We start from the raw sequence: 115,343 nt of genomic DNA on the forward strand, positions 1-115,343 counted from the left end.
CTATTTCTGGTAATTTATCTTGAAGTTGAGAAATATGCAATTCAGCATCTTTTAGTTTTTTATTGAGTTCTTTAATTTTTTTGTTGATGATTTCATCAGATTTCTGAGTAGATAACTTTTCAAATTCCCTTTCTTTCAAATCTCTTATTTGTTTCTCATATTGAAAAATTTTCTTAATATTTACCTCATTTTCTATGATATGTGCATTCAATTTCATTTTTAATGCATGAATGTCGTTTGATGGACTTTTAAGATTAGTCAATTCTGATCTTAATTGAATATTTTCAAACTCCAAGTTTGATAAATCATTTTTAATGTTCGTTTCTTCTTTATTTTGCTTAGATAGGTAATAGCCAATTGCAATTCCAATTAAAATAGAAACTAATGCAATACTAATATAAATGAATTCTTGACTTTCCATTAGATATTTTCTCTAAGTTAATTATTTTTTTATTACTACATAATAGTAATAATGATTATATTTGCACTATGCATACTTTGCTTTTTAATCAATATCAAATTGATTTAATAGTTAATCGATTAAGTAGGCAAGTATTGGAAGCTAAGCAAGTCGAAGAAATTATTCTTATTGGTGTACAACCACGTGGTGTTTTCCTTGCAAACAGAATCCATCAAATTATTGAAAATCTTACCAACACAAAGATTAAGTACGGAACTATTGATGATACATTTCATCGAGATGATTTTCGTAGAGGAAAATTAGTAAAAGTTAATGAAACAAATATTCCTTTTGAAATAGAAAATAAGAATATTATATTGATTGATGATGTATTGTACACAGGCAGAACAATACGTGCAGCATTAGATGCTTTGTTGATGTATGGAAGACCAAAAAAAATAGAACTATTAGTATTAATAGATAGAAGATTTAATCGCGAGTTGCCAATACAACCAGATTATGTTGGCGAAGCTATTGATACAATTGAGAATACGAAAGTAATTGTAGAGTGGAAATCTGAAGAGAATAAAGAAGATAAAGTATTGTTTGTAAATGAAAATTAAATGGAAAAACTAAGTACTAAACATCTCATTGCTATTGAAGAAATAACAAAAGAAGATATTGACCTAATTTTACGTACAGCAACACAATTTAAAGAAATTATCAATAGACCAATTAAGAAAGTTCCAACATTAAGAGACATTACCATAGCAAATTTGTTTTTTGAAAACTCAACAAGAACACGTGTTTCATTTGAGTTAGCAAAAAAAGATTATCAGCAGATACTGTAAATTTTGCATCATCATCATCATCAGTAAAAAAAGGAGAGACACTACTCGATACTGTAAATAATATTTTATCTATGAAAGTAGATATGATAGTTATGCGACATCCAAGTCCTGTGCGTGTACGTTTTTATCCAATAAAATAGATGCTATTATGATAAATGCTGGTGATGGTACGCACGAACATCCAACACAAGCATTGCTTGATGCATATTCATTACAAGAAAAATTAGGCAATTTGGAAGGAAAGAAAATTGCTATTGTAGGTGATATTATGCACTCTAGAGTGGCACTTTCAAACATATTTTGTTTAAAAAATTAGGTGCAGAAATTACACTTTGTGGTCCATCTACATTAATTCCAAAATATATATCAAATTTAGGTGTACATATATCACACAATATAGATGAAACTTTGGCTTGGTGCGATGCAACAAATATTCTTAGAATTCAATTGGAGCGACAAAATATTCAATATTTTCCAAGCTTAAGAGAATATTCAATTTACTTTGGTATAAACAAACAAAGGTTAGAAAAATTAAATAAGGAAATTGTAATTATGCACCCAGGTCCAATAAATCGTGGTGTTGAATTAAATTCTGATGTTGCAGATTCTGAACATTCAATTATACTACAACAAGTAGAAAATGGTGTAGCTGTGCGAATGGCAGCTATGTATTTATTAGCAAATCAGAATAATTAAAAATTACTCTTGCCAATAGTAGTGTACAAAAGATACATCTTTTTCCCAACCTAATTTTTCATATAAATTTCTAGCTGGATTATCAATTGCAGTTTCTACCCAAAGTCCTTTACAGTTATTTTCTCTACAAAATTCTTTTGCTGTTTCTAGTAATGCTTTTCCAAATCCATTTTTTCTGAACTCAGGATAAACATATAAATCATTCATAATAATATCTCTTTTCATTGAAACAGAAGAAAATGTTGGATATAATTGTATAAAACCAATAAGCTTTCCATTATTTTCTGCAACAAAAATTACAGATTCATTTTTATCCATTCTTTCTGTTAAAAAAGATTTTGCTTTTTCAATATTAGATTGTTGAGCATAAAATTGTCTGTACTCATCAAAAAGTATAGCTAGTTGCTCTATGTCTTGTTTTGTAGAAACTCTAATTGTTGTCATGTATTATTCTTTAAATAAGGTTTCAATAAATGCTAATTTATTAAAAGTTTGCAATTGTTCCATTTTTTCTCCTAATCCTAAATATTTTATAGGTATTTGTAATTCATCAGCAATACTTAATACAATGCCACCTTTTGCTGTACCATCTAATTTGGTAAGTGCTAATGCTGTTACTTGTGTTGCGGTAGAAAAATGTTTTGCTTGCTCTAATGCGTTTTGACCAGTTGAAGCATCTAAGACTAGAAGTACTTCATGTGGTGCATCAGGAATCACTTTAGACATTACTTTTTTTATTTTACTCAATTCGTCCATCAAGCCTTGTTTGTTGTGCAAACGACCAGCCGTGTCAATTATTATTACATCAGCATTTTTGGCTACTCCAGATTGCACTGCATCAAATGCAACTGCAGCTGGGTCACTACCCATTGCTTGTTTTACTATGGATACACCAACTCTGTCGCTCCAAATTGTAAGTTGGTCTACGGCAGCTGCTCTAAAAGTATCTGCTGCGCCTAAAACCACATTTTTGCCTAGTTTTTTAAACTGGTAAGCTAATTTACCAATGGTAGTAGTTTTTCCTACACCATTTACACCAACTACCATTATTACTTGTGGTTGGTTTGTAATAGCTTGCTCAAAATCTATAATGTCTTTAGTATTGTTTTCTTCAAGAATTGTTGCTATTTCGTGTTTTAAAATAGTGTTTAATTCTTTTGTATTGATGTATTTGTCTTTTGCTACTCTAGCTTCTAATCTATCAATGATTTTTATTGTAGTAGGCAAGCTTACATCAGATGAAATTAAGATTTCTTCTAATTCATCTAGGAATTCAATATCTATCTCTGATTTTCCGGCTACTGCCTTAGATATTTTTGAGAAAAAACCTTGTTTTGTTTTTTCCAATCCAGCATTAAGCTCTTGTTCTGCTTCAAGAAGCTCAACATCAGTTTTTTTTGATTTGCCTTTAAATATTTTATCAAATATTCCCATGAAAATAAATGCAACTTAAAAATAATAAAAAAAGCCTCTCATTGTGTAGAGAAGCTCTATTTATTATTAGTTTATTAATACTATAAATCTTTTAAAGTTTGTTGAAGTAAATCTTTGTGAACGATTTTTTCTTTAAAAGTATAAGCGCCACTTTTATCAGACTTTACAGCTTTTATTATTTTTACCATGTTTTTTGATTCGCCAATATTTTTACCTCTGTCAACTTTGGCGTTTTTGGATACCTTTGCCATATTCTATTATTTTATTTCTTTATGAACAGTTACTTTTTTCAAAATAGGATTGAATTTTTTCAACTCAATTCTTTCTGGAGTGTTTTTTCTATTTTTCTTTGTAATATATCTAGAAATACCAGGCATTCCTGATGCTTTATGCTCAGTGCATTCTAATATTACTTGTATTCTATTGCCTTTCTTCTTTGCCATAATTGTAAATATTTATTATAATATTATAAACCTATTTGTATTTCGCCTTTTTTTTGTAATTCTTTTAAGTATGCGTAAATACCTTTTTTATTAATTGTTCTAATTGCAGATGTAGATACTTTTAAGTCTATCCATCTGTCTACTTCAGGAATGTAAAAAGCTTTTTTCTGTAAGTTTGGTAAAAATCTTCTCTTTGTTTTAATATTAGAGTGAGATACTTTATTTCCTGAGATTGGTCCTTTTCCTGTTAAATCGCAAAAACGTGCCATGATTGTATATTTTCTTTTTTAAGTTTGCAAAGTTCTGTTTTTTTTGATAAAAAACAAATTTTTTTAATATTAAAAATTTGTGAACCTGGAGAGAGTCGAACTCCCAACCTCCAGAGCCGTAATCTGGTGCTCTATCCAATTAAGCTACAGGTCCAACTTGCCACAAAGATAATCTAATATCCTAATATTTATAAAACAATTAGATAATTTAATATTTAGGCAACAAAATACTAGAGTCTGTATTTAGCTTATCTTGTATTTTTTGATTATGCAGCTTCTATATCTCTAAACATTCCAATAAATTTAAGCATTGCACCAAGGTTGCTTATTTTTATTTTTCCCATCATTACAGACATTTGCTTGTTTACTCTTCCTAATTCAGCATCTTCAAAATCTGATGCTTCAGATGAAATAACACAATCTGCTTCTCCATTTAATCCATCAGATACCGTGCAAACGCCATTTGCAACTTGTACCGTATAATCACCACCGTTTTCTCCGCTTAATTGGAAATGAAAAACTCCAGTTTCACTTGCGGCTTCTTCTGCCTTAAATCTATTAGGCAAATCGTACATAATTTCTTTTGCTGTCATTTTTATTTAGTTTATTATTTTAAAATATAGACAAATATAATCTACAAAAAATATTTTACCAAACGTTTGTTTAATTTATTTTGTTTTTTTACTTTTGATAAGAAGATAATGATAGATATACAATGCAAATTAAATCTAAAATAAATATCAATTCTGCTGCTTATAAGGAGAATTACCAGAAAATGTTAGAAAAAATAGATGTTTTACAAAAACATTTGCAGAAATCTTTATTTCAAGGGGAAGATAAGCACAAAGAAAGAGCAAAAGCTAAAGGAAAATTATTAGCAAGAGAAAGAATAGAAATGCTTTTAGATATAGATTCACCATTTTTAGAATTATGTCCATTAGCAGGATTAGATGTGAAAGGTGGCTTTGGTACAGGTGGAACTATGGTAGCTGGAATTGGATTGGTATCTAGTAAAATATGTATTGTAACTGCAAATGTAGGAACGAATAAAGGCGGCGCAATTGATATTGCCACATTACAAAAAGCACTTAGAATAAATGAAATTGGCAAAGAAAACAATTTACCATCCATTAACTTAGTAGAAAGTGCTGGTGCAAATTTACCAGACCAAGCTAAAATATTTAATTTAGGTGGTAATAATTTTAAAGAAATTACAAAACGTTCAAAGGCTGGAATACCAACTATCTCAATAGTTTTTGGAAATTCAACAGCTGGTGGTGCTTATATTCCAGGCATGTCAGATTATACAATATTTGTAAAGAATCAGGCAAAGGTTTTTTTAGCTGGTCCACCTTTAGTAAAAATGGCAACAAATGAAGTTGTAGATGACGAAACATTAGGTGGCGCAGATATGCATGCAAAAATTTCAGGAGTTGCAGACTATTTAGCAAATAATGAATTAGATGGAATTCGAATTGCGCGTGAGTTAATGAGTAATTTAAGTACAGTAGAAAATACATCAGAAATTAATACTAAAAATTTCGAAGAACCAAAATATAACATCGATGAATTATTAGGCATTATTTCTGTTGATCTCAAAATGCCTTTTGATTGCAGAGAAGTGATTGCAAGAATTGTTGACGGTTCTGAGTTTCATGAATTTAAAAAAGAATATGGTACTACATTAATTTGTGGCTTTGCAAAAATTCATGGTTATCCAATTGCAATTATTTCTAATAATGGTGTTTTGTTTAATGACTCATCAAACAAAGGAGCACATTTTATTCAACTATGTAATATGAATAATACACCAATATTGTTTTTGCAAAATATTACAGGTTTTATGGTTGGTAAGCAATACGAACAATCTGGCATAATAAAAGATGGTGCAAAAATGATAAATGCTGTGTCAAATTCTGAAGTGCCTATGTTCACCATAATGATGGCAGCAAGCTATGGTGCAGGCAACTATGCAACGTGTGGTAGAGCATATAATCCAAGATTCTTGTTTTCTTATCCAAATTCTATGATTGCAGTAATGGGTAGCGAACAATTGGCTGGTGTGATGCAAATGGTAGCCAAAGAAGGTGCTATAAAAAGTGGCAAAGAATGGGACGAAAATCAAGCAGCACAAATGAAAGAATTTATGAAAGCAGAAATTGAAAAGCAAAGCAATGCATTTTTTGCAACTGGACAGTTGTGGGATGATGGTATTATTGATCCAAGAGATACTAGAAATGTAATGGGTTTGGTGCTTTCATTAACATACATGAATGAAGTAAAAGGTACAAATGCGTGGGGCGTTTATAGAATGTAAATTATAATATATGATTACAATATACCATAATCCAAAATGCGGGAAAAGTAGAAACGCATTAAAATTTTTAGAAGAATCTGGACAGCAAATAGAAGTTGTTGAATACTTGAAAAATACACCAGCTAAGGAAGAACTAAAATCTGTTATTCAAAAATTGGGAATTAAAGCACATGATTTAATTAGAGTAAAAGAAGAAATCTATAAAGAAAAATACAAAGGCAAAATATTGTCTGATGATGAATGGATAGATGTGTTAGTAGAAAATCCTATTTTGATAGAAAGACCAATTGTAATAAATAAAAATAAGGCTGTTATTGCTAGAGAAGAAGGAAAAATAGAAACTATTATTTAGCAAAAAACTATTTTATTTTTTCTTAGCTTTTTTATTTTCTTTGATTTTTTTGATAAATCCTGCCCACGCAAATGGATCTGTTAATGAAATTCCTGGACGTTGATTTCCAAATCTATTATAGTAATAAGTTGCTTGTTGTTTTGCATACGCATTGTAATTTTCTGCACCATCATAATTTGTACTACGCTCAAAATCATCATTTATAATAGAGTTTGCAATTGTTTGTTGTGCCAATTCAGCTAAATTATCAGGAATATCTAAATTAAGCATAGCATATCTAAGTTGATGTGGCTCAGGTAGTGGTCTAATTGTTACACCTTTTAGCATTACAGCATCTTGTTCTAGATTTATTTCTTTAGAGTATGTAGAACCTTCAATATCTATAGGAACTACTACCGTATATGTTTTGAAACCTAATGATTTTACAATAATAGTATCACCTTTTGCAATAACAAAGTTAAAATATCCATCAGAACCACTTATAGTTCCTCTGTTTTTATCTTTAATATATATTGCTGCATATGGTACTGGAGCAAAACTTTCTACATCTTTAATATAACCAGAGAATTGAACTAACTCTTTAGAATATGTATTATTGACATATAATAGTATTATTAAAAATAAATAAAAATATTTTTTTTGTTTCATTCTTCACAAATATAATTATTTTTTCATTCTCTAATTTGTTACTAAATTATTCTGTTCAACAATTAACAATTAATAACAGGCATCGAATTAATTTATATCTTTGTATAAAAGTGATTGTGATGGCTAAAAACATAATAGCGTTCGTTTTAATTCTACTTACTATTATCTTAATATACTTTCTAAATAAACCAATTGGTGATGCGCCAGCTGTTGGGCAATTTTTGTCTCCAACACATGGTTTTTGGCAAAATGCATTATCTGATGATAAAGTTGGTTATAGTTTTAAGATAGATTGTCCAAGTGGAAATACAGCTACAGTAGTAATTGATAGTTTTAATATACCACATATTTTTGCTGAAAGCGAAGCAGATTTGTTTTTTACTCAAGGTTATGTTCAAGCAAAATACAGATTGTGGCAAATGGAATTTCAGACAAGATTTGCAGAAGGCAGATTGTGTGAAATTGTTGGAGATAAAGCATTAGAAATTGATAGATACAATAGAAGAATAGGCATTGCAAGAGCAGCAAAAATATCCGTTCAAGAACTTTCAAAAGATGAAAAGAGTGTTGCTATTACAAATGCATTTAGTGATGGCGTTAATCAATATATTAAGGAATTAAAAAATAGAAAACTACCAGTTGAATTTAAATTATTAGGATATTATCCAGAAGAATGGACAGCTTACAAATCGGCATTGTTAATGAAATTTATGGCTTTCGATCTTACCTATTTTGATTTAGATGTAGAATACACAAATGCATTAAAATTATTAGGTAGTGAAGCTTTTAGTGTTTTATATCCAGATTCTCCAATACCATCCGATCCAATAATTCCAGAAGGCACAAAATGGAATTTTAAAAGTGTAGATTCATTCAAACAAAATACAACAGCATTTATTGCTGATAATATGTATCCAAATCCATATAAAAATAATCAAGCAAAGAAATTTATAGGAAGTAATAATTGGGCAGTTGCAGGCAGTAAAACTTACAGTGGAAAACCAATTTTATGTAGCGATCCACATTTGTCATTAAACTTACCATCTATTTGGTTTGCAATGCAATTACAAACTAATGATTTGAATGTGATGGGTGTTACCATTCCTGGTGCACCTGGAATCATCATTGGCTTTAATGATAGCATTGCTTGGGGCGTTACCAATGCATCAAGAGATGTTATCAATACATATCAAGTGCAATATAATAATGATAAAAGCAAATATAAATTTGGAAATAGTTATAAAAACTTCACTTATCAAATTGATACAATAAAAATAAGAGGACAAAAAGATTTTATAGATTCTGTGAAGCTAACAGTAGTTGGTGCAGTTGTTTACGATAATAATTTTGGTGCAGTAAAAGATAAAATGCATTTAGCTATTTATTGGAGAGCAACAGAGTCATCTAATGAACTACTAACATTTTATAATTTAAATAAATCAAAAAATCATCAAGATTATCTAAATGCACTAAATACATTTGGTTGTCCAGGACAGAATTTTGTTTATGCTGATGTAAATAACAATATAGCAATCAAGCAACAAGGACACTTTATGTTACGTACAAATTCAAGTCAAGGTAAGTATGTTGAACAGCTAGAAAATGCAAATCTCAATCAACTAAAATCATCGATACCAAATACACAAAATCCTTATATTCTAAATCCAACACGTGGATTTGTTTCAAGTGCCAATCAAAAACCAGTTGGTTCTGGCTATCCATATGCTACATCAGGACAATATGAAAATTATAGAAATAGAGTGATAAATACTTCATTAACAGAAATGAAGAATATAAAACCTAAAGATTTAATGAAATTGCAAGGCAACAATTTAAGTTTGTTGGCAAAAGAAACATTACCATTTATGTTATCATATTTAGATACAGTAAGACTTAAAGATTCAATATCATTAAAAATTATTTCAACTTTTGAAAAATGGGATTACATGGCCAATGCAAATTATAATAGTCCAAGTTATTTCTACAATTGGTTTGATAATATTATAAAACTTACATATGATGAATTTGATAAGAAGAATGTAAGCTTTGCAATTCCAGAAACTTATGTGCTTTCAAGTTTATTAGTAAATAATCCAAACTATTTTATTTTTGATATAAAATCTACATCAACAGTAGAAACCGCAAGAGAAATTGTAAACTTGGCATTTGAGCAAACTAAAAAGTATTTTATAGAATTTGCCAAAACACACAAAAAAGGCGATTGGCAAGAATATAAAAATACTACAGTTGAACACATGGCAAAAATAGATGCATTTAGCACAAGTAAAGTACCAATTGGTGGCTATCACAATATTGTAAATGCCACATCAGACAAATGGGGCGCATCTTGGCGTATGGTTGTAGATTTTGCTGGTGGCAAACCAAAAGCTTATGGCATTTATCCAGGTGGACAAAGTGGAAATCCTGCAAGTGCATATTACAATAATATGATTCCTATTTGGGCAGCAAATGAGTATTATGAACTAAATTTCTTTTCATCTAAAAAAGAAGCATTAAATTCTGTAAAAAAATAAAATTATGTCAGTACTAAAAATTATTATTATCTCAATACTTAGTTTCTTAATCACACTTATATTACCATGGTATAGCTTTGTTCTTGTATGTTTTGTTGTTGGATATATATTTTCTAAATACGAAGGCAATAATTTTTTTGCAGGATTTATTGGCGTTGGATTGTTTTGGTTATGCTATATGTTATATATAGATTTCAAAAGTAATCATACATTTTCAAATCAAATTGCACAAGTATTTTCAAATAATTTAGGTATGGATATTTCTAATGCATTGATAATAACAATAGCATCATTAATAGCTGGATTTTTAGGAGCATTATCATGTTTAAGTGGCGCAATGTTAGCACCAGAAAAATATAAAATTTCTAAAAAGAGAAAATCATCTAACAGTAGGTATGAATTAAATATCTAATTGTTTTATTGCTTTAAATTTTTCTAAGTTAGATTCAAAAAATTGATTGTAATGTAATGCTGATGATATAGCAATTCCATAAACGCCTGTTGCTAATATTTTTTCTACATCTTCAACTTTTATTCCACCTATTGCAATTATTGGAATGTCTATTTTTTCAATTTTCATTTGGTCTAATATATTCTTATATCCATCAATTCCAATTATGCTACTTAGGTTTTGTTTAGTAGATGTAAATTGATATGGACCTAATCCAATATAATTTGCACCATCAATGTATGCATTTCTAATATTTTCAATATTATTCGCTGTTGCACCAATTATCTTATCATTTCCAAGAATTTTTCTTGCTTGTACAATAGGCATATCATTCAACCCAAGATGTACACCATCAGCATCAACATCCAAGGCAATATCTACATTGTCATTTATAATCAGTGTAACATTGTATTTGCTTGTAATTGTTCTTGCATCACGAGCAATTGAAAGATATTCAGTAATAGTTTTATTTTTTACTCTTAATTGTATTGATTGTATACCATTTATACAAGCTAATTCTATCAACTCTTGATGACTAAAATGTTCAATATCTTGAGTTAGATAATGAAATTTTTCAATCATTTTGTTTGGTGTGATGATATCCTAAATTTGATTGATTACTTGTAAGGAATTTTAATGTATAACTTTTTGCAAGCGTACAAGCTTCGAGCAACTCATAGCCTAATGCTAGGTTGGCAACAATTGCAGATGAAATAACGCAACCTGTACCATGTTTTTCTAATTCTGTAATTACTTCTGGATGTAGAATTTCTATTTTTCCGTTGTAAAATAATATGTCTGTTGCTGGTGTTTCTATGCTATGTCCACCTTTTAAGAACACAATTGTTTTTTTTGCAAATTTTTCCGCAGCTTTTATTGCATCTTTATTTTGAGATAGCTTGCATACTTCATTCCAATTTGGAATAAGCATATCTGTTTTCTTTAAACATTTTTTTAATAAGCTATTATTGATATTATTATGTACTTTAAAACCTGCACTTGCACGCAAAATTGGATCTACAATTACAAAAATAGATTTGTCGTATTTTTTGATGTATTTTAAAACAATATTTAATGTTTCTAAATCTTTTATCAACCCAATTTTAATGAATTTAATTGTGTATTGCTTTAGTATAGGTTTTAATTGATGAATAATTTCCTTTGCAGAAAGCCAATGTACACCTAAAAATTTATTATCTGTTTGGTAGGTAATAGATGACACTATTCCCATTCCATATACGCCAATTTCTTCCATCGTTTTTATATCAGACAGAATTCCTGCGCCAGCACTTGGGTCAAAGCCAGCAATACTTAGAACTATTGGTCTTGCATTAGTCTTTTTGTTTTGCACCATGTTTTATTAATATTTCTTTTATAGATGTATAATGCATACTTTTCTTTTTTACTAAGATAGGTATGTATTTAAAATTAGATTTATCATATTTTTCTCTCCAAAAATAAAACAAATAATCTACAGCATTTTCAGGTTTTTGTTCTTTTATATATTGTCTTATGTTTTCTGGCAATAAAAATATCTCATAACTATCATACCAAATACTATTAATATTTGTATCATGATATAATACAATATCTGCATTTAATTCAAGTAATTTTGATTCTGTATAATTAATTCTTTGCTTTCTTGGTGTATGTCTATTGTTGGCAAATATTGTTTGCCAATTGCTTGTATAAGATAAAAAATTATCATCATAAGCAATGATTTTGCCGTAGTTCAAAAACTTAATATTATTAGCAACTCTGTATAAATTATTGTGGTATTGCTGAAGTGAGCTAATCGTATAATTTTTCATTTGAGGTAATGCATAAAAAAGTATAAATATGCCAAATGAAATTTTCTGTGATAATGACCTAAAATCTCTAATAAAAATAAAGGTTAACACTATTAAACCTAAATAAATAATGTAATAGTTTTTATAAGCAACATTCTCAATTTGTGGATGCAATGCGTTTACAAAAATTGGAATAAGCACATAACCAATAAAAATTGCATAATGTTTTGATGTAATTTTTTTCCTCTGTTTTATAAAATAGAATAACACACCAATTAATATTGGAAGTATAAAATATCTAAGATAATGCAAGCCAAAGTATAAAGCACTTTTATCAAATATTAGAATCTTTGAAAGTGATTCAGCATTAAACTGATAAGGTAGTACTTTCCCAAAATAAATCAATCTATATGAATAAAAAATAATTACAGGAATGATTAAATAGATAACTGTTTTTGTTATTCTAAATAGATAAAATCTTTTCTTTTCTCTTTGTTTTAGTTCGTTTACATCAACATAACTTGAGATTATTAATGGTAATACGTAGAAAAAGTTTAATATATTTATTGCAATTAAAACACTTGATGCAATTAATAAAAAAGTATATCTTTTGTTCCAGAATGCTCTTATTACCAATAAATATAAAAATCCAATAAACAACACATCACTACCCAAAAGTGCTGCCCAAATTTGTACACCGAGCAACAAACTCAGCATTATAAAAAAATTAACATTAGAAAATCTAGATTTTACGATACCAACCATTGTATAAAATGAAAAAACATGTGCAATACAATTAACTAAAATTATTGCATTGTTTGTATTTATTTTTAGCGTCGTAGATACAAATGATACAATTGTATTGAATAATATATTTGCACTATCATCAAAAGTAAAAGTAGAAAATTTATCATAATGATAGAAATGATGCAGAATTAAATTGTCTATGTATATATAATTATCTAAAAAGCATTGTGCAGGCAAAAGATATTTTGGTGTAACATAAAATAATAACCAAAATATTGGTAACGAAAAAAATAACGTAATTATCAATTTTTTAGAAATCATTTCATAAATTTATACCTTAAAAATTAAATTTTATAATCATGACATTACAAGAACAGTTTTCTCAAGCTCAAATTGATGTAAAAACACTTACAAAAAGACCATCAGATGCAGAATTATTAGATTTGTATGCTTTTTTTAAACAAGCAACAGACGGCGACAATACAACTTCAAAACCAGGAATGTTTGATATCAAAGGTCAATTTAAGTGGAATGCATGGAAAGATAAAGCTGGACTTTCTGCTGATGAAGCTATGCAAAAATATATTGATTTGGTTAAAACACTTCTTTCAAAGTAGTTATATAGATTAATTCTAAATTATATTGAACAATAAATTAATGTGATTATACATAATTTAAAGTTTTTACCTGTTTATCTTTGCACAAATTTTTAATTCATTTCATAGTTATATGGCAGCAAATAATTTTTATACTTCATCAATTGGAAAAAAAATCATCGTAGGACTTACCGGACTATTCCTAATTTCTTTCATGCTAGTGCATTTATCAATCAACAGTTTGATATTAGTTGATATCATCAATCCAGATGATAATGGTGCAACATTCAATGTAGCAGCACACTTTATGTCTCATAATTGGGCAATCAGAGTAATGGAAATAGGATTGTTCCTTGGCTTAATAGCACATATAGTTCTTACACTAAAACTACAATTTGAGAACAATAGCAAAAGACCAGTAAAATATGTTGTGTCTGCAGCTAATAAAAACTCAAAGTGGTATTCAAGATCAATGGCAATATTAGGCTCATTATTGCTTATATTTTTAGCAACACATTTATATCAATTTTGGTTGCCAACAAAACAAGCATTATATATAACACACGAAGAAGAAAATTCTTTCCAAATGGTAATAAATACACTTACATGTCCAATTAACCTAGTAATCTATTTATTAGGATTTATAGCATTAGGTTACCATTTGTTACACGGATTTCCAAGTGCATTTCAATCATTAGGATTAAACCACAAAAAATATACATCAATCATAAAAACATTAGGTACTATATTTTCAATCTTTGTACCAGCTATGTTTGGAATAATTGCTTTAGCAATCTTCTTTGGTCTAGTACAATAATAATAGTTTTAAGAAACAAATTAAAGATACAATAAATTTATCATATATGTTAAATTCAAAAATACCTAAAGGCGAAATAGATAAAAAATGGACTGATTATAAAAGTCATGTAAAGTTGGTAAATCCAGCAAATAAAAGAAAATTAGAAATAATTGTTATTGGCACAGGATTAGCAGGTGCATCAGCAGCAGCTACACTAGGCGAACTTGGCTACCAAGTAAAAGCTTTTTGTTTCCAAGATTCACCAAGACGTGCACACTCAATTGCAGCACAAGGTGGTATCAATGCTGCAAAAAACTACCAAAATGATGGTGATTCAGTGTATCGTTTATTTTATGATACAATAAAAGGTGGCGACTATCGTGCACGCGAAGCAAATGTTCATCGATTAGCAGAAGTATCAGTAAATATTATTGACCAATGTGTTGCACAAGGCGTACCATTTGCTAGAGAATATGGTGGGCTATTAAACAATAGATCTTTTGGTGGGACACAAGTAAAAAGAACATTCTACGCAGCAGGACAAACAGGACAGCAATTATTATTAGGCGCCTACTCAGCATTAGAACGTCAAGTAGCTATAGGTAATGTAAAACAATATTCAAGACATGAAATGCTAGATATTGTAAAAATTGATGGTAAAGCAAGAGGAATTATTGCGAGAAACTTAGTAACAGGAAAATTAGAAAGACATTTTGGACATGCAGTATTGTTGTGCACAGGCGGATATGGAAACGTATTCTATCTTTCTACAAATGCAATGGGTTCAAATGTTACAGCTGCATGGAAAGCACACAAAAAAGGAGCATACTTTGGAAACCCATGTTTCACACAAATACATCCAACATGTATTCCAGTATCAGGTGACCATCAGTCAAAATTAACTTTGATGTCAGAGTCACTAAGAAATGATGGAAGAATTTGGGTACCTAAAAAGAAAGATGACAATAGAAAACCAAATGATATTCCAGAAGATGAAAGAGATTATTATTTAGAAAGAAGATATCCTGCATTCGGAAACTTAGTACCACGTGATGTGGCATCTAGAGCAGCAAAAGAAAGATGCGATGCTGGATATGGTGTAGGTACCACAAAACAAGCTGTTTATTTAGATTTTAAATACAATCTAATCAATAAATATGGTAAAACAGAAGCAAATAGATTAGGTATTCAAAATCCTGATGAAGCAACATTAGTAAAATTAGGCAAAGAAGTAGTAAAAGAAGAGTATGGTAACCTATTTGATATGTATGAAAAAATTACAGGCGAAAATCCATACGAAGTGCCAATGAGAATTTATCCTGCTGTGCATTATACAATGGGCGGACTTTGGGTAGATTATGAATTAATGACAACAGTTCAAGGATTATACGCATTAGGTGAATGTAATTTCTCCGACCACGGCGCAAACAGACTCGGAGCATCTGCATTAATGCAAGGCTTAGCAGATGGATATTTTGTAATTCCATATACAATTGGAAATTATCTTGCAGATGAAATTGCTGTAAAACCAATTCCAACAGATAGTCCAGAATTCTTAGATGCTGAAAAAGCTGTTCAAGAAAGAATAGATAAATTAATGAGCATTAAAGGTAAGCAATCAGTAGAAAGCTTCCACAAACGCTTAGGAAAAATTATGTGGAATAAATGCGGTATGGCTAGAAATGAAAGTGATTTGAAAGATGCAATTAATGAAATAAGAGCATTGAAGAATGAGTTTTGGAGTGATGTAAAAGTTCTAGGAAATATTGAAGAATTTAACCCAGAATTAGATAAAGCAGGAAGAGTTGCAGACTTTTTAGAATTAGGTGAGTTAATGTGTTTAGATGCATTAAATAGAACGGAAAGTTGTGGCGGACATTTTAGAGAAGAATCTCAAACAGAAGAAGGCGAAGCACAACGTGATGATGAAAACTTTAAATATGTTGCTGCATGGGAATTAAAAGGAGAAAGTGATTGGCAACTGCACAAAGAAGAATTAGTGTACGAAAACATTAAAATTGCAGCAAGAAGTTATAAATAATTATGACAATTGGAATTGATCACATATTTCAAGAATTATATAAACACGATATTCGATATTTATTGACTGGTGGTTTAGCAGTAAATCTATATGGTGTAAATAGAATGACAGCAGATATTGATTTAATTTTAGATTTGACAAAAGAAAATATCAAAAAGTTTCATTCAGTAATTAGAAAAATAAATTTCATTCCATTATTGCCATTGCCATTTGAGCTTTTAGCTGACAAAATTGAAAGATTGAAAATTATAGAAGAGAAAAACTTAGTAGCATATTCATTTTATAATAAAACAAAGAAATTCCTAAATATTGATGTTATTATTGATATACCTAAATCATTTAGTGAACTTTGGGAAAATAGAATTGTTAAAACAACAGATGATTATCAGATAAATTTAATAGGTTTTGATGATTTAATACTACTGAAAGAATATGCAAATAGAGTACAAGATAAAAATGACATTCTATTATTAAAATCTGCAAATAAAAAATAATGAGAGAGAAAATTATAAATACAAATGAAAATACTATTTATGATGTAAATAATCCTAATTTGTATTTAAATTTAGATGTGAAAGAAGTTTTTGAATGGATTGAAACAACTAATGAATTTATTTGGAAAACATTGACAAAAGAACAACAAGAACAACAAATAGAAAATAGAAAGAAAAAATTATATAAGGCTTAATCGTTTTTAATATATTAAATAAATTATATGGAACACTACAATATGAATCTGACACTTAAAGTGTGGAGACAAAAAAACAGTAAAGATAAAGGTGCTTTAGAAACTTACGAAGTAAAAGATATTTCGTCTGAAATGTCATTCTTAGAAATGTTTGACGTTTTAAACGAACAACTAATTGCAGAAAACAAAGAGCCAATTGCATTCGACCATGATTGTCGCGAAGGTATATGTGGTATGTGTTCTATGTATATTAATGGAAGACCACATGGCCCATGGCATGCAACAACAACGTGCCAATTACACATGCGTGCATTTAAAAATGGAGATACAATAGTAGTAGAACCTTGGCGTGCGCAAGCATTTCCAGTAATAAAAGATTTAGTTGTAGATAGAACAGCATTAGACAGAATTATACAAGCAGGTGGATATGTTTCAGTAAATACAGGTGTTACAATAGATGCAAACACATTTCCAATTTCAAAAGAAATAGCAGATGAAGCATTTGCAGCAGCTGCATGTATTGGCTGTGGTGCTTGTGTAGCAGCATGCAAAAATTCATCAGCAATGCTTTTCACATCTGCAAAAATATCACAGTTAGCATTACTACCACAAGGCAAAGTAGAAAAAGACAAGAGAGTACTTAATATGGTTGCACAAATGGATAAAGAAGGTTTTGGTAGTTGTACAAACACTGGAGCGTATGAAGCTGAATGTCCAAAAGAAATTTCTTTAGAAAATATTGCAAGAATGAATAGAGAATATTTAGTTGCAAGTGTTAAATCTGAAGACTAAAAAAAATATTAAATATTTAGAAGCCTTTTCTTAATAGAAAAGGCTTTTTTATTTGAACAAATGAAGCATTTTGTTGTTACTCTCATATGAAATGTTTTTGTAGAATTTTATTCCCAATTTTAATATTTTTGATACCATTACAATCATGTACACAAAACATATCAACAAAAAATAAAAAAAAGCCTATGCCAAATAATTTATCAGAAGCAGAATGGAAAGCAAAACTTTCGTCTGAAGAATATTATATTTTAAGAGAAAAAGGTACCGAAAAACCATATTCAGGAAAGTTTTTAATGAATAAGGAAAATGGAAATTATGTATGTAAAGGATGTGGAACTGTTTTATTTAATAGCGATAGCAAATTTGATTCACACTGTGGCTGGCCAAGCTTTGACAAAGAGATAGGAAAAGGAATTATCAACTACACGCAAGACAATTCTCATGGTATGCAACGGATAGAAATTACTTGTGCAAATTGTGGCGGACATCTTGCACATGTGTTTAATGATGGACCAACAGAAACAGGAATGCGTTATTGTGTCAATTCTGTTTCTTTAGATTTTGTTCCTGAAAATGATAAAAATAAACTTGAAACTGCAACGTTTGGTGGTGGTTGTTTTTGGTGCACAGAAGCCATTTACACAAGAATTGATGGTGTAGAAAAAGTTACATCAGGCTACGCTGGTGGCAAAACTAAAAATCCAACTTACAAAGAAGTATGCGATGGCAATACAGGACATGCAGAAGTAATACAAATTGACTACAATCCAGCAAAAATTTCATATGCAGATTTGCTTAAAGTATTTTTCTCAACACATGATCCAACTACATTAAATAGACAAGGAAATGATGTAGGCACACAATATAGAAGCGTAGTATTTTATCATAATGATGCACAAAAAGCTCAGGTTGAAGAAGTAATTGAGAAGTTGACAGCAGAGAAAATTTATGACAATACAATTGTAACAGAAATAAGTCCATTCACTATTTTTTATAGTGCAGAAGATTATCATCAAGATTATTTTAAATACAATTCAAAAACAAACTCGTACTGCGAAATTGTCATTCAACCAAAAGTTGAGAAATTTGAAAAAGTATTTAAAGATATCTTAAAAAAGTAGGAGCGTAGCTTACCAAATAATGCCAATCTTGCCCATAGTCTTTCTATTTTCCATGTCTGTATGTGCTTGGTAAATATCTTTTGCAGCATACATTTTACCAACTTCAGGTGCAATTTTATTATTGACTAATAATTCTATGACACTATCCATACAATATTTTAGTGTATCTGGTTTGTAGTCAGCAATTCTCAGCATATTCACGCCAATCATACTTCTCGATTCCATTAGCAATTGCGCAGGATGATAAAAACCAAACTCTGCTGCCATTATTCCTTTTGAAACGATATTCTTTGCATCAGTCATACTTGATGCACCATAGCCAACAATACGTCCACCTTTGTTGAGTAATTTATATGATTTTCTAAAGTTTTCTGCACCAAGGCTATCAAATGCCACATCAATTGGTTCGTTTATTATCTTCGAAAAATCTTGTGAAGTATAATTAATCGGAACATCTACACCTTGATTTCTTAGATACTCAAGTTTTGCATCACTACCTGCTGTTGAATATATTTTTGCATTTCTTAATTTACACAATTGTATTAGTGCAGTACCAACGCCACCTGCGCCTGCGTGAATTAAAACAGTTTCGTTTGGCAATACATTTGTTGCCACATGGCAAGCATAGTATGCTGTTGAATATTGTGTAGCTAAGGCTAGTGCTTTTCCAGCATCCATATCTTCTGGAATTTTAGAAACTGCATTTTCTTTCTGTGTTATGTATTGCGAATAGCCACCAAATCTTGTGAAAGCCAAAACTCTATCACCAACTTTTAGATGTTGTACATCTTTTCCTACTTTATCTACTCTGCCTACAACTTCATAGCCAATAATGGTTGGTAATGGTGGACAATCTTGATAGTTGCCTAAACGTGCTACCACATCTGCAAAGTTTATACCTGAAGCTTCTACTAGTACAGCAACTTCATCTGCATTAGGTTCTGTTTTTTGAATTGATCTAAATTCAAATGCTTTTTCTGGCGTTCCGTTTTTAACTAGATATATTGCTTGCATGTTGGTATTAAAATTATTAATTAGTAATTGATTAAATATACTAATCATTATTGATATTGTAATAATAATTTTTAATACTTTATTTAACATTATTCTGTGGTTTAGATATAAATCATCGATATAAATATCTAAATTCTCATATTGAAAAATTATTTGAAAATTATTTGATAATTCTAATAATAATGAAATCGTTGTGATAAATAATAAAGCGTACTTAAAATATTTTAAAAATGGCAATTTGTTATTTTTTATTGATAATGAATTTGTACTAATTATTAATAGATAAAAAAATAGATATATTGATATTATGATAAAATATTTTATATAATGTGCGTCAATTACATCATCAATAAAAATTGGATTGATTTTGTTCAATATTGTTCTGTGAATTTCATTTGATGAATAAATATTACTTAGGTCGAAAATATTAATTGCCTTGTCTATTTGTTTGTCATTTATTTTAAATGAATGTATTGGAGAAATTAATAATGTTGATTCATTATCAGTAAGATATTTAATCGTTGCATTTAGTTTTTCATATACAAAAATAGAATTGAGTATTATGAAAAGTATTAGAATTAAAATAGGTACTTTGTATTTTAAAATATCTTTTATTAGTTTCTGCATCTTAATTCATTTGATGTTTATCTTATTTCTTATTTCCTGAAATGTTGTTTCTAGCGTTTATCAGTTTCATGAGTAAATCGTACCAAAATGGCGCGCCAAGTGTTAGAGCAATTACAGTAATAAATAGACCAAAAATATTCACAGATTTATCTTTACATACACAAGCTCCAATTGGCAAATCAAAGCCTATGATGTCATTTAATAATATATCTTTCTTTTCTTTAAATTCAGCAATCTTTGCTGAATCTGTAATTGTAAAATTAAATTTTGATGCAGTATCATTATTTACAATATTTTTTTCTGCATACGAAATCACTACTTGTCTTGCTTCAGGCTGATTGTAGAAGTATTTGAAAAGTTTTATTGAATCTACATTTAAAGAAATTGTAATAATAAGTGATATAATGAAAATAAAAACTTTTGTACTATTTTTATAAATTACAGTTACACTATTCATGTAATTATTAAATAAATTTGATACTTCAATTTTAAAATTCTGAATGTTTGCATTCCCATTTTCATTAAGCAAAAGTAATATCTCAGTTAATTTTGTTTTTAAAGGACTTTCTGGTAAATTATTGATTGTAGTTTGTAGATTATTTATATTACTTGATAATGTAATATTACCTAATAATTTTTCTATTAATGCTGTAGAAAAATCATCAGCACCAATATATTCTGGTTTGTTATTACTAAATGGATTAATTTTATTGAACTTACCTGATAATGTTGGTAATGTAGATAAATCTTTTATTTGAGTTGAACTATATAAATTGTTTAATATATTATTATCTCCAAATAACATTTCTAAAGATTTATATAATAATCTGCCTCTTCTGTTTATAAACATAGCTGTCAACTCGTTGATGAATGATACTAAACTACTCAATAAAAAGAATACTACAATTAGTGATATGGCAACTTCAATGATAACTAACATATATTATTTATTTTATAGTTAATAGTGTTCTATATATCCAACCTTGTGTTTTTTTATTTTTTACAACTAATATTCCTTTGCTGTTTTTTTCTTTATATGCAACTTCATCAGAAGAATTACATTTATATACTTTACACCAATTTCCCCATGTTTCTATTAAACCTACTTCATAACCAATTTGAAGAGACGGTTTTATAATATTGCTGTCACTATTTGAGTTATCGCTTTTTCTAAAGTTTGTATCTTTAGTATTTACTTTATAAATTTTTCCAATATTATCTGTAACTCCAAATACTTCTGTTTTGAATAAATCCCAATCAAATGCTGGTCCTGGATCTTGTTTTCGTCCAGCAGAAATATCATCATGGCCAAGTACTCTGTTGAGTTGATAATGATTTACTAAAAGTTTAGATACTGCAATAACTGCATCCATTTGTGCTTTTGGATATTTTTCCCATTTTGTTTGTGTTACAAATTTGTGTTTGTGTTTGATTGTTATAATATTTGATGCTTTTACGTTTTTTACATCATGACCCATGTTGATGATTTCAATACCAATTGATCTTGTATTGAAACTTGAAGTAATTTCATTCCAACAACTATATCCTGCATGTGCTCCAGCTTTATTAAATGGAATCATTTGGTATATAGTTCCATCTCTGTCTATGACTAAATGTACTGATGCTTTTGTGCCAGAAAGAACATTTAATGAATCAACTAAATTACCAGCTGTGTAATGTATGATTAAGTCTTTGGGCATGTTATCTGGTGTGCCATACTCTCTTATAATACTCGCTTTTCTAGTGTGGTTGATTTTTTCTGTTGCATTTTCTGCAACTAATTTGTGATCTACGATTTTCATAATATATTGTTTTATGGATTAAGAATTATTTATACTTTCACTATATAGTATCTTTCTTTGTTTTTTGTATTTTTCCCAATCGAATTTTGTTAAATATTCAATTCCAGCTTCAACACCTTTTAAGAATAAAGCTCTTTTATTTTCTTCGTTCATATAAAAATCCAACCAATTGGCTTTAGTTTCATAGGTATTGATATTTGCAATAGAATATTCTTCGTAGAATTTGTTTTTACTTAAAAAATCTTTATCATAATTAGATTTAAGAACATTGAATATTTTGCCGATGTATTGAATTAAATTATTTATCTCTGAATTGTCTTTTTCTTTACTATCATTTATTCTTGCGCCAATTGTGGGTAATCTTGGTTCAATAATATTTGGATTGTGAAATAAACTTATTGGAAAATTTGAAATTGCGCCACCATCAATGAAAATAGCTCTTTTTTTTGATTTTTTATCTGGAACAAATAATGGTTCAAAGAAAATTGGAATTGACATAGAAGCTCTCACATATTGTGCGGGATTTGTTTCTTTTGGATTTTTCCAAAACATTGCTGCTTGTTTGGGTAGTTCAATTTTGTTTTGTGATGCTAAATCTATTGTTATAAAAGTATAGTCAGCGGAGATACCTTTTAATCCAATATTATTTTCTTTGGTGTCTTTTTCAATTTTTTCATTTGATTCATTAATATCTTTGGTGTCTTTTTCAATTTTTTTAATTGACTCACTATTATCTTCTATATTGTTGATTTTGATGTAGTTATTAAATGATGCTTGTACTTCTTTAATTCTATTTTCTATTTCATTATCACTATCTATTTTATATGCAAAACTAGTTTCTCTCAATTTGAAAGTTATTGACGTTTCATTATTCAACTTATTATTGAACGTATATTTGTAAGTATTTTCTTCTGCATTAATTTTGAATTTTGCTTTTGAATCTAAATCAGCCTGATTATTAATTTTTGCAACATCTAAATTTTCTTTAATAAATATTTCAAATTCTTCTCCTTTATTAATTCCATAATTTGCTTTTTTAAACTTAAAATACATATATCCAAACAATACTGTGACTACTAAAAATATGATGAAGAAAAATAGTAAAACTTTTGTGCAAATGATGAATATTGAAGTATGAGTGGGAAATAAAATATTAATAAAAATGATATAAATATATAGATTACTATAGTATATAAAAACCAATCATTTTTGGATATTATACTTTTTATCATTGCTCTAAAAAACCAATGTCCATCAATAAATTCGTGCATCTTCATATTTTGCAAAATTTCAAACAACTTTGGTGTTTTAGTTTCTGATTTATTATTGCCTAATGCAGCTAAAAATAGTGTGTTGATTGCTCCTGCACTTGTACCAGCAAGTCTTAAAAAACGTATACCTACAAACTCTAAAACAAAACAAAATCCTACTAATGACAATCCTAATGTTCCGCCACCTTCTTGTACTAAATCTATGTATTGATTTCCATTTTCATCTAAAACATCTGAGTATTGTTTGTCTTCTGCTTTTATATTATCAAGTTTTGTAATTAATTTTTTTCCTTCTTCATCTATGTTTAAATATTCTGTTATTTTATCAAATTCATTCATTGTATATAGTTTTTAGTCTTTTACCCAAATTTCTAATTGTCCTTGTGGAGCATTGATATTTACTTTCTTTATTTCAAATTTATTTACTTCTGTATCAATGAAATTCTTTAGCTCATTAGCAAGAATTTTATCAGCTTCATTAAAATATCTGATTTCATTTGTTTTTATTGAGATATCTTTCATGTCTTCTGCTGGTGGTATAATCCAGTCGGTTTTTCTAAGAATATTTTGAATTTGTTCTAAGTATTTTATATTACCATACTGTATATATGCCTTTTTTTTTATTGTTTTTTGCTCAAGTGTTTTTGTATCAGGATTGTAAACATTTTTAGAATTATCATTAATTTTATTGATTATAATTGATTGCTTTTCAATTAGATTAGCTTGAATTATTGAATCTGATTTTTTTTTTTTATCTTTTCAAGATTTTTAATTTGTTGGGTTATATTATTCAAACTATCATGCAGTAATGTTATGTCATTTGCTAAAGTTTTAAGATATCTAATCCAAGATTTTCTTACTTCCGTATCTGTACTAACTGTAGCATAATATCTAGCTAATTCTATTTTTTGGTCTAAATTATCTGGTCTTGCTACTATACTTTCTACAAATTTAGAGTTGAAAGTCATTTCATTTATGTTTGCACTTTTATTTTTAAAATGATTTTCGCTAAATAATGTTGTAAGTGGAATAATTAAACTTCCAATAACAAAAGCAATTATGGTATAAATACCATTTTTATTCTTTTCCATAAAGTAGATATATTATATATTATATGTTATATGTATAATAAGATTATATTATAATATAATCTTCTGGCATTAAAAAGAAGTTTGCTTGTTCAACTAAAACTGCTTCTGCTTCTCTTCTAATTAAAAGACCTCTCGTATTTGGATTATTTTCCCAAATCCTTTTCATAGACCTAATTTCTTTAGCAATCTCTTTTAAATCTTTTGTTTTAACTAATGGTACAATATTTTTCATTTCTGTTCTGCCGGTTCCAACTAAACTGCTACCTCTGTTGTAGACTATAGAAAGCAATGCACCTTGTGCATCTGGTGGTAGTAACTCTATACCTTTATATACTTTTACAGTTTTTTTACCAAATTCTGGTAATGTTTTAGTGTAAAATACTTCTAATGCACTTTCATAAGGTATTTCAAGTTCTTTAATTTTATTGCTTAAAGCATTTTTTGCATTTGGTCTGCACCTTGTGGTATTGGTGGCAATACATTTGATAAAAAGAATTCAATCTTAGTTACTGTATTTGAGCCAAATATTGCATCAACTTCTTTTCCAGCAAATCCAAGTTTTTTTTGAATATCTTTCTTTAATTGGATTAAATCTGAAGATAATTCTGTGATGCCTAATTGTCTTGCTAATTCATTGCAAGTAGTTTTGTCGAATATTGCAGTTTGTGCAACATTCAATCTTTTCTGAATGTTTTTAATTCTTGTTTCTAACATAGTATAAAATTTATGGTTAACAAATACTATGTGAATATAATACAATTATGTATTAAACAAAAATATTATTTAGTTTTTTTTTATTTTAAAAACACTTCTAAAACTTTGGTGATTTTTTCATTTTCTATCAAGAAGCCATCATGTCCGTAAGGTGAATCTATTTTTACAAATAAGGAATGTGGAATTAATTCAGCCATCAATTCTTGTTCTTCTAATGGATATAGGAAATCACTTTCTATACCTAAAACAACAACATTACATTTGATTGCAGACAAGACATCTTTTGCATTTGTTCTGCCTCTTTCTATATTATGATTATCCATTGCTTTAGATAATATGTAGTAAGAATAGGCATTAAATCTTTGTGCTAATTTTTCTCCTTGATATCTTTGATAGGAACATGCTCTAAAATTTTCAAGTTTTGTATTGTCTTTGTCTTCTTGTGTAATGTTGTATGCTTTGTAATTTCTGTATGAAATTAGCCCAATACTTCGTGCAGCTTTCATTCCATTTATTCCAGCATTATCATCATCATTACCAAAAGTACAATCTGCTTCTATTGCCATTCTCTGCGATTCATTGAAGGCAATGCCCCAAGGTGAATGTTTTATATTTGTTGCTCCTAATAATATATTTTCAAAAATACTAGGTTCTTGAATTGTCCATTCTAAAAGCTGTTGGCCACCCATTGAAAATCCACAGGCAAAATGTATTTTTTCTATGCCTAAATGAATCCTAAGTAATGTAAGTGTTCTTACCATATCACGTACGGTAACAGTTGGAAAATCGTTATAATATTTCTTTCCTGTTTCGTGGTTGATAGATAATGGACCAGTAGAACCATAGCATGAACCTAACATGTTTGCACAAACAATAAAATATTTCTTTGGGTCTAAAAAATATCCATCTCCAACCATTCCTGGCCACCATTCTTCTGGATTGGAATTTGCAGAAAATGCATGACAAATCCATACAACGTTAGATTTATCTTCATTCATTTTTCCAAATGTATGATAAGCAATTTCTACATTTTTTAGTGTTCTACCACATTCTAATGTAATATCTTCTTGTATTTTAAAAATATTAGGATTCACTATGTAATTGTTATTTCTTAAGTATGTAAATTATGCATTTAATGCTTGGTCAAAATCTGCTTTTATATCATCTATATGTTCAATACCTACTGAAACTCTTATTGCATTTTTTGCTACTCCAGATGCTTTTTGTTCTTCATCTGATAATTGCTCATGTGTTGTAGATGCTGAATGTATTACCAATGTTTTTGCATCGCCTACGTTTGCTAAATGTGATGCGAGTTTTACTGAGTTTACAAATTTTGTTGCTGCATCATAGCCACCTTTTACCTCAAAAGTAAATACTGAGCCAAAGCCATTTGTAAGGTATTTTTTACCTAATTCATGGTATGGTGAGTTGCTTAAGCCTGTGTAGGTTACACTTTCTACTTTTGGATGATTTTGCAACCATTCTGCTAATGCCATTGCATTTTGGTTGTGTCTTTCTACTCTTAGTGATAATGTTTCTAAACCTTGTAATAATAAAAATGAATTGAAAGGAGAGATGGCTGGTCCCCAATCTCTTAAACCTTCTACTCTTGCTCTAATAATATATGCAATATTTCCGAATGGACCAGGTGTGCCAAAAACATTCCAAAAATTTAATCCATGATAACCTTCGCTTGGTTCTGTAAACTGCGGATATTTTCCATTTCCCCAATTGTAATTTCCACCATCTATGATTACACCACCAATACTTGTTCCATGTCCGCCAATCCATTTTGTTGCAGATTCTACTACTATATGTGCACCATGTTTTAATGGTTGAAATAAATAGCCACCAGCACCAAATGTATTATCAACAACAATTGGAATATCATATTTTTCTGATAGTGCTTTAAATGCTTCCCAGTTTGGCACATTTCCTCTTGGATTACCTATAGATTCTAAATAGATTGCTCTTGTATTATCATCAATTAATTTTTCGAAACTTTCTGGGTTGTCGCCATCTGCGAATCTACATTCAACACCTAATCTTTTGAATGCTACCTTAAATTGATTGTAGGTACCACCATATAAAAATGAAGTAGATACAAAATTTTGTCCTGCTTCTAGTATATTGTTTAATGCTATAAATTGTGCTGATTGACCTGATGCAGTTGCTAATGCTGCAACGCCACCTTCTAATGCTGCAATTCTTTTTTCAAATACATCTGTCGTTGGATTCATTAATCTTGTATAGATGTTTCCAAATTCTCTTAATCCGAATAGATTTGCGGCATGTGTGGTATCTTTAAATTGATACGATGTTGTTTGATAAATTGGTACTGCACGTGAGCCTGTTGTTGGATCTGCTTCTTGTCCTGCGTGTAGTTGTAATGTTTCAAATTTGTAGTTGCTCATGATTATTTATTTTATATTTTAAAAATTTATTTATAAAAAAACCTTCCAGATGAGGAAGGTTTATATTTTAGTTACTTTTTTAGACAATATTATCTACCTTCCAATGTAATGGTATTGCAACAACAACAAGAAAAGATAGAGAAAAGATAATTTTTCATAATTTATTATTTAATTTTTCAACCATTATTTATCTCAAAATAGATATCAGTTGTTTTTTTATAAATACCTGCCTTGTAATAATCATGTAAAGCACTTCTGGTATTGAATACCTTTCTGCTATATCATACATCCTAATTTTACCATTTTCATAATCTTTAAAGCAATTATTAATGTCACTTTCTCTTAATTCATATGGTAACATTAATTCCATTGCAATAAATAAAGGAAATCTTTCAATATATTCTGGTTTACTTAAACCTGTAGTTTTAAATGAATCATTTACATCCGATTTAGACACATGTAACTGTTCTGTAACATCTCGTACGGATTCTGTAAATAATTCTTTATAATTATCAACTTCTTCAAAATAAATATGTAAAAGTTCTTTTAGATATGCATATCTTTTTACACAAAAAGTAATGTTGTCTGATAATAATATAATAATTTTATTACCAATATTAAATTTAAAACTATATGTATCTGCTCTACCAAATCTACTTTTATGAATATATCTTTTAATATGAGGGTAAGTAGTTCCTATTTTAGACTTTGACAGAAATAAGCTATTTATGTGTTTTGAAAACTGGGAAACACTAAAGTGCAAATTTTTTTTATGATTAATTGGATCAAAATCAATACAAGATAAAGAAGACAAGTCGTAGTTTATAGTCGTAATAAAATTCTTATTTAAATTTTGTATGGCTTTTGTATATGTAACAACATCAGTAAGGCTAATATCCATATATTATATATTATATGTTATATGGATTATTGATTATTGTCTTTAATTTCACGGAATGCGGAATTTTGAACGCATAAAGTATTACTATCAGACTCAGATTTATAATCCTTAAGCATTTCCAATGTGTGTTCAACACACATATCAAAACTTACAGAATTACTTGGGTTTAGCATAAATTTTATATCAGAAATGCCCAGTTCTGTATAAATTTTTTGTAATTCAATCTCATTTTGTTGAGAAAGATTTAATGCATTAATGTCATTTGTCATATATATAATTAGTTTATTTTTATATACTTACTACTGCAAATATAATGCTTTTTTAATACTAAATATCAATATTTTATAAAAAAATGTTAATAAATTTTTAATTATGCTACAGCTTTTTTTACTAAATCTGCTGCTTCAGATAGTAATATTGCTGATTGTACTTTTAAGCCTGAATCGTCTATCATTTTCTTTGCAATATCTGCATTGGTGCCTTGTAATCTTACAATGATTGGAATTTCAATGTTTCCTATATTTTTGTAAGCATCTATTACACCTTGTGCTACTCTATCGCAACGTACGATTCCACCAAATATATTGATTAAAATTGCTTTCACATGTTCATCTTTCATGATGATTCTAAATGCTTTTTCAACACGTTCTGCATTTGCTGTTCCACCTACGTCAAGAAAGTTTGCTGGTTCTCCACCGCTTAATTTTATGATATCCATAGTTGCCATTGCTAAGCCAGCACCATTTACCATGCAGCCAACATTGCCATCAAGTTTTACATAATTTAATTCGTTTTCTGTAGCTTCTAATTCTGTTGGATCTTCTTCTAATAAATCTTTTTGTGCTTCTAAGTCTTTGTGTCTATATAATGCATTGTCATCAAGATTTACTTTGCAATCTACAGCCAATATTTGATTGTCTGATGTTTTTAATACTGGATTGATTTCAAATAATGATGCATCTGATTGTTCATAAGCTTTGTATACATTTAAAACAAATGCTACCATTTCTTTGAATGCTTGTCCTTCTAAGCCTAAATTAAATGCTATTCTTCTTGCTTGGAATGGTTGTATACCAACAGTTGGATTTATCCATTCTTTGTAAATTTTTTCTGGTGTATGTTCTGCAACTTCTTCTATATCCATTCCACCTTCTTGTGAGTATATAATTGCATTACATTCTTTATTTCTATCTAATAGTACTGATAGATAAAATTCTTTTGTTTCTGACTCGCCTGGATAGTATACATCTTGCGCTATCAAAATTTTGTTTACTTTTTTTCCTTGTGCTCCTGTTTGTGGTGTAACAAGTGTCATACCTAATATTTGAGCTGATTTTTCTTTAAATGAATCGAAATTGGGTGTGAATTTTACGCCACCACCTTTTCCTCTTCCACCTGCGTGTACTTGTGCTTTAATAACTACACCTTCACTACCTGAGCGTTTAGATACTTCTTGATATGCTAGTTGTGCTTGCTCTAATGTTTCTGCTACAATTCCTTCTTGTATCTTTACTCCATAAGATTTTAATAATTCTTTTCCTTGATATTCGTGTAAATTCATAGCTCAAATGTATGATAGAATTTTGAATTATCAAAAATTTTTTAGTGAATATTATTAAATAATTTATATTTTATCATCAGCCAAATAATCATCATAAGTCATTAATCTATCAATTACTCCTTTTGGTGTAATTTCTATGATTCTGTTTGCTATGGTGTGTGTAAATGTGGTCGTGAGAAGTGAATAAGATAGTGCCAGCAAAATCTATTAATCCATTATTTAATGCTGTAATACTTTCTAAGTCTAGATGGTTGGTTGGTTCATCTAATAGCAATAGATTGCCTTCTTCTAACATTGTTTTTGAAAGCATGCATCTTACTTTTTCGCCTCCTGATAATACTGAACATTTTTTTTGAGTTTCTTCGCCACTAAATAACATTCTTCCTAAGAAACCACGTACAAATGTTTCATCTTTTTCAGTTGAATATTGTCTAAGCCAATCAACTAAATTTAAGTCTACATCAAAGTATGATTTATTGTCGTTTGGTACGTATGATTTGGTTATTGTTACACCATATTCAAAGTTTCCATGATTTGCATTTAATTCTCCTGCAAGAATCTTTAAAAACATGGTTACTGCCATGCTATTATCTGAAATAATTGCAACTTTATCTCCTTTATTTATTGAAAATGTTACATCCTTGAAGAAAGTTTTTCCATCATTGTTGGTATAACTTAATGCATTTACGTCTAGAATTTTGTCGCCTGCGTCTCTGTTTTGTTTAAAGAATATTCCTGGATATTTTCTGCTAGATGGTTGTATTTGTTCAATATCTAATTTATCTAATGCTTTTTTACGTGATGTTGCTTGTTTTGATTTAGATGCATTGGCACTAAATCTTGCAATAAAGTCTAATAATTCTGCCTTTTTTGCTTCGTTTTTCTTGTTTTTATCTGCTCTTTGTTTTAGCAAAAGTTGTGATGTCTCGTACCAGAATGTATAGTTTCCTGTAAATAAATTTACTTTACTAAAATCGATATCTACAACGTGTGTACACACCATATCCAAAAAGTGTCTATCGTGCGAAACAACAATAACTGTGTTTTTGAAATCTGCTAAGAAATCTTCTAACCATGTTATGGTTTTTAAATCTAAATCATTGGTAGGCTCATCTAATATTAGAATGTCTGGATTTCCGAATAATGCTTGTGCTAATAATACTTTTATTTTTTGATTAGAAGGCAAGTCTTTCATTTGTTTGTAATGATTGTCTTCTGTGACACCAAGATTACTTAATAGTTCTGCTGCATCACTTTCTGCATTCCAACCATCCATTTCAGCAAATTCTGCTTCTAATTCACCTGCTTTAATACCATCTTCATCTGTAAAATCTGCTTTTGCATAGATAGCATCTTTTTCTTTCATGATATCATAGAGTTTTTTATTTCCCATGATTACAATATCAATAACTTGGTATTCATCAAACTCAAAGTGATTTTGCTTTAACACAGACATTCTCTCGCCTGGTGATATTTCAATTCTGCCTGTTGTTGGGTCGATTTCTCCTGCTAAGATTTTTAGAAAAGTAGATTTGCCTGCACCATTTGCACCAATTACACCGTAGCAATTGCCATGAGTAAATTTGATATTCACTTCATCGAATAAAACTCTTTTTCCAAATTGTAAAGATAGATTTTGTACTGCTATCATATTAAAGTATTAAATAATAATAAATAATTTATATTAGAAATAAATACATTCTAAGTATTTGCAAAGATACCAAAATTATAAGGTAGATAAGAAATTATTAGATAAAATAATTATGAACGATATTTTTTATAGTAGAAAGTAGTAAGGAATAAGTAGTAAGACTTTAATGTTGTATTTTAATACTAAAATTACATTGCTTTATTTGCAATTGTATCGTAGTTTTCTACAAATTCTTTGTACACAGCCTCAATTCCTTCTCTAAGATTTATTTTGTGTTTCCATCCTAGGTTATGTATTTTACTTACATCTGTTAGTTTTCTTGGTGTGCCATCTGGTTTTGTAGTATCATGTACAATATTGCCTTCATACCCAATAACTTCTTTAACTAATAATGCTAAGTCTTTGATTGTAATTTCAACACCAGAACCACAGTTCACAAATTCTTCTCCATCATAGTTTTGCATTAAGAAATATAAAGCATCAGCTAAATCATCTGCATGTAAAAATTCTCTGTATGGTGAACCTGTTCCCCACATGACAACTTCTGGACTGCCATTTACTTTTGCTTCATGGAATTTTCTAATTAATGCTGGCAAAACGTGAGAATTATTCAAATCATAATTATCATTTGGACCATACATATTTGTTGGCATGGCTGAAATGAAATTGCAACCATATTGCCTTTTGTAGCTTTCACATAGTTTTATTCCAGCTATTTTAGCAATTGCATATGGTTCATTTGTTTCTTCCAAAAATCCACTTAATAAATATTCTTCTTTTAATGGTTGTGGTGCCATTTTTGGATAAATACATGTACTTCCTAGAAATAATAACTTTTTTACTTGATTGGCATATGCTGCATGTATTGTATTGCATTCTATCATCAAATTTTGATATAGAAAATCAGCTCTAAAGATATTATTAGCTTGTATACCACCAACTTTTGCAGCAGCTATAAATACATACTCTGGTTTATTTGCTTCAAACCATTGATTTGTAGATTCTTGTGATGTTAAATCTAAATCTTTAGATGAAGCTGTTAAAATATTATTATAACCTTCATTTTTTAATTTCCTTACAATTGCAGAACCGACCATTCCTCTGTGTCCAGCAACGTAAATTTTTGAGTCTTTATTCATTATTATCTCTCAGCTAATTGTATATTATTCGTGATAATTAAAGATTTTATGTCCACCTTCTATCAAATATCTATCTCTTTCAAATAATTTGATGTCAGCAGTCATCATGTCTTTTACAAGTGATGCTAAATCATGTTTTGGTTCCCAACCTAATTTTGTTTTTGATTTTGTTGGATCACCAATTAATAAATCTACTTCGGTTGGTCTGAAATATACTGGATCTACAGCAACAACTTCTTTTCCAACTTCAACCTGATATTCAGGATTTGAACATGCAACTATGTAGCCTTTTTCATCAATTCCAGTTCCTTTAAAACCAACTTCAATTCCTAATTCTGCAAATGCCATGCGAACAAATTCTCTAACTTCTGTTGTTTTTCCTGTTGCTATAACATAATCATCTGGTTCAGTTTGTTGAAGTATTAGATACATTGCTTCAACATAGTCTTTTGCATGTCCCCAGTCTCTTTTTGCATTTAGGTTGCCTAAGAATAATTTATCTTGAAGTCCAAGTGCAATTCTTGAAACTGCTCTAGTGATTTTTCTTGTTACAAATGTTTCGCCACGCAATGGTGATTCATGATTGAATAAAATACCATTACATGCATAAATTCCATAAGCTTCTCTATAGTTCACTGTAATCCAATAGGCATACATTTTTGCAACTGCATATGGTGAACGTGGATAAAATGGTGTTTTTTCTGATTGTGGAATTTCTTGAACTTTTCCATACAACTCTGATGTTGATGCTTGATAAAGTTTTGTTTTATTAACTAAACCTAATAGTCTAATGGCTTCTAAAAGTCTTAATGAGCCAATTCCATCTACGTTTGCTGTGTATTCAGGTGTATCGAAAGATACTTTTACATGTGACATTGCACCAAGATTATAGATTTCATCTGGTTGTATATCTTGAATAATTCTAATTAAATTGGTAGAATCAGATAAATCACCAAAATGAAGTTTAAATCTTACATTATCAATATATGGATCTTGATATAAATGGTCTATTCTATCTGTATTGAATAATGATGTTCTACGTTTAATTCCATGTACTTCGTATCCTTTGCTTAATAAAAGTTCAGCTAAATACGCACCGTCTTGACCAGTAATTCCCGTAATAATTGCTTTTTTCATAAATAGATAATATATTGTTAGCGAAAATACATATTTTTTTTAATTTTTTTATCTTTTGAAATGAAAATACGATTGGCAATTTTTCTGAGTGGTTCTGGCTCTAATGCAAGAAATATCTGTGATTATTTTAGTAATAATGAACAAATTGAAGTGTCATTATTATTGAGCAATAAGAAAGAATCTGGTACGAAAAATATTGCTGAAGAAAATAATTTACATTATATTATTTTTGACAAACAATTGTTTTATAACTCATTAGAAATGCAAGATATTTTAAATGCGCACAAAATCGATTTTATCATATTAGCTGGTTTTCTGTGGTTGTTCCCAAATTATTTACTTCAAAGTTTTAAAGACAGAGTAATAAATATACATCCTGCATTGCTGCCAAAATATGGTGGAAAAGGCATGCATGGTATGCATGTACATCAAGCAGTATTTGAAAATCATGAAAAAGAGAGCGGCATTACTATACATTTGTGTAATGAAAAATATGATGATGGTAAGATATTATTTCAAGCAAGTGTGACATTGACAGACAATGATACACCAACTACAATTAGTCAAAAGGTATTAAAGCTGGAACATCAGTTTTTCCCAAAAGTGATTGAAATATATATTCTTGAGTATAAGAAATAATTAAATCAAATAGAAATATTGAAATTTATTTGTAGTCTAAAATATAATAAGACTATATTTGTTAATATAAAAATGCCAGTGAAATGGAATATAACGAACAAACAACTAAGAATCTGACTGAATTATACCAAAAGGTATTATCAAATTTAGGAGAAGATGTGAATAGGGAAGGTCTTTTGAAAACACCAGAAAGAGTTGCGAAAGCAATGCAATATATAACTCAAGGATATTCTTTAGATCCAAAACAGATTGTCCTTTCAGCAATATTTAATGAAGATCATAATGAGATGGTTATTGTAAAAGATATAGAATTATTTTCATTATGTGAGCATCATATGTTGCCATTTTTTGGTAAAGCACATGTTGCCTATATTCCAAATGGAAAAATAACTGGTCTTAGTAAAATTGCTAGAGTTGTAGATGCATTTTCTAGAAGATTACAAGTGCAAGAAAGACTTACAGTTCAGATTAGAGATTGTTTAAATGATGCGCTTGCACCACATGGTGTTGCTGTTGTAATAGAAGCAAAACATATGTGTATGATGATGCGTGGTGTCGAAAAGCAAAACTCAATTACAACAACATCATCTTTTACTGGCGAATTTGAAAAAGTGGCTACTAGAGCAGAATTCTTGAAATTAATTTCTCCAAACTTAATGTAAAAATATGCTTGACAAAATAGATTTAACTACACCAGCTATTTTGTTTTCTACTATATCATTGATACATGTAGCATATACCAATAGATTTGTTGCCATATCAAACTTAATAAGAAGCCTAAAACAAAGATATGCTGATACACATGACGCCTACATCGTAGAGCAAATCAATAATTTAAGAAAGAGATTATACTTAATAAGAAATATGCAATTTTATGGTATTGTTTCTTTGCTGTCATGCATTGCATCTATTTCAACAATTTTCTTTGAAAAAAACTACGCAGCTATTATCTTTTTTGCAATTGCATTAATAGCATTACTAATTTCTATCATTCAAGCAGCAAAAGAAATTTGGATTTCTGTAGAAGCCCTAAATATTGAACTCAATAGTATTGAAGAACTAAGAAGTAATCTTACAGAAGTAGATGATGAATTAAATATTTCGCAAAACATCAAAAAAATTGGTCATGTTACCAAAAATATCCTAAGAAAAGATTCAGAACATAAAGATTAAGAAAATATATGACAGAGAAAGATGAATATTTTATGCACCGTGCAATACAAATGGCGCTTTATCTAATAATTATAATCCAGGTAATTTTTATAAACACGTTTTCAATCGTGTAAATAGAATTGTATTGCCAGAAGTAACAATTACCGCACCTCGAGGCACTTCTATAGAAAGTATTGCCACCGAAGCTATAAATAAATCAAGAAGATGATGAACAAAACAAATAGAATTCCAATAAGAGTGCTTGACAATATTTTCGACACCATTTATGATTCTGGATGTGTGCCGCTAATATTTATTTTTGTGTTGTTTACTTTCATTAATAGTGTTACACTAATTTTAATATTATCTATGTTTCTTATTTTGTATATTTCTGTTTCATTGGTAGGAGGAGGTTTCCATACTAGCACATTTATATTGATTAATAAAGATGGCTTTATCATTGAAAAGTATGGTAAAAAGAATGTTTTAAATTTTGATGAAATACTTGATATTAGAATAGTTTGTCATGAAATGAAAAGTAATACTTATTTTGATATTTATTTTATATTTGACTAAGAAGTGAAGATGTTATTATTAAAAAAAAATATAGAAAAGTAAGTATTCTAAAACACCGATTTAAATGTGCAAATTATTATTTCAATCAATTAATTTCAAATGAGCATTTTCCACAAAAGTGGAAGCAGAAAATTGACTTCCATAGCTCCCAATGCTCTCAAGTTTAGCGAAGCGTAACTTGTGATACTAAATAAAGCAAGTTTGTAACTTGCAAAAAAAATAAAAAAGTTCTTTGAATAACAAAAAATGCATAACTTTATTACCTCGCCCGTGTTGGTGTTTAGCTTAGCGTGGCAAAGTGTGTAGGCATGCGTCCCCAACACGTTTAAATCACAATATCAAATTCCTCGCCTTTGTTGGTTTTTAACCAACAAACCACAGAACTTAGTGGAGGTGTTGGTATGTTTTTTGGTATCACAGGGAAAATTGCACCTTCAATAAATATAAATCTTAAGTAAATGTATTATAGATATAAAGACTTTAAAAAGTGGTCGTGTGAGAATATTCATATAATATTTTCCTGTTTTGTATTATTTACTTTATTTTTTATATTAATAACAGAATTAATTAATACTATTTTTAATATTGATATAATTTTAGAAATATTCTCTTCTGGATTTATAATCAATATTTTGATTCTAAAACTCTTTTTTTCCTCAAATGAAAAAAAACAAATAGATGAAGTGATAAATTTATATCTTTCAGAAAATGGTTACAAAACTGAACAATTAGAAGATTTCTTGCAGGATAAGAGTATCAGTTTTTTGACAAAATTCAATTTACTCTTACACGTATTAATGCCATTACCTATTTTTTTTTCCACTAGTCATGTCAATTTGAAAAGAAATGTTAATTTATTTACTTTTGTATTTTATTTATTTTGTTTATTATTTTCAATTCTTATTCATATATCAGGTGTTATAGCGTAGCGTCCCAATGCCCCGCCTTTGTTGGTTTTTAACCAACAAACCACAGAACATATATAAAATTAAAGATTAAAATTATTAAATTTGAAGTTTATATATATTGAATTACGAAGATAAATTTCAGAGTTTATAACAATTACTTGTTATGAATGGTTAGCCTTAATAAAAAGCAATCAGGAAAAAGAAATTATTATAGAAAGCCTAAGATATTTAACACAACAAAATAAGATAGAAGTTCATGCCTTTGTGCTAATGGATAATCACATGCATCTTATTTGGCGAATAAAAAAAGGATACCTACGACAAAATATTCAACGCGATTTTTTACATCATACAGCAAAACAAATTTTAAAATATTTAAAAGATAATCATTCCGAAATGATTAATCAATTAGAAGTAAATTTAAAAGATAGAAAATTCCAAGTGTGGCAACGTAACTCTTTAAGTATTGATTTAAGAACAAAAAAAGTATATGAACAAAAATTAAATTATATACACAATAATCCAGTTAAGGCAGGAATTTGTATATTTGAGGAAGAATATAAATATAGTAGTGCAAAGTTTTATATAACTAATGAAAAAGATTGGGATTTTTTAGAACAAGGCGATGAATAAAATGCAATACAATTCAGATAGTGGTTTGTTGGTTAAAAACCAACAAAGGCGGGGAGATGCTTTAAAAAATGCAAATACAAAAGCTGAAAAAAAATCAATTCTCCTAAAAATTAAACATGCAGTATTAAAACAAAGACCTTCAGAAAATCATGCAAACACAGGACAACATTAAATTTTTTAATTTCATACCTAATATTGGATTAGGCAATATAAAATTATCATATAAAAAAAATGATATAATAAAATTATTAGGAAAGCCTAATGAAGTTTTCCATGACAAAGAATTAGAATACACTAATTTTATATATAATGTTAATAATATTGAATTGAATATCTTTTTTCAATACAAGGATAAAAAATATGATTATATGTCAATACATGTTAGTGAATTATTTATAAATAAAAATTGTTTATTTAATTATACTAAAACTAAATTATTAAAGTTTATGGAACGTTATCATAAAGAACTTAATGTTAAATTTGAATTTTATTTTACTAAAGATGGAATTGAAGAATCTATTGAGTTTAAAAATATTGGTTTAATGATTTGGCTTGAGAAAAATAAAGTTTGTAATTTTATTATAACCCAATGCTCCCAATGCTCTCGCATTCTATCGTAAAAAACAAATAAAGAGTGTTAAAAATTACGCCCAATGCTCTCGCATTCCTCCGCCTTTGTTGGTTTTTCCGCCTTTGTTGGTTTTTAACCAACAAACCACAGAACATATATAAAATTAAAGATTAAAATTATTAAATTTGAAGTTTATATATATTGAATTACGAAGATAAATTTCCAGAGTTTATAACAATTACTTGTTATGAATGGTTAGCCTTAATAAAAAGCAATCAGGCAAAAGAAATTATTATAGAAAGCCTAAGATATTTAACACAACAAAATAAGATAGAAGTTCATGCCTTTGTGCTAATGGATAATCACATGATCTTATTTGGCGAATAAAAAAGGATACCTACGACAAAATATTCAACGCGATTTTTTACATCATACAGCAAAACAAATTTTAAAATATTTAAAAGATAATCATTCCGAAATGATTAATCAATTAGAAGTAAATTTAAAAGATAGGAAATTTCAAGTTTGGCAACGAAATTCATTAAGCATCGAATTACGAACAAAAGAAATATATGAACAAAAATTAAATTATATACATAACAATCCAGTAAAAGCAGGAATGTGTATATTTGAAGAAGAATACAAATATAGTAGTGCAAAGTTTTATATAACTAATGAAAAAGATTGGGATTTTTTAAAACATGGTGATGAATAAAATGCAATACAATTCAGATAGTGGTTTGTTGGTTAAAAACCAACAAAGGCGGGGACTTGATAAAATAAATCCCATTGAGAGTATTGATATTACTTTTAAAAATGAGTTTTCTGTTGATTTTGGATTTATTGCGGGAGCTAATATTAAGGACTTAGGATTTGGTGGTTATGTAAATATGTGGAGTATGACATTGTTGGATTATGATAATAGCAGATATGGAGAAGATAGATTAAGAACAGGCATGGAAAATAGAGATATAAAAGGAGAAATTTCAATTGGACCTATAGGATTTGATGGATTTTATGGAAATGAAACGAATTATGAAGTTGCAGAGGGAATTATGAACCTTAATTTTCAGACTAAAGATAATAAACTTAAAACAATTTCTATTGAGGGCAATATAAGTTATGGATTTGGTATTTTTTTTGGCATCACAGGGAAGCATACACCTTCATTAAATATAAATTTAAAATAATATGATTTCTTATAAATATGAAAATTTTAAGAATTGGATAGATGAAAATATTTATATAATATGTTTTTGTTTTGTCCCATTGTCATTGTTCTTGGTAATAATAAATGAATTACTTGGTTTTATTGTTAATATTGATTCTATTTTTTTGATTTTTTCCTTTGGTTTTATCTTTGGGTTTTATCTTATAAAAGTCTTTTTTTCATTAAAAAAGAGTAAACAAGTAAATATGGTAATAAAATTATATCTATCAAGAGAAAATTATGAGTTTAACCAGTTAGAAGATTTCTTGGAAGATAAGAATATCAAATTTTTGACTAAATTCAGTTTATTATTACATGTATTAATGCCATTGCCTATTTTCTTTTCCACTAGATATATTAATTTGAAAAGAAGTGTCAATTTATTTACTTTTGTATTTTATTTATTTTGTTTATTATTTTCAATTCTTATTTATATATCAGGTGTTATAGCGTAGCGTCCCAATGCCCCGCCTTTGTTGGTTTTTAACCAACAAACCACAGAACATATATAAAATTAAAGATTAAAATTATTAAATTTGAAGTTTATATATATTGAATTACGAAGATAAATTTCCAGAGTTTATAACAATTACTTGTTATGAATGGTTAGCCTTAATAAAAAGCAATCAGGCAAAAGAAATTATTATAGAAAGCCTAAGATATTTAACACAACAAAATAAGATAGAAGTTCATGCCTTTGTGCTAATGGATAATCACACGCATCTTATTTGGCGAATAAAAAAAGGATACCTACGACAAAATATTCAACGCGATTTTTTACATCATACAGCAAAACAAATTTTAAAATATTTAAAAGATAATCATTCCGAAATGATTAATCAATTAGAAGTAAATTTAAAAGATAGGAAATTTCAAGTTTGGCAACGAAATTCATTAAGCATCGAATTACGAACAAAAGAAATATATGAACAAAAATTAAATTATATACATAACAATCCAGTAAAAGCAGGAATGTGTATATTTGAAGAAGAATACAAATATAGTAGTGCAAAGTTTTATATAACTAATGAAAAAGATTGGGATTTTTTAAAACATGGTGATGAATAAAATGCAATACAATTCAGATAGTGGTTTGTTGGTTAAAAACCAACAAAGGCGGGAATAAAATGCAATACAATTCAGATAGTGGTTTGTTGGTTAAAAACCAACAAAGGCGGGGAAATTTAGGAGCTGGAGCTTCTATTGTCCCTTTTGCTGGCTATCAACATTCTATAACAATAGGATCAAATCCAATTCATTTAAGTCCATGGTAAAATATATAAAAATTATAATACTTTTTTTAATTATACAAGTATTTTTATTTATAATAATTAATCCTATTATAAATAGGCATACAAAAAGATTGTAGAAAAATTAAATACTAACAATGAGTATTATGGAATAGTTATTGATAAAGTCGAAGGTAATCGTAATACAAAATTATTATTAAATGATAGTACAGTTTTAAGTATTGATGGATATACAGATATAATAAATCTAGACTCAATATATAGACCGTTTGGAATGGATTATATTAATATATATAGATTTATTAATAACAAATATGTATATATTGGGAGAGAATATTATAGTATTATATTCAAAGAAAATTTCCAAAACTAGCCAATGCTCTCGCAAGTTTAACGAAGTGTAACTTGTGAGTAAAATAAAGCCAATGCTCTCGCAAGTTTATCCCTCTTCGCCCATGTTGGTTTCCTAACCAACATGCTAATGTATACATAAAACTAAAGACTGAATTAGAAAAATAGCTTAAAGAAAAAAAGTAATACATAGCATGTTCGAGCGCAAGCATGCATCGATCCGCCTTTGTTGGTTTTTAACCAACAAACCACAGAACATATATAAAATTAAAGATTAAAATTATTAAATTTGAAGTTTATATATATTGAATTACGAAGATAAATTTCCAGAGTTTATAACAATTACTTGTTATGAATGGTTAGCCTTAATAAAAAGAAATCAGGCAAAAGAAATTATTATAGAAAGCCTAAGATATTTAACACAACAAAATAAGATAGAAGTTCATGCCTTTGTGCTAATGGATAATCACACGCATCTTATTTGGCGAATAAAAAAAGGATACCTACGACAAAATATTCAACGCGATTTTTTACATCATACAGCAAAACAAATTTTAAAATATTTAAAAGATAATCATTCCGAAATGATTAATCAATTAGAAGTAAATTTAAAAGATAGAAATTTCAAGTTTGGCAACGAAATTCATTAAGCATCGAATTACGAACAAAAGAAATATATGAACAAAAATTAAATTATATACACAATAATCCAGTTAAGGCAGGAATTTGTATATTTGAAGAAGAATATAAATATAGTAGTGCAAAGTTTTATATAACTAATGAAAAAGATTGGGATTTTTTAAAACATGGTGATGAATAAAATGCAATACAATTCAGATAGTGGTTTGTTGGTTAAAAACCAACAAAGGCGGGGAAGACCATATTTTGAAGCTAAAATGATTCATTCAGTTAGTGGGATTAACTTTAAGATTGGATTCTTTGAAGATATTGGAGGTGATATTGGTAGCGTTATTGGTGGTAAAATAAGTGGTTCTTTTCAATCGGAAATAAGCTGGCAATGGTAAAGTTTTTATTTTTTATTTACATATTTTTATATTATTATATTTCATATAAGTTTTTTAAATCTTTAAATGATGATTTTGATGTTAATATATTACTAAAAAACGTATATAAAGACCCGTCATTATTTTTGTTATGGTTTGCATTAAGTGTTATTTTTGTTTTTTTAATAGAGTATTTAGTCAACCTATAAAAAGTGTCTTGTCCTCCGCCTCAGACCCAATGCTCTCGCAAGTTTAACGAAGTGTAACTTGTGAGTAAAATAAAGCCAATGCTCTCGCAAGTTTATCCCAATGCTCTCCCTTAGCTCTCGCAAGTTTAACGAAGTGTAACTTGTGAGTAAAATAAAGCCCTTAGTGGAGGTGTTGGTATGTTTTTTGGTATCACAGGGAAAATTGCACCTTCAATAAATATAAATCTTAAGTAAATGTATTATAGATATAAAGACTTTAAAAAGTGGTCGTGTGAGAATATTTATATAATATCTTCCTGTTTTGTATTATTTACTTTATTTTTTATATTAATAACAGAATTAATTAATACTATTTTTAATATTGATATAATTTTAGAAATATTCTCTTCTGGATTTATAATCAATATTGTGATTCTAAAACTCTTGTTTTCCTCAAATGAAAAAAAACAAAATAGATGAAGTGATAAATTTATATCTTTCAGAAAATGGTTACAAAACTGAACAATTAGAAGATTTCTTGCAGGATAAGAGTATCAGTTTTTTGACAAAATTCAATTTACTCTTACACGTATTAATGCCATTACCTATTTTTTTCCTTCGCCTTTGTTGGTTAAAACCAACAAAGGCGGGGAAGTTATTGCCATTAGAGAAGCACGAAAGTACTTGGCTCATTCCAATTAGATGGATGCACAATATACACTTCATGCGAACCATGTCCAATGTGTTTTGGTGCAATATATTGGGCTAGACCCAAAATGGTTTATTTTGCATGTACTAAAAAAGATGCAGCTCAAATTAATTTTGATGACCAATTTATATATGATGAACTTGAAAAAGAAATTGATAATAGAGCAATAAAATTCATCAAATTAATGCAAAAGGAAGCAATACCTGTATTTGAAAAATGGGCATCAAAACAAGACAAAACTAGTTACTAATTATTTTTGAGTTAAGATGTATTTGTTTTTATTATATTCATACTATTAAGTATAATAAATGTTGTAGATTTTTTTAATGAATAGAAAAATCTGAAGTATTAAATAGATAAAAAAAAGGAGATAGATTAAACTATCTCCTTTTTTTGTGGGCATTACTGGATTCGAACCAGTGACCCCCTGCTTGTAAGGCAGGTGCTCTGAACCAGCTGAGCTAAACGCCCTTTTGCTTTAGCGAGTGCAAATATACAATTTTATTTCTGAATAAAACAAATTTTTTCTCAAAAAAAATTATCTTACAATTCATTTTAATCTAATTGGGCATGTTTCAGTATGTTTTCAATAAATTTAGTCTATTATTTTTTGCATTGCTAATCATTATTTTTTCTGTTGGTTACACACAAAAAGTTGCATCAAGTATTAAAAATCAAGAGATTGAACAAGCTAATGAGCTAGCTAACGCTTATAAAATATTGAATAGTTCAGATGCAGGAGAAAATGAACTAACTTATGCACTTGAGAAAATAAAAAATAATAAAAATATTCCTATTATCTGGACAGATGCACAAAATAATATTATTGCATACAAAAACTTCAACGATTCAAACATCACATCGAATAAAAACTATTTAAAAAATGAGCTGCAAAAACTAGAAGACAATAGAATAAATATATTGATTGATGAGCACGAAAAACATTTTTTATACTATAAAGATTCTGATTTGTTAAGAACAATAAAGAATTATCCATATTACCAATTATTCTTGGTGTTTTTATTTTTCTTAGTAAGCTTTATTGCATTTTCATCCATTAGAAAAGCAGAACAAAATCAAGTGTGGGTAGGCTTGGCAAAAGAAACAGCTCATCAATTAGGAACACCCATTTCATCACTATCTGCATGGATTGAGTTATTAAAAGATAAACTCAATGAAGAAGATGATAAACTGATTGCTGATGAAATGAACAAAGACATCAATAGACTGATACTTGTAGCCAATAGATTTTCTAAAATTGGCTCTACACCAGAATTATCCAAGCAAAATCTTATTCCTATACTTGAACAAAATGTAGCCTATATGAAAATGCGTGCAGCACATTCTATTGTGTTTCAAGTCATCAATAATGCAAATACCGAATTGTATGCCAATATTAATATCCAATTATTTGAATGGGTTATTGAAAATCTATTGAAAAATGCCTTAGATGCCATGAACAAAAATGGAAAAATAACAATATTTGTTGCACAAGAAAAAGAAGATATACTAATAGATGTAATAGATACTGGCAAAGGCATTGCCAATAAAAATATAAAAGATGTATTTAAAACAGGCTACTCAACCAAGAAAAGAGGATGGGGAATAGGCTTAGCATTATCTAAAAGAATAATTGAAGACTACCACAAAGGAAAAATATTTGTAAAAGAATCTACCGAAGGAAAAGGAACTACATTTAGAATTACAATAAAAAATATAATGATAAATAACAGTCTAGCTGACTGTCAACTGTAGACCGCCGACCACCACGGCATTAGAAAAATAGCGTTAAGAAAATAAGCGTCGAGCGTAAAAAAAAGTTTTGCTGTTTGAAGTTCTGCTTTGGAAGAAGCAGAACAAGTTTAAAAACTTTTAGCGAAGACGAATATTTTTAGTGTGATTTTTCGTAAGCCTTGATTTTTCTTTGTTACTTTCTTTGTATCAAGGCAAAGAAAGTAAATAGACATGTTTTATCAAGAAAAAAGTAAGTAAAGAGGAATCATCTTTTTTATAATATCTAATAAAAATACAAAACACCGTATAATACAGTATTTAACCATGCCTAATACATAATTAATACAGCTTAATACGTAGTTGAATATAGCATAATACGTAGTTAAATATAGTATAAGCAGTATATATACATCGACTTAGGCTGATAAAATTTATTTTTAAATTTTTTATTATGAAAGCACAAAAATACCAAACAGCAAATACAACAGCACCTAATACAGGCGAGATGTTAAAAATATTTTATATAAAAAGACGAATATACAAAACAGCATTACAATTGCCAGTACCTACACCAACAATGTTAGCATAGACGATAGCAAAGACCTACGTATTGCACAACTAGAAAACGAATTAGCAATAAGCAAAGCAAAATACGAAGCCTTGGCAGAAGTAATGAAAGGGAAATAGATTTTCTTACAAATAATCGGATTGCAAAATAAAGGTAGTGATTGCTTGGTACAAATAAACAAATACAAGAGTATTAAAAATATAGAATCCCTTTGATTATTTATAAATTTATTTAATTATATTTGAAAAAAAAAGTATGGTTAGATTGTACACAAATATTCCTAATATGGCTGTATATGTGTGATTTTGCCACACATATAATCAAATTGGTGGCAAGCTTAACGAGATAGCAAACTAAATAGATATAATAAAAAAATATGGGACGAATTCCAATAAGCATTGAAAAAATTAAAGTTGAAAACCAAATAAGATTTTCAGAAAATGAAATAAATGAAACTGTAAAATATTTATTTAAATTGACAGAGAAAGGTCAGCAATGGGAAAAAACATTTATGTGTGATAGAGATGACTTACTCAAATTGAGAAACGAAATTGACAAACTTATTGAAACAACAACAACAGCAGAAGTTTTAAAAATCTCAAATGAAAAAGCAAAAATTGTAGACAAATATTATAAAGAAGATAAACTTTGCCAGAACTGTGATTTTAAGTTGACTTTCAAATGTAAAGAATGTTTGTTTGTATTACAAAGCCCATTAGAAAGACAATTATATTTAGAACTTTCAAAAACGTATATTAGATTTAAAACTCAATATGCTTTAAATTGGCATGGACAAAATATTTCAATTGAAGGAAAAACATACGGAGATGAAAACAATAACTTTAAAGAAGTTTTGACAGTTGTAGATTTTTATATTGAAAAACGACAAGCCAAATTGTGCGTTTATACAGATGGACACACTTATCACGAAAGAACAGAAGAACAGGCACAACGAGATAGAAACATTGATAGAAAACTTCAAGAGTTAGGTTTTCAAGTTTTAAGATATACAGGAAAAGATGTAATTGAAAATACTGGCAAAATTATTAATGACATAAAAAAATGGATTGAATATTAAAGCCAGCCACCAACAGTGGTAGCTGTTGCACAATGTGGTTTTTAAGTTCGTAGTTTTAAAAAACAAGTATTAGAATATTTATTACTACTTAACTTTCCACTTCCAACATAAATAGTTTATTTTTGTTTTCTAATTATGGCTTATACATCCTTACAAGATTGCATTGATGATTTAGAAAAATCAGGACAGTTAATTCGTATTAAAGAAGAAGTAGATCCTTATTTAGAAATGGCGGCTATCCATTTGCGCATTCACGAAGCAAAAGGGAAAGCTATTTTATTTGAAAAAGTAAAAGGCAGCAAATATCAAGCAGTGTCTAACTTATTTGGCACTACAGAACGTAGCAATTTTATTTTTAGAGATACATTGCCAAATGTAAAAAAAATGATTGCACTCAAATCAGATCCAATGAGTGCTATTAAACAACCTTTCAAAAATATTGGCGTGGCATTGGCTGCATGGAAAGCATTACCTAAAAAAGTATCGTCGCATTCTTTTGAGAAAATAAAAATCTCCGATTTACCACAAATCCATTGTTGGGAAAAAGACGGTGGCGCTTTTGTTACCTTGCCAATTGTGTATTCAGAAGATGCAGACAAACCAGGTGCTATGCATTCTAATTTAGGCATGTATCGTATTCAGCTTTCTGGCAACGATTATATTCAAGATAAAGAAATCGGATTACACTATCAATTGCATCGAGGTATTGGTGTACATCAAACCAAATGGAATAAATTAGGCAAACCGATGAAAGTATCTGTGTTTATTGGCGGACCGCCATCGCATTCTTTTGCAGCAGTTATGCCATTGCCAGAAGATTTATCTGAGTTGACCTTTGCTGGTGCATTAGGCGGCAGACGTTTTAGATATATGTATGATGAAGAAGGTTATTGTTTAAGCACCGATGCCGACTTTGTAATTACTGGCGATGTATATCCAAATGAGAATAAACCAGAAGGTCCATTTGGCGACCACTTAGGCTATTATTCTTTAAAACATGATTTTCCATTGATGCGTGTAAAAAATGTATATGCTAAGAAAAATGCAATATGGAGTTTTACAGTCGTAGGTCGTCCACCACAAGAAGATACTGCTTTTGGCAACATGATACACGAAATGACTGGCTCTGCCATTAGCACAGAAATTCCTGGTGTGCATGAAGTGCATGCGGTAGATGCTGCTGGTGTACATCCATTATTATTAGCCATTGGTAGTGAGCGTTACACACCTTATTACAAAGAAAAAAGACCTCAGGAATTATTAACCATATCAAATCATATTTTAGGAACAGGGCAATTGTCGTTAGCAAAATTCTTGTTTATTGCAGATAAGAGTGACGATGAAACGTTGAAAACACACGAAGAAGAAAAGTTCTTCCAGCATATTTTAGAAAGAATAGATTTATCTCGAGATATACATTTTCAAACAAAAACAACGATAGATACGTTAGATTATAGTGGCGATGGCTTGAACACAGGAAGCAAAGTAATTATTGCTGCAGCTGGCGAAAAGAAAAGAGATTTATTGAGTGAATTACCTAAAGATTTTGTTTTACCATCAGGATTTAAAAATCCAAGATTAGTAACAAAAGGAATTGTTGCTGTTGAGTTGACAGACGACAGACGACAGTCCACAGTAGAAAGTATTATAAAAGAAATCAGTGGACAGTGGACAGTGGACAGCGGACTTCCATTGATTGTTATTTGCGATGATGCTGATTTTTTAGCGAAAGATTTTGCTAATTTTCTTTGGGTAACGTTTACACGAAGCAATCCATCGCATGATTTGTATGGTATTAATGAGCATTTTGAAAACAAACATTGGTGTTGTGATACTTTGATTATAGATGCACGCATCAAACCACATCATGCACCAGTTTTAGAAAAAAATGCTGCTGTAGAAAAACGTGTTGATGAGATTTTGAAGAAGTATATTTAGTTATGTAATTTTATCAACACTCGGTTAGTAGAATATTTGCATAATATTTTCTATTTTTATGAGTTTTGAATGTCTGTTGTAAATTTTAAATTTATAATCTAAGATAGGAAATAAAATGAATGTAACAAGCTACATAAAGTATATTGGTTTTCAGCCTAAAGAAAATGCAAAGGATATTTTTATAAAAAAATATCAAGATGGCTATGTTATAGAAATAGAATTTGAAAAAGAAATTATTAACTACGGAGATAAAATAATTTGCGAAAGCAAAACTACCCAAAATTTTTCACAAGCAGAAAACTTTGTTGTTCTTGAATGTGTAAACAGACTTCTTGAAAAGGGCTATAAACCTGAAAATATTACATTAGAAAAAACTTGGGGAGCTGGTCACGGAACTTCGGGTAGATTAGATATTTGCGTTAGTCGTAATGATGGTTCTGAATATCTTTTAATAGAATGTAAAACTTATGGCAAAGAGTTTGAAAAAGAATTTACCCGAATGAAAAAAGATGGCGGACAACTCTTTACTTATTTTAAATTTAGTAATAAAGCCGATGTGATTATGCTTTATGCTTCAGAATTAAAAGGAAAAGAAATTGTTTACCGAAACGAAATAGTAAAAATTGAGGACGATTACAGATCGGGTGATGTAAAAGATTTTTATGACAAATGGAGTAAACTTACCAAAGACAATGGTGTTTTTGATACTTGGGTAAATCCATATAATTTTGAAAGTAAAGCTTTAACAATAAATGATTTAGAAGAAATAAAGCAAGAAGACAGTAGTTTTATTTTCAATCGTTTTCTTGAAATTTTACGGCACAATGTGGTTTCTGATAAAGGAAATGCTTTTAATAGAATTTTTACGTTGTTTCTTTGTAAAATCTATGATGAGAAGGACAAAGAAGAAACAGATAAAGAGTTAGAATTTCAATGGTTTGAATCTCCTTTTACTTGCGAAGGTGTTCATTATGAAAGAGATACTCATGTAACTTTCCAAATTCGTTTAACGGATTTGTATAAAAAAGGCATGAAAGCTTTTTTGGAAAAAAATGTTACTGATTTTTCGGAATCTGAATTTAATAACAGATATTCTTTTCTTACCGAAGAACAAAGGATACCTATTTTACAAGAATTTAGAAAAGTTCGTTTAGAAAAAAACAATGAATTTGCGATTAAGGATGTTTATGATGAGCAATCTTTTTATGACAATGCAGTTGTGGTAAAAGAGATAGTTGAACTGTTACAGGGTTATAAATTAAGATATACCAAAAAACAACAATACTTATCCGATTTCTTCGAGTTGCTTTTAACTACTGGATTAAAACAAGAATCAGGTCAGTTTTTTACGCCTGTTCCTGTAGCTCAATTTGTGATTAAAAGTTTACCTATTGATAAAATCATAAAAGAAAAATTACATAAAGGCGAAAAGAATGAATATTTACCTTATGTAATTGATTATGCAGCAGGAAGCGGACACTTTTTAACAGAAACCATGCACGAAGTGCAAAGAATAATAGATAACAATGATTTTCCAGAAGTAAAAGCTGAAGTAAAACGCTTTATCAAACAAGCAAAAGAATTTCATTTTGATTGGGCGTTTGATTATGTCTATGGGATCGAAAAAGATTATCGTTTAGTTAAAGTGGGCAAAGTCGGTTGTTACTTGCATGGAGATGGTTTGGCAAACGTAATTCATTCGGATGGTTTAGCTAATTTTAGTCATAAAGACTATAAAGGCAAATTAGGGATAATTGACAAAAACTTTAAACAGGAAAATAAACAATTTGACATAATTGTTTCAAATCCTCCATACTCCGTTTCTGCTTTTAAAAATGCTGCAAGACAATTTTATAAAGATGAAGATTTTGAACTGTATGATAAACTTACGGATAACAGTTCGGAAATTGAATGTTTGTTTATAGAACGCACCAAACAACTCCTAAAAGATGGCGGTGTTGCCGGAATCATTTTGCCAAGTTCTATATTGAGCAATACGGGTATTTACACCAAATCGCGTGAACTAATTTTACATTTTTTTGATATTGTTGCCATTACCGAATTAGGCAGCAATACCTTTATGGCGACAGGAACCAATACCGTCACCTTATTTTTAAGAAGAAGAAACAATTACGAAAGCAGAAATTTAAAAATTGCTGTAGATAAATTCTTTACCGATTTTCAAGATGTAACCATAAAGTTTGGAGAAAATTATATTGAAAGACCTTATTCAAAATACATAAACCACGTTTGGGAAAATATTTCTTTTGAAGATTATATTTCTTTATTAAAAAAAGAACCAAACAAAGCAATTACCGAACACGAAATTTACAAAGAATACCAAAAGAAACTAAAAGCTAAAAACGACGCAGCATTTTGGAATTTGCTTTTAGAAAGAGAAGCAGAAAAACTATTTTATTTCATAATAGCGTATCCGCAAAAAGTGGTATTGGTGAAAAGTGGCGAAAAAGATGCCGAAAAACGCTTTTTGGGTTACGAGTTTAGCTCCAGAAGAGGAAGCGAAGGCATACACCCAATACAGCGAGGCAAAAACATAGAAGATTGTACACAACTATTTGATGCCGATGTTTTTGATAACCCAAGCAAAGCAAGCACCTATATCTACAAAGCTTTTGCAGGTGATTTTGATTTTGAAATTGATGAAACTATGCAAAACAATGTTTCTCGCCACAACTTAGTAGATATGATGACCTTTGACCGAGTAGAATTTGAAAAAAACATTTCGCTTTCGGTTAAAAAAAAAGTAAAAATTGAAAGTAAGTGGGAAGTAAGAAAACTTGGAGAAGTTTCTGAAATTAATTACGGAACACGAATTGTAAAAAAGTCTGAACAAGGAACAATTTATCCTGTTTATGGTGGTGGCGGAGAAACTTTCAAGTCAGATAATTTTAACAGAGAAGACACATTTATCATATCAAGATTTGGAATGTCTCCAAAATGTGTAAGATATATTTCAGGAAAATTTTTCTTAAATGATTCTGGATTAACTTTAAATACTGCAAATTCAAACATTTTAAATCAAGAATACTTAAATCAGTTTTTATTTTTAAACCAAGAAATAGTTTATTTATGTGGGCAAGGTGTAGCTCAAAAAAATCTTGAAATTGAAACCTTTAATTCTTTAAAAATCCCACTACCACCATTAGACATTCAACAAAAAATTGTTTCTGAAATTGAAGTTTTAGAAGTAAATGAAAAGAAAGCGAAGGAGGAGGTTGAAAAACAAAAAGAAAATATTAAAAATGTAATTTCAAAAGTTTCAGGTGATTTAACTTCATTATCAAATATTACTTCTAAAATAAGAAGTGGAGCAACACCTCTTGGTGGAGAAGGTTCTTATAAAGAAAGTGGAATTTCATTAATTCGTAGCCAAAATGTGTATGATAATGAGTTTCATGAAAAAGGTTTAGCTTTTATTGATGAAGTTCAAGCAGAAAAATTAAAAGGTGTAACAGTTGAAAAAATGACATTTTATTCAATATTACAGGTGCATCAATTTGTAGATGCTGTATAGTTCCTGAAAAATATTTACCAGCAAGAGTAAATCAACATGTTTCAATAATTAGAGTTACAGAAAAAGCTTTGCCAAAATATGTTCAAACAGTTTTAGTGTCGGAAATTTATAAAAATCTATTATTAGAAATTGGAGATGGTGCAACTTCAAGAGAAGCAATCACTAAACAACAATTAGAAGATTTTAAAATTCCACTTCCACCACTTTCCGAACAACAAAAAATAGTTGCTGAAATTGAGAAAATTGAAGAACAAATAAAAGTGTTAGAATCTGAAATTGCAGCAATATCCAAACAAAAAGAAGCAGTTTTAAAGAAATATTTATAATCTTTTAAAAATCAAATTCATAAATGACAAATAACGTATTTCTTGGAGATCAATTTTATTCTAAAGAACATCTTCATTTTTTATTACACGATGTATTTAATGTAAAACAACTTTTAGACTATAAATATTTTAATGCTCATGATATAGATTCTATTAATTTATTCTTAGATGCTACAGAACAATTGTGTAAAGAACATTTTTTTCCAATTTGGGTAGAAATGGACAGAAAACAACCAGAATTAATTGATGGAAGAGTACGTGTACATCCAAATATAAAAAAAATAATGCGAATTTGTGGCGAAGGTGGCTGGATTAATACTTTTGCATCAAACGAAGTTGGTGGTTTGCAAATGCCTATGACAATTTCTATTGCCGCAAGTTTCATAATGGGTTGTGCCAATTATTCTGTTACTGCATTTTCTGGATTAACTTCTGGTGCAGCTCATTTAATTGAAAGTTTTGCATCAAAAACACTACAAGAAACATATATACCAAAAATGTTTGCTGGCGAATGGCAAGGCACAATGGCACTTACAGAACCAAATGCAGGAAGTTCATTAAGCGATATTGTAACATCAGCAGAAAAAATAGCAGATGGTACATACAAAATAAAAGGACAGAAAATATTTATTTCTTGTGGAGACCATGATGGTGTAGACAATGTAATTCATCTACTATTAGCAAGAATAAAAGGTGCACCAGCTGGCACAAAAGGTATCTCTATGTTTGTAGTGCCAAGAGAAAGAATCAATACAAGCAATCAATTAGAATATAATGATGTAGCAACTGCTGGTGTATATCATAAAATGGGTTACAAAGGTGCGCCAATTACACATTTAATGTTTGGTGAAAATGATGATTGTATTGGTTATTTGGTAGGCGAGGAGCATAAAGGACTTTCATATATGTTCCAAATGATGAATGAAGCAAGGATATCTGTTGGCTTACATGCAACATCAATTTCTACTGCAAGTTATTATGCTGCTCTAAAATATTGCAAAGAAAGACAACAAGGAAGAAAAATAGAAGATAAAAATATTCTTAATTCACCAGTTCCAATTATACAACACGCAGATGTAAAAAGAATGCTGTTGTTTCAAAAAGCATTTACAGAAGGTGCATTAGCCTTAGAACTGCAATGCAGTATTTACCATGATTTGAGTAAAATTGCAGAAGGTGAAGAAAAAGAAAAAAATCATTTATTATTAGAATTGCTTACGCCAGTTGCCAAATCTTATCCATCAGAAACAAGTATTTTAAGCACAAGCACAGCATTGCAATGTTATGGTGGCTATGGTTTTACAAAAGATTTTCCTGCAGAGCAATACATGAGAGAAACCAGAATACATACTTTGCATGAAGGCACAACTGCAATTCATGGTTTAGACTTATTAGGCAGAAAAGTGATGTTGCAAAATGGTAAGGCAACCATGCTTTTGATGCAAGAAGTGATGCAAGAAATCAATCAGGCAAAAGCACATGAACAAACGAAAGAATATGCGCTACAACTAGAAAAGAAAATGGTGCAATTGCAAGAGTTAACTATTCATTTGGTTGGCGTAGCACAAAAAGAAGGCGTTGAGGCATATCTAAGTGATGCTACATTATATTTAGAATTAATGGGCATAATGATAATGTGTTGGCAATGGTTGAAAATGAGTAATATTGCAATAGAAAAATTAAAAAATGATACAAATAATGATTTTCTATTAGGTAAATTAAAATGTTTAGAATATTATTTTGAATACGAATTACCAAAAACAGAAGCATTATTAATTAGATTAAAATCAACTAAACGAACAACGATAGAAATTACAGAAGAACAATTTTAATAATAAATAAAAAATCAACAATATGAACTTAATAGTAAAATTCGCCATTAATGTTGCAGCCATTATTGCATTAGCATACATTTTGCCTATGCTAAATATTGGTGTTTCGGTAGCAAGCACAGTAGATGCAATAAAACTAGCAGTAGTACTTGCCGTACTTAATACATTTGTAAAGCCAGTATTAAAGTTTTTTTCATTACCTATTACATGTTTAACAATGGGATTATTTTCTTTAGTAATTAGTGCAGGAATTATAAAAATTGCAGATTATTTTCTTGATGGATTTAGTACATTTGGCACATTAAATGGATGGTTAGCAGCATTAATATTTGGCTTAGGCTATTCATTTATAAGCACCACCGTTGAGAAATTGATTCTAAGTGAAGATTAAGGATATTTTTACTAATATCTTTTATACTTAGGAATTATATCACATACAATATATCAATAACTCGCCGTTGTTGGTGTTTAGCTTAGCAAGGCATTAGGGTAAGCAAGCGTCACCAACAACATACACTACCGCCAACATCATATCAAAATTGTATTTATTTTAGCTAAATGAAAGTAACTTCAATTGAAGAATATCATCCTGATTTTATAACCACTACTTGTTATGAATGGAAACCCATATTAACAGAAGATCGTTATAAAGATATTATTACAGACAGTTTATTATTTTTAGCCAATCAGAATAGAATAAAAGTACATGCATTTGTAATTATGAGCAATCATTTTCATTTGATATGGCAAATACAAAAAGGCAATAAAAGAGAAGATGTACAACGAGATTTTTTAAAATTTACAGCATATCAATTATTAAAGAAGTTAAAAGAAGAAAACACAGTTTTATTAGAAGAACTTTTGGTAAATTTGAAAGACAGAAAACATCAGGTTTGGCAACGCAATTCATTAAGTATAGAATTGAGAAGTGAGCATGTGTACCAACAAAAGTTAGAGTATATACATAACAATCCTGTAAAGGCAGGTTTGTGTTTGTTACCTGAAGAGTATAAATACAGTAGTGCAAAATTTTATGAATTGAATGAAAATGATTGGATTTTTTTAACACATGGTGATGTGTAGTTTATAGGCAAGATAGTTTGTTGGTGACGCATGCCAACGCTTGGAGCTAGGTTATGCTAAACACCAACAAAGGCTAAGGCAGTAAAACGACTGATATATATACGCATGTAAGTACAAATAGTGTTCAAAATATTATATCACCATTTGATACATTATAAATAAAATACTTTATATTTACATAAATAAACGCTACGCAGTAGCGCATATAAACCCAACTGTTAGCTGCAACCATAAAGAGACGACAACAAAACAAGAATGAGACTGATAAACAATAAAAATCAACTTATCAAAAACATTGACACCTTAGAAGGATATTTAACCGAAGGTGACGACTATTCAGCAAATGAAGCAAAGTCATTAGTTAAACGTGGGACTTGTTTTGTAGCATATAAAATTGACAGAGAATTGCGATTTGCACCAAGTAGGTTTATTGGTTACATAGACAATAAACTCGATAAACATTCGGCTTCAGACGTAAAAGATGGGAGAGAAACCAATAAAGCAATCATTAAAATTTTAGAAGCAATGCCACTACCTAACGACAAGTTAAATGAGAAGTATTTGGAGTATTGCAACCGACTTGGTATCCAACCAAGTGACAAAGGCTCATTTGGTGCACCAAGAAAGTTTTGGCAATTAGAAATTGACCAGGACTTTGAAAACAATGAAGACTTGATAGACGAATTTCCAGAAGGAAAAATTGTTGAAAGGACACATAAAGCCAGAGAGAGAAATAGCCAAGTAATTTCCCTTGCAAAAGAGAAGTTTAAAAAACTGAAAGGACGACTATATTGCCAAGTTTGTGGATTTGACTTTGAAAAAACATACGGACAGATTGGTAAAGACTTCATTGAAGGACACCATACAATTGCAGTAAGCGAAATGTCAAGTGACCATAAAACCAAAGTTGAAGACATTGCGATGCTATGTGCTAATTGCCACAGAATGGTTCATAAAAAAAGACCTTGGCTAACAATGAAAGATTTAGACAAACTAATAAAGACGAAGAAGAATGGCAGCAGCTAACAGGCGTAGCTGTTGCACAATGTGGTATTTTTGGTGGAGCATATCGGAGTCGAACCGATGACCTCTTGACTGCCAGTCAAGCACTCTAGCCAGCTGAGCTAATGCCCCAAACATTTTTATCAAAAATACTAATTGATATTAGCATTTAAACAGCCAGTTCTCTATTATCTTTTTTCCTTCTGGTGTCATCACGCTTTCTGGATGAAATTGTACACCACGTACATTGTAGGTTTCGTGCTTTATGGCTTGTACTATGCCTGCATCATCTGTTGCTGTAATTTGCAAAGGACTTACTACATCTTTTATTGCCCATGAATGGTATCTTCCGCTTTCAAAGTTTTTTGAAATACCATCAAATATGGCATCATCATTAACTATAATTGTATTTCTTGATTTGCCATGAATAACTTGTCCTACGTTGTACAATGTTGCTCCAAATACTTGGCCAATTGCTTGATGACCAAGACAGATGCCCAATATTTTTTTTGTTGCTGCATATTGTTCTATTAATGGTAATAAGATACCTGCTTCTTCTGGAATGCCTGGTCCTGGTGATAGTATGATATTATCATATTCATCTATTGCATCTAGTGCAATTTTATCATTTCTAAAAACATCTACCACTACATCAAAAGATTCTATGTAGTGTACTATATTGTACGTGAACGAATCGTAATTATCTAACATTAAAGTTTTCATGCTATACAATAGGTATTATGATTTATCTAATTGATGCCCCATTTTATCTCGCTTAGTTTGCAAGTACTTTTCGTTGTGTTCGTTTGGTGTTATTTTAATTGGAATATTTTCTACAATTTCTAATCCATAACCATCTAATGCTGCACGTTTTTTTGGGTTGTTTGTAATTAGTTTCAATTTAGAAATATTCAAATCTCTTAATATTTGTGCGCCAATACCAAAATCTCTTTGATCTGCTTTGAAACCTAATGCTAAGTTCGCATCTACGGTATCCATTCCTTCTTCTTGTAATTTGTAGGCTTTCAGCTTATTGAAAAAACCAATTCCTCTACCTTCTTGCATCATATATAGTACTACGCCTTTTCCTGCATCGTCTACCATTTGCATAGCATGGTGTAGCTGATCGCCACAGTCGCAACGCAATGAGCCTAAAATATCGCCTGTAATGCATGATGAATGTACACGCACCATCACTGGTTCATCTTTTTCCCATGTTCCTTTTACTAATGCAAAATGCTCTTCGCCATCTGGCTGTGCTTTGTATGCAATTAATTTAAAATCGCCATATTTTGTTGGCATATTTACTTCTACAACACGTTCTATTTGTTTTTCGTGTTTTAGCCTATATGCTACTAAGTCTTTTATTGATATAATTTTGAGGTTAAATTTTTTAGCAATTTCAGCTAAATCATTCATGCGTGCCATGGTGCCATCTTCATTCATTATTTCTACTAATACACCAACTGGCTCAAATCCAGCTAGTCGAGCAATGTCTATAGTAGCTTCTGTATGTCCTGTGCGTCTAAGTACGCCTTCTTTTTTTGCTTTTAATGGAAATATATGTCCTGGCTTGCCAAAGTCTGATGCTTTGCTGTCTGGACTAATTAATGCTTGTATTGTTTTTGCTCTATCTGATGCAGAAATGCCTGTTGTGCATCCATTTCCAATCAAATCTATAGAAACTGTGAATGGTGTATCAAAGTGAGAAGAATTGCTATTTACCATCATCTCGAAGCCTAATCTATCGCATTCATCTTCTACGATAGGTGCGCAAATTAAACCTCTTCCATGTGTTGCCATAAAGTTGATAATTTCAGGTGTTACATTGCGTGCTGCTGTTACAAAATCACCTTCATTTTCTCTGTCTTCATCATCAACAATTATAATAAGTTTTCCATTTTTTATATCTTCAATTGCAGCTTCTATAGTGTCTAATGTCATGGTATTATTTTGGTGTTGGTTGCCAGATATTTGATTTAATTCCAATTAAAAATTGTATAAACCCAAGTAAAATTGCTAATTGCATGATTAGAAAATAACTAACGATTTTAATTAGGTTATATTTTACACCAAATATAGCTAAAAGAAATGCAAGCATGGATAAAATGAGTGTTAAGACAAAAATAATTAATGTATAATTTATTAGTAGATAAGCCACAATAAATATTAGAAAAAATGGTGTGAGCCATCGTAATAATTTATGCGTTATGAATGTGTAAGCAATAGCCTTGTATGGTGTGAAAAATAATGCTTTGAAATGCCACATATTTTGAAAATTGCCTGCTGCTATTCTTTTTTTTCTATTAAATTCTTGTTCAATAGTTGTTGTTTTATGTTCGTACACAATGCAATCATCAAGGAAAATGCCTTTGCCATTTTGTAGATATACATTCATGCTGATGAAATAATCATCTACCAAAAAATTATTTGGTATTGGCTTGAAATATTTTCTTCTAATTGCATAACAAGCACCTGATGCACCTTGAAATAAATTGAATAGTAATGCTTCTGCTTTTTTAGTTTTATTTTCTAGCGTGTTGTAGGTATTTTCTTCAATATTTTTGGAAGAAATATTTTCTAGATGCACATCAACAATGCCAACAGAAGCATCATTAAATGCTGCATTTATTTTTTTTATGGTATCTTGTTCTAAGATAATATCTGCGTCTGTAAATAGTATAATATCATCTTGTGCTATTAATGTTTTTGTAATTTCGTTGATGATATTCGGCTTTCCAATACGCTCGTTGTAAATGTGTTTTTGAATATCTAACCTATCATCATATTGGTTGATTATATTGAATGAATTGTCTGTGCAAATATCCAATCCTATATGTATTTTTATTTTGTCTGCTGGATAATCTGATGCAGCAATAGATGCTAATTTCTGCCCAATTACTTTTTCTTCATTGTGAATTGGTATAATAATATTTATGTTGTTATACTCAACATCACCTAGTGAATTGGTCTTTTTGTTTTTTGATAATAATATAATTGTAGCTGGATAAAATACGTATGTTATCAGAATTAGAAATACCAGAAAACATACAATTGCTATCATTTTTTCTTAAATATTTTTCTCACTAGATTTTGATATCCTTCTGTTTTAAAAATTACAGAATCATTTAGTGCTTTGTAAGTTAGAAACACAGCAATAGGCAATAGTACTATTGTAGATAGCCACATACCAACAGCAGTTGGCAAGACAGCAGATTTGGCTAGCTTTTCGCCAATAACATTAAAAAAGTGAAACGCCACAAAATATAAAACTGAAATTAGTACAGGAAACCCAAAACCACCTTTGCGAACAATTGCGCCCATTACTGCACCAATCAACATCAATACAATACATGCAAATGATAAACTAAACTTACGGTACCATTCTATTAAATATTGAGTTTTATTATCGCTTTTCCACTTTAAACTATCTATTGATGAATTGATGCTTGCAATAATGCTGTTTGCACTATTTAAAGAATTTTCTGTAATATTTGAGTTTAGCTTTCTAGCATAAATATTTTTTAGATTGATTGAGTTTGTATCTATGCTTGTTGTATTATTATTTCTGAATATTATAAAATTGCTTTTAGTATTGTTTGATATTTCATTATAACTTAAGTTTATTTCATTTTGCACAGAATCTGCCAAATATCTGAGCTGCTCAGTATTGTACATCACATAATTTGTTTTGAAAAGGTTTTCATCTGTACGTTGCATTTTAAACTCTGTTAAATCAAATATCTTTCTCCATTTTTTGAAATACATTTTAGTCATTTCTTTTTTTGAGTTGTCTTGTTTGTTTTTTCTTTGTTGAAATTGATATTGATTGCCTTCGTACAATGTCAAAATCAGATATTGTCCAGTATTGCTCAACTTTATTTCACCTTTTTTTGCTGTAACAATAACATCATTACCACTTCCAGAAGAATGGTCGTAGACCAAAATACCATATAAGGTTTGGTTATCTTTTCCTTTTTTATCTATTTTAATAGCAAAACTACTGATGCCTCTGTAAAAAACATCCTCTTTTATGTCTAATGCTGGCTTTTGCTTCCGAATATCGTATAAAAGTGTAAAGAATTTCAAGTTTACATATGGCGAAATTCTATTAGAAAAGTAAAAAGCAAAGATTGCCATAAATATAGAAATAACAATCAAACTACGCATTACTCTGAGCAATGATACACCACAAGATTTATATGCAGTAAGCTCATTTGTTTCTGCAAGGTTTCCCATTACCATTGTTGACGCAAGTAAAATAGCTAATGGTAATGCCATTGGCAAAATAATGATGGCAAACAAAATTACTAGATTAAACACTAAATTCAGTTCCAAACCTTTCCCAACAATATCATCAATGTATTTCCACAAAAACTGCATTACAAAAACAAATGTGGTCAGAAAATAAGTGACCATCAAAGGCAAAACATAAGATTTGGCAATTACAGCATCCAGTTTTTTGAGCATACAGAAATATTGTGCTAATTTAGTCATTTTCTCATGTTTTAATAATGTTAAAATGTTGATTTTTATAAAGAAATAGATTAAATTCGCAGTCTTCTAAGAAAAATATAATAATACAATAGTTTTATGCGTCAGTTAAAGATTACAAAATCCATTACCAACAGAGAAAGTCAGTCATTAGAAAAATATTTACAAGAAATTGGAAAAGTAGAATTACTTACACCAGAAGAAGAAGTTGATTTGGCACAAAGAATAAAAGCTGGTGATCAAATAGCATTAGAAAAACTAACTAAAGCCAACTTAAGATTCGTGGTTTCTGTGGCAAAACAATATCAAAATCAAGGATTGACATTAAGTGACTTAATCAACGAAGGAAACTTAGGCTTGATTAAAGCAGCACAAAGATTTGATGAGACAAGAGGTTTTAAATTTATCTCATATGCAGTTTGGTGGATTCGTCAATCTATCTTACAAGCATTGGCTGAACAATCTAGAATTGTAAGATTACCATTAAACAAAGTTGGTTCATTAAATAAAATCAACAAAGCATTCTCAAACTTAGAACAAGAGTTTGAAAGAGAACCATCTGCAGAAGAATTGGCAGAAATGCTTGAAATTACCAGAGAAGAAGTAGAAACAACTTTAGGTGTTGCTGCAAGACACGTTTCTGTTGATGCACCATTCCAAGAAGGTGAAGAAAATTCATTATTAGATGTATTGGAAAATACTAGTGCACCCAGCACAGACTATGGCGTTGAATACACAGACTCACTAAGAAAAGAAATAGAACGTTCTTTAAATACATTAACAGACAGACAAAAAGATGTATTGCTTTACTATTTTGGAATAGGTATAGAACATCCACTTTCATTAGAAGATATAGGCGACAAATTTGGTTTAACAAGAGAAAGAGTTAGACAAATAAAAGACAAAGCCATCAACAAATTAAGAGCTACCTCAAGAAGTAAATTATTGAAAAATTATTTAGGTGGATAATTAGTTTTAACAATTCAGAACAATTTAATTAAATAAATTACATACTTAACTTATTATGAGCAATTGGAAACAAAATGAAATGCAAGCAATTGAATTGATTAACATTGCTGGCAAACTTTGGTTAGAAAAAAATATTGAACTAACAATTTTTAGAAGAAACATTGCAGATGCAAGGTTTACTGAAATATTAAACAACAAAGAGTTTACCAATAAATATCTAAATACCAATATAACTATTGAAGATTTCTTAAATATATCAAAAGTTATTGAACAATTAGATTTGGCTCCAACAAGAATAGATTTATCTACTTTAGGTGGACAGTGGTTAGCAGAAAAAGCTAGCTTTAACAATTCATATGAAGATTTTGTTGCCAGCAAATTAGCTAACTACATAGGTAAAGATAAACGTGTTATAGAACCAAAAGACGTAGTATTATTCGGTTTTGGTAGAATAGGAAGATTAGTAGCTAGAGAATTAATTCAACAACATGGAAAAGGAGAGCAGTTGAGACTTAGAGCAATTGTTACTCGTGGAAACTCAGATGATGAAATAAAAAAACGCTCATCACTTCTTAGAAAAGATTCAGTACATGGAAAATTTAGAGGTGTTATTACTGAAGACTATCAAAATAAAACACTTATTGCAAATGGCAATGTAATACATATGATTGCAGCAGACAATCCAGCTGAAATTGACTATACAAAATATGGCATTCAAAATGCTTTATTAATTGACAACTCTGGTATTTGGCGTGATGAAGAAAAACTAAGCAACCACTTAAAAGCAAATGGTATTGATAAAGTATTATTAACAGCTCCAGGAAAAGGTAGCTTACCAAATATAGTATATGGTGTTAATCACTTAAGCTACAAACAAGATGACTTTAAAATTTTTACAGCAGCATCTTGTACAACCAATGCAATATCTCCAATTATTAAAGTAATAAAAGATAAATATGGTATAGAAAGTGGACACGTTGAAACTGTACACTCATACACAAACGACCAGAACTTACTAGATAATTACCATAAAAAATATAGAAGAGGTCGTTCTGCACCAATGAATATGGTTATCACAGAAACAGGAGCAGCAAGTGCAATTACTAAAGTAATTCCAGAAATGGCGGGCAAGTTTACAGGAAATGCAGTACGTGTACCAACTCCAGATGTTTCATTAGCAATTCTAAATTTAAATTTAGCTTCTGAGGCAAACTCTATAGAAGAAGTAAATAATATTCTAAAAGAAGCTGGAACACATGGTGAATTAGTTGAGCAAATAGACTTTTCTACATCACAAGAATTAGTATCAACTGACTGTATTGGCAATTCGCATGCATCAATAGTAGATTCAAATGCTACATTATTAGCACCAAGCAACAAATCTATAGTATTATATGTATGGTATGATAATGAATATGGTTATACTAGACAAGTTGTAAGATTAGCAAAATACATAGGTAAAGTTCAAAGGTTGACTTACTACTAAAAAATAAATTTCTCAGAAAATGTTTAAAAGGAGTGTATTAATTAACACTCCTTTTCATTTTTTAACACTTTTACATGTTAAAATTTAATAATATTTTATAAATTGCAATTACAAATTGTTTTTTATGAAAAATTTAATCGTACTTATTTTGTTAAGTTTTTTCTTAACAAACCAATACACAACGAATGCACAAGAACCAGTAACTAAAAAAATCGTACTCTGTGAATCTTATTCAAGTTCTGGTGTTCCATCTGGAATAAATGCAAATTGGGAAATTAGTTCCACTGGTGGCTATGTTTATATCTTATATACCAATGGCTCATCATCAATAAAAACGAATAATACACTGTGGTTATATATTGATAAGTATTATGAAGACACAAAAAAATATGGTGCATATGCAACTGAAAAATTTACAGTAAAGTCAGGCGATAAATTTTCTGTCTATGATTATAAATTTACAGAGGCTGGAGATTACAAAATAATGGCATACCAAGATGGAAAAACTTTAGCAACTACCTATACAAATATCTCAATTAAAAATAATTCTACCACAACTACAACAAAAACTAACGATGCAAGTATTACATTTTGCCAAAGTAGTGATGATTATGGTAATCCTTCAGGCGTATATTCTGTTTGGAATATCACAGACGAAGCAAATCTAGTGAATATTTTATTTAAGAATGGGAATTCAACTATTAATAAAAATAGTACACTTTATTTATATGTAGATAAAAAAGACAAAGGCAATGATTATGTTGCTTATGGTACAGAAAAATTTGATGTAAAAAGTGGCAGTAAGTTTTCCAATTTTTTCTTTCCATTTAAAGATCCAGGAGAATACAAAGTATCAGCAGTTCAAAATACTGAGTATTTAGCAACTTCATATGTTACCATCCAGAAAAATGGGAGTTCTGAAACTTCAAAAAGTAGTTACAACTCAAACAACAGTTCACAAAAAATTGTCACATGTTCAGATTACAATTTAACAACAGGAGTTCCATCTGGAGTATATGAAACTTGGGATATAAAACAAGGTGGAGGATATGTATATGTTGTGTACAATAATGGTACAAAAATGTCAGGTACATATTGGTTGTATGTCGATAAATATGATGAAGACGAAGATGATTACGTAGCTTTTGATACAAAAACATTTGAAACTAATAACAAGTCATGGTCAGCATATAAATATACATTTACTGAAGGTGGAAAATATAAGATATCTGCTGTAAACTCAAAAGGAGAACAAGCGTCATCAATTGTTACAGTAAACTTTGCAGATGGTGTTGTTGTAGATACTAAAAAGAGTATTTCATTATGCGAATCTTATGATGATTACGGAAAACCGATAGGAATAAATACAGTTTGGAACATTGAAAATAACTCAAAAGGTGGATGGGTTTATGTGTTGTACGACAATGGTTCAAAAATGAATAAAACAACATTACTCTATGTAGACAAAAAAAACACAACAGGAAAATATGTAGCCTACGATACCAAAACATTTGAAAATAATGGAAAAAACTGGTCAGTATTCGATTACAATTTTAAAGAAACAGGAGAGTACAAACTTAGTGCAGCAATTGATGGTAGTGAAGTAGCAAGTGTATACGCAACTATTAAATACAAAACAACAAAAACAAACGAACCATCAAAATATCAAGAAGATATTACAACATGGTATTATGACGGCTCTGAAGCCTATTTCTCAGAAACAGCATCAAGTACATCAAGTAAAATTTCTTCTTACACAATACCAAGTACTGGGAAAAAACTAACTTTAGTATATAAACAAAACAAAGAAATCAAAACAAATAAAGTAATTGTAGATATATGGACAGGAACTGATTATGCAGATTTTGTCGAAACTAAAGAATTTGTAACCTTACCAGCACAGAAAACAATTTACATGGATTATACATTTAAGAAAGCTGGAAAATATAAGTTTTCTGTATATAATCAAGATGAAATATTCATGAATTTGGCAGAAGTAGAAATAAAAACGACTAGCACAAATACTTATACAAACACAACTACAAATACTCCAAAAACGAATACAACAACTACAACCAACAATAATGCAAGTAATAATAATAATAATCAAAATTCTATATACAATTCATTAAGTTTTAATAATTCAAATTCTAATGAAAGTAGAACTGCATTAGTAATTGGAAATGGGAATTATGTTAGTGCTGGTAAGCTACCAAATCCTGCACACGATGCAGAAGAAATGGCAAAGTCATTGCAAGCATGTGGCTTTAAAGTAAATATGTTGGTTAATGCAAATAAAAAGCAAATGAACGAAGCCGTAAAACAATTTGGAATTGACATAGCAGGACACAAAGGAATTGGATTAGTGTTTTACGCAGGGCATGGTATTCAATCAAAAGGAGAGAACTATCTTATTCCTATTGATGCATCAATTTATGGTGAAGAAGACTTGCAATACGAATGCGTAAACGTCAATCAAATGCTTGCAAAAATGGACGTTGCCAAAAATTCTATGAATATCATTATGCTTGATGCGTGTAGAAACAATCCATTTGAAAGAAGTTGGAATAGAAGTACAAATGGAAATGGATTAGCATCATTAAATGCACCAGAAGGCACAATAATATCATTTTCTACCAATCCAGGAAACGTAGCTTCGGATGGTTCTGGCTACAATTCACCATATACAACAGCATTATTATCACAATTAAAAAAACCAAGTCTTACAATAGAGCAAGTACTAAAAGGCGTTGCTGGTGATGTAAAGAAAAGCATTCCAACACAAATGCCATGGTACAGTTCATCTATCACTGGCGAGTTTTATTTTAGACCATAATTTATTTTATCTTAGGTCTAAATATTTGCTTATTTTTGTTGAATGGAAGACATATTTTATAGAATCGAATCTTACCTAACTTACCTTTGGGAAGCCAAAACTAAATATCAAATTCATTCACCGTTTTTGTACAATATTGTTACTGAAGTTTTTGAGAAACAACTAAACTACCAAGATTTTGAACGAATAGAACAAGTTAGAAATCAGTTACTAGAAGACCAAACAATTATAGAGATAGAAGATTTTGGTGCTGGATCAAAAAAATTCACATCAAACAAAAGAAAAATTTCAGACATAGCAAAAATAAGTCTAAAAAAAGAAAAGCATGCGCAATTATTGTTTATGCTAGTTAGGCATTTTAAGGCTAATAGAATCTTAGAATTGGGTACATCATTAGGCATAACAACATGTTATTTAGCATCTGCGCACGACAATGTACAAGTGATTTCTATTGAAGGTTGTAAAGCAACAGCAGAAATAGCTGAAAAAAATTTCTCTAAATTAAGACTAAAAAATATCCAATCAATTGTTGATAAATTTGATAATGTTCTACCAACTATCAACCAAGCAAATGGAGAAAAATTTGATTTCATTTTTATAGATGGCAACCACAGAGAATCAGCAGTAATTGATTATTTCAAAACAATTTTAAACTATTGTCACAACGATACAGTAATTGCAATAGATGACATACATTGGAGCGAAGAAATGGAAGAAGCATGGCAGTTTATTAAAAACCACGAGAAAGTAACTGTAACTATTGATATCTACGAAATGGGTTTCGCATTTATACGAAAAGAAAATATACAAAAAGTACATTGCGTAATTCAATATTGATATTTTCTGAATGACTTATTTTTTCTATTTTGTAAATAGATTGTCTTTAATTTGAAACCAATATACTTTTCTGGCTTAAATGGTTTGCGAGCAATTGCGGCATTAGGTGTTTTATTTACACATATTACACAAGGTTTGTATTTGTTTGGGCTCAATCCACATATATTTGGTAATGCACATGGCGGAAATATTGCCATTCATAGAATTGCGTTGTATTGTGTAAGTATTTTTTTTGGCATCAGTGGTTTTTTAATCACTTATTTATTATTACAAGAAAAGAAAATAGGAGAGATAAATATCAAAAAATTCTATATGCGCAGAATATTAAGAATATGGCCATTGTATTATTTGTATTTGATTTTGTCTATTATAAGTTTATTTATACTAAAAATTGATTTTGATAAACAGCAACTATTTTTCTATATATTTTTGATGGCGAATATCCCATTTTTATTAGGAAAAGCAATTCCATTCATCACACATTATTGGTCATTAGGTGTAGAAGAACAATTTTATTTATTTTGGCCAAACTTCATTAAACGTACAAAACATATTTTGCTTGCTTCAACTGCGTTGTTTGTTGTAATTATGTTGTTCAAACTAATTTTTTATTTCACAGCAAGCAAATATGCATATAGTTCAACTATGTATTTTTTTATAGACTCAAGTAGGTTTCAATGTATGCTTATTGGAGCAATATCAGCAATATTATACTTTGACAAATATAAATTATTTATAAGCATAGCAACACACTTAATTACACAGATTTTCTCATGGTGTATAATTGTACTTATGTTTGTAAATAAATATAAATTCTCCTATTTCATTAGTCATGAATTAATGACATTTGTTACATGTATGATTATTATTAGTCAAATTGAGCAGAAAAATAGAATTATCAATTTAGAACATAAGATATTTGATTTTTTTGGTAAAATATCTTACGGTATTTATGTCATTCATCCATTGGTTGCCATTTGGATTTCAAAAATAGTTGTATTTAAAAGTAATAATGTCATAAATTATATTGTGATATATATATTGTGTATTTCATTAACAGTAATTTTATCTTACATATCTTATGAATTTTTTGAAAAAAGATTTTTAAGGATAAAAAATAAATACACAACCATAGAAAGTAAATCTACAATGTAGCTATAAATGCATTAACTTTATAGTGCAATGTATATAGAAATAAACCCAGATAATATTGATATACGAAAAATAAAGCAAGTTGTAAGTGTGCTCAAAGATGGTGGAATAATTATTTATCCAACAGATACAGTATATGGTTTAGGTTGCGATATCTATAATAAAAATGCAGTAGAAAAAATTTGTAGAATAAAAGGTGTAAAACCCGAAAAAATGAATTTTTCTATGATATGCGAAGATTTAAGTCACATTAGTGAGTATACCAAAACAATAGACAATTCAGTATTTAGGCTAATGAAGCGAGCATTGCCTGGTCCATACACTTTTATATTAGATGCAAATAATAATATTCCAAAATTATTTAAGAATAATAAGAAGACAATAGGCATAAGAGTACCAGATAGTATGATTGTAAATTCATTAATAGAAAATTTAGGCAACCCAATGTTGTCCACATCTATACACCACGAAGATGAAATACTAGATTATATCACAGAACCATATGAAATATATGAACGATTCAAACATCAAGTAGATATAGTAATTGATGGTGGAATTGGAGGAATTGTGCCTTCAACAATTATAGATTGCTCAAAAAACGAAATTTCTGTACTGAGAGAAGGATTGGGCAGTTTAGATATATTGTGAAAATAAGATTTGACAAGATCAAAATATATTATTAAATTAGTATATCTATTAACTTATTAAATTATAAACAATGAAAAAATTAATAACAATTTTACTTGTTGCAATATTTGCAGCAACAATTTCTTGTAACAAAGATGAAGAAACGCCAACACCAGTTGCAAGTTTTACAATTAATACAGACTCAATTTATGTAGGTTCTGAATTACCATCAAGAATATCTGCAGTTGCTAATTCATTAATTTGTACCAATACTTCAGTGAATGCTGATAAGTATGTATGGTCTTCTAGTTTAAATGGTACTAATGATACAACAACAAGCAAAGCAAATAAAATATTTACATATAGAGTTAGTGGCTGTGCTTCATGGAGTATTAGATATACAGTTTCCTTAACAGCAATAAAAGGAAATAAAAGTAGTACAAATTTTAAGATTATTAAGATTCAAGGAAGTTGCGTGTAGAAGAGTAACTATTTATTACTAACACAATTAAATTAAAATTATGTTGGTAATAAAAAATGTATGCTATTTAGAATTTTTATATGCTACTAATGTATTTTGTAATAGCGATGCTACTGTCATCAAGCCAACACCACCAGGAACTGGCGTAATGTAACTACATTTCTGTGCAACAGCATCAAAATCTACATCGCCTTCCAGATGATAGCCACGTACATCATCAGCATCTTCAATTCTATTGATGCCTACATCTATTACAACTACACCATCTTTCACCATATCTGCTGTTATCAATTTTGCTTTTCCTGTTGCCGCAATCAAAATATCGGCTTGCAAAGTGTACTGTTTTAAATCTACTGTTCCACTGTGGCATAAGGTTACTGTACAGTTTCCAAACTCAGATTTTTTGCTCATCAAAATACTGATAGGCATGCCAACAATATTACTTCTACCAACAACAACACAATGTTTTCCATGTGTAGGAATATTATATCTTTTAATTATTTCAACTATACCTTTTGGTGTTGCACTAATAAATGCAGGCAAATTCAACATCATTTTTCCTAAATTTATTGGATGAAAACCATCTACATCTTTGTTTGGAGAAATATTGAGTAAGATATTGTCTTCATTAATGTGTTTAGGCAAAGGCAACTGAACAATAAATCCATCAATATTGTCATCATTGTTTAGTGTATGCACATATGCCAAAAGCTCTTCTTCTGAAATTGATTCTGGAAGTTCTATTAATGTAGATTGGTATCCAACTTCTTTGCATGATTTTATCTTACTATTGATGTATGCTTTGCTCGCTGTATTATCGCCAACTAAAATAGCAGCCAAGTGTGGAACTCTTTCGCCTTTCAATATCAATGAATCAACAACTTCTTTAAGTTCGTTTTTTATTTCTCTTGCTATTTTTTTCCATCTAACAATTGCATGTAGATAATTTTTTTGCAAAAATACAAAAGATAATTTTTGTATTTTAATTTTAGGTCGTAATATTACTAACATGAATAAGCCATTTGTAATTGGAATTGCTGGAGGCAGCGGAAGTGGAAAAACAACATTTGTAAAAAAACTAAGAAATATTTTTGAAGAACATGAAGTTTGTCTACTCAGCCAAGATAACTACTACAAAAAACGTGATGAGCAAGAAACTGACGAGAATAATCAGAAAAACTTCGATTTACCAACATCTTTTAGAGAACAAGATTTTATTAAAGATGTAAAAAAACTAATCAATAATGAAGAAGTAGAATTACCAGAATATACTTTTAATAATGCTTTGGCAGAAGTGAAAAATATAGTTTATAAGCCAGCAAAAGTTATTATCATAGAAGGATTGTTTGTCTATCATTTTAAGGAAATTGCCAACCTAATGGATTTGAAAATATTTGTAGATGTAAATACGCATCTTAAATTAATTAGAAGAATCATTAGAGACAAAGAAGAACGCAACTATCCACTCGATGATGTGCTGTATAGATATGAAAAACATGTTTATCCATCTTTTGAAAAATATATTCTACCATACAAAAAATCTTGTGATTTAGTATTCAATAATAATACACCTAAGAATTTAGAATGTGCATTAGATGTAATGTCTTCTTTTATTAAAAGCAAATTGTAATTAAAAATATTTTACCAAAAATCCTTTTGCAAATCTCCAGTAGATAGGCAATAATATTATAATATTACATAGTAATAAATATATGAATTTTGGTTGTTGAATGGTGTAAAGTATCAATAATATAAAAGGAAAATGTATTTCGTAAAACTCATTTAAGACTCTTTCATTAATGAAATAAAAGTTTATTTTTCTGTGTAATGAATATAATGCAAATAGATATATTGCATAAATTACTAGAATGATATTGCCAAATTCAGGTAGAAAATATAAAATAAGAAAGAAATATATTATTTCAAAAGCAATAATGTATTGTATGGTTTTCTTTGTAAATGAAAGTCCATATTTAGTTGCAAATGTATTTGTCTGTGTATTTACATCATTCTTATAATCTTCAATTTGGTGTAATAAAATATTTCTAATGCCAAGCATTAATAACCAAAGTGTGTACACAACAATCAATTCGATTTTATACGTAAAAGCTTCGCCAATTTTGTAGAAAGTGTACATTGCTAAAATACAAGGAATAACTTGTGCATACAAACTATCACACAATATACCTAAAATTGCGTTTTCTTTAAATCTAAATGGAGGAAATGCATATATGAATAATAAGATTAGTTCCAATGCAATGAGTACAATGGTAGTTGTAGTAACTGGAAATAAAAACCAAGGATTTATGGCAAATGTCAGAAAAATAAAAACCAATATTGATATTTCAACTTTTGATTTATTAATGAAAATATTTTTTCTTGTTGTTTTTTATGTCATCTTTCAAATCAATGTAATCATTAAGCATATAACCAATTCCAGCAATGCCTAATGATGTAGCAAATGCAATGAGAATATAAAAATACACTTTGTATTCAAACAAATTTCCATGGTAAATCACAAAATATATTGCAGTAAAAATTAAGCTGAATTTATAAATTACTTTGTCGTAAATTCTGTCATAGATGCTTGCAAACATATTAATTTTAGCTACTTAAAGATTTTCTTTATCAATATGATTCATCTGTATTTGGTAGATATTTTGAAGAAAATATCTACTTTTTCCTTTTTCTATATCATATTCTGGTTTGTACAATTTTACTTCAAAAAAATCAATAGGAAAAATATATTTTTCCCAATTATCTATTTTTGCAATACCAGTCAATTCCTGAAATTCATTAGATATAGATAAGTTTTCAAAATCTTCTAATGGAATATCAATTGTTTTTACAAATACAATAACATACCCAATTTTTCTAACCATATCTACAAAATCATTCAAATCTGCAACTTCGTAATAATATGCTTTATTTATTTTCTGAATTTCGCTATCTATTTTGCGTTGCACCAGCCAATTTTTAGATATACGTCTAAATAAATCTTTGATATATACTTCGCCACCAGGTTTTAGAACTTTCCAAATTGCTTTCAGTAATTTTTCTTTATCTGGAGAATGTCCAAAAGATTCTAAGAAATATGCTTTATCAAAATTTTCCTTCGGGAAAATTTTATCCACTTCATGGTAATCTTGTAAATGCACATTTATCTTATCTGATAATTGCTCATTCTGAATATGCTGCAATGATGTATTGACTTGCGTAGCAGAAATAGAAACAGCATCAATATGGCAACCTACATTTTTTGCAAAATAACGAGCAGGACCACAAACACCACAGCCAGCATCTAAAATTTTGTGTTCAGGTTTCAGCACAATTTGATCTATTTGATAGTTTAAAATATTATCTAAATTATTAGTTCTAAATGCTTGAATAACTTCACCATAGACTTGGATAAAGGATTCATGATTTTTATCATAAAAATTACCTACATCTTTGGCATGTAGAGATGAATTTTTTTGCTTATTTTTACTTTTATTAAAAAACCACATAATTATTATGTATTATGGCAATTTCTCCAATTTTTAGAGACATAGAATTACAAAATGAATTTGATAGAAATGGCTTTGTCAAAGTTGCTGTTTTTAGTGAGAGCCAAGTTAATGAATTTAAGAATTTCTACCAAAATAATATAATAAAAGATTCAAAAAATTATGTATTTTGATATAAATACTTCTAAAAGTGACAATACATAAATTGGTTTGTACTTTTTACTCAAGAAGATGCAGTATTTTATGCGAATTATCATAGATCAAGCAGTAATAATACTTTAATAAAATAATATTAGTAAAAAACTTTATAAAATATAAATCAATCATTAGATGATTTTGAATTAATAGTGTAATTGAATTTATTCTACAAAAGTAGAAGAGTAAATGAGAGTTTATTATATTCTTAAAATTATTTGAAGTATTAAAAATACTAAGAAATAGAATTTTAGATAGAATTAAGGATTTTATCACAATATAATTGTGCGTTGTAATATAATTTCTGTAATGTAGAATTTTTACCATTCTTACTATTATACTTAAGTGCAATTTGAAGGTATTTACTCGTAATTGGTCTATGTATATAATGGAATCTTCTGCTTTCCGTTAGATGTTTTGGTAGATTGCCTTTTTGAAAATCATCAAAATACTGAATTAAATCATGTGGTTCTATATTATATTGTATACAAGTATTTTTATCAGCTATATCGTAAAATACAAACTGTGCTCCTTTATTTGCAATTCTTGTAGTAATTGCAATGCGATCTTCAGAAGATACATTTGGATATGAACCATGAAAAATATTATCACAAAATATCATACCTTGCCCTGCTTTTAATTCTATGTCAATTATATATTTATTAGATATTTTATTCCTATGTATTTTATGATTATTATAAGAAGCAGAAACGTAATTATCAAATAGTTTGTGGCTGTTTTTTACAATATACATGCAACCATTATTAATTGTGGTATCTTGAAGTGCTATCCAAATTGCATACATCTTATCTTTTTCTTTTTCTACTAAAGTAAAATCTTGATGTAAAGAAAATTCATTTTCTATTAATTTGGGCTTGCTCAGAAAAGCACCACCATACAAATCAAAATCTATTGCTATTGTTTGGAAATATGGCTGTATTAACTCTCTTATTTTATTACTAATTTGTATACTAGTATTAAAGTCACATTCTCTACTACTAACATATAAATGATTATTGATATTATTATCTTTAGTTCTAGTTTCTTTATAAAGTTCTAAAAGATATTTTATATCATTACTTGATAATACATCTACTATTGAATAGCCATTGTCTATTAAATCGTTATTTATTTTTTTTTCAAGAAAAATATTCTTATTGATTCTCATATATTAACTTAGTTTGTTTAAGAGCATCTTTAATCCAAATTTTAATTTGGTATAAAATGAAATATCTCCAAATAAATTTGCAACTGGAATATTATTTGCTTGATTATTATGTAACAACATTTGATTTATTAATTCATCTTTAGTAAATAATGTTGGATTATAGTCTAATTCTTTTACAACTTTGGTGTATTGTGGTAGTTTTTATTATGATAAGTATTGCGAAGTGTATCATTACTATATGTATAAAAGAATTCTTCATCTACAGTTAGTTTATACAATTTTTTATTATTTTCTGGATTTAGAAAATAGTGATGCAGAACTGCTGGTTCTGGTGTAATGCCTATGCCAATTGCAATTCTTTGTTTTTCTGTAGTATTCGGAAATGCTGCATGTACTGTCTTATTATTGAAAATTAATGCATCACCTGCTTTTACTTCAGGAAATGTAAGATAGGATAATAGTAATGACTCATGTCCCATTGTAGCTGTATATATTTCTGGTGATGGAGAGCCAACAATATTATTTAAAAATTTATGACTTCCTTTTATAAAACCCAAGGAACCTGTTTGCACATCAATATCTTCGAGTGAAACCCAAATTGTAGCAGAAAACATATCTTCTTGTTCATTATCAATAAATAGCCAATCTTGATGAGGATATGTATAAGAGTATTTGTTAGGTACTTTTACAAGAAATGAACCTAAATGTGATTTAATATCATGAAGATATTTGTTTAGTTTAGGTTTTAAGTACTCTTGAATCATTTTCATGGTATCAATCTTTTTTGTCGTATCTTTTTCATCTAAACTTACATACATTCCATACACAGAGTTTTCTACATTTCCATTTGTATATTTAAAGTAGAATTGTTTTATTTCTTCTATTTCTTGTTGTGTTAGTAGCTGCGGTAATCTTACAAAACCATCATTTTCAAATGATGCTTGCAAATTCTCTTCATTAAATATTTTATACATTTTTAAAAAATTATTTATTTTTTCTAATATATTATTTGATTTGTTTTTATTTAGTTTCTTTAAAATACTTTTTGCATCTGGAATTTTTTCATAAGGTGTTTTGCCAATAAACTTTAATTTATTTTTTGGGTCAGACCATAAATTGTCAGTAAGTAAATATTCAGAAGTAATTTCATAGACTTCTAAGTTATTTTTATCTTCTTCTGGACGATAATAATAAGTAACTGGAGTTGCATCTTTTGGTATAAGTACCATTTGTATAGCAATGCGAACATTATTAGTTTGATTTGGTGTAGAATAATGAAATAATTTATGGTCAAATATTAATCCATCGCCAGCATTAACTGGAATTTCTTTCATGTATTTTTTAAATTCAGAATTATAATGTGTTAAATTATGTGGTATTGTAGCACTTCTATATGAATTAAATAATTTATGTGAACCTTCAATTAAATGAAATCCACCATTTTGTGCATCAGTATATTGCAATGGCAACCAAAAATTAAAAGCTGTGTACTTCTTTTCATCTACAAAAGAAAAATCTTGGTGTACTTCAATCTCAGTTCCATTTGGATCTTTAGTCATGAAGTTGCAATAAAGTATCGTGTAGTTAGGCATTATTTTTTCAATTTTTTTTTGAAAAACATCCTTTAATTTAGAATCAATATATTTTCTTCTATCTAAATTACTATCAAAAACACTAATATAATATCCTAATGATTTAGCAAATGGCATGATATCACCACCCATTAATTGATATTGTTCATAATAGTCTATTATTTCTTTTACTTCGTTTGATGAAATAAAATTACTTTTAATATATCCATTATCAACAAAATACTCTTCCTGCTTTATGTCATTGAAAATCACCATGTTTTTTTTTTGAAAATATCTATCACAAATTATAATAAAAATTTGTTATTTTCATTGTTTTAACCAATAAATATACAAAAGTTTATGTATTCATTAAAGATAATGTACTATTCATATCTTTATAAATATTTTTATACTAAAGAAAATAATATTAATAAAAATATTTTTATTTCTGGTGCAACAAGAAGTGGAACAACTTGGTTGATGGAGATGTTACATACACCTAATATGCAAATTGTATGGGAAGCTACAAAATATGAAAATTTATTAAATACAACATCTGAAAAATTCACAAAAGAATTAGGTATTATTCCATATATTCCTGTAGATTGTATCTGGGACGAAGCTTATGAATATTTTGATAAGTTGATTCATGGTAATATTGTACAGGAAATTTCAAAAGACAGCCATCCATTATTATTAAGTAATCCTTTTAATAAAGATACTAACTTAATTAAATTATGTAATATAAATCTTTTATTGCCTTGGTTGTGTAAGAATTTTGATATACAACCAATTGTAATTATTCGCAACCCGTTTGATGTGGTATTGTCTCAATTAAATCATATAGGATATAATCACATGGGTAAAGTATAATATTTTTGAACTTAATAAGCCAAGATATAATGATGTGTTTCTGAAATATGATAATCAATTAAGTACTATAAATTTAAGGTATCAATGTTAACACATTGGTGGGTAATTCAACATGTGGAATTATTAAAAAATATAGATAATTCTAACCAATGGAAAATTATTTTATATGAAGATTTATTGAGAAATACTAGCGTAGTTATTAATGAACTTATTATTAAACATGATATTAAAAGAATATAAAAAATATTGATTATGTCAAACCAAGCTCAACGAGCAATTTGATGCAATGTTCAGAAAAAGCCAAAAGATAAAATTATGATAGAAGAAATAAAAAATATTTTAAATATGTATGGAATAAAACAATATAATAATTACATCTAATATATATATAAATGTAGGTAATTATTTACTTCTCTATAGGTACTTTCAATAGGATAGGAAAGAAGATTTATTGTTAGTTTCTTTTGTAAATGCTTATCTAGGTTGTTTAATTGATTTAATTTGTCTATATAGTGAGCTTTTGCATCTTCAATTTTTGTGTCTGTTAGCCAATCATATAACTTATGCTTATTGAAATCTATTAAATTAGTTAATAGCAATTCTTGTAATTCTTGTAATTCTTTTTGTTCTAGATTTTTTTTATATTGTTCTCTTTCTTTTGCTTGTTTTATCCATACTAATACATGATTCTTTAGATGTTCAAACTGTCTACTGTTTTTTTGTTGAATAGGTGTTCCTTGAGGTAATTCAATTGTTAGATAATATTCGTATAATGATTCTAACTCTGTGGTACTCATGCTCCAAATTGCAACATTTATGGGTTCCCAAACAACATTTAAGAATATATTTGTTTCGTATTTGTTTGCAAGAATAATAGCATCAGGTATCTCATAACAAGCTATATTTGTTGGAGCGAATGTTAAGCTAAAATGGGTGTTATTTTCTTTACAATAATTATAGAAGTATTCTAAATTGTTTTTTAATCTATCAAAGTTTCCATTAATTCTAACTTTTTCATATACTTCTTTGGTTGTAGCATCTAAAGAAATTCCAATATTACATTTACATTTCCCTAAAATTTTCTTTACTCTATTATTTAATACCAATCCATTTGTTTGTATATGAATTCCACAATTAGGATTTAATACAGATATTTTTTCTAATATCTTATAATAATGTTCAATAAGAAACGGTTCTCCACCTGAAAATTGTGCAAATTCAATATGTGGAATAAACTCATCTAATTGGTCTAGAAAATCATTTTTTTCTTTCATTAGAATTCCACGCTTCTTTTATAGTTGTATTTCTAATATCACCAAGAACAAATTTTCTATTATTATTACATACAACTATTTTGCCTCTAATGTCAAAAAATAAGCTATTGAATGGTGCAAAACATACATATTTTTGTGGTCCAAAATATCTGTTGAAATTATATTCAATAACTAATTTATTTGATATTGAATCATATTCTTTATTTTTAGTTATATTTATGCTATTGAAATTTTTATAATATTTTAAATTATAGTATATGTTTTTCTTAATACTATAAGTAAAATTGTTGTTGTTTAGTTTTCTTAGTAGATTTGCCATTTATAACTTGAATTCTGCTTAGCTTATTAAAGCTAAATTATTTTTTTAAAAGTAATAAAATATATCATAGATTAGTTTCAATAAGAATATTGTGTGGAATGATTTAATAATGTTTATTTCTTTCAATGAGTCGTTTTAATGAATATCTGTTTATATTACTAGGATATATTTTCTTCTGTAGTTCCATCTTTTTATATAAACTACTATCTGGTCTTTTCTCAATATTACAATTTTTATAATAGTAACTATCAATATAATACATTTCAACCATATCTTTTGGTGTATTATTGTCCCAAAAATATTCTACAAGTTCATAGTTTTTAGGCAGCAAACATGTTGTAAACGCCAATCTTAACTTATCTGATAAATTAGGTGTTGAAGAATGAATTAATGCAGAATCAAAACAGATAATATCACCAACATTGGTATTAATTGGTATCATATATTTCCATAAGGTTTTAACATAATTTTTAAATGGCCATGGCACATTCAAAGAACGCTGATAATTTCCCCAAAGATGACTTTTCGGTAAGACACAAGGTTCCATTTTTTACATTTGTATCACAAAGTGGTATCCATATATAAGTTGCATAATATTTTGTCTCATCAATAATTGGGCTATCTTGATGTGGATTTAGAATACTCGTACTACTTGCAGGTTTAATTTGAAATGCGCCTCCTGTTTTTTGTTCACAATTTTCTTTTATTACTATGTCATCAAGTATTTTTAAAGATATTTTGTTTATTTCATCAATTACTAAATTCCTTATATTTGTATCATCAAATCTACCACTATTTTGGAATTTGTCATTTAATACAAACCCACTTTGTTTACTGATTAAATCGTAATATGTTTTATTTGCATATTGAATAATACTATTAGGAATACAATTTCTTATTACAACATAACCTAAATCATTATATGTACGTTGATGTTCATCATTTATAAAATATCTAGGTGAAAAATCTCTTTGGATTGTTTTAAGCTCTTCTTTTTTTCTTATCAAGTCTATTATATTTCTAAACATTCGAAACAGAATTATTTGCTTTCTACTATAGAGATATAAAGATAGATTTTTTTTAAATTTAGGTGCTAATATCAATAATACTGCAAATAATTTAATTCAAAAAAACATTATATAAGAATCGTATCTATTGAATAGAATTTTAAATAAATAATCTATGTGCAATGAAATATAGCGACGACTAATAATATTGAATTTTTTATAGAATATAGCATAAAAAATATATTTTTTCGTTATTTTAGTTAGATTGAAGAACTATTACCATATTCTAAAAATTGAATATACTGCAAATGCATTGCAGATTAAGAAAGCATACAGAGACTTAGCAAAAATATATCATCCAGATTCTAATAACGATTTGAAAAACAAAGAGATTTTTCAAGATATTAATGATGCATATCATATACTAATTAATGCTGACTCAAGACGTAGCTATGATGAAAAACTCAAAAAATACTATCAAGATTTAGTAGCAATCAATTCAAATTCACGACCACATTCACCAAGAGAAAAAAATAGAATAAAATATAGGTATACAACAAGACCTAAAAAGGAAGAATTGTTTATTGATAAATACACCAATTATATCATTGCAGGCGTTTTTATATTTACTTTTTTATTTATTGTTTCCATTCGTGCATTAATAGGTGTGAAAGAAGACAACAACAATACGATTATAATGAGCAACGAACAATCTGATTATACATTAATAAGGCAAGATAGCAATGGAAATGAAGTTAGTGTAGTGTTAAGTCAAAGAAGTCAGGTTGTATTAGATTCAATATTAAATTCAAAGCGATTTAAAAATACACAACAATTTACTCAAGAAGAAATAGAAATATTAAACACTCTACAATAAAAAAATGACCGCGGAAGGATTCGAACCCTCAACCCTCAGAGCCGAAATCTGATATTCTATCCAATTGAACTACGCAGCCTTTTTCATTGCAAATATAAATATCCTGATATAATTTTGAGCATCAGTAAATATTATTATTTTTATAAAAAATATTGAGATGGCAAATAGAGCAATGACTGAAACACTTAATGTACAAACAGAATTAATTATGCCTGGACATACAAACCCAATGGGAAACTTGATGGGTGGTAATCTTTTGAGTTGGATGGATGTCTGTTCTGGTATTAGCGCAATAAAACTTTCTAGAAATATTGCAGTTACTGCATCTTTAGATGATGTATCATTTAAGCTACCAATAAAAGTTGGCGATATAGTTACATTACGATCATTTGTTACACGCACATTCAATACATCTATGGAAGTAATTTGCGAAGTCTTTATAAAAAATATTCATAACAATGAAGAAGTAAAATCACATGAAGCGTTTTTTACCTTTGTTGCGTTAGATAGTTTTGGTAGACCAACACATACTGACGAAGTTTTTCCTGAAACAGATAGAGAAAAAGAATTGTATGAACAAGCATTAGAACGTCGTGAATTTAGATTAGTAAAAGCTGGAAAAATTCAACTATCAGAAACAACAGTTTTGAAAAATAAATTGATATAAAGGATGAATTATGCAGAAGTGTTGAATGTTATTTATAACAAAATACTAAGTATTCGTAATGAAAAACATGGTGTATTGTGTATTGCAATAAATGGAATTGAAGGCAGTGGAAAAACAACTTTAGCAGCTAACCTGAATAATTATTTATTAGAAAAAGGATTAAAATCAAAACATGTATCAATTGATGGTTTTCATAATACGAGAGAAATAAGATATCAAAAAGGCAGAGATAATTTTTTAGGATATTATGAAGATGCGTACGATGAATTAGCTTTTAAGGAACATGTTTTACTAGCAACTAAGCATGGAATACCATATATTGTTGAAGAAATATATGATATGAGTGCTGAAGAACCTGTCGTACCTAATAAAAAATTTCTAGACAAAGACTCAGTTATAATTACAGATGGTGCGTATTTATTTAAAGACATTTATTCAACTTATTGGGATTTTAAAATATATTTAAAAGTTGATTATATTATTGCTGTTGAAAGAGCAATTGTACGTGACGAAGTATTGTTAGGTGGAAGAGAAAATACAATCAACTTATATAATAGTAGATACCACAAAGCTTCTAGGTATTACTCAGAAAAATTCCTTCCAGAAAAGATCGCAGATACGGTATTTGATTTTAATAACTTAAATGATATTACTTTGTTGAAGTAATATTTTACAAGATTATTTGTTATTTACTTTTTTCCAAATCATCATTTGGTTTGAGTAGATTTTAGAAAATCCTTTTACATCATCGCCACTCCAAGAATTATTCATTTCGCCATAGCTGCCAAACTTACTACTCATTAAATCATATTCAGATTCTATTCCAATTAAATTAAATCTATAAGGAAGTAATTCTACATAAACTTTTCCACTAACAGAACCTTGTGTACTTGTAAGCATAGCTTCAATATCACGCATTAATGGTTCGTAGAACAAACCTTCGTGTAAGTTGCTACCATATACTTGTGCTATTTGGTCTTTCCAAAATAACTGTTGCTTGGTCAATGTATGCTTTTCCAATAAATGATGTGCTTTGATCAATATCATTGGTGCAGCAGCCTCAAAACCAACTCTACCTTTGATACCAATAATTGTATCGCCAACATGTATATCTCGTCCAATTGCATAAGGTGTAGCTAATTTTTGTAAAGCTAATATAAGTTTTGTTGGATGTTGATAGCTTTCGCCATTTAATGCAATAGGTTCTCCATTTTTATATTCTATTACTATCTCTGTACTTTCCTTATTTTCTAAAGCACTTGGATACGCATGCTCAGGCAAAGTATGTCTTGATGTCAATGTCTCTTTTCCACCAACACTTGTTCCCCAAACACCTTGATTAATTGAATATGCAGCTTTTGTAGCATCAATATCTACACCATATTTTTTCAAATATTCAATCTCTTCTTCTCTTGATAATTTATTATCACGTATAGGAGTAATGATTTTGGCTTCAGGCATTACAATATTAAATATCATATCAAAACGCACTTGGTCGTTTCCAGCGCCAGTACTTCCATGTGCAATATGTCCTGCGTCAATTTTTTTTGCATAGTCAGCTACAGCCATTGCTTGGAAAACTCTTTCAGCAGAAACAGAAAGTGGATATGTATTGTTTTTTAATATATTTCCAAATAAAAGATATTTAATACATTTATTGTAATAATCTTCTAATACATCAGCAACAACAAATTCTTTTACGCCAAGTTCTTTTGCTCTTTGCTCAATGTTTTTTAATTCCAATTCAGAAAATCCACCAGTATTTACTGTAATTGCATACACATCTAATTTTAATTCTTCTCTCAGATATTTTACGCAATACGAAGTATCTAATCCACCACTGTATGCTAATACGACTTTGTTGTTCATTTTTGTTTTTTTTATATTCGATGCAAGTTTTTAAATAGCACTTGTTTTTTTCTTATTTGCTTTGCTTTTTCCTGCTGTTTTTACTTCTTTTATTCTTTGAGATTTTGTAGATTTTAATTTCTGTGGAATCTTCTTATCAACAGTTGTAATAGCTTTTACAAATTCTTTCTTTTTTGATTCTTTAGGATTATACAACATGGCTGTACACAAACAATTGGTGCGTTCAGTTCTTGTAAGTATATCAAAATTTTTACAACTTTGGCAACCACTCCAAAATGCATCATCTTTGGTCAGCTCAGAAAAAGTTACCGGTTTGTAGCCTAAATCTGAATTCATCTTCATAACAGCCAAACTTGTGGTAATACCAAATATCTTTGAGTTTTGATATTTACGCGTTGTATATTCAAATACAAATCTTTTGATTCTTTTTGCTAATCCAAAATTTCTAAATTCTTCTTTTACTATCAATCCAGAATTGGCAACATAGTTTTTCCCTTCCCAAGTTTCAATATAGCAAAAGCCTGCTACTTGGTTATCTTCAGTAATTGCAATTATACCTTTTTGTTCTTTTATTTTTAATTCTAAATATTCAGGTTTTCTTTTTGCAATTCCTGTACCACGCTTTTTTGCAGACTCTTCATATAGTTTACAAATCTCTTCAACATATACGATGTGCTTTTCTTCTGCTACAAGCACTGAAAATTTTGGCTTAGTAATTTTCAATTTTTTAGATATTATACCAACAAAAATAAATTTTATAATATAAATTCAATGTTATTTATTTTGCATATCTTATGGATAGTATAATTTTGTTTTATACATTTGTTCAAACTTTTATATGAATTTCTTTAGCTTATTTGTATTTCATTGGCATACACAACCAGAAATTTTCATGATTACTGATAATTTTGGAATAAGATGGTACAGTTTAATGTTCGGCTTAGCATTTTTTGTAGGCTATTCTATTCTATCATGGATGTTTAAAAAAGAACATAAAAACGTAGAAAATGCAGATGAACTATTAATGTATATGTTTTTTGCTGTACTTATTGGCGCAAGACTAGGACATGTTATTTTTTATGATTGGGATTATTACAGTCAGAATTTGGCAGAAATTCCAATGATTTGGAAAGGTGGCTTAGCAAGTCATGGAGCAGCAATTGCTATTCCGATAGCATTATTTCTATACAAAGAAAACATCAAGATCAATCTTACTTATGGATAATTGATAGAGTAGCAATTCCATTATCACTTGGTGCAGCATTTGTACGTTTTGGAAATTTCTTTAACCACGAAATAGTAGGAGAATACACCAATGGAAGTTGGGGCGTGTTCTTTCATAATCACATAGATGAACTTACTGGAATGTTAGATACAGGACCAAGAGTTCCAGTACAATTATTTGAAGGTATATTGTATGTTATTCTATTTATAATTTTATTGACTTATTATATAAACAAAAATTATAAACCAAAAGAAGGAACTGTAATGGCAATATTCTTGTTTGTTATGTTTATTGGTAGATTTTTTATAGAGTTCTGGAAAGATGGAGAAAAAATTATAAATCTTGGTGGAATAGAACTTAATAGAGGAAATGTTCTAAGTATTCCATTTATACTTTTAGGTTTTTTAATCTTCTTTTTAGCAAATAGAAGAAAAAACAAACTGTAATATAGAATTTGTCTGTTTTTTCCGTGAATAATTAACTAAAAATAGGGATAAGAATTTTAATATTTATTAACTTAGTGAAATAATTTTTACTATGTATAATAAACTATATCTATTACTTATCATAATTGCAAGTATTAGCAATTTATTCGCACAAGGCGAATATTCTCAACGTTCTGCTGCCGAAGAAAGTTTAGCACCATTTTATCATGGTGTCGCATCTGGTGATCCAACACCAAACGCAGTAATAATTTGGACAAGAGTTACAACTGATTTGCCAGGACAAATATCTGGAACTTGGAAAGTTGCGTTAGATACAAATATGACAAATGTAGTACAGCAAGGAACTTTTAGCACAGATAGTTCAAGAGATTATACAGTAAAAATAGATGTATCAGAATTAGAACCAAATACATGGTACTTTTTATGAATTTGAACATGATGATAAATTTTCATTGCGAGGCAGGACAAAAACAGCACCAGTTGGTGGCGTAGACCAAATGAGATTTGCATTTGTTTCTTGTTCAAATTATCCAGCTGGATATTTTAATGCATATAATAGAATTTGGGAACGCAATGATGTTGATGCAGTATTACATCTTGGAGATTACATATACGAATATGGTGGTGCAGAATATGGTACAACAAGAAAAGACCAATTACCAGCAACAGAAATTAAGACATTAGAAGATTATAGATTAAGACATTCTACATATAAATTAGATCCAGCACTTAGAACTTTACATCAAAATTTTCCATTTATTACAGTTTGGGACGACCATGAAACTGCAAATAATTCATACAAAGATGGTGCACAAAACCATACACCAAGCACAGAAGGAAATTGGTATGTAAGAAAAAGCAATGGACAAAGAGCATATGATGAGTGGTTGCCTATACGTCTGCCTGAAGCTGGAAATCCAAATAAAATTTGGAGAAAATATAATTATGGCAATCTGGTAGATATTTTTATGTTAGACACACGATTATATGATAGAAGCTACGAAGAAATAGATAGAAATGATACTACCAAAAAATTATTAGGTGATGAACAAATGGAATGGTTGAAAAATGGACTAATTAATTCAACTGCCAAATGGAAAGTACTTGGACAGCAAGTAATGATGGGCAACTTAGATCCATTGGGTATCGTAGTAAATAATGACCAATGGGATGGATATCCAACAGAAAGAAAAAAACTATACGATATTATTTTAGATAATAATGTAAAAAATGTAATTGTATTGACTGGCGATATCCATACAGCATGGGCAATGGATTTGCCATATAAAAAAGAAACATATAAAGCAAATACTGGAGCTGGTTCAGTTGGTGTAGAATTTGTAACGACAAGCATTACATCTTCAGCATCGCCTGTACCATTAGAACCTTTGTATCCTTTGGTTTCTGTTATTCTGCCACATATTAAATATGTAGATTTATTTAAAAAAGGATATGGAATTTTAGACTTAAAGCAAAATCAAGCGCAAGGTGATTTCTATTCTGTGAACAGAATTGATAAATTAGATGCTGGACAAAGATATGAAAGAGGATACTATACCGTAGATAATACAAGATGGATAAAAAAAGCAACACAAGCTACAATAAAAACAATACCTAATATCTATCTTGCACCAACAACACCAAGAATTGAATCAACAACACCTATTAGAAATAATACATTGAATGCAACAATTTTAGGAATTTATCCAAATCCATTTGTACAAGACGTATATGTACAATATAACATTTTCCAAACATCAGAAGTAAAAATTGAATTGATTGATATGTTAGGAAATATTATCTTTGCAAAGAATAAAGGATTACAACCAAAAGGATTATATAACGAAACACTAAATATTGAAAATATTGCATCTGGTAATTATAGATTAATTATAAGAAGCGGAAATAATGTGATACAAAAAAGTGTTCAAAAATTTTAGCATATGGCAAAAGTAAGTACAGTAAAGAAAAGCAGTGTAAAAAAAGTTACAAAACAAGCACCAAAAAAAATTGCATCAAAAGTAGTTAACAATAAAAAAGATGATGCAATAGCATCAAAACCTAAAAAATCAACTGAGTCAATAGATAAAAATATTTTCCCAATTGGAAAATTTACTTTTGATGAAAATACAGCAAAGAAGAATATTAAACAATATATAAAAGATATTGAGGAATTACCTAAGCTATTGAAAGTAGCTTTAAAGAAAGTAGACAAGAAAAATAAAAACACCTCATACCGAGATGGTGGCTGGACAATAGAACAAATAATTCATCATACAGCAGATAGCCACATGAATGCTTTTATTAGATTTAAACTAGCTTTGACAGAAACGGCACCAATAATTAAACCATATAGCCAAAACTTATTTGCAGAAACTACAGATATTTTTGCATCAGACTTAAAATCATCATATAGAATTTTAAAAGGATTACACAAAAGATGGTCAGTGCTTTTGCAAAATATGAGCGATAGCGATTTTAAGAATTACTACGTTCATCCTGAGTATAAAGTTGAATTTTCGTTGTTGCATGCATTGGCATTGTATGCATGGCATGGCAAACACCATGTTGCTCAAATAGAAGTTGCTATCAATCAAAAATAAGATTTAAAGCATTCATACTTAATTAATTTTAATTAAACATAAATTTCAGTATTTTTGTCCCTTATTGAAATTCAAAGATGGACAAAAATACAGTTACAGGCATTGTTTTAATTATTTTGATTTGGTTGGTAATGAGCATATACAATACCAATCAACAGAAAAAGTTTGAGGAACAAAAGAAAAAAACACAACAAACACAAATAGTAAAAGATAGCACTTCAACTAAGGATAGTGTAAATATATCAAACACAAATATTGTAGATACTTCAGCAAATAATACACAAATTGCTGCTGATTTTGGCGTGTTTTCAAACTCAGCTTCTGGCACACAGGAAAATATAGTTATAGAAAATAAAGATTGTATTTTTACCTTTTCTAGTAAAGGCGCAGTTCTTACAAAAGTTGAGCTAAAAAATTACAAAACATATTTCCAAAAACCTTTAATTCTTTTTAGCCAAAATCCAGAAGATTTTAATTTCTCTTTATTGATTAATTCTGCAAAAAAATCAATAGAAACATCAGAATTATATTTTACAAGCAATCAGAAATCAACAAAAATTGCAAATAATCAGGCATTAGAATTAGTATTTAATGCAGACAATAAGTATCAACACATTTACAAAATTCCATCAGAAGGTTATATTCTTGATTTTACAGCAAAAGCAAATGGTTTAGAAAAAGAAATTCCACAAAATGCGGAAGTAATAAGTTTAAAATGGAATCAAGTATTGCATTCGCAAGAAAGAAACCTAAAGGAAGAAAGAATAATGAGTGGTGTCTATTACAGTGATAATGAAAAAAATGTAGATGACATCGGACTTACCAAAGACAAAGACCAAAGTATTGAAACACCAATTCAGTGGATATCATTTTCTCAAAAATTCTTCAATACAGCAATAATAACTGAAAGTCAAAATATCTTGGCAAATGCGCAAGTAAAAACAACAACAGGAAATGATACAACAAATATTATAAAATATCTGAATGCCAACCTTAAATTTCCTTTTGGAAAAAATAACAATTACGAACTAAAAACAAAAATTTACGTAGGACCAAACAGCTTTAAAGAATTAAAACAATTTAAAAATGGAATGCAAAAAATCATTCCAATTGGTGGAAGTGTATTAGGATGGATAAATAAATTCTTAGTTATTCCAATTTTTAATTTCTTGCACAATTTTATTCCAAACTACGGCATTATAATTTTGATTTTAGCAATAATAATTAAATTAATAACCTTACCATTTACCTATAAATCACAATTATCTATGGTAAAAATGCGTGTATTAAAGCCAGAATTAGATGAGTTAAGAGAAAAATATGGCAAAGACCAAGCGACTTTTGGCGCAAAACAAATGGAATTATATCAACAAACAGGCGTAAGTCCATTTGGTGGTTGTCTACCAATGTTGTTGCAATGGCCATTCCTAATTGCTATGTATCGCTTTTTTCCATCAGCACTAGAATTAAGACAAGAAAAATTCCTATGGGCAAATGACTTATCTACATATGATGCATTTATAAAATTACCTTTTAATATTCCAATGCTTGGAGATCATCTTAGTTTGTTCGCAATTTTAGGTGTTGTTACCTCATTTGCCATGACATTATATACTATGAAAAACCAACCACAACAACAAGGTGGAGGTGAATTTGCAGAAGCAATGCAAAAACAAATGAAAATCATGCAATACATATTTCCATTCATGATATTGTTTTTCTTCAATAGTTCATCATCAGCATTGAGTTATTATTTCTTCTTATTCAACTCATTATCATTACTACAACAATGGTTAATGACTAGATTTCTAATAGATGAAACAGCTATCAGAACCCAGATAGAATACAATAAAAAGAATCCAAAGAAAAAATCAAATTTCCAACAAAGAATGGAAGAAATGATGAAACAACAACAACAGATAAAAAATCAAAAAAAATAATTAATTTTAACAAATAATATATGAAACAAATACTTCTACTCTTATTAATCGTATTCTCTTCTATTATTTTTGCTGAGAATAACCAAAAGAATAACATTTCAGCTGGTAAATGTGGAACAATAGCACCAAGTAAAGAATGGGAAAATGTATTTCAAAAACAACTCCAAAAGTTTAAAACTAACAATCAAAATGCAAGAACAGAAAACAGTATTGTTATTCCTGTTATTGTACATGTTGTATATAATTTATATTCAGATTTGAGTCAAAATATTCCTAAAGCTCAAATAGACTCACAGTTTGCAATTTTAAATAGAAATTTTTCTGGACAAAGTAGTTATATTAATAATGTTCCAAGTGTGTTTAGTGGTTTTGTTGCTAACACTGGAATTACTTTTTGTCCTGCAAAAATAGCTCCAGATGGACAAGTACTATCAGAACCTGGAATAGAAAGAATAAATAGAACTAGTATAGGTGCATCAACACCTAGTGGAAGTGGTTGGTTAAACACATATATTGACGAACTAATAAAACCTAGAACTATTTGGGATCCATCAATATATTTGAATATATGGATAGTTCCTAGAGCAAGAAGCTCTAATGGTTCATTATTAGGTTATGCTACATTCCCAACTATGACAGGATTAGATGGTATACTTGATGAAAATGAAAAAGTTATAAATACTGATGGTATAGTATGTGTCTCATATGCATTTGGTAAAAGTATAAATAATGATCCAGACTATAATGATGGTGGCACAGCAACACACGAAATTGGACATTGGCTAGGATTAAGACATATTTGGGGAGATGATGAATGCGGAGATGATTTCTGTAATGATACACCAACTCATCAGGAAGAAAATTATGGATGTCCGACTTTTCCCAAAATGAATACATGTGGTGGAGCACCTTATGGAGAAATGTTTATGAACTATATGGATTATGTAAATGACAATTGTTCAAATATGTTTACAGAGAATCAAAAAGAAAGAATGCAAACTACCATGCAAAATGGATATCTTCGTTCTTCATTACTTAATTCTCCAGTATGTGATACAATCTTACCATTACCTTTAGCTAACTTCCTTGATACTCAAATTACACAAACTAGATGTGCAAGCTCAGCAGTATTTAATTTTGCTGATAAATCATTTTGGTCATACAACGCAACTTCATGGTCGTGGACATTTCAAGATGGAACTCCAGCAACATCCAGTCAAAAAGATCCAAAAAACATTACATTTAATTCTCCGGGTTCAAAAAATGTAACACTTACAGTTGTAACACCAAAGGGTACTTCAACAACTACGAGACAAATAAATGTAGTTTTTTCTAACATCGTTAATTTACCAATACTAGAAAATTTTGAAGGAAATGTATTTCCTCCATCTGGATGGAATTTCTTCAAACGTACAACGAATGTATATCATAATTGGGAAATTAGAGAAGGGTATAGCGCATACGGAATTGGAAATAAAAGCATGATATATAACAATACAGAGTTTAATGGTAACAAAAGAAAAGACGATATTATGTCTCCAAGGTTTAGTACAGTTGGGCAAACAAATTTAAAAATTAATTTTGATGTTGCATATACACCGTTTTATGGTGATGCAGGTAGTGGCACAATTGAAACTATAAATGATACTTTAGAAGTTTTGTTAACAGATAATTGCGGATCTACATTTACTTCAGTATATAAAAAAGGTGGAAGTGATTTAGCAACTTTTTTACCAGGGATGGGCGATGAATTTTATCCTACTACAAATCAATGGAGAAAAGATAGCATAATAATACCTGCGAGTTTCTTAAATAAAGCAGAAGTTCAGGTAGTTTTTAGAAATTATGGACTTTGGGGACATACCATATATTTAGATAATATCAATGTAACAGGTCCTATTCAAAATCCAATTCCTAATTTTACATTAAGTAAATCATCAATTTGTGTTGGAGAAAATGTATTATTGACAAACACTACTTCAGGTGCTGTTGATTCTGTTAGATGGAAAATTACAGGTGGAACACCAAATTCATCAGCATCTACAACTACAGTAAATCCAAGCTTTAATAGTGCAGGCACTTATAATATTACCTTATTTATATTTAAAGATACTTATAAAGATTCTATTACTAAATCAATCACGGTTACTAACAAACCAACACCAACAATTAATCCAAGTAGCACTTCTGTTTGTCCTGGTACTTCAGTTACATTAACAGCAAGTGGTGCATCAACTTATGTTTGGAATAATGGTTCCACTACAAACCCATTAATAACTACAATAAATAATAACTCAGTTTTCAAAGTTGTAGGTACTACTAATGGTTGCTCATCAGATTCTGTTTCAATTACAATAAATGCAAAAACAAAACCAACTGTTTCAGTAAATAGTTCTAATATTCAAATTTGCCCAGGAGAAAGTGCAACATTTAATGCAAGTGGAGCAACAACTTATGCTTGGAGCAATGGTCAAACAGGAAATTCAATTACAGTTTCTCCAACAAATAATACTACCTACAAAGTTGCAGGTACAACAGATGGTTGTACATCTGATAGTGTTCAAGTAAGTGTAACTATAAAAGCAAAACCTACAGTGAATGTAACTCCACAAAATACTACTATATGTGCAGGACAATCTGCAACACTTACTGCATCTGGTGCAGCAACTTATGGTTGGAGTAATGGTCAATCTGGAACATCTATTTCAGTTTCGCCAACAGCAACTACAATTTATAAAGTTGCAGGTACAGCAAGTAATGGTTGTAAATCAGATTCTGTTAGTGCAACTGTAACAATCACAACAACAAATCCTACAGTTACTATTACTAAAAATCCAAATATAAGTACAATTTGCGAAGGCGATAGCATCACTTTAACTGCATCAGGTGCTAATAATTATACATGGAATACTACACAAACAACTGCATCTATTAAAGTGGCACCATCTACACAAACTACATATTCTGTTAATGGTTCATTGACTGGTTGTCCAACACTTTCTGGTAATGCAAATACTACAATAAACGTGAATGCAAAACCATCAGTTGGAACAATTTCAAGAGATGCATCAATAAATTGGGATACCATCTTTATTAGTCCAGCAAATGGAACAAACTACTTATGGTTTTTAAACAATGCTGTTACACCAATTGCAAACACAACTGTACCATATTATTCTACGACATCAAGTGGTAATGGAAATTATACAGTTCAAGTTGTAGATGCTAATGGTTGTAAATCTGACAAGTCTGCATCATTTAATGTAGTGGTTACTTCTATTAGAAATAATGCAGCATCAATAGGTTTGAAAATTTATCCTAATCCAAATTATGGTGTATTTACAATTGAATTGAATGCTCAAAAATATTCAACATATGAATTAAGTGTAACTAGTGTTTCAGGAAGAAATATATATAATGAAACTTTTGATGCTTATAGTGGATTGAATAATAAGAAAATTCAATTACAAAATATTGATAGTGGAATTTATTTCTTAAGCTTGAAAAATGAAGATGGTATATCTACTTTCCAACTATTAATTAAATAAATTCTAAAATAGTACTAAATGAAAGGCTACCTTTTAGGTAGCCTTTTTTGTATCCTTTAGATAATAAATTATTTTTTGTTAATATTTTTTATTTAGATAAATATTAATTATAGTATCTTTGTGTTAAAGATATAAGATGCAATTTGTAATATCAAATATTAGAACTACAGTCAGCAGTCAGCAGTCAGCAGTCAGCAGTCAGCAGTCAGCAGTAATATCTTATATACCATTACGATTATTTTTTTATTTAAAATTTGTAGAGCCGCCTTAGTGTTAAGGAAATACTTGTAGACTACTAACAAAAATCAAATTTTAATATAAAAAATAAAAAAAACAAAATGAAAAAAGTTCAAATTGGTGTAAACTTAAATATTGGAACAAATGATGATGAAGTTGGTTTTAATACATATAATAGAACTATGTTTTTTAATACAAATAGACCAAATACAAATTTAGGAAATGGCGTAGAGCAAACATGGCCAATATATCACATGAATGGGGTATATTTCACAATGCCAATCATAATAAATTAATATAACTTATATGAAAAAAAATATTTTATTTATATTTGTAATTGTTTTAGCAAATATAGCATATGGAAACGACACATTATCTTCAAGCAAAAAAAACATATTAGGAGCTAATTTTTATTATAATAATCACAATCAATATTTCAAAACTGGCGTTATGCTTGATGTTACTTATGAACATGTTTTTAATCGTTGGATTGGTTTGCAAACTTCTTTGGGTTTTAATAGAGCTAAAGTTAAATTAAATGATTGGAAGAAAGATGTACAAGACCAGAATTATGATTATAAATATCCAAGCCTTACCTCTGGTATTTTATTTAATATAGTTGGAAATTTCTATGCAATAAATAATGTAAAACATAAATTAAAATTTGGATTCGGTCTTGAATATAGAAATATTACTGATGCTATTACTATTGGAGTATTCGATCCTCTTCCTCAAATCAACGATGAAACATTATATCCCAGTACTAGTTTTGAGCAATATAATGACTTAGGGATTTCAGGAAATATGAGTTATCAATTTATATTAAAAAAGGGAATTGGAATTAATACAACTTTTGGATATAATCACTATTTTACAGATATAAGTAAAAGAGCCAAAGAAGGAGATAGAGTTGGAGGTAGTAGTTTTATAAAATTAGGCATAGGCATAATATATTGTTTTTATTAGCTAATCTTAAGGCTACCTTTTAGTTAGCCTTTTTTTGTATCCTTTAGATAATAAATTATTTTTGTGAATATTTTTATTTATATACATCTTAATTATAGTATCTTTGTGTTAAAACTATAAGATGCAATTTGTAATATCAAATATTAGAACTACAGTCAGCAGTCAGCAGTCAGCAGTAATATCTTATATACCATTACGATTATTTTTTTATTTAAAATTTGTAGAGCCGCCTTAGTGTTAAGGAAATACTTGTAGACTACTAACAAAAATCAAATTTTAATATAAAAAAATAAAAAAATAAAATGAAAAAAGTTCAAAAAACAGCAAAAATTATAATATTTATATTCTGTCTATCATTTATATATACATCATGTAAGAAAGAAAATAATACAGAAATAATAAAATCATTAGAAGATTTTCATGTAAAAAAAATAGATAAGGAACTTTCAAATTTATCTAAAGTATTTTCTGAAATTTTTAAAAATAATAGAAATGTAAATATTCTAAAGAAGGCTATATATCAAAAGAAAAAAGATGAAAATATTACAATTAAAGATTTTTATATATTTTATGATAAATACTCACCAAAAGTTCAATATACTAACAATCGAACAGGATTTTTTTATGATAGTTTTGAAGAAATGTTATATGATAAATATAACAATATTTCTTCAATAAGTTTAGATGATTTTAGAGAACTAATAAATACATATGATATGGCTATTTATTGGGAATATATTGAAAAATGGAATGAAAGCACACAGCCAATAGTAGGTTATCCATTAACTGAAGAAGAAGAAGTAGGTAATGCCTATGATTTATTAACTTACAAGGTATATAATAATATAAAAGAAGAAATTGTAAATAGAGCATATATAAAAAACAATCCAGTAATTTTGATAAGACCAAATGAAGATTTTGAGAATAGTAGCCCAAATTATTATAGCAATATTCCTTATATATGGCTTAAAGATTTATTAAAAGATTCAGCTTTAGTAAATTCTAATCAAAGAACTGAAAAAGTTCAAGATGTATTTGATAGATTTAGAATCGAAACAATTAATACTAATGGTAATGTATTTGATGGTAATGGTGGTCCAGAATTTAAATTTTTTAGAAATAGTCCAACAAGTTATACAACAGGTTTTTATGGATTTGCTACAATATTAACTCTTAATTTATCTGCAAGTGCAGCTGGTTCTACAAATGAGATAATAGTAGGTAATTATATTAATAATATTTTACATGATAATTGGCATATTATTGATTTTAGATCATTAATTGGCACATATGAACAAGATGGTGGAGTAATAAAAAATCAACAAGTATCAGGCATTGGTATAAAAGCAGATGTATTAGGCATTCCAATTTTAAATATTTCATTTAGTTCCACAATAACTCGTAAAGACGATTTAATCGATAAATATGAAATGTATAGAAGTTCTTTTGTAAATAATGTTCAACTAAGACAGAATTGGGGATGGGGTTTTAGAACAATCAATTACAATGGAACACATATCCTACCGATTAGAAGAACTAATCATACAGATTTGACTATTACATATAGAAACTATTAATTATGAAATATATATATCTTCTATTACTAGTGCTAAACAATCTTTCGATATTTTGTAATAATAATTTGAAAGAAAAAAATATTGTAAATCAAAAGAAACACGAATTATCTATCGCTTTACATTATGCTCATCATAAATATGGAGATCATCCAACAAATCAAATTAGACTTTTAGGACCAGATGATAGGTTCAACTACAATAATGTATATGATTCGGTAAATGTAGGAAAGAAAGTTGGACATGGAATAGGGCTTAGAGTTCAGTATAATTATTTTTTGAAACCTAAAATATTCTTATCTACATCTGTAAATTTATTTTTCTATAAACCAGCAGTTGTAAAATTTGATTGGACAAAAAATTCTAATACATTTCCATATGATTTGTATCATCCAATCTTGAGTCATAGCCAAAGAAGTGGAAAAGTTGCATATACTGCAAATCAAACATATGTAGATATAGGTATTGGTTTTATACCAATTCAAAAGAATAAGTTTAACTGGAGAATTGGAATAGGATTTGGATTGGGATATCATTTCTATACAGATCCAATTGTTGATTGGTCATATGATTTCGTTTATGTACCAGAATTAAATGAAACGTATTTAAATTTTCATGGATTTAGACCATATGTTTTAAATTCTATACTATATGGCGGTTTTGCAGAAACTTCATTAAACTATGAGTTAATAAAGGACAAAATATCATTAGGAATAAATTACAAGTTTTTATATGCAAAAAAATATAAGCAAGATGGAGTATATCCACAAAGTTTTGGACTAATTTGTAATATAAAATTATAATTTTAAGGCTACCTAAAAGGTAGCCTTTTTTGTATTATGATAATAGATAATTTTTGGATGCTTTGCTACCAAGATTAAAAAGTAAATCTATAATACTTAAGTTGTTTTGAAACTCAAACCTATCAGAAAAAACTTGAAGATAAGGTTCACAAGTTTGTTCTTTATCGATGATGATGGATTGATATTTTTGTTCATTTTGCTTTTTGATTTCTAATTTCTTTAAATCAATTTTTTGGTTAATCCAATTGTGCAATGCAATGTTGAGCTGATACAAATACTCATACTCAGATTGATAAAATTGTTTTAAATCATCTTCATAAAATTCAAAAAATGGTGAACGTCTATAAGCTGAAATAATACTAGTCCAATGGTCTTTTTGCCATTTTTCAGCATAAGAAATTTTAATATCAGCATATTTTCTATGTTCAATTCCTTGATGAATTAGTGGAATACTCACTCTTAGCGCACCATTTGCAGCGAGAATATATGTTCTGTTTGTGAATGATGTTTTGGGATACTGTTGAGTAATATCAAAGTATGTATTTTCTGTGTTTGCATATATTTTGTATGCCGAAATTGGTGCAAGGTATAAAGGTTCTGTTGTTAAAATATTATCCATACTTAAAAAATTATTGATATACAATTGTATTTTATATTTTTATAACCAGATGATAAAAAAAATATTGACAAAAGTACTCATTTTTATTTTGATTCTATTTTCCAAGACTCCAAGTTTTTTTCTAAATCTATTGAAATATTTTATTTATATATTATTATATAGAATAATAAATTATAGACTTGATGTAGTTCGCGTAAATCTTTTTTCAGCATTTCCAGATAAGTCCAGTTTTGAATTACAATATATAGAACAGAATTTTTACAAAAATTTATCAAATATCATTGTTCAAAACATACAATCTATTTCATTTTCTAAAGATGAATTGAAAAGTAAAATTTGGCTACATCATCAAGCAAAGTTAGATTTGATGAATGCAGAAAAACTAAATAAAAATATTTTTGTGGTTACAGCACATTATGGAAATTGGGAATATGCCGTATTGTTGACAAGCTTAGAAACAAAACTACAAACGTATGGTATTTACAAACAATTAAATAATGAAACATTTGATAAATTTATTAAACAAAATAGAGGCAGATTTGGATTGAAATTAATTGATACGAATGACATCAAAGAAAATATAAGTAGCTATAATTCTACGAATAGTATTTTCTGTTTTATTGCAGATCAAACTCCAGTAAATGTTGATAAATCTTACATGACAAAATTCTTAAGAGTTCCAGAAACACCATTTTACAAAGGCTTTGCAGAGTTAGCAAAAACATCTAATGCAACTGTGTTTTATGCATCTATTCAAAATATTGATGCACAACATTACGAAATAAAATTTGAAAGAATTACTGATGATGCAAGTCAATCTACAGTTGATGAAATGTTGTCTAAGTATGTTGAATATTTAGAAAAAGACATTATTGTAAAACCTGAATTCTGGCTTTGGACACACAAACGTTGGAAAAGAGCTGGCTTGAAATACAAAAATTAATTGTACTCAAAAGTACCATGCTCTGATTGTATCGTTACTTTTTTATTTTCAGAACTTTCAACGTAACCAATAATTTGTGCATCTACATTATATGATTTAGAAATAGCAATAATAGTTTCTGCAAAATTTGCATCACAATATATTTCCATTCTACTGCCACAATTAAATACTTGATACATTTCTTTCCAATTGGTATTACTTTCTTTTTGTATTAGTTTAAATAATGGCGGAATATTAAATAAATTATTTTTAATGATATGTAAGTTGTTTATATAATGTAATACTTTTGTTTGTGCACCACCACTACAATGTATTATTCCATTGATATTTTTTACACCAATTTCTGATATTACTTTTTTGATAATTGGCGCATATGTTCGAGTAGGAGAGAGCACTAATTTTCCAGCATCTAAAGGTGTGTCATCTATTTTTTCTGTTACTAATTTTGTGCCTGCGTAGATGTATTTATTATCTGTATTTGGATCAAAGCACTCAGGATATTTTGTGGCATATATTTTTGAAAATACATCATGTCTTGCTGATGTCAAGCCATTACTGCCCATTCCACCATTGTATTCTTGTTCATAACTTGCTTGTCCGTATGATGCCAAACCAATGATTACATTTCCAGCTTTTATATTAGAATTATTTATTACATCATTTCTTTTCATTCTTGCTGTCATTACTGCATCTACAGAAATGGTACGAATTACATCACCCATGTCTGCTGTTTCTCCACCCATCGGAATGATATTTACATCATATTCACGTAATAATTCTACAACTTCATTTGTACCATCAATGATTGTTTTTATCACATCACCACTAATTAGATGTTTATTCCTATTAATTATTGATGACAATAAAAAATTACTTGTTGCTCCAACACAGATTAAGTCGTCTGTATTCATAACAATTGCATCTTGTGCTATGCCTTTCCACACAGACAAGTCGCCTGTTTCTCTCCAATAGATATATGCTAACACTGATTTTGTGCCTGCACCATCAGCATGAATTATACTACAATAATCATCATCATTGGTGAGATAATCAGGATAGATTTTGCAAAACGCTTGAGGAAATAAGCCTTTGTCTTCATTTTTGATAGCTGCGTGTACATCATCTTTTGTAGCAGATACGCCTCGCTGATTGTATTTTTCTGAAATCATTTTATACGCCAAATTGTTTTAAATGGTGATCAAAGTGTTTGTACATAGCTTTGCCCCAAGTTGCTTTATCCATTACACCAAAAACTGGATGAGAGCCAGAAAAATCATTACTATTAATAAACTCATTTACCACATTGATTGTTGCTTGTGTTGTTTGTTCAAATTGTGGATCATCTTTTACAATAAAATCTTTAGCAGTTACCATGTTTCTTGGCCAAGGTATTATATCTATTAATAATTTTCTTGCAATTGGATTGGCAGATAAATAGTATAATTTGTCTTTTGGTAGTTGTAATTTATTTATAGGTACAGAAAATGCTATCGACATGTGTTTCAACATTTGTGAAACACTCATAGTTCCCCATTTTCTTTCACTATTGCTTTTTAGCTGATTTATTCTTGAAAATATTTCTTGTTGAGTACTCTTATCTAATAAAGTCTTCATTTCTAAAATCTTTCTACAAATTTAATCAATATTCAATAACAGAGTTAGTTTATGTTATTTAGATTTTCAGCAACAAATAGTTCACAGTATTTTTTAATCATAGCGCTTACTTTTTTAAACGCTTCCATAATTTCTTCTTCTGTTCCTGTTGCTTTCGCTGGGTCAGGAAAATTATAATGAAATAATTTTGCATCTGTAGGAAAATATGGACAGTTTTCTTTTGCATTATCACAAACTGTAATGACATAACTAAAATTTATGTCATTATATTCATTGATATGATTTGATGTATGATGAGCAATATCTATTCCATCAGCTTTCATTATTTCAATAGCACGAGGATTTACGCCGTGTGTTTCTATGCCTGCACTAAATATTTTTATTTTTCTTCCATCTGTAAGTTGTTCTAAGTAGCCATGTGCAATTTGACTTCTACAACTATTTCCTGTACACAATACTAATATATTAATCATACCAACAACCAAATTAAATTTATTATACAAAATTTAGGATCAAATCCCCAAATCAACTGAAGAATAGTTAGTGATGAAATGATTAAAAGTGGTTTCTTATATTTTAATAAAAATTGTTTTACCTGCATAGCTACTATTCCTTATTTTTTTATTTTAATGCATAATTACTATCAAAAATAATATATTGCAATATTACAATATTTTTTCCCATTCTTTTTATACATACTTATCATTTGTTTTTTGTGAATTTATGAGAAGAATATTATTTATCTTGTACAAAAAATAGGATATGTTTCAGTCAAATTTATTTAAAGACAAAATAGTTTTAGTAACTGGTGGTGGCAGTGGTATTGGATATACTATTGCCAAACAATATTTAGAATTAGGTGCTACAGTATATATAGCATCAAGAAATCCAGAAAAGATAAGTAAGGCAATAAACGAATTGGCTGAATTTGGCAATGTAAAAAGTGCCATTGCAGATATTAGAGAACCAGAACAAATTGAGAAATTAGCAAATCAAATTAAAGAAGAAAGTGGAAGATTAGATATACTAATTAATAATGCTGGTGGGCAATTTCCTGCTGCATCAGAAAATATATCTTATAATGGATTTAGAGCTGTTATTACAAATAATTTAATTGGTACTTTTTATGTAACACAAATTATGGCTAAAACATTCTTTATTCCACAACAAGATGGAAATATTGTAAATATAATTGCTAATATATTTAGAGGATTTCCTGGTATGGTACACACAGGTGCAGCTCGCGCTGGCGTTGATAATATGACAAAAACACTTGCTATAGAATGGACAAGGTATAATATTAGAATAAATGCAGTAGCACCAGGTATTATTTTATCTTCTGGCTTAGATACCTATCCACCAGCAATTCTAAAAGGAATTACAGACAGCATTCCAAATAAAAGAATGGGCACAATGGAAGAAGTTGGCTGGTCGGTTTTATTTTTATCATCGCCGATGGCAACATATATAAATGGCGAAACACTTTATGTTGATGGTGGCAACAGACTCTGGGGCGACCAATGGAAGATGTGAAGGACTTCGTTGACTAATGATTATAATGAATAATTATTAGATAACGTTAAAATCAATATCTTGCAACATGCAACTCAAAGGTACGTATAAAGAAATTTGGACAATAAGTTTTCCAATTATTGTTGGCAGTTTGGCGCATAGTATCAATCAAATTATAGATGCAGCATATTTAGGCAATTATTCAAAAATTTCTCTAGATGCTGTTACATTAGCTGGAATTTTCTTTTTAAATATTACATTCATTGCAGGCGGATTTGCTCGTGGTACACAAGTAATTATTGCAAGACATGCTGGCGAACAAAACAACGAAAAAATTGGTTCTGCATTCGACCATTTATTACTCATTGGTGTTGTACTTTCTTTTGTTGTAATGATACTCTTGTATTTTTGTCTAAATTGGTTGTCGAGAGTTTGGTTCAATCAAAAGCTATACAAGATGATATAAAAATTTATCTTTCTATTTTAAATCTTATTGTACCATTTGCAATAGCTAGTTTTTGTTTTAATGCATTTTTTGCAGGCATAGGTAAAACAAAAGTTATAACTTATTCTACAATTGCCTTGACAATAACAAATATTGTATTAGGTTATGCATTGATTTATGGAAAATTTGGGTTTGAGTCTATGGGAATAAAAGGTGCAGCTATATCTACAGCAATTGCAGATGTGGTAATGTTTCTTGTATATGTTGCCTATTTTGTAAACTATAAATATCATATAAAATATAAAGTATTTAAGTTTAAAGAAATACATTTAAAAACAATAAAAAAGATTTTGAATCTATCATCGCCAATAGTATTGCAAAATATAATTGGTATTACATCATGGCAATATTTCTTTTTATCTATAGAAAAATTAGGCGAAGATGAGTTGGCAGTTTCTGGCATATTAAAAACATTATTTGTTTTTCTTGGAATTCCAGTTTGGAGCATATCATCAACCTCAAATACGATGATAAGTAATATTATTGGGCAAAATAAAATAGAGCTAGTAAAGCCAGCACTCAATAAATTATTGATTTTTACGGTAAGTATATCATTAACCATGAATCTAATTATTGTTTTATTTCCAACCTATACAATTGGATTATTTACAGATGATATTGCTTTATTAAACGCATCAATAGCACCATTCTATACTTTGATGATTGGTTTGCTATTCTTCTCATCAGCAATGATAATGAACCAAGTAATAATAGGTACAGGCAATACAACTACACCAGCAATAGTAGAATTAGTATGTGCAGTTGCCTATGTTGCTTATTGCTATTATTTTATTAAGCTACATCAATATCCATTATACATTGCTTGGGGTTGCGAGGTAGTATATTGGGTTTGTTTACTATTATTCAATGTTGTGTATTGGAATAGTAATTTATGGAAACGAAATATTAAGTCAGTAAATAATTAGTATGCAATACTAAATTGCGAGAAATGGTGCGCAAAATGCTTGTACTGAAAAATCAACCATTCTCCTTTGTTGATTTGTCCAAAGATTGGATGTAGTGCTGTGTCAAAATCTTCTTCATTTATTTTTGATAAGAAAGCTTCTATTGTTTCTTTCAATAATAATTTTGCTTCTGCAATATTTTTTGTACTCAGCTCTGGTACCTTATCTTTAGGTAGTAAAGGAAACTTAAAGCCTTGCATCATACCATAATTTGAATGAAGAAATTCTCTATTCTTTTCTAATTTTTCTTCTGGTGTAAAAAGTGGCAAATTAATTCTGCCTAATGGAAAGGTAAGCACCAATGCTAAATGTTCCAACATATGATGTGATGTCATCAAGCCCCAATTTGCTTGCTCATTACCGTTAATAGCATCTATTTTATCAAATACATCAGTAGCAAAATATTGTTCGATATCTGTTGGAATATTTAAAATTGGTCTATCCATTTTTGATTAGAAAGATTGTATGATTAATTGCATAATTCCAATTAATAAACCAAGTACACCACCTATTACTTCTATAAACTTAAACTCACGTGAAGTAATATCCATCAACATATTTTCAAGTTTTTCATCAGAAAAATTACTTACTTTATTTCTTACCAATTCTTGTATATCTAACTTCTGTTCTATTTTAGTAATTGATGATTCTATAACTTCAGGAAGATTTAGCTCTATTTCTTTTACAATGGCTTTGTGTATATTTTGTATAAATTGGTCTGGTACAATATTTTTCAATATTGGATTTTTATCAATTCTATCTCTTATGGCATCATCAATTTTTAAAGCAATTTCTTCTTTGAAGTTAGATAATGCATCTGGGTCTTTTAATCTATCTTTGATATCAGAAAAATTTATTAAATCTCTTTGTACAACTGTGCCCAACTTATTTGCAATTCTTGGTTTGTTTTTAGGAAAAATACCTTGAAATGTAAGAAAAAGCACCTTTACTGGTCTTCTTGGATGAAACAACATTTTTATTGCAATAAAATTTGTAATCCAACCAATAAATGCGCCAATTAATGGCACTGCATATGTTTTCCATGAAAGGAAATCAATTAATAAAATCATACTTAATTATTTTTGCCAATCACTTGGATTTTGTATCCATTCTTGTAATGCAAGAATTTCATCTTCTTCTATATGTTTCATGTCTTTGGCCGTTCTAATTACAAAGTCATAATTAGTAAGAGTTTTTAAAGGCACACCTGCTTCTTTAAATTTCTGAACAGCAGATTCAAATCCATATTTATAAATTGCACAAATACCAATTACTTCTGCACCTGCAGCACGCAAATCTTCTATTGCTTTTAGGCTACTACCACCAGTAGATATTGTATCTTCAATCACCACTACACGCATACCATGTCTTAACTCACCTTCAATTAAATTTTCTTTACCATGTTCTTTTGCCTTAGAACGTACATATACCATTGGTAGATGTAAATCGTTTGCTACCATTGCTGCATGTGCAATACCAGCAGTAGCTACACCAGCTATACAATCAGCTTGACTAAAGTATTCATTGATAAGCATTACTAATCCATCTCTTACAAATTCTCTAACTTCAGGATAAGAAAGTATAATCCTATTATCACAGTATATTGGAGATTTCCATCCACTTGCCCAAGTATAAGGATTTTGTAAGTTTAAATGAATTGCTTTTATTTGCAATAAATATTCTGCTAATTTTTGTTTGTAAGCTAAATTTTCCATTATGAATCAAATGTATAAAATTTTTGTCAATAAAAAGCATGTGTATTTAGCACAAAGTCCTGCAATTGTAGATATTGCATTAGACTTGAGCCTGTATATAATGCTCAACTATATGAAAAACAATGATATAGAGCAGTTGATAGAGCAATTTGTCTTAAATCAAGAAAATACAAACAACATCATTATATTTCATAAAAATGTTGAGAAACTAAAAACAGATTTCTTTAATTATTTCAGTGTTATTGAAGCAGCTGGAGGTGTTGTGTTTAATGATAAGATGGAGCTTCTGTTAATCTACAGACGTGGTAGTTGGGATTTACCAAAAGGAAAAATTGATGCTGGAGAAACTATTGAAGCAGCAGCACTTAGAGAAATAGAAGAGGAGACAGGCGTAAAATATCTGAATATTATAAAACCTATTTCATTAAAAGACACTCAACAAAATATTACTTACCATTATTATGAAAATGATAGAATAAAATGTATAAAACTAACACATTGGTTTGTTGTGCAATCTAAAAATAACAAGATGCTAACACCACAACTAGAAGAAGATATAGAACAAGCTATTTGGATAAAAAAGCAAGATATAAATAAATATTACAACAATATGTACGGCTCTATCCAAGATGTGTTAGATAGTTTATAATCTCAAATGAAAAATATAATTTAATTACATACTCTATGTTTTCAAAACACGAATATGGATGTATTAGTAATCAATAATTTTATATTTTATAAATAATCTAGCATATTTTTTTTATTTAATACGCTATTTTTCTCACTTAGTATTTATTTCATTATTTTTGGACATAATTATAAATTATGTCAGTAGAAGTTAATTTAGAAACAGCAAAATCACTCGGACTATTACCAGAAGAATTTCAGAAAATACAAGAAATATTAGGTCGCATTCCAACATTCACAGAGTTAAGTATTTATTCTGTAATGTGGAGTGAACATTGTTCCTATAAAAATTCAATCATATACTTAAAAAAATTACCTAGAAAAGGTAAAGCACTGTTAGTAGAAGCTGGAGAAGAGAACGCAGGATTAGTAGACATTGGCGATGGTTGGGCGTGTGCTTTTAAAATTGAATCTCACAATCATCCAAGTGCAGTAGAACCATATCAAGGCGCAGCAACAGGCGTTGGTGGCATTTCTAGAGATATTTTTACTATGGGTGCAAGACCAATTGCATCATTAAATTCTTTGAGATTTGGCAAAATTGAAAATAAAAAAACGCAACATCTATTAAAAGGAATAGTAAAAGGTATTGGCAATTATGGCAACTGTTTTGGAGTACCAACTGTAGCTGGAGAAGTTTATTTTGATGATTGTTATCAAGTAAATCCATTGGTAAATGCCATGAGCGTTGGAATTGTAAAAGTTGGCGAAACTGTATCAGCTACATCTTATGGTAAGGGCAATCCAGTGTATATTGTTGGTTCTGCAACAGGAAAAGATGGTATTCATGGAGCAACATTTGCTTCAGAAGATTTAGGCGAAGATGCAGAAGATAAAATTCCATCTGTACAAGTTGGCGATCCATTTACAGAAAAATTATTATTGGAAGCAACATTTGAAGTTATAAAAACAGGTGCAGTTATAGGAATGCAAGATATGGGCGCAGCTGGCATAATTTGCTCTACATCTGAAATGAGTGCAAAAGGCGAACATGGAATGAAAATCTATTTAGATAAAGTTCCAACTCGACAAAAAAACATGCAGCCATTTGAAATTTTGTTAAGTGAATCTCAAGAACGAATGCTAATAGTAGTAGAAAAAGGAAAAGAAAAATTAGTTGAAGAAGTTTTTGAAAAATGGGATTTAAACTGTGCCATTATTGGAGAAGTAACAGAAGGCAATCAATTAGAATATTATATGAATGATGAGTTGGTTGCAGAAGTTCCAGCAGATACATTAGTATTAGGCGGTGGAGCACCTATTTACCAACGTGAGTTTACTAAACCAAAATACCACGAAAAAAGAGACCAATTCAATATTGACCAAATTCAAGAACCTAACTTAGATGAAATAAGTTCAATTGCAAAATTCATAGTAAGTTTGCCAAACGTAGCATCAAAAAGATTTATATATAAACAATATGACTCAATGGTGGGTATCAATAATACTTCTATCAATGAGCCAAGTGATGCAACAATCATTCGATTAAAAGATATAAAAAAAGGATTGGCAGTTACTGTAGATTGTAATAGCAGATATGTACATGCTGATGCAGAAGTTGGTGGTGCTATTGCTGTTGCAGAAGCAGCAAGAAACATTACATGTTCAGGAGCTACGCCAGTTGCTATTACCAATTGCTTAAACTTTGGTAATCCATATGATCCAGAAGTATATTGGAACTTTGTACATGCACTAAAAGGCATGAGCGATAGCTGTTTGCAATTTGAAACACCAGTAACTGGTGGAAATGTTTCTTTTTATAATCAATCACCAAATAGAGCTGTAAATCCAACACCAACAATTGGAATGCTTGGTATTATTGATGATGTGGCAAATAAAATGACTTTAGATTTTAAGAAAGCGGATGATTTAATTTATGTAATAGGAACTTGTAAAAATGATATTAATTCATCAGAATATTTATATGAATATCATAAAGTAGAATTATCGCCAGCACCATTCTTTGATTTAAAAACAGAATACAAAGTACAGCAAACAATATCAAAACTAATAAAAGAAAAAATAATACAATCAGCACATGATATTTCAGAAGGTGGATTGTTTACAACAGTTTTAGAAAGTGCTATGCACAGAGGTTTTGGTTTTGAAATCAATACATGTTCATCATTAAGATTAGATACTTGTTTGTTTGGAGAGGCACAAAGTAGAGTTGTAGTTTCTATTCATCCAAATCAAAAAGATAAATTTGAAGCATTATTAAATTCAGAACAAGTAGATTTTAGAAATATTGGTACAATTTGTATAAAAGAAAATATTGTGATAAATAATAAAACTATTGGGACTATCAGTGAGTTTAAAAATCTATATGATACAGCAATAGAAAAATATTTTATTTAATTTTTTGTAGAATAAAAATACTTAGTAGTATATATGCACGAAACCTTACCATTCTTATTAGCATTATTAGCATTATTAGCATTAATTGTAATATTAAATTTATGGGCTAAGCACCTAAAGATAGCATATCCAATTTTATTAGTTTTAGCAGGATTAACCATTAGTTTTATACCAGGACTTCCAAGTGTGCATATCAATCCAGATTTAATATTTTTTATTTTTCTTCCACCATTATTATTTGATGCTGCATGGCAGATCTCATTCAAAGAAATGAAAAAATGGTGGCGAATGATTGGGAGTTTCGCATTCTTAGTTGTATTTTTTACAGCATTTACAGTTGCAATTGTTACACATAATCTTATTCCAGGATTTACACTTGCATTCGGATTATTATTAGGCGGAATTGTATCACCACCAGATGCAGTAAGTACAGCAGCAATTACCAGATTCGTAAAAATACCAAAAGTATTATCAACAATTTTAGAAGGCGAAAGCCTAATGAATGATGCATCATCATTAATTATTTTCCGATTTGCAATTCTATCAATTATTACTGGTCAATTTGTAATAGCAGATGCATCTATAAGTTTTGCATGGATGATACTTGGTGGCGCAGGAATAGGTTTGCTTTTAGGATGGCTATTTGTGAAAATTCATCAAATATTGCCAACTGACGCACCTTCTGATATTGTATTAACAATTATTGAACCATATTTCATGTATTGGGTTGCAGAACAAGCACATAGCTCAGGTGTATTAGCTGTAGTATTTGGCGGTTTATATATGTCAACTAAACGATTGTTATTTTTAAATTGTACAAGTAGAATTCGTGGTTTTAGCGTTTGGGAAAGTTTTACATTCATGCTAAATGGTATAGTGTTTCTTATTATAGGCTTAGAATTACCTGAAATTATTGATGGAATAAGAGAAAAAGGAATTGATATATCTACTGCAATATTTTATGGCGTTATTGTTACAATCGTATTGGTTATAGTTAGAATCATAAGTTCATATAGTGCATTAATTGCCACACTTATCTTTAGACCAAAAGTACTACCTAAAGCAAGGACAACAAAAAGAAGATTTCTTATGCCATTATTACTTGGGTGGACAGGAATGCGTGGTGTTGTTTCATTGGCAGCTGCGCTCGCAATTCCAATCAAATTAGATGATGGAACCGACTTTCCTCATCGAAATTTAATACTATTTATAACCTTTGTTGTTATATTACTGACATTAACAATTCAAGGACTTACATTACCATATATCATTAGAAAATCAAAAATATTCGATGATTTTATCGAAGATGAAAACGAATCTGGTAGTAAGAAAATGATGAAACTAGCATTACGTTCTCATGTATATCAGTTTTTTAAAACAAAACACGAAACTGGCGATTATGGAGATAGTCACATACATATAGAAAGACTAATGAGATATTGGGAAGAAAGAGCAGAAGACGATGCAGAAAGCTGGATAACAGATGAAATAAAACAGGTGTTAATTGAAATGTTTGATAGTCAAAGACAGTTTTTAGAAGAGTTAAACAACGACCCAACTATAAATGAAGAAATTATTCGTCATCAATTATTCCAAATTGACTTAGAAGAAGAAAGGTTAAAGATGCTTTAATATTTTAAAAAAAAGCAATATAAAGACACAGAACAATACTATATATTTCATAAGTTATTAATAACTATCTATTTAGATAGCATCTAAAAGGACAATCATATTATATAAAAATTACATATAATAACTTTTTTTCTTAACCAAAGATAACAAAAGTAATCATTACTTTAACTAATTTTAACCCACAATTAATATTATGAAACGAACAATACTAGTTACTATTTTGTTATCAACGCTTTTATACTTAGCAAATGCACAAACTCCAGGTGGGGTTTCTACCCAATTAAAAGCTTGGTATAAAGCAGATGCTGGAGTACAAAATACTGGTGTAAATGCAAATAACAACCAATGACGAACACATGGATCAATCAAGCTGGTGGTACATATAATCTAACACAAGCAACAGCTACAAAGCGACCAGTATATCATAATTCTACAACCAATCAGTTAATAAATTATAATCCATCATTGCGTTTTGATGGTACTGATGACTGTATTGGTAATGATACAAGACTAATGAAATTTGATACGAGTTATTCGTTCTTTATTGTTGCTTTAGATAGTGCTACAGATGTAGGTTATAGAGCTTATTTCAGTTCTCATACTGTAGTGGATTATTTCTCTTTATATAAAAATGGTATTTTAACTACAGATAATTCCATTATTCCGTATGGAATTGTAGGACATTCTGCTACTAGTGGCGATCGTGGTACATTTGGCAAAGGCACCACTTTTGGTCCAAGTACAGGTGCTTATTGGAATGGTTCAACATATACAAGAGATTCAAAAGTACAAAAAGCGCAAACACAGATTGTAGGAATGCGTTCTCAGAACAAATTAGCTTCAGATACACTAATTACTTATACAGATGGATATAGAAATGCACCTAATCCATTTTGGTCTTATATTAATGAGAATCCTGCCATTGCAGGTCGCTCTAATCATTTTGGAGCATTTATTATTGGTGCTGATGCTACATCAGCTTTAAACTCATATGAACATTGGAGAGGAAATATTTCAGAAGTAATTGCTTATGACAGAAATATTTCAGAATTAGAGGCAAACAAAATCCAATCATATCTTGCAATAAAATATGGTGTTACTTTAGGTCAAGGAAATGGTTATATAAATCAAAATGGAAATGATGTTAATTATATAGCTAGTAATGGTACTGTTATTTGGAATGCAACAGCTAACAACACCTACGATTATGATATCTTTGGTATTGGTCAAGATAATACACAAGGATTAAATCAAAAACAATCTAAAAGTATTAATGGTGGATTTCAACCAGCAGTAAGTTTAAACAATGGTTTAGCAGCAACTAATGCTGATAATGCTAATACTTTTGCGGCTGATAATAGTTATTGGGTGGCTGGACATAATGGAAAAAATATAAATTTCGCAAATGCATATACACCAACTGTGGTGAGTCCATCTAAGCAATTATATATTATGGACAGAGTTTGGAAAATACAAGAAACAGGCACAGTAGGCAATGTTACTATTACCATTCCAATTTTAAATTCAATCTATGCATCTGAGACTTATTTAGTTGTTAGTAATAGTGCATCATTTGGTACAGCAACAGAAGTTTTAATGACACCAGATGGTAATGGAAATCTAACTGCACAAATTGATTTTCAAAATGGCGATTACTTTACAATTGCAATGCCACTTATGGCACCAGGTGCAGTAACCAGCCAATTAAGAACTTGGTATAAAGCAGATGCAGGTGTACAATCAGCTGGTGTAAATACAACAAATAATGGTAGTGCAGATACATGGTTAAATCAAGCAGTTGATGGTTCTTATAATCTTACTCAACCAACTGCAGCAAATAAACCAACCTATTTTAACACAACGAGTAATCAGCAAATTAATTTTAATCCATCATTACGTTTCGATGGAACAAATGATTACATAAGAAATACATCAAGATTAATGGCGCAAGATTCAAGCTATTCATTCTTCATCGTAGCAAAAGATAGTTCATTAGATGCAGGGTTTAGAGCATTCTTTAGTGCGCACTCAGTTTGGGATTATTTTTCATTATATAAAAATGGAGGCTCTGCAGTAGATAATGCAATTGTACCTTGGGGAATTGTAGGTAATAATATTTATGGCGATAGAGGAAATTTTGGAAAAGGCACGTCATTCGCACCTCTAACAGGTTCTTATTGGAATGGCTCTGCATTTATAAGAGATAGTAAAGTACAAAAAGCGCAAACACAAATTGTGGGAATGCGTTCTCAAAATAAATTGGCAACAGATACGCTAATAACTTATACAGATGGTTATAGAAATGCGCCAAGTCCATTTTGGTCTTATATTAATCAAGATCCTTCATCAACAGGTCGTCAATACCATTTTGGAGAATTTAATGTAGGTGCCGATGCAGCTGTAGCAAGTGGAATTGCAGAATTTTGGCGTGGTAATATCTCAGAAGTTATTGCTTACGATAGAAATATATCTGAAATAGAAGCAAATAAAGTACAATCTTACTTAGCAATAAAATATGGTATTACCTTAGGACAAGGCAATGGCTTTATCAATAGAAATGGAAATAACTTTAGTTATTTATCTAGCAGTGGTACTGTTATTTGGAATGGAACAGCAAATACTACTTATCAATATGACATATTTGGTATTGGTCAAGATAATAAACAAGGATTAAATCAAAAACAATCTAAAAGTATAAATGGTGGGTTTCAACCATCAGTAAGTTTAAATAGTGGTTTAGCTACAAATAATGCTACAAATACAAATGCATTTACAGCTGATAATAGTTTCTGGGTTGCAGGACATAACGGACTTCCAACTGCATTTTCAATTAGTTACAATCCAATTACATTTGACACAGTTCCATGTTTATTTAAAATGGATAGAATATGGAAAGTACAAGAAACTGGAACAGTTGATAGCGTAACAATTACCATTCCAATTCCAGATGTAAATACAACAAATAAAACTTATATGATTGTTAATAGTTCTGATGTATTTGGTGCTGGAACTATTGAAATTTTAATGAAAGCTGATGGCAATGGAAATCTTACTGCAAAATATAACTTTAATGATGGAGATTATTATTCATTCATTATGCCAGTTGCTGCACCAGGTGGTGTTACTGGCAACTTGGTGGCTTGGTATAAAACAAATAACAATGTATTAAATACTGATGGATCAAGTGTAAGCACGTGGACAAATAGTGTGAGTGGTTCAACATATAATGTTACACAAGCTGCTACTGCATTACAGCCTAAATTCTACAATACTACTGTAAGCAAATTAGTAAATTACAATCCTTCATTAGAATTTAATGGCGCAAATGCATTAAATAACACGGGTAATCCTGCATTATTTGCTAATACAGATGGTTTTGAAATGTTAGCAGTTGGTGTTCAACAACAAACAAAAGGTGTACCAAGCGAAATATTAGGAATGGGAACTGATGGAAATAGTCCAGCATTTGGAATGAATGCTTATACACTTCCAACTGCTTCTGGCTGGTATCCTTATATGTCACTTGGTGGTGGTGGTTGGACTGGTTCCATAGCCAAACTTTATAACGGTTATTTAGGTGGTAATAACCAACAAGCTCAAATCTATGGTATGTCAACACCAAATGGTGGAACTGCTAATGTATATTCAAATATAGATGGATACAGAGAAAAAACACCAATTAATGCAAATAACTATTCTACTATAGGAACTAATGTTTATGTTGGTAATACAAATGGAGAATATTTTAAAGGATTAACAAATGAAATCATCATTTATAACAGAAAATTAGATTCACTAGAATTACTTAAAGTAAACTCATATCTAGCAATAAAATATGGTATTACTTTAGATCAAAGACATATAAACGATTATATAGCAAGTAATGGAATATCCTTATATGCTGCATCTACATTTGGTGCATACGACCATGATATTGCTGGTATAGGTATAGATTCATGTTCTGGTTTAATACAATTAAAATCAACAAGTGCAAATGAGGATGCAGTTGTTACTATGACAGCAGATACTGTAAATGTAACTAACCTCGAATTCCTTGTTTGGGCAAATAATGACTCATCATTGATAACGAATACTACAAATTTACCTTCAGCCTTAGATTTATTATGCCCAAGTAGATTAGATAGAATTTGGCATGTACAAGAATCAGGTGATGTTGGTTTAGTATCATTAGACTTTAATCTTAATAAAATACCATACAAAAGCTCATTGTCAGATTGGAAATTATTAATTAGAAATGGAAATGATGATATGAGTGGTGCAACAGTTTCTACTATAGTTCCAACAATCATTAACGATACAATTTTAAGATTTGAAGATGTTTCACTTGTAAATAATGATTACTTTACTATAGCAGGTAATACAATAGGACCTGGTGGTATTCTTGCAAATCTTGTAGCTTGGTATAAAGCTGATGGTAGCGTATTAGATGCTACAAATAATCAAATAGCAACCAACGGAGGCTCTGTTTCTACTTGGAAAGATGAAGTTGGAAATAGAGACTTAATCAATCATACAACACAAGGTGTAAATAAACCACAATTGATGTTGAATTCATTATTAATGAATAACAATCCAACAATCCAGCCATAAATTTTGCTTATTATCCTGGCTCAATTTCAAGAATACTTCATAACTCAAGTAGATATTTTGAAAATACAAGTGGATTTCAAATAGTAGGCGTTGCCAAAGATTTAGATATTCCTGCAAATAATTTTCGTATAAAAGGATTTTTTGGTATGGGAAGTACAGGTGATTACCCAACATTAGATTTTAATGGTTTAGGTGCACCTTTAAATTCAACAGGAAATTACTGGACACCATATTTAGGTGGTTCAACTCCATTTGGAGATTATAATTCTAATTATGTAACCTATAATGGGACTAATGGTGGAGCAAACCAACAATCTCAAATATTTGGATTGTCTTCGTTAAATTTAGGAGGAGGTACTAACAATGTAAATGGTCAAGTTGATGGCTATAAAACAGGATTACAATTAGATGCTAATCGCCAAACAGAAATTGGTAATCAATTATATATTGGAAATAGTGGAGGACTTTTAGAATTACCTTGGAATGGGTTAGTTGGTGAAATTATTATTTTTGATAGAGAGCTAAGTACAGCAGAACAGTTAAAAGTAAACTCTTATCTAGCTATTAAATATGGTATTACTTTAGATCAAAGACAAGCTAATGACTACACTGCAAGTGATGGAACTGTAACTTATGCAGCATCTACATTTGGAGCTTATGATCACGACATAGCAGGTATTGGTATAGATTCTTGTGCTGGATTAATACAACCAAAATCGACTAGTGTGAACGAAGATGCAGTTGTAACTATCGAAGCAAATACAACAAATATTTCTAATTTAGAATTTTTAGTTTGGGCAAATAATGATTCTTCATTAGCACCAAGCGAAACAAATAATATACCAAGTGGTCTTCCATTCTCATGTCCAAGTAGATTAGAAAGAATTTGGCATGTACAGGAAACAGGAGATGTAGGCAATGTAACCTTAGATTTCAATATAAGCGATATTTCTTTTATCACTAGTGCTGGATTTAGATTATTGATTAAAAATGGTAATGATGATATGAGTACTGCATCTATTTCATCTATCATTCCAACAATAATTGGAGATAGCATTGTTAGATTTACGAATGTAGACTTAGCTAATAATGATTACTTTACTTTAGCAGGAAATATTTTAGCACCAGGTGGTGTAAACAATAATTTAGTAGCATGGTATAAATCCGATGATGCAGCTTCAGATGTTGCATTATCTGGAACTACAGTTACACAATGGAATGATATCTATGGTGGTAAAAATTTAACAAGATATTCATCAGTAGGTACACCTACTTATAGAACATCAGGAACTAAACTAATCAACTACAATAACTCTGTTGAGTTTGATAATGATGCTGGTAATTATCAGTTCTTCCAAAACACATCAAGATATTTTCCAAATACAAGTGGCTTCCACATGATTACAGTAGGAAAAGATTTAGAAAACAATACACCGTATGGTGTTTTAAGAGCAACAGCAGGTATGGGCGATAATGGTAATTATCCTGGATTAGATTTAGAGAGTGATGTAACACATGGTTGGAACTTTGTAATGGCAGGATCATCTCCAACAGATTATTATACACAAGGAGGAACTCAATCAGGATATCCACTATTATACAATGGATATACAGCAGGAACTAATCAGCAACCACAAATTTATTCTGTAGGATCATTAAACAATGTAACTACGGTTGGTGCAGCAAATAATATCTATTCATACATAGATGGTTTCAAATGGTTAACAGATATGGATGCTTATCAACAAACACCAATTGGAAATCATTTATATGTTGGTAGTAGTGGTGGCGATGCCTTTTGGGATGGTTTAATTGGCGAAGTATTAATCTATGATGGCTTACTTTCTGATGAAGAAATACTTAGAGTAAATACTTATTTAGCAATTAAATATGGTATCACTTTAAATCAAAGTCAATACAATGATTATACAGCAAGTAATGGAACTGTAGTTTATGCAGCATCTGCATTTGGCGCTTACGACCATGATATATTCGGAATTGGGGAAGATAGTTGCTCTGGCTTAATTCAAAAACAATCTAAGAGTGTGAAT

General features: G+C 29.3%; 118 protein-coding genes, 4 tRNA genes and 4 pseudogenes (2 of these 126 running past the window's edge). 71 read left to right on the forward strand and 55 right to left on the reverse strand.

Annotated elements, in window-relative coordinates; genetic code table 11:
* On the reverse strand, positions 1-421 hold the 5' portion of the coding sequence (locus IPK18_13065) for a hypothetical protein (GenBank protein QQR97748.1). The gene continues 341 nt to the left of window position 1, outside the view; only the first 421 of its 762 coding nucleotides appear in the window; its start codon is at positions 419-421; its stop codon lies off the left edge, out of view.
* A gap of 68 nt (positions 422-489) precedes the next feature.
* Between IPK18_13065 and pyrR the strand changes: the two genes are divergently transcribed.
* Both pyrR and IPK18_13075 read left to right on the forward strand, forming a co-directional pair.
* On the forward strand, positions 490-1,023 hold the full coding sequence (gene pyrR / locus IPK18_13070; protein ID QQR97749.1) for a bifunctional pyr operon transcriptional regulator/uracil phosphoribosyltransferase PyrR: 534 nt from the start codon (positions 490-492) through the stop codon (positions 1,021-1,023).
* Positions 1,024-1,947: pseudogene (locus IPK18_13075) on the forward strand (aspartate carbamoyltransferase catalytic subunit). It begins immediately after the preceding gene.
* A gap of 3 nt (positions 1,948-1,950) precedes the next feature.
* Here IPK18_13075 and IPK18_13080 read toward each other — a convergent pair.
* The 7 genes from IPK18_13080 to IPK18_13110 all read right to left on the reverse strand — a co-directional run bounded on the left by IPK18_13080 (position 1,951) and on the right by IPK18_13110 (position 4,686).
* Positions 1,951-2,391, reverse strand: coding sequence for a GNAT family N-acetyltransferase (locus tag IPK18_13080; GenBank protein ID QQR97750.1), 441 nt, complete (start codon positions 2,389-2,391; stop codon positions 1,951-1,953).
* A gap of 3 nt (positions 2,392-2,394) precedes the next feature.
* Positions 2,395-3,381, reverse strand: a complete 987-nt coding sequence (gene ftsY, locus IPK18_13085; GenBank protein QQR97751.1) for a signal recognition particle-docking protein FtsY — start codon at positions 3,379-3,381, stop codon at positions 2,395-2,397.
* Positions 3,382-3,461: 80 nt separating this feature from the next.
* Entirely contained in the window at positions 3,462-3,632 is a 171-nt protein-coding gene (locus tag IPK18_13090) for a DUF4295 family protein (GenBank protein ID QQR97752.1), read from the reverse strand.
* A 6-nt stretch (positions 3,633-3,638) separates the two neighbouring features.
* Positions 3,639-3,824, reverse strand: coding sequence for a 50S ribosomal protein L33 (gene rpmG / locus IPK18_13095; GenBank protein ID QQR97753.1), 186 nt, complete (start codon positions 3,822-3,824; stop codon positions 3,639-3,641).
* A 23-nt stretch (positions 3,825-3,847) separates the two neighbouring features.
* A complete protein-coding gene (gene rpmB / locus IPK18_13100; GenBank protein QQR97754.1) occupies positions 3,848-4,093 on the reverse strand; it encodes a 50S ribosomal protein L28 in 246 nt (81 codons plus the stop codon).
* Positions 4,094-4,173: 80 nt separating this feature from the next.
* Positions 4,174-4,247, reverse strand: a tRNA-Arg gene (locus IPK18_13105).
* Positions 4,248-4,359: 112 nt separating this feature from the next.
* Positions 4,360-4,686 (reverse strand): SCP2 sterol-binding domain-containing protein, encoded by a 327-nt coding sequence (locus IPK18_13110; GenBank protein QQR97755.1) that lies wholly within the window; start codon positions 4,684-4,686, stop codon positions 4,360-4,362.
* Positions 4,687-4,808: 122 nt separating this feature from the next.
* Here IPK18_13110 and IPK18_13115 point away from each other — a divergent pair, with 122 nt between their 5' ends.
* Positions 4,809-6,410 (forward strand): acyl-CoA carboxylase subunit beta, encoded by a 1,602-nt coding sequence (locus IPK18_13115; GenBank protein QQR97756.1) that lies wholly within the window; start codon positions 4,809-4,811, stop codon positions 6,408-6,410.
* A gap of 10 nt (positions 6,411-6,420) precedes the next feature.
* A complete protein-coding gene (gene arsC, locus IPK18_13120) occupies positions 6,421-6,762 on the forward strand; it encodes an arsenate reductase (glutaredoxin) (GenBank protein QQR97757.1) in 342 nt (113 codons plus the stop codon).
* 12 nt (positions 6,763-6,774) lie between these two features.
* Here arsC and IPK18_13125 read toward each other — a convergent pair whose 3' ends face one another.
* Positions 6,775-7,410, reverse strand: coding sequence for a carboxypeptidase-like regulatory domain-containing protein (locus tag IPK18_13125; protein ID QQR97758.1), 636 nt, complete (start codon positions 7,408-7,410; stop codon positions 6,775-6,777).
* A 119-nt stretch (positions 7,411-7,529) separates the two neighbouring features.
* On the opposite strand from IPK18_13125, the gene IPK18_13130 reads away from it, so the two are divergent.
* Together IPK18_13130 and IPK18_13135 are read left to right on the forward strand one after the other, a co-directional pair.
* Entirely contained in the window at positions 7,530-9,944 is a 2,415-nt protein-coding gene (locus tag IPK18_13130; GenBank protein QQR97759.1) for a penicillin acylase family protein, read from the forward strand.
* Positions 9,945-9,948: 4 nt separating this feature from the next.
* Positions 9,949-10,356, forward strand: coding sequence for a hypothetical protein (locus IPK18_13135; protein QQR97760.1), 408 nt, complete (start codon positions 9,949-9,951; stop codon positions 10,354-10,356).
* Here the strand turns inward: IPK18_13135 and thiE are convergent.
* The 3 genes from thiE to IPK18_13150 are packed head-to-tail and all read right to left on the reverse strand — an operon-like array spanning position 10,345 to position 13,169.
* Positions 10,345-10,977, reverse strand: a complete 633-nt coding sequence (thiE, locus tag IPK18_13140) for a thiamine phosphate synthase (protein ID QQR97761.1) — start codon at positions 10,975-10,977, stop codon at positions 10,345-10,347. The two genes, IPK18_13135 and thiE, sit on opposite strands and share 12 nt — an antisense overlap.
* The gene (locus tag IPK18_13145) at positions 10,970-11,749 is read right to left on the reverse strand and encodes a hydroxymethylpyrimidine/phosphomethylpyrimidine kinase (GenBank protein QQR97762.1); all 780 of its coding nucleotides are present in this window, start codon (positions 11,747-11,749) and stop codon (positions 10,970-10,972) included. Before IPK18_13145 ends, thiE begins: the two co-directional genes overlap by 8 nt.
* The gene (locus IPK18_13150; GenBank protein ID QQR97763.1) at positions 11,727-13,169 is read right to left on the reverse strand and encodes a hypothetical protein; all 1,443 of its coding nucleotides are present in this window, start codon (positions 13,167-13,169) and stop codon (positions 11,727-11,729) included. Before IPK18_13150 ends, IPK18_13145 begins: the two co-directional genes overlap by 23 nt.
* 122 nt (positions 13,170-13,291) lie before the next feature.
* Between IPK18_13150 and IPK18_13155 the strand changes: the two genes are divergently transcribed.
* From IPK18_13155 to IPK18_13185, 7 genes are all read left to right on the forward strand, one after another.
* Positions 13,292-13,549 (forward strand): acyl-CoA-binding protein, encoded by a 258-nt coding sequence (locus tag IPK18_13155; protein QQR97764.1) that lies wholly within the window; start codon positions 13,292-13,294, stop codon positions 13,547-13,549.
* Positions 13,550-13,661: 112 nt separating this feature from the next.
* Positions 13,662-14,345 carry a succinate dehydrogenase cytochrome b subunit gene (locus tag IPK18_13160; protein QQR97765.1) on the forward strand — a complete coding sequence of 228 codons (684 nt, stop codon included), beginning with the start codon at positions 13,662-13,664 and terminating at the stop codon, positions 14,343-14,345.
* 46 nt (positions 14,346-14,391) lie between these two features.
* Positions 14,392-16,368 (forward strand): fumarate reductase/succinate dehydrogenase flavoprotein subunit, encoded by a 1,977-nt coding sequence (locus tag IPK18_13165; GenBank protein ID QQR97766.1) that lies wholly within the window; start codon positions 14,392-14,394, stop codon positions 16,366-16,368.
* A gap of 2 nt (positions 16,369-16,370) precedes the next feature.
* On the forward strand, positions 16,371-16,862 hold the full coding sequence (locus IPK18_13170) for a hypothetical protein (GenBank protein QQR97767.1): 492 nt from the start codon (positions 16,371-16,373) through the stop codon (positions 16,860-16,862).
* On the forward strand, positions 16,862-17,056 hold the full coding sequence (locus IPK18_13175) for a hypothetical protein (protein QQR97768.1): 195 nt from the start codon (positions 16,862-16,864) through the stop codon (positions 17,054-17,056). Before IPK18_13170 ends, IPK18_13175 begins: the two co-directional genes overlap by 1 nt.
* 27 nt (positions 17,057-17,083) lie before the next feature.
* Positions 17,084-17,848, forward strand: a complete 765-nt coding sequence (locus IPK18_13180; GenBank protein QQR97769.1) for a succinate dehydrogenase/fumarate reductase iron-sulfur subunit — start codon at positions 17,084-17,086, stop codon at positions 17,846-17,848.
* A gap of 185 nt (positions 17,849-18,033) precedes the next feature.
* Positions 18,034-18,969, forward strand: a complete 936-nt coding sequence (locus IPK18_13185; protein ID QQR97770.1) for a bifunctional methionine sulfoxide reductase B/A protein — start codon at positions 18,034-18,036, stop codon at positions 18,967-18,969.
* A 9-nt stretch (positions 18,970-18,978) separates the two neighbouring features.
* On the opposite strand, the gene IPK18_13190 is transcribed toward IPK18_13185, so the two are convergent.
* The 17 genes and pseudogenes from IPK18_13190 to gmd all read right to left on the reverse strand — a co-directional run bounded on the left by IPK18_13190 (position 18,979) and on the right by gmd (position 34,294).
* A complete protein-coding gene (locus tag IPK18_13190) occupies positions 18,979-20,610 on the reverse strand; it encodes a zinc-binding dehydrogenase (protein QQR97771.1) in 1,632 nt (543 codons plus the stop codon).
* Positions 20,611-20,632: 22 nt separating this feature from the next.
* Positions 20,633-21,550, reverse strand: a complete 918-nt coding sequence (locus IPK18_13195; protein ID QQR97772.1) for a hypothetical protein — start codon at positions 21,548-21,550, stop codon at positions 20,633-20,635.
* A 7-nt stretch (positions 21,551-21,557) separates the two neighbouring features.
* A complete protein-coding gene (locus tag IPK18_13200) occupies positions 21,558-22,412 on the reverse strand; it encodes an N-acetylmuramoyl-L-alanine amidase (GenBank protein ID QQR97773.1) in 855 nt (284 codons plus the stop codon).
* Positions 22,413-22,430: 18 nt separating this feature from the next.
* Positions 22,431-23,465 (reverse strand): patatin-like phospholipase family protein, encoded by a 1,035-nt coding sequence (locus tag IPK18_13205; protein QQR97774.1) that lies wholly within the window; start codon positions 23,463-23,465, stop codon positions 22,431-22,433.
* Positions 23,466-23,488: 23 nt separating this feature from the next.
* A complete protein-coding gene (locus IPK18_13210) occupies positions 23,489-24,022 on the reverse strand; it encodes a patatin-like phospholipase family protein (protein ID QQR97775.1) in 534 nt (177 codons plus the stop codon).
* Positions 24,023-24,034: 12 nt separating this feature from the next.
* The gene (locus IPK18_13215; GenBank protein QQR97776.1) at positions 24,035-24,205 is read right to left on the reverse strand and encodes a hypothetical protein; all 171 of its coding nucleotides are present in this window, start codon (positions 24,203-24,205) and stop codon (positions 24,035-24,037) included.
* A gap of 206 nt (positions 24,206-24,411) precedes the next feature.
* Positions 24,412-24,774, reverse strand: a complete 363-nt coding sequence (locus tag IPK18_13220) for a hypothetical protein (protein QQR97777.1) — start codon at positions 24,772-24,774, stop codon at positions 24,412-24,414.
* A 43-nt stretch (positions 24,775-24,817) separates the two neighbouring features.
* Positions 24,818-25,063 carry a hypothetical protein gene (locus tag IPK18_13225; GenBank protein QQR97778.1) on the reverse strand — a complete coding sequence of 82 codons (246 nt, stop codon included), beginning with the start codon at positions 25,061-25,063 and terminating at the stop codon, positions 24,818-24,820.
* 140 nt (positions 25,064-25,203) lie between these two features.
* On the reverse strand, positions 25,204-25,488 hold the full coding sequence (locus tag IPK18_13230) for a hypothetical protein (GenBank protein ID QQR97779.1): 285 nt from the start codon (positions 25,486-25,488) through the stop codon (positions 25,204-25,206).
* Between the two features lie 80 nt (positions 25,489-25,568).
* Positions 25,569-26,582 (reverse strand): homoserine O-acetyltransferase, encoded by a 1,014-nt coding sequence (gene metX / locus IPK18_13235; GenBank protein ID QQR97780.1) that lies wholly within the window; start codon positions 26,580-26,582, stop codon positions 25,569-25,571.
* Positions 26,583-26,612: 30 nt separating this feature from the next.
* Positions 26,613-27,905, reverse strand: a complete 1,293-nt coding sequence (locus IPK18_13240) for an O-acetylhomoserine aminocarboxypropyltransferase/cysteine synthase (protein ID QQR97781.1) — start codon at positions 27,903-27,905, stop codon at positions 26,613-26,615.
* A gap of 187 nt (positions 27,906-28,092) precedes the next feature.
* Positions 28,093-28,806: a hypothetical protein gene (locus IPK18_13245; protein QQR97782.1), complete on the reverse strand. Its 714-nt coding sequence runs from the start codon at positions 28,804-28,806 to the stop codon at positions 28,093-28,095.
* 26 nt (positions 28,807-28,832) lie between these two features.
* Positions 28,833-29,075, reverse strand: coding sequence for a hypothetical protein (locus tag IPK18_13250; GenBank protein ID QQR97783.1), 243 nt, complete (start codon positions 29,073-29,075; stop codon positions 28,833-28,835).
* A 101-nt stretch (positions 29,076-29,176) separates the two neighbouring features.
* On the reverse strand, positions 29,177-30,367 hold the full coding sequence (gene sucC, locus IPK18_13255; GenBank protein QQR97784.1) for an ADP-forming succinate--CoA ligase subunit beta: 1,191 nt from the start codon (positions 30,365-30,367) through the stop codon (positions 29,177-29,179).
* A 63-nt stretch (positions 30,368-30,430) separates the two neighbouring features.
* Positions 30,431-32,018: pseudogene (locus tag IPK18_13260) on the reverse strand (ATP-binding cassette domain-containing protein).
* Positions 32,019-32,206: 188 nt separating this feature from the next.
* Positions 32,207-33,157, reverse strand: coding sequence for a GDP-L-fucose synthase (locus IPK18_13265; GenBank protein QQR97785.1), 951 nt, complete (start codon positions 33,155-33,157; stop codon positions 32,207-32,209).
* Positions 33,158-33,181: 24 nt separating this feature from the next.
* Complete coding sequence (gene gmd, locus IPK18_13270) at positions 33,182-34,294, reverse strand: GDP-mannose 4,6-dehydratase (GenBank protein QQR97786.1); 1,113 nt, start codon at positions 34,292-34,294, stop codon at positions 33,182-33,184.
* A 60-nt stretch (positions 34,295-34,354) separates the two neighbouring features.
* Here gmd and IPK18_13275 point away from each other — a divergent pair, with 60 nt between their 5' ends.
* From IPK18_13275 to IPK18_13345, 15 genes and pseudogenes are all read left to right on the forward strand, one after another.
* The gene (locus IPK18_13275; protein ID QQR97787.1) at positions 34,355-34,933 is read left to right on the forward strand and encodes a phosphoribosylglycinamide formyltransferase; all 579 of its coding nucleotides are present in this window, start codon (positions 34,355-34,357) and stop codon (positions 34,931-34,933) included.
* 83 nt (positions 34,934-35,016) lie between these two features.
* Positions 35,017-35,595, forward strand: coding sequence for a GTP cyclohydrolase I FolE (gene folE, locus IPK18_13280; protein ID QQR97788.1), 579 nt, complete (start codon positions 35,017-35,019; stop codon positions 35,593-35,595).
* A gap of 4 nt (positions 35,596-35,599) precedes the next feature.
* A complete protein-coding gene (locus IPK18_13285; GenBank protein ID QQR97789.1) occupies positions 35,600-36,106 on the forward strand; it encodes a DUF2721 domain-containing protein in 507 nt (168 codons plus the stop codon).
* Between the two features lie 204 nt (positions 36,107-36,310).
* Entirely contained in the window at positions 36,311-36,661 is a 351-nt protein-coding gene (locus tag IPK18_13290; GenBank protein ID QQR97790.1) for a hypothetical protein, read from the forward strand.
* 1,043 nt (positions 36,662-37,704) lie between these two features.
* Positions 37,705-38,202: a transposase gene (locus IPK18_13295; protein QQR99356.1), complete on the forward strand. Its 498-nt coding sequence runs from the start codon at positions 37,705-37,707 to the stop codon at positions 38,200-38,202.
* A gap of 1 nt (position 38,203) precedes the next feature.
* A complete protein-coding gene (locus IPK18_13300) occupies positions 38,204-38,374 on the forward strand; it encodes a hypothetical protein (protein QQR97791.1) in 171 nt (56 codons plus the stop codon).
* The gene (locus IPK18_13305; GenBank protein ID QQR97792.1) at positions 38,352-38,822 is read left to right on the forward strand and encodes a hypothetical protein; all 471 of its coding nucleotides are present in this window, start codon (positions 38,352-38,354) and stop codon (positions 38,820-38,822) included. The genes IPK18_13300 and IPK18_13305 overlap by 23 nt, the downstream gene beginning before the upstream one ends.
* A 152-nt stretch (positions 38,823-38,974) precedes the next feature.
* The gene (locus IPK18_13310; GenBank protein QQR97793.1) at positions 38,975-39,160 is read left to right on the forward strand and encodes a hypothetical protein; all 186 of its coding nucleotides are present in this window, start codon (positions 38,975-38,977) and stop codon (positions 39,158-39,160) included.
* Positions 39,150-39,488, forward strand: coding sequence for a hypothetical protein (locus IPK18_13315; protein ID QQR97794.1), 339 nt, complete (start codon positions 39,150-39,152; stop codon positions 39,486-39,488). The genes IPK18_13310 and IPK18_13315 overlap by 11 nt, the downstream gene beginning before the upstream one ends.
* 1 nt (position 39,489) lies before the next feature.
* On the forward strand, positions 39,490-39,963 hold the full coding sequence (locus tag IPK18_13320; GenBank protein ID QQR97795.1) for a hypothetical protein: 474 nt from the start codon (positions 39,490-39,492) through the stop codon (positions 39,961-39,963).
* Positions 39,964-40,535: 572 nt separating this feature from the next.
* On the forward strand, positions 40,536-41,051 hold the full coding sequence (locus IPK18_13325; GenBank protein ID QQR97796.1) for a transposase: 516 nt from the start codon (positions 40,536-40,538) through the stop codon (positions 41,049-41,051).
* 59 nt (positions 41,052-41,110) lie between these two features.
* On the forward strand, positions 41,111-41,257 hold the full coding sequence (locus tag IPK18_13330; protein QQR97797.1) for a hypothetical protein: 147 nt from the start codon (positions 41,111-41,113) through the stop codon (positions 41,255-41,257).
* 632 nt (positions 41,258-41,889) lie between these two features.
* Positions 41,890-42,234: a transposase gene (locus tag IPK18_13335; protein ID QQR97798.1), complete on the forward strand. Its 345-nt coding sequence runs from the start codon at positions 41,890-41,892 to the stop codon at positions 42,232-42,234.
* Between the two features lie 171 nt (positions 42,235-42,405).
* Complete coding sequence (locus IPK18_13340; protein QQR97799.1) at positions 42,406-42,609, forward strand: hypothetical protein; 204 nt, start codon at positions 42,406-42,408, stop codon at positions 42,607-42,609.
* 737 nt (positions 42,610-43,346) lie between these two features.
* A pseudogene (locus IPK18_13345) lies at positions 43,347-43,735 on the forward strand (nucleoside deaminase).
* 146 nt (positions 43,736-43,881) lie between these two features.
* Here IPK18_13345 and IPK18_13350 read toward each other — a convergent pair.
* Positions 43,882-43,956: transfer RNA gene (locus IPK18_13350), tRNA-Val, on the reverse strand.
* Between the two features lie 99 nt (positions 43,957-44,055).
* Here IPK18_13350 and IPK18_13355 point away from each other — a divergent pair.
* The 10 genes from IPK18_13355 to IPK18_13400 all read left to right on the forward strand — a co-directional run bounded on the left by IPK18_13355 (position 44,056) and on the right by IPK18_13400 (position 56,605).
* Complete coding sequence (locus IPK18_13355; protein ID QQR97800.1) at positions 44,056-45,240, forward strand: HAMP domain-containing histidine kinase; 1,185 nt, start codon at positions 44,056-44,058, stop codon at positions 45,238-45,240.
* 430 nt (positions 45,241-45,670) lie between these two features.
* Positions 45,671-45,808: a hypothetical protein gene (locus IPK18_13360; protein ID QQR97801.1), complete on the forward strand. Its 138-nt coding sequence runs from the start codon at positions 45,671-45,673 to the stop codon at positions 45,806-45,808.
* Positions 45,809-46,163: 355 nt separating this feature from the next.
* Positions 46,164-46,865, forward strand: a complete 702-nt coding sequence (locus tag IPK18_13365) for a DUF559 domain-containing protein (protein ID QQR97802.1) — start codon at positions 46,164-46,166, stop codon at positions 46,863-46,865.
* Positions 46,866-47,000: 135 nt separating this feature from the next.
* Entirely contained in the window at positions 47,001-48,803 is a 1,803-nt protein-coding gene (locus tag IPK18_13370; protein ID QQR97803.1) for a UbiD family decarboxylase, read from the forward strand.
* A 115-nt stretch (positions 48,804-48,918) separates the two neighbouring features.
* Positions 48,919-52,338: an N-6 DNA methylase gene (locus IPK18_13375; GenBank protein QQR97804.1), complete on the forward strand. Its 3,420-nt coding sequence runs from the start codon at positions 48,919-48,921 to the stop codon at positions 52,336-52,338.
* Positions 52,293-52,664, forward strand: a complete 372-nt coding sequence (locus IPK18_13380; protein ID QQR99357.1) for a restriction endonuclease subunit S — start codon at positions 52,293-52,295, stop codon at positions 52,662-52,664. Before IPK18_13375 ends, IPK18_13380 begins: the two co-directional genes overlap by 46 nt.
* A gap of 23 nt (positions 52,665-52,687) precedes the next feature.
* Positions 52,688-54,496, forward strand: a complete 1,809-nt coding sequence (locus IPK18_13385; GenBank protein ID QQR97805.1) for an acyl-CoA dehydrogenase — start codon at positions 52,688-52,690, stop codon at positions 54,494-54,496.
* Positions 54,497-54,518: 22 nt separating this feature from the next.
* The gene (locus tag IPK18_13390; protein QQR97806.1) at positions 54,519-54,887 is read left to right on the forward strand and encodes a phage holin family protein; all 369 of its coding nucleotides are present in this window, start codon (positions 54,519-54,521) and stop codon (positions 54,885-54,887) included.
* A gap of 167 nt (positions 54,888-55,054) precedes the next feature.
* Positions 55,055-55,579: a transposase gene (locus IPK18_13395; protein QQR97807.1), complete on the forward strand. Its 525-nt coding sequence runs from the start codon at positions 55,055-55,057 to the stop codon at positions 55,577-55,579.
* A gap of 255 nt (positions 55,580-55,834) precedes the next feature.
* Positions 55,835-56,605: an HNH endonuclease gene (locus IPK18_13400; protein ID QQR97808.1), complete on the forward strand. Its 771-nt coding sequence runs from the start codon at positions 55,835-55,837 to the stop codon at positions 56,603-56,605.
* A 31-nt stretch (positions 56,606-56,636) separates the two neighbouring features.
* Here IPK18_13400 and IPK18_13405 read toward each other — a convergent pair.
* The 5 genes from IPK18_13405 to IPK18_13425 form a co-directional block, all read right to left on the reverse strand.
* Positions 56,637-56,713 (reverse strand) — tRNA-Ala (locus IPK18_13405).
* A 30-nt stretch (positions 56,714-56,743) separates the two neighbouring features.
* Positions 56,744-57,304, reverse strand: a complete 561-nt coding sequence (locus tag IPK18_13410; GenBank protein QQR97809.1) for an aminodeoxychorismate/anthranilate synthase component II — start codon at positions 57,302-57,304, stop codon at positions 56,744-56,746.
* 15 nt (positions 57,305-57,319) lie between these two features.
* Entirely contained in the window at positions 57,320-58,525 is a 1,206-nt protein-coding gene (locus tag IPK18_13415; GenBank protein QQR99358.1) for a bifunctional 3,4-dihydroxy-2-butanone-4-phosphate synthase/GTP cyclohydrolase II, read from the reverse strand.
* Between the two features lie 4 nt (positions 58,526-58,529).
* The gene (locus tag IPK18_13420; GenBank protein QQR97810.1) at positions 58,530-59,645 is read right to left on the reverse strand and encodes a glycosyltransferase; all 1,116 of its coding nucleotides are present in this window, start codon (positions 59,643-59,645) and stop codon (positions 58,530-58,532) included.
* Complete coding sequence (locus IPK18_13425) at positions 59,642-61,078, reverse strand: LptF/LptG family permease (GenBank protein QQR97811.1); 1,437 nt, start codon at positions 61,076-61,078, stop codon at positions 59,642-59,644. The genes IPK18_13420 and IPK18_13425 overlap by 4 nt, the downstream gene beginning before the upstream one ends.
* A 96-nt stretch (positions 61,079-61,174) precedes the next feature.
* On the opposite strand from IPK18_13425, the gene IPK18_13430 reads away from it, so the two are divergent.
* From IPK18_13430 to IPK18_13460, 7 genes are all read left to right on the forward strand, one after another.
* Complete coding sequence (locus tag IPK18_13430) at positions 61,175-62,044, forward strand: RNA polymerase sigma factor RpoD/SigA (protein QQR97812.1); 870 nt, start codon at positions 61,175-61,177, stop codon at positions 62,042-62,044.
* A 55-nt stretch (positions 62,045-62,099) separates the two neighbouring features.
* The gene (locus IPK18_13435; protein QQR97813.1) at positions 62,100-63,530 is read left to right on the forward strand and encodes a glyceraldehyde-3-phosphate dehydrogenase; all 1,431 of its coding nucleotides are present in this window, start codon (positions 62,100-62,102) and stop codon (positions 63,528-63,530) included.
* Between the two features lie 124 nt (positions 63,531-63,654).
* The gene (locus IPK18_13440) at positions 63,655-66,366 is read left to right on the forward strand and encodes a caspase family protein (protein ID QQR97814.1); all 2,712 of its coding nucleotides are present in this window, start codon (positions 63,655-63,657) and stop codon (positions 66,364-66,366) included.
* A gap of 42 nt (positions 66,367-66,408) precedes the next feature.
* On the forward strand, positions 66,409-67,203 hold the full coding sequence (locus tag IPK18_13445) for a class I SAM-dependent methyltransferase (GenBank protein ID QQR97815.1): 795 nt from the start codon (positions 66,409-66,411) through the stop codon (positions 67,201-67,203).
* 51 nt (positions 67,204-67,254) lie between these two features.
* A complete protein-coding gene (locus IPK18_13450; GenBank protein ID QQR97816.1) occupies positions 67,255-68,358 on the forward strand; it encodes an acyltransferase in 1,104 nt (367 codons plus the stop codon).
* 27 nt (positions 68,359-68,385) lie between these two features.
* Positions 68,386-69,003: a threonylcarbamoyl-AMP synthase gene (locus IPK18_13455; GenBank protein ID QQR97817.1), complete on the forward strand. Its 618-nt coding sequence runs from the start codon at positions 68,386-68,388 to the stop codon at positions 69,001-69,003.
* A gap of 70 nt (positions 69,004-69,073) precedes the next feature.
* Complete coding sequence (locus tag IPK18_13460) at positions 69,074-69,463, forward strand: hypothetical protein (protein QQR97818.1); 390 nt, start codon at positions 69,074-69,076, stop codon at positions 69,461-69,463.
* A 63-nt stretch (positions 69,464-69,526) separates the two neighbouring features.
* Here the strand turns inward: IPK18_13460 and IPK18_13465 are convergent, their stop codons facing one another.
* Complete coding sequence (locus IPK18_13465) at positions 69,527-70,474, reverse strand: bifunctional 5,10-methylenetetrahydrofolate dehydrogenase/5,10-methenyltetrahydrofolate cyclohydrolase (protein ID QQR97819.1); 948 nt, start codon at positions 70,472-70,474, stop codon at positions 69,527-69,529.
* Between IPK18_13465 and udk the strand changes: the two genes are divergently transcribed.
* Positions 70,473-71,093: a uridine kinase gene (gene udk / locus IPK18_13470; protein ID QQR97820.1), complete on the forward strand. Its 621-nt coding sequence runs from the start codon at positions 70,473-70,475 to the stop codon at positions 71,091-71,093. The genes IPK18_13465 and udk overlap by 2 nt on opposite strands.
* On the opposite strand, the gene IPK18_13475 is transcribed toward udk, so the two are convergent.
* The 5 genes from IPK18_13475 to IPK18_13495 all read right to left on the reverse strand — a co-directional run bounded on the left by IPK18_13475 (position 71,094) and on the right by IPK18_13495 (position 76,179).
* Positions 71,094-71,798, reverse strand: coding sequence for a hypothetical protein (locus tag IPK18_13475; GenBank protein QQR97821.1), 705 nt, complete (start codon positions 71,796-71,798; stop codon positions 71,094-71,096).
* 25 nt (positions 71,799-71,823) lie between these two features.
* The gene (locus tag IPK18_13480) at positions 71,824-72,060 is read right to left on the reverse strand and encodes a hypothetical protein (GenBank protein ID QQR97822.1); all 237 of its coding nucleotides are present in this window, start codon (positions 72,058-72,060) and stop codon (positions 71,824-71,826) included.
* 15 nt (positions 72,061-72,075) lie between these two features.
* Positions 72,076-72,969, reverse strand: a complete 894-nt coding sequence (locus IPK18_13485; GenBank protein ID QQR97823.1) for a methyltransferase domain-containing protein — start codon at positions 72,967-72,969, stop codon at positions 72,076-72,078.
* 445 nt (positions 72,970-73,414) lie between these two features.
* Positions 73,415-74,332: a phytanoyl-CoA dioxygenase family protein gene (locus tag IPK18_13490; protein ID QQR97824.1), complete on the reverse strand. Its 918-nt coding sequence runs from the start codon at positions 74,330-74,332 to the stop codon at positions 73,415-73,417.
* A gap of 173 nt (positions 74,333-74,505) precedes the next feature.
* Positions 74,506-76,179: a phytanoyl-CoA dioxygenase family protein gene (locus IPK18_13495; protein ID QQR97825.1), complete on the reverse strand. Its 1,674-nt coding sequence runs from the start codon at positions 76,177-76,179 to the stop codon at positions 74,506-74,508.
* 84 nt (positions 76,180-76,263) lie between these two features.
* On the opposite strand from IPK18_13495, the gene IPK18_13500 reads away from it, so the two are divergent.
* Entirely contained in the window at positions 76,264-76,776 is a 513-nt protein-coding gene (locus IPK18_13500) for a sulfotransferase domain-containing protein (GenBank protein QQR97826.1), read from the forward strand.
* Positions 76,777-76,860: 84 nt separating this feature from the next.
* On the forward strand, positions 76,861-77,016 hold the full coding sequence (locus IPK18_13505; protein QQR97827.1) for a hypothetical protein: 156 nt from the start codon (positions 76,861-76,863) through the stop codon (positions 77,014-77,016).
* Between the two features lie 137 nt (positions 77,017-77,153).
* On the opposite strand, the gene IPK18_13510 is transcribed toward IPK18_13505, so the two are convergent.
* The 4 genes from IPK18_13510 to IPK18_13525 form a co-directional block, all read right to left on the reverse strand.
* Entirely contained in the window at positions 77,154-78,050 is an 897-nt protein-coding gene (locus tag IPK18_13510; GenBank protein ID QQR97828.1) for a radical SAM protein, read from the reverse strand.
* A complete protein-coding gene (locus tag IPK18_13515; protein QQR97829.1) occupies positions 78,034-78,369 on the reverse strand; it encodes an SPASM domain-containing protein in 336 nt (111 codons plus the stop codon). The genes IPK18_13510 and IPK18_13515 overlap by 17 nt, the downstream gene beginning before the upstream one ends.
* Before the next feature lie 103 nt (positions 78,370-78,472).
* Complete coding sequence (locus tag IPK18_13520; protein ID QQR97830.1) at positions 78,473-78,916, reverse strand: phytanoyl-CoA dioxygenase family protein; 444 nt, start codon at positions 78,914-78,916, stop codon at positions 78,473-78,475.
* Positions 78,840-79,397: a phytanoyl-CoA dioxygenase family protein gene (locus IPK18_13525; protein ID QQR97831.1), complete on the reverse strand. Its 558-nt coding sequence runs from the start codon at positions 79,395-79,397 to the stop codon at positions 78,840-78,842. Before IPK18_13525 ends, IPK18_13520 begins: the two co-directional genes overlap by 77 nt.
* 244 nt (positions 79,398-79,641) lie before the next feature.
* Here IPK18_13525 and IPK18_13530 point away from each other — a divergent pair, with 244 nt between their 5' ends.
* On the forward strand, positions 79,642-80,253 hold the full coding sequence (locus IPK18_13530) for a DnaJ domain-containing protein (protein ID QQR97832.1): 612 nt from the start codon (positions 79,642-79,644) through the stop codon (positions 80,251-80,253).
* A 5-nt stretch (positions 80,254-80,258) separates the two neighbouring features.
* On the opposite strand, the gene IPK18_13535 is transcribed toward IPK18_13530, so the two are convergent.
* Positions 80,259-80,332, reverse strand: a tRNA-Arg gene (locus IPK18_13535).
* 78 nt (positions 80,333-80,410) lie between these two features.
* Between IPK18_13535 and IPK18_13540 the strand changes: the two genes are divergently transcribed.
* Complete coding sequence (locus tag IPK18_13540) at positions 80,411-80,920, forward strand: acyl-CoA thioesterase (GenBank protein QQR97833.1); 510 nt, start codon at positions 80,411-80,413, stop codon at positions 80,918-80,920.
* Positions 80,921-80,923: 3 nt separating this feature from the next.
* Positions 80,924-81,586, forward strand: a complete 663-nt coding sequence (locus IPK18_13545) for a hypothetical protein (GenBank protein ID QQR97834.1) — start codon at positions 80,924-80,926, stop codon at positions 81,584-81,586.
* A gap of 12 nt (positions 81,587-81,598) precedes the next feature.
* Here the strand turns inward: IPK18_13545 and argG are convergent, their stop codons facing one another.
* The gene (argG, locus tag IPK18_13550) at positions 81,599-82,789 is read right to left on the reverse strand and encodes an argininosuccinate synthase (GenBank protein QQR97835.1); all 1,191 of its coding nucleotides are present in this window, start codon (positions 82,787-82,789) and stop codon (positions 81,599-81,601) included.
* A 30-nt stretch (positions 82,790-82,819) separates the two neighbouring features.
* Positions 82,820-83,506: a GNAT family N-acetyltransferase gene (locus IPK18_13555; GenBank protein QQR99359.1), complete on the reverse strand. Its 687-nt coding sequence runs from the start codon at positions 83,504-83,506 to the stop codon at positions 82,820-82,822.
* 121 nt (positions 83,507-83,627) lie between these two features.
* On the opposite strand from IPK18_13555, the pseudogene lgt reads away from it, so the two are divergent.
* From lgt to IPK18_13605, 10 genes and pseudogenes are all read left to right on the forward strand, one after another.
* Positions 83,628-84,460, forward strand: a pseudogene (gene lgt / locus IPK18_13560) (prolipoprotein diacylglyceryl transferase).
* A 91-nt stretch (positions 84,461-84,551) separates the two neighbouring features.
* Positions 84,552-84,887 carry a PhoD-like phosphatase N-terminal domain-containing protein gene (locus IPK18_13565; protein ID QQR97836.1) on the forward strand — a complete coding sequence of 112 codons (336 nt, stop codon included), beginning with the start codon at positions 84,552-84,554 and terminating at the stop codon, positions 84,885-84,887.
* A 25-nt stretch (positions 84,888-84,912) separates the two neighbouring features.
* Positions 84,913-86,400, forward strand: coding sequence for an alkaline phosphatase D family protein (locus tag IPK18_13570; GenBank protein ID QQR97837.1), 1,488 nt, complete (start codon positions 84,913-84,915; stop codon positions 86,398-86,400).
* Positions 86,401-86,541: 141 nt separating this feature from the next.
* Positions 86,542-87,063: a putative metal-dependent hydrolase gene (locus IPK18_13575; protein QQR99360.1), complete on the forward strand. Its 522-nt coding sequence runs from the start codon at positions 86,542-86,544 to the stop codon at positions 87,061-87,063.
* Between the two features lie 77 nt (positions 87,064-87,140).
* Positions 87,141-89,003 (forward strand): membrane protein insertase YidC, encoded by a 1,863-nt coding sequence (gene yidC, locus IPK18_13580; GenBank protein ID QQR97838.1) that lies wholly within the window; start codon positions 87,141-87,143, stop codon positions 89,001-89,003.
* 20 nt (positions 89,004-89,023) lie between these two features.
* On the forward strand, positions 89,024-92,551 hold the full coding sequence (locus IPK18_13585) for a PKD domain-containing protein (GenBank protein QQR97839.1): 3,528 nt from the start codon (positions 89,024-89,026) through the stop codon (positions 92,549-92,551).
* A gap of 338 nt (positions 92,552-92,889) precedes the next feature.
* Positions 92,890-93,084 carry a hypothetical protein gene (locus tag IPK18_13590; GenBank protein ID QQR97840.1) on the forward strand — a complete coding sequence of 65 codons (195 nt, stop codon included), beginning with the start codon at positions 92,890-92,892 and terminating at the stop codon, positions 93,082-93,084.
* 10 nt (positions 93,085-93,094) lie between these two features.
* Positions 93,095-93,754 carry a hypothetical protein gene (locus tag IPK18_13595; protein QQR97841.1) on the forward strand — a complete coding sequence of 220 codons (660 nt, stop codon included), beginning with the start codon at positions 93,095-93,097 and terminating at the stop codon, positions 93,752-93,754.
* Positions 93,755-94,056: 302 nt separating this feature from the next.
* Positions 94,057-95,331, forward strand: a complete 1,275-nt coding sequence (locus IPK18_13600; protein QQR97842.1) for a hypothetical protein — start codon at positions 94,057-94,059, stop codon at positions 95,329-95,331.
* A gap of 65 nt (positions 95,332-95,396) precedes the next feature.
* Complete coding sequence (locus IPK18_13605; GenBank protein QQR97843.1) at positions 95,397-96,131, forward strand: hypothetical protein; 735 nt, start codon at positions 95,397-95,399, stop codon at positions 96,129-96,131.
* Positions 96,132-96,165: 34 nt separating this feature from the next.
* Here the strand turns inward: IPK18_13605 and IPK18_13610 are convergent, their stop codons facing one another.
* Positions 96,166-96,750 carry a WbqC family protein gene (locus IPK18_13610; GenBank protein ID QQR97844.1) on the reverse strand — a complete coding sequence of 195 codons (585 nt, stop codon included), beginning with the start codon at positions 96,748-96,750 and terminating at the stop codon, positions 96,166-96,168.
* A 49-nt stretch (positions 96,751-96,799) separates the two neighbouring features.
* Here IPK18_13610 and IPK18_13615 point away from each other — a divergent pair, with 49 nt between their 5' ends.
* Positions 96,800-97,693 carry a lysophospholipid acyltransferase family protein gene (locus tag IPK18_13615; protein QQR97845.1) on the forward strand — a complete coding sequence of 298 codons (894 nt, stop codon included), beginning with the start codon at positions 96,800-96,802 and terminating at the stop codon, positions 97,691-97,693.
* Here IPK18_13615 and IPK18_13620 read toward each other — a convergent pair.
* From IPK18_13620 to IPK18_13630, 3 genes are read right to left on the reverse strand one after another with little or no spacing between them, the layout of a single operon-like run.
* Positions 97,690-98,862, reverse strand: a complete 1,173-nt coding sequence (locus IPK18_13620; protein QQR97846.1) for a phosphoribosylformylglycinamidine cyclo-ligase — start codon at positions 98,860-98,862, stop codon at positions 97,690-97,692. The two genes, IPK18_13615 and IPK18_13620, sit on opposite strands and share 4 nt — an antisense overlap.
* 1 nt (position 98,863) lies before the next feature.
* The gene (locus IPK18_13625) at positions 98,864-99,307 is read right to left on the reverse strand and encodes a DUF1569 domain-containing protein (GenBank protein ID QQR97847.1); all 444 of its coding nucleotides are present in this window, start codon (positions 99,305-99,307) and stop codon (positions 98,864-98,866) included.
* 44 nt (positions 99,308-99,351) lie between these two features.
* Positions 99,352-99,780: an arsenate reductase ArsC gene (locus tag IPK18_13630; protein QQR97848.1), complete on the reverse strand. Its 429-nt coding sequence runs from the start codon at positions 99,778-99,780 to the stop codon at positions 99,352-99,354.
* 289 nt (positions 99,781-100,069) lie between these two features.
* Here IPK18_13630 and IPK18_13635 point away from each other — a divergent pair, with 289 nt between their 5' ends.
* The 3 genes from IPK18_13635 (at position 100,070) to IPK18_13645 (ending at position 102,250) form a co-directional block, all read left to right on the forward strand.
* A complete protein-coding gene (locus IPK18_13635; protein ID QQR97849.1) occupies positions 100,070-100,840 on the forward strand; it encodes an SDR family oxidoreductase in 771 nt (256 codons plus the stop codon).
* Positions 100,841-100,907: 67 nt separating this feature from the next.
* Positions 100,908-101,285: a hypothetical protein gene (locus tag IPK18_13640; protein QQR97850.1), complete on the forward strand. Its 378-nt coding sequence runs from the start codon at positions 100,908-100,910 to the stop codon at positions 101,283-101,285.
* Entirely contained in the window at positions 101,228-102,250 is a 1,023-nt protein-coding gene (locus IPK18_13645) for an MATE family efflux transporter (GenBank protein QQR97851.1), read from the forward strand. Before IPK18_13640 ends, IPK18_13645 begins: the two co-directional genes overlap by 58 nt.
* Here IPK18_13645 and IPK18_13650 read toward each other — a convergent pair.
* From IPK18_13650 to IPK18_13660, 3 genes are read right to left on the reverse strand one after another with little or no spacing between them, the layout of a single operon-like run.
* Positions 102,247-102,735 carry a DUF1569 domain-containing protein gene (locus IPK18_13650; protein QQR97852.1) on the reverse strand — a complete coding sequence of 163 codons (489 nt, stop codon included), beginning with the start codon at positions 102,733-102,735 and terminating at the stop codon, positions 102,247-102,249. The two genes, IPK18_13645 and IPK18_13650, sit on opposite strands and share 4 nt — an antisense overlap.
* 6 nt (positions 102,736-102,741) lie before the next feature.
* On the reverse strand, positions 102,742-103,359 hold the full coding sequence (locus IPK18_13655) for a DUF445 family protein (protein ID QQR97853.1): 618 nt from the start codon (positions 103,357-103,359) through the stop codon (positions 102,742-102,744).
* A 6-nt stretch (positions 103,360-103,365) separates the two neighbouring features.
* Positions 103,366-104,004, reverse strand: coding sequence for an orotate phosphoribosyltransferase (locus IPK18_13660; GenBank protein QQR97854.1), 639 nt, complete (start codon positions 104,002-104,004; stop codon positions 103,366-103,368).
* Position 104,005: 1 nt separating this feature from the next.
* Here IPK18_13660 and IPK18_13665 point away from each other — a divergent pair, with 1 nt between their 5' ends.
* From IPK18_13665 to IPK18_13690, 6 genes are all read left to right on the forward strand, one after another.
* Positions 104,006-104,653, forward strand: a complete 648-nt coding sequence (locus IPK18_13665; GenBank protein ID QQR97855.1) for an NUDIX domain-containing protein — start codon at positions 104,006-104,008, stop codon at positions 104,651-104,653.
* 176 nt (positions 104,654-104,829) lie between these two features.
* Complete coding sequence (gene purL / locus IPK18_13670; protein ID QQR97856.1) at positions 104,830-107,049, forward strand: phosphoribosylformylglycinamidine synthase subunit PurL; 2,220 nt, start codon at positions 104,830-104,832, stop codon at positions 107,047-107,049.
* A 33-nt stretch (positions 107,050-107,082) separates the two neighbouring features.
* Positions 107,083-108,681 carry a Na+/H+ antiporter gene (locus tag IPK18_13675; GenBank protein ID QQR97857.1) on the forward strand — a complete coding sequence of 533 codons (1,599 nt, stop codon included), beginning with the start codon at positions 107,083-107,085 and terminating at the stop codon, positions 108,679-108,681.
* 193 nt (positions 108,682-108,874) lie between these two features.
* A complete protein-coding gene (locus IPK18_13680) occupies positions 108,875-109,030 on the forward strand; it encodes a hypothetical protein (protein ID QQR97858.1) in 156 nt (51 codons plus the stop codon).
* Positions 109,027-113,292 carry a hypothetical protein gene (locus tag IPK18_13685; protein ID QQR97859.1) on the forward strand — a complete coding sequence of 1,422 codons (4,266 nt, stop codon included), beginning with the start codon at positions 109,027-109,029 and terminating at the stop codon, positions 113,290-113,292. Before IPK18_13680 ends, IPK18_13685 begins: the two co-directional genes overlap by 4 nt.
* Before the next feature lie 146 nt (positions 113,293-113,438).
* On the forward strand, positions 113,439-115,343 hold the start of the coding sequence (locus tag IPK18_13690; GenBank protein ID QQR97860.1) for a gliding motility-associated C-terminal domain-containing protein. It continues 6,603 nt past the right edge of the window; 1,905 of the gene's 8,508 nt are visible here — the first part of the coding sequence; it begins with the start codon at positions 113,439-113,441; its stop codon lies beyond the right edge, outside the window.

This window comes from Sphingobacteriales bacterium (assembly GCA_016699615.1).
GTDB lineage: Bacteria > Bacteroidota > Bacteroidia > Chitinophagales > JADIYW01 > JADJSS01.

What these genes read in the sequence shown, in the direction of transcription:
- pyrR (QQR97749.1), top strand. Translation starts at nt 490, where the DNA reads ATGCATACTTTGCTTTTTAATCAATATCAAATTGATTTAATAGTTAAT.
- IPK18_13080 (QQR97750.1), bottom strand. Translation starts at nt 2,391, where the DNA reads ATGACAACAATTAGAGTTTCTACAAAACAAGACATAGAGCAACTAGCT.
- ftsY (QQR97751.1), bottom strand. Translation starts at nt 3,381, where the DNA reads ATGGGAATATTTGATAAAATATTTAAAGGCAAATCAAAAAAAACTGAT.
- IPK18_13090 (QQR97752.1), bottom strand. Translation starts at nt 3,632, where the DNA reads ATGGCAAAGGTATCCAAAAACGCCAAAGTTGACAGAGGTAAAAATATT.
- rpmG (QQR97753.1), bottom strand. Translation starts at nt 3,824, where the DNA reads ATGGCAAAGAAGAAAGGCAATAGAATACAAGTAATATTAGAATGCACT.
- rpmB (QQR97754.1), bottom strand. Translation starts at nt 4,093, where the DNA reads ATGGCACGTTTTTGCGATTTAACAGGAAAAGGACCAATCTCAGGAAAT.
- IPK18_13110 (QQR97755.1), bottom strand. Translation starts at nt 4,686, where the DNA reads ATGACAGCAAAAGAAATTATGTACGATTTGCCTAATAGATTTAAGGCA.
- IPK18_13115 (QQR97756.1), top strand. Translation starts at nt 4,809, where the DNA reads ATGCAAATTAAATCTAAAATAAATATCAATTCTGCTGCTTATAAGGAG.
- arsC (QQR97757.1), top strand. Translation starts at nt 6,421, where the DNA reads ATGATTACAATATACCATAATCCAAAATGCGGGAAAAGTAGAAACGCA.
- IPK18_13125 (QQR97758.1), bottom strand. Translation starts at nt 7,410, where the DNA reads ATGAAACAAAAAAAATATTTTTATTTATTTTTAATAATACTATTATAT.
- IPK18_13130 (QQR97759.1), top strand. Translation starts at nt 7,530, where the DNA reads ATGGCTAAAAACATAATAGCGTTCGTTTTAATTCTACTTACTATTATC.
- IPK18_13135 (QQR97760.1), top strand. Translation starts at nt 9,949, where the DNA reads ATGTCAGTACTAAAAATTATTATTATCTCAATACTTAGTTTCTTAATC.
- thiE (QQR97761.1), bottom strand. Translation starts at nt 10,977, where the DNA reads ATGATTGAAAAATTTCATTATCTAACTCAAGATATTGAACATTTTAGT.
- IPK18_13145 (QQR97762.1), bottom strand. Translation starts at nt 11,749, where the DNA reads ATGGTGCAAAACAAAAAGACTAATGCAAGACCAATAGTTCTAAGTATT.
- IPK18_13155 (QQR97764.1), top strand. Translation starts at nt 13,292, where the DNA reads ATGACATTACAAGAACAGTTTTCTCAAGCTCAAATTGATGTAAAAACA.
- IPK18_13160 (QQR97765.1), top strand. Translation starts at nt 13,662, where the DNA reads ATGGCAGCAAATAATTTTTATACTTCATCAATTGGAAAAAAAATCATC.
- IPK18_13165 (QQR97766.1), top strand. Translation starts at nt 14,392, where the DNA reads ATGTTAAATTCAAAAATACCTAAAGGCGAAATAGATAAAAAATGGACT.
- IPK18_13170 (QQR97767.1), top strand. Translation starts at nt 16,371, where the DNA reads ATGACAATTGGAATTGATCACATATTTCAAGAATTATATAAACACGAT.
- IPK18_13175 (QQR97768.1), top strand. Translation starts at nt 16,862, where the DNA reads ATGAGAGAGAAAATTATAAATACAAATGAAAATACTATTTATGATGTA.
- IPK18_13180 (QQR97769.1), top strand. Translation starts at nt 17,084, where the DNA reads ATGGAACACTACAATATGAATCTGACACTTAAAGTGTGGAGACAAAAA.
- IPK18_13185 (QQR97770.1), top strand. Translation starts at nt 18,034, where the DNA reads ATGCCAAATAATTTATCAGAAGCAGAATGGAAAGCAAAACTTTCGTCT.
- IPK18_13190 (QQR97771.1), bottom strand. Translation starts at nt 20,610, where the DNA reads ATGCAGAAACTAATAAAAGATATTTTAAAATACAAAGTACCTATTTTA.
- IPK18_13195 (QQR97772.1), bottom strand. Translation starts at nt 21,550, where the DNA reads ATGTTAGTTATCATTGAAGTTGCCATATCACTAATTGTAGTATTCTTT.
- IPK18_13200 (QQR97773.1), bottom strand. Translation starts at nt 22,412, where the DNA reads ATGAAAATCGTAGATCACAAATTAGTTGCAGAAAATGCAACAGAAAAA.
- IPK18_13205 (QQR97774.1), bottom strand. Translation starts at nt 23,465, where the DNA reads ATGTATTTTAAGTTTAAAAAAGCAAATTATGGAATTAATAAAGGAGAA.
- IPK18_13210 (QQR97775.1), bottom strand. Translation starts at nt 24,022, where the DNA reads ATGAATGAATTTGATAAAATAACAGAATATTTAAACATAGATGAAGAA.
- IPK18_13215 (QQR97776.1), bottom strand. Translation starts at nt 24,205, where the DNA reads ATGAAAGATATCTCAATAAAAACAAATGAAATCAGATATTTTAATGAA.
- IPK18_13220 (QQR97777.1), bottom strand. Translation starts at nt 24,774, where the DNA reads ATGGAAAAGAATAAAAATGGTATTTATACCATAATTGCTTTTGTTATT.
- IPK18_13230 (QQR97779.1), bottom strand. Translation starts at nt 25,488, where the DNA reads ATGTTAGAAACAAGAATTAAAAACATTCAGAAAAGATTGAATGTTGCA.
- IPK18_13240 (QQR97781.1), bottom strand. Translation starts at nt 27,905, where the DNA reads ATGAGCAACTACAAATTTGAAACATTACAACTACACGCAGGACAAGAA.
- IPK18_13245 (QQR97782.1), bottom strand. Translation starts at nt 28,806, where the DNA reads ATGGATATTAGCCTTACTGATGTTGTTACATATACAAAAGCCATACAA.
- IPK18_13250 (QQR97783.1), bottom strand. Translation starts at nt 29,075, where the DNA reads ATGACAAATGACATTAATGCATTAAATCTTTCTCAACAAAATGAGATT.
- sucC (QQR97784.1), bottom strand. Translation starts at nt 30,367, where the DNA reads ATGAATTTACACGAATATCAAGGAAAAGAATTATTAAAATCTTATGGA.
- IPK18_13265 (QQR97785.1), bottom strand. Translation starts at nt 33,157, where the DNA reads ATGAATAAAGACTCAAAAATTTACGTTGCTGGACACAGAGGAATGGTC.
- gmd (QQR97786.1), bottom strand. Translation starts at nt 34,294, where the DNA reads ATGAAAAAAGCAATTATTACGGGAATTACTGGTCAAGACGGTGCGTAT.
- IPK18_13275 (QQR97787.1), top strand. Translation starts at nt 34,355, where the DNA reads ATGAAAATACGATTGGCAATTTTTCTGAGTGGTTCTGGCTCTAATGCA.
- folE (QQR97788.1), top strand. Translation starts at nt 35,017, where the DNA reads ATGGAATATAACGAACAAACAACTAAGAATCTGACTGAATTATACCAA.
- IPK18_13285 (QQR97789.1), top strand. Translation starts at nt 35,600, where the DNA reads ATGCTTGACAAAATAGATTTAACTACACCAGCTATTTTGTTTTCTACT.
- IPK18_13290 (QQR97790.1), top strand. Translation starts at nt 36,311, where the DNA reads ATGATGAACAAAACAAATAGAATTCCAATAAGAGTGCTTGACAATATT.
- IPK18_13300 (QQR97791.1), top strand. Translation starts at nt 38,204, where the DNA reads ATGCAATACAATTCAGATAGTGGTTTGTTGGTTAAAAACCAACAAAGG.
- IPK18_13305 (QQR97792.1), top strand. Translation starts at nt 38,352, where the DNA reads ATGCAAACACAGGACAACATTAAATTTTTTAATTTCATACCTAATATT.
- IPK18_13320 (QQR97795.1), top strand. Translation starts at nt 39,490, where the DNA reads ATGCAATACAATTCAGATAGTGGTTTGTTGGTTAAAAACCAACAAAGG.
- IPK18_13330 (QQR97797.1), top strand. Translation starts at nt 41,111, where the DNA reads ATGCAATACAATTCAGATAGTGGTTTGTTGGTTAAAAACCAACAAAGG.
- IPK18_13340 (QQR97799.1), top strand. Translation starts at nt 42,406, where the DNA reads ATGCAATACAATTCAGATAGTGGTTTGTTGGTTAAAAACCAACAAAGG.
- IPK18_13355 (QQR97800.1), top strand. Translation starts at nt 44,056, where the DNA reads ATGTTTCAGTATGTTTTCAATAAATTTAGTCTATTATTTTTTGCATTG.
- IPK18_13360 (QQR97801.1), top strand. Translation starts at nt 45,671, where the DNA reads ATGAAAGCACAAAAATACCAAACAGCAAATACAACAGCACCTAATACA.
- IPK18_13365 (QQR97802.1), top strand. Translation starts at nt 46,164, where the DNA reads ATGGGACGAATTCCAATAAGCATTGAAAAAATTAAAGTTGAAAACCAA.
- IPK18_13370 (QQR97803.1), top strand. Translation starts at nt 47,001, where the DNA reads ATGGCTTATACATCCTTACAAGATTGCATTGATGATTTAGAAAAATCA.
- IPK18_13375 (QQR97804.1), top strand. Translation starts at nt 48,919, where the DNA reads ATGAATGTAACAAGCTACATAAAGTATATTGGTTTTCAGCCTAAAGAA.
- IPK18_13385 (QQR97805.1), top strand. Translation starts at nt 52,688, where the DNA reads ATGACAAATAACGTATTTCTTGGAGATCAATTTTATTCTAAAGAACAT.
- IPK18_13390 (QQR97806.1), top strand. Translation starts at nt 54,519, where the DNA reads ATGAACTTAATAGTAAAATTCGCCATTAATGTTGCAGCCATTATTGCA.
- IPK18_13395 (QQR97807.1), top strand. Translation starts at nt 55,055, where the DNA reads ATGAAAGTAACTTCAATTGAAGAATATCATCCTGATTTTATAACCACT.
- IPK18_13400 (QQR97808.1), top strand. Translation starts at nt 55,835, where the DNA reads ATGAGACTGATAAACAATAAAAATCAACTTATCAAAAACATTGACACC.
- IPK18_13410 (QQR97809.1), bottom strand. Translation starts at nt 57,304, where the DNA reads ATGAAAACTTTAATGTTAGATAATTACGATTCGTTCACGTACAATATA.
- IPK18_13415 (QQR99358.1), bottom strand. Translation starts at nt 58,525, where the DNA reads ATGACATTAGACACTATAGAAGCTGCAATTGAAGATATAAAAAATGGA.
- IPK18_13420 (QQR97810.1), bottom strand. Translation starts at nt 59,645, where the DNA reads ATGATAGCAATTGTATGTTTTCTGGTATTTCTAATTCTGATAACATAC.
- IPK18_13425 (QQR97811.1), bottom strand. Translation starts at nt 61,078, where the DNA reads ATGACTAAATTAGCACAATATTTCTGTATGCTCAAAAAACTGGATGCT.
- IPK18_13430 (QQR97812.1), top strand. Translation starts at nt 61,175, where the DNA reads ATGCGTCAGTTAAAGATTACAAAATCCATTACCAACAGAGAAAGTCAG.
- IPK18_13435 (QQR97813.1), top strand. Translation starts at nt 62,100, where the DNA reads ATGAGCAATTGGAAACAAAATGAAATGCAAGCAATTGAATTGATTAAC.
- IPK18_13440 (QQR97814.1), top strand. Translation starts at nt 63,655, where the DNA reads ATGAAAAATTTAATCGTACTTATTTTGTTAAGTTTTTTCTTAACAAAC.
- IPK18_13445 (QQR97815.1), top strand. Translation starts at nt 66,409, where the DNA reads ATGGAAGACATATTTTATAGAATCGAATCTTACCTAACTTACCTTTGG.
- IPK18_13455 (QQR97817.1), top strand. Translation starts at nt 68,386, where the DNA reads ATGTATATAGAAATAAACCCAGATAATATTGATATACGAAAAATAAAG.
- IPK18_13460 (QQR97818.1), top strand. Translation starts at nt 69,074, where the DNA reads ATGAAAAAATTAATAACAATTTTACTTGTTGCAATATTTGCAGCAACA.
- udk (QQR97820.1), top strand. Translation starts at nt 70,473, where the DNA reads ATGAATAAGCCATTTGTAATTGGAATTGCTGGAGGCAGCGGAAGTGGA.
- IPK18_13465 (QQR97819.1), bottom strand. Translation starts at nt 70,474, where the DNA reads ATGTTAGTAATATTACGACCTAAAATTAAAATACAAAAATTATCTTTT.
- IPK18_13480 (QQR97822.1), bottom strand. Translation starts at nt 72,060, where the DNA reads ATGTTTGCAAGCATCTATGACAGAATTTACGACAAAGTAATTTATAAA.
- IPK18_13485 (QQR97823.1), bottom strand. Translation starts at nt 72,969, where the DNA reads ATGTGGTTTTTTAATAAAAGTAAAAATAAGCAAAAAAATTCATCTCTA.
- IPK18_13490 (QQR97824.1), bottom strand. Translation starts at nt 74,332, where the DNA reads ATGAGAATCAATAAGAATATTTTTCTTGAAAAAAAAATAAATAACGAT.
- IPK18_13495 (QQR97825.1), bottom strand. Translation starts at nt 76,179, where the DNA reads ATGGTGATTTTCAATGACATAAAGCAGGAAGAGTATTTTGTTGATAAT.
- IPK18_13500 (QQR97826.1), top strand. Translation starts at nt 76,264, where the DNA reads ATGTATTCATTAAAGATAATGTACTATTCATATCTTTATAAATATTTT.
- IPK18_13505 (QQR97827.1), top strand. Translation starts at nt 76,861, where the DNA reads ATGTTAACACATTGGTGGGTAATTCAACATGTGGAATTATTAAAAAAT.
- IPK18_13510 (QQR97828.1), bottom strand. Translation starts at nt 78,050, where the DNA reads ATGAAAGAAAAAAATGATTTTCTAGACCAATTAGATGAGTTTATTCCA.
- IPK18_13515 (QQR97829.1), bottom strand. Translation starts at nt 78,369, where the DNA reads ATGGCAAATCTACTAAGAAAACTAAACAACAACAATTTTACTTATAGT.
- IPK18_13520 (QQR97830.1), bottom strand. Translation starts at nt 78,916, where the DNA reads ATGGAACCTTGTGTCTTACCGAAAAGTCATCTTTGGGGAAATTATCAG.
- IPK18_13525 (QQR97831.1), bottom strand. Translation starts at nt 79,397, where the DNA reads ATGTTTAGAAATATAATAGACTTGATAAGAAAAAAAGAAGAGCTTAAA.
- IPK18_13540 (QQR97833.1), top strand. Translation starts at nt 80,411, where the DNA reads ATGGCAAATAGAGCAATGACTGAAACACTTAATGTACAAACAGAATTA.
- IPK18_13545 (QQR97834.1), top strand. Translation starts at nt 80,924, where the DNA reads ATGAATTATGCAGAAGTGTTGAATGTTATTTATAACAAAATACTAAGT.
- argG (QQR97835.1), bottom strand. Translation starts at nt 82,789, where the DNA reads ATGAACAACAAAGTCGTATTAGCATACAGTGGTGGATTAGATACTTCG.
- IPK18_13565 (QQR97836.1), top strand. Translation starts at nt 84,552, where the DNA reads ATGTATAATAAACTATATCTATTACTTATCATAATTGCAAGTATTAGC.
- yidC (QQR97838.1), top strand. Translation starts at nt 87,141, where the DNA reads ATGGACAAAAATACAGTTACAGGCATTGTTTTAATTATTTTGATTTGG.
- IPK18_13585 (QQR97839.1), top strand. Translation starts at nt 89,024, where the DNA reads ATGAAACAAATACTTCTACTCTTATTAATCGTATTCTCTTCTATTATT.
- IPK18_13590 (QQR97840.1), top strand. Translation starts at nt 92,890, where the DNA reads ATGAAAAAAGTTCAAATTGGTGTAAACTTAAATATTGGAACAAATGAT.
- IPK18_13595 (QQR97841.1), top strand. Translation starts at nt 93,095, where the DNA reads ATGAAAAAAAATATTTTATTTATATTTGTAATTGTTTTAGCAAATATA.
- IPK18_13600 (QQR97842.1), top strand. Translation starts at nt 94,057, where the DNA reads ATGAAAAAAGTTCAAAAAACAGCAAAAATTATAATATTTATATTCTGT.
- IPK18_13610 (QQR97844.1), bottom strand. Translation starts at nt 96,750, where the DNA reads ATGGATAATATTTTAACAACAGAACCTTTATACCTTGCACCAATTTCG.
- IPK18_13615 (QQR97845.1), top strand. Translation starts at nt 96,800, where the DNA reads ATGATAAAAAAAATATTGACAAAAGTACTCATTTTTATTTTGATTCTA.
- IPK18_13620 (QQR97846.1), bottom strand. Translation starts at nt 98,862, where the DNA reads ATGATTTCAGAAAAATACAATCAGCGAGGCGTATCTGCTACAAAAGAT.
- IPK18_13625 (QQR97847.1), bottom strand. Translation starts at nt 99,307, where the DNA reads ATGAAGACTTTATTAGATAAGAGTACTCAACAAGAAATATTTTCAAGA.
- IPK18_13630 (QQR97848.1), bottom strand. Translation starts at nt 99,780, where the DNA reads ATGATTAATATATTAGTATTGTGTACAGGAAATAGTTGTAGAAGTCAA.
- IPK18_13635 (QQR97849.1), top strand. Translation starts at nt 100,070, where the DNA reads ATGTTTCAGTCAAATTTATTTAAAGACAAAATAGTTTTAGTAACTGGT.
- IPK18_13640 (QQR97850.1), top strand. Translation starts at nt 100,908, where the DNA reads ATGCAACTCAAAGGTACGTATAAAGAAATTTGGACAATAAGTTTTCCA.
- IPK18_13650 (QQR97852.1), bottom strand. Translation starts at nt 102,735, where the DNA reads ATGGATAGACCAATTTTAAATATTCCAACAGATATCGAACAATATTTT.
- IPK18_13655 (QQR97853.1), bottom strand. Translation starts at nt 103,359, where the DNA reads ATGATTTTATTAATTGATTTCCTTTCATGGAAAACATATGCAGTGCCA.
- IPK18_13660 (QQR97854.1), bottom strand. Translation starts at nt 104,004, where the DNA reads ATGGAAAATTTAGCTTACAAACAAAAATTAGCAGAATATTTATTGCAA.
- IPK18_13665 (QQR97855.1), top strand. Translation starts at nt 104,006, where the DNA reads ATGAATCAAATGTATAAAATTTTTGTCAATAAAAAGCATGTGTATTTA.
- purL (QQR97856.1), top strand. Translation starts at nt 104,830, where the DNA reads ATGTCAGTAGAAGTTAATTTAGAAACAGCAAAATCACTCGGACTATTA.
- IPK18_13675 (QQR97857.1), top strand. Translation starts at nt 107,083, where the DNA reads ATGCACGAAACCTTACCATTCTTATTAGCATTATTAGCATTATTAGCA.
- IPK18_13680 (QQR97858.1), top strand. Translation starts at nt 108,875, where the DNA reads ATGAAACGAACAATACTAGTTACTATTTTGTTATCAACGCTTTTATAC.
- IPK18_13685 (QQR97859.1), top strand. Translation starts at nt 109,027, where the DNA reads ATGACGAACACATGGATCAATCAAGCTGGTGGTACATATAATCTAACA.